At 49.0% G+C, this 115,343-nt stretch carries 100 protein-coding genes (2 of these 100 cut by a window edge); 58 read left to right on the plus strand and 42 right to left on the minus strand.

What is annotated here, in order from left to right; genetic code table 11:
- Both JUB14_RS07675 and lepB read right to left on the minus strand, forming a co-directional pair.
- Window positions 1-370 carry the 5' portion of an NHL repeat-containing protein gene (locus tag JUB14_RS07675; protein WP_207505276.1) on the minus strand. The gene continues 1,118 nt to the left of window position 1, outside the view, so the window shows 370 of its 1,488 coding nt (coding positions 1-370); it begins with the start codon at window positions 368-370; the stop codon falls past the left edge of the window.
- A 291-nt stretch (window positions 371-661) separates the two neighbouring features.
- Window positions 662-1,831, minus strand: coding sequence for a signal peptidase I (gene lepB, locus JUB14_RS07680; protein WP_207505277.1), 1,170 nt, complete (start codon window positions 1,829-1,831; stop codon window positions 662-664).
- A 201-nt stretch (window positions 1,832-2,032) separates the two neighbouring features.
- Here lepB and JUB14_RS07685 point away from each other — a divergent pair, with 201 nt between their 5' ends.
- The 5 genes from JUB14_RS07685 to JUB14_RS07705 all read left to right on the plus strand — a co-directional run bounded on the left by JUB14_RS07685 (window position 2,033) and on the right by JUB14_RS07705 (window position 10,611).
- Window positions 2,033-2,554, plus strand: a complete 522-nt coding sequence (locus JUB14_RS07685; protein WP_207505278.1) for a gluconate 2-dehydrogenase subunit 3 family protein — start codon at window positions 2,033-2,035, stop codon at window positions 2,552-2,554.
- 162 nt (window positions 2,555-2,716) lie between these two features.
- Window positions 2,717-4,429 carry a GMC oxidoreductase gene (locus tag JUB14_RS07690; RefSeq protein ID WP_207505279.1) on the plus strand — a complete coding sequence of 571 codons (1,713 nt, stop codon included), beginning with the start codon at window positions 2,717-2,719 and terminating at the stop codon, window positions 4,427-4,429.
- Window positions 4,430-4,466: 37 nt separating this feature from the next.
- Window positions 4,467-5,333, plus strand: a complete 867-nt coding sequence (locus JUB14_RS07695; RefSeq protein WP_207505280.1) for a sugar phosphate isomerase/epimerase family protein — start codon at window positions 4,467-4,469, stop codon at window positions 5,331-5,333.
- 312 nt (window positions 5,334-5,645) lie between these two features.
- Window positions 5,646-9,800 (plus strand): hybrid sensor histidine kinase/response regulator, encoded by a 4,155-nt coding sequence (locus JUB14_RS07700; protein WP_310586119.1) that lies wholly within the window; start codon window positions 5,646-5,648, stop codon window positions 9,798-9,800.
- 82 nt (window positions 9,801-9,882) lie between these two features.
- Window positions 9,883-10,611 carry a Dph6-related ATP pyrophosphatase gene (locus tag JUB14_RS07705; RefSeq protein ID WP_207505282.1) on the plus strand — a complete coding sequence of 243 codons (729 nt, stop codon included), beginning with the start codon at window positions 9,883-9,885 and terminating at the stop codon, window positions 10,609-10,611.
- A gap of 2 nt (window positions 10,612-10,613) precedes the next feature.
- Here JUB14_RS07705 and JUB14_RS07710 read toward each other — a convergent pair whose 3' ends face one another.
- Together JUB14_RS07710 and JUB14_RS07715 are read right to left on the minus strand one after the other, a co-directional pair.
- Window positions 10,614-11,054: a hypothetical protein gene (locus tag JUB14_RS07710; protein WP_207505283.1), complete on the minus strand. Its 441-nt coding sequence runs from the start codon at window positions 11,052-11,054 to the stop codon at window positions 10,614-10,616.
- 45 nt (window positions 11,055-11,099) lie between these two features.
- Window positions 11,100-12,152 carry a zinc metalloprotease gene (locus JUB14_RS07715; protein ID WP_229367580.1) on the minus strand — a complete coding sequence of 351 codons (1,053 nt, stop codon included), beginning with the start codon at window positions 12,150-12,152 and terminating at the stop codon, window positions 11,100-11,102.
- Between the two features lie 220 nt (window positions 12,153-12,372).
- Here JUB14_RS07715 and JUB14_RS07720 point away from each other — a divergent pair, with 220 nt between their 5' ends.
- The 4 genes from JUB14_RS07720 to JUB14_RS07735 all read left to right on the plus strand — a co-directional run bounded on the left by JUB14_RS07720 (window position 12,373) and on the right by JUB14_RS07735 (window position 15,548).
- On the plus strand, window positions 12,373-12,951 hold the full coding sequence (locus JUB14_RS07720; protein ID WP_207505284.1) for an O-methyltransferase: 579 nt from the start codon (window positions 12,373-12,375) through the stop codon (window positions 12,949-12,951).
- A gap of 94 nt (window positions 12,952-13,045) precedes the next feature.
- Window positions 13,046-13,156, plus strand: a complete 111-nt coding sequence (locus JUB14_RS07725; protein ID WP_207505285.1) for a 30S ribosomal protein THX — start codon at window positions 13,046-13,048, stop codon at window positions 13,154-13,156.
- A gap of 105 nt (window positions 13,157-13,261) precedes the next feature.
- Complete coding sequence (locus JUB14_RS07730; RefSeq protein ID WP_207505286.1) at window positions 13,262-14,269, plus strand: PorP/SprF family type IX secretion system membrane protein; 1,008 nt, start codon at window positions 13,262-13,264, stop codon at window positions 14,267-14,269.
- An 82-nt stretch (window positions 14,270-14,351) separates the two neighbouring features.
- The gene (locus tag JUB14_RS07735) at window positions 14,352-15,548 is read left to right on the plus strand and encodes a cation:proton antiporter domain-containing protein (protein ID WP_207505287.1); all 1,197 of its coding nucleotides are present in this window, start codon (window positions 14,352-14,354) and stop codon (window positions 15,546-15,548) included.
- Here the strand turns inward: JUB14_RS07735 and JUB14_RS07740 are convergent.
- Window positions 15,531-15,857 carry a hypothetical protein gene (locus JUB14_RS07740; RefSeq protein ID WP_207505288.1) on the minus strand — a complete coding sequence of 109 codons (327 nt, stop codon included), beginning with the start codon at window positions 15,855-15,857 and terminating at the stop codon, window positions 15,531-15,533. The genes JUB14_RS07735 and JUB14_RS07740 overlap by 18 nt on opposite strands.
- Before the next feature lie 122 nt (window positions 15,858-15,979).
- Here JUB14_RS07740 and nhaD point away from each other — a divergent pair, with 122 nt between their 5' ends.
- Entirely contained in the window at window positions 15,980-17,263 is a 1,284-nt protein-coding gene (gene nhaD / locus JUB14_RS07745; RefSeq protein ID WP_207505289.1) for a sodium:proton antiporter NhaD, read from the plus strand.
- 132 nt (window positions 17,264-17,395) lie between these two features.
- Window positions 17,396-18,103: a LolA-like protein gene (locus JUB14_RS07750; protein ID WP_207505290.1), complete on the plus strand. Its 708-nt coding sequence runs from the start codon at window positions 17,396-17,398 to the stop codon at window positions 18,101-18,103.
- Between the two features lie 79 nt (window positions 18,104-18,182).
- On the opposite strand, the gene greA is transcribed toward JUB14_RS07750, so the two are convergent.
- Complete coding sequence (greA, locus tag JUB14_RS07755; protein ID WP_207505291.1) at window positions 18,183-18,656, minus strand: transcription elongation factor GreA; 474 nt, start codon at window positions 18,654-18,656, stop codon at window positions 18,183-18,185.
- 238 nt (window positions 18,657-18,894) lie between these two features.
- On the opposite strand from greA, the gene fmt reads away from it, so the two are divergent.
- The 3 genes from fmt to JUB14_RS07770 are packed head-to-tail and all read left to right on the plus strand — an operon-like array spanning window position 18,895 to window position 21,538.
- A complete protein-coding gene (fmt, locus tag JUB14_RS07760) occupies window positions 18,895-19,821 on the plus strand; it encodes a methionyl-tRNA formyltransferase (protein ID WP_229367581.1) in 927 nt (308 codons plus the stop codon).
- A 60-nt stretch (window positions 19,822-19,881) separates the two neighbouring features.
- Window positions 19,882-20,376, plus strand: a complete 495-nt coding sequence (locus JUB14_RS07765; protein WP_207505292.1) for a dihydrofolate reductase — start codon at window positions 19,882-19,884, stop codon at window positions 20,374-20,376.
- Between the two features lie 55 nt (window positions 20,377-20,431).
- Window positions 20,432-21,538 carry an alpha/beta hydrolase-fold protein gene (locus JUB14_RS07770; protein WP_207505293.1) on the plus strand — a complete coding sequence of 369 codons (1,107 nt, stop codon included), beginning with the start codon at window positions 20,432-20,434 and terminating at the stop codon, window positions 21,536-21,538.
- A 76-nt stretch (window positions 21,539-21,614) separates the two neighbouring features.
- Here the strand turns inward: JUB14_RS07770 and hslU are convergent, their stop codons facing one another.
- Window positions 21,615-23,018: an ATP-dependent protease ATPase subunit HslU gene (hslU, locus tag JUB14_RS07775; RefSeq protein WP_207505294.1), complete on the minus strand. Its 1,404-nt coding sequence runs from the start codon at window positions 23,016-23,018 to the stop codon at window positions 21,615-21,617.
- A 141-nt stretch (window positions 23,019-23,159) separates the two neighbouring features.
- Window positions 23,160-24,212, minus strand: coding sequence for a type IX secretion system protein PorQ (porQ, locus tag JUB14_RS07780; RefSeq protein ID WP_207505295.1), 1,053 nt, complete (start codon window positions 24,210-24,212; stop codon window positions 23,160-23,162).
- Between the two features lie 83 nt (window positions 24,213-24,295).
- On the opposite strand from porQ, the gene JUB14_RS07785 reads away from it, so the two are divergent.
- Window positions 24,296-25,855 (plus strand): acyl-CoA carboxylase subunit beta, encoded by a 1,560-nt coding sequence (locus JUB14_RS07785; protein WP_207505296.1) that lies wholly within the window; start codon window positions 24,296-24,298, stop codon window positions 25,853-25,855.
- Between the two features lie 78 nt (window positions 25,856-25,933).
- The gene (locus JUB14_RS07790; RefSeq protein ID WP_207505297.1) at window positions 25,934-26,959 is read left to right on the plus strand and encodes a phosphotransferase; all 1,026 of its coding nucleotides are present in this window, start codon (window positions 25,934-25,936) and stop codon (window positions 26,957-26,959) included.
- A gap of 61 nt (window positions 26,960-27,020) precedes the next feature.
- Here the strand turns inward: JUB14_RS07790 and JUB14_RS07795 are convergent, their stop codons facing one another.
- Window positions 27,021-28,325 (minus strand): erythromycin esterase family protein, encoded by a 1,305-nt coding sequence (locus tag JUB14_RS07795; RefSeq protein ID WP_207505298.1) that lies wholly within the window; start codon window positions 28,323-28,325, stop codon window positions 27,021-27,023.
- A 94-nt stretch (window positions 28,326-28,419) separates the two neighbouring features.
- Between JUB14_RS07795 and JUB14_RS07800 the strand changes: the two genes are divergently transcribed.
- Both JUB14_RS07800 and JUB14_RS07805 read left to right on the plus strand, forming a co-directional pair.
- Window positions 28,420-29,490, plus strand: a complete 1,071-nt coding sequence (locus tag JUB14_RS07800; RefSeq protein ID WP_207505299.1) for a M42 family metallopeptidase — start codon at window positions 28,420-28,422, stop codon at window positions 29,488-29,490.
- Between the two features lie 104 nt (window positions 29,491-29,594).
- Window positions 29,595-30,413 carry an ABC transporter substrate-binding protein gene (locus JUB14_RS07805; RefSeq protein ID WP_207505300.1) on the plus strand — a complete coding sequence of 273 codons (819 nt, stop codon included), beginning with the start codon at window positions 29,595-29,597 and terminating at the stop codon, window positions 30,411-30,413.
- Window positions 30,414-31,008: 595 nt separating this feature from the next.
- Here JUB14_RS07805 and JUB14_RS07810 read toward each other — a convergent pair.
- Window positions 31,009-31,557 carry a TlpA family protein disulfide reductase gene (locus JUB14_RS07810; protein WP_207505301.1) on the minus strand — a complete coding sequence of 183 codons (549 nt, stop codon included), beginning with the start codon at window positions 31,555-31,557 and terminating at the stop codon, window positions 31,009-31,011.
- A 276-nt stretch (window positions 31,558-31,833) separates the two neighbouring features.
- Between JUB14_RS07810 and JUB14_RS07815 the strand changes: the two genes are divergently transcribed.
- Window positions 31,834-33,180, plus strand: coding sequence for a tetratricopeptide repeat protein (locus JUB14_RS07815; RefSeq protein WP_207505302.1), 1,347 nt, complete (start codon window positions 31,834-31,836; stop codon window positions 33,178-33,180).
- 116 nt (window positions 33,181-33,296) lie between these two features.
- Here the strand turns inward: JUB14_RS07815 and JUB14_RS07820 are convergent, their stop codons facing one another.
- Genes JUB14_RS07820 through JUB14_RS07830 form a run of 3 tightly spaced genes read right to left on the minus strand, consistent with a single transcriptional unit; the run spans window position 33,297 to window position 34,976 of the window.
- Window positions 33,297-34,004: a superoxide dismutase gene (locus JUB14_RS07820; RefSeq protein ID WP_207505303.1), complete on the minus strand. Its 708-nt coding sequence runs from the start codon at window positions 34,002-34,004 to the stop codon at window positions 33,297-33,299.
- 31 nt (window positions 34,005-34,035) lie between these two features.
- A complete protein-coding gene (recR, locus tag JUB14_RS07825; protein ID WP_207505304.1) occupies window positions 34,036-34,650 on the minus strand; it encodes a recombination mediator RecR in 615 nt (204 codons plus the stop codon).
- A gap of 50 nt (window positions 34,651-34,700) precedes the next feature.
- Window positions 34,701-34,976, minus strand: coding sequence for an ATP-dependent Clp protease adaptor ClpS (locus tag JUB14_RS07830; protein ID WP_207505305.1), 276 nt, complete (start codon window positions 34,974-34,976; stop codon window positions 34,701-34,703).
- A 111-nt stretch (window positions 34,977-35,087) separates the two neighbouring features.
- Between JUB14_RS07830 and JUB14_RS07835 the strand changes: the two genes are divergently transcribed.
- Both JUB14_RS07835 and JUB14_RS07840 read left to right on the plus strand, forming a co-directional pair.
- Entirely contained in the window at window positions 35,088-36,536 is a 1,449-nt protein-coding gene (locus tag JUB14_RS07835) for a sodium:solute symporter (protein WP_207505306.1), read from the plus strand.
- A gap of 497 nt (window positions 36,537-37,033) precedes the next feature.
- Window positions 37,034-37,438 carry a hypothetical protein gene (locus JUB14_RS07840; RefSeq protein ID WP_207505307.1) on the plus strand — a complete coding sequence of 135 codons (405 nt, stop codon included), beginning with the start codon at window positions 37,034-37,036 and terminating at the stop codon, window positions 37,436-37,438.
- Between the two features lie 70 nt (window positions 37,439-37,508).
- On the opposite strand, the gene JUB14_RS07845 is transcribed toward JUB14_RS07840, so the two are convergent.
- The 7 genes from JUB14_RS07845 to galE all read right to left on the minus strand — a co-directional run bounded on the left by JUB14_RS07845 (window position 37,509) and on the right by galE (window position 44,663).
- Window positions 37,509-37,838: an MGMT family protein gene (locus JUB14_RS07845; protein ID WP_207505308.1), complete on the minus strand. Its 330-nt coding sequence runs from the start codon at window positions 37,836-37,838 to the stop codon at window positions 37,509-37,511.
- Window positions 37,825-38,412, minus strand: a complete 588-nt coding sequence (locus JUB14_RS07850) for a DUF3109 family protein (protein ID WP_207505309.1) — start codon at window positions 38,410-38,412, stop codon at window positions 37,825-37,827. Before JUB14_RS07850 ends, JUB14_RS07845 begins: the two co-directional genes overlap by 14 nt.
- 38 nt (window positions 38,413-38,450) lie before the next feature.
- Window positions 38,451-40,721 (minus strand): LysM peptidoglycan-binding domain-containing protein, encoded by a 2,271-nt coding sequence (locus JUB14_RS07855; RefSeq protein ID WP_207505310.1) that lies wholly within the window; start codon window positions 40,719-40,721, stop codon window positions 38,451-38,453.
- A gap of 44 nt (window positions 40,722-40,765) precedes the next feature.
- Window positions 40,766-41,410, minus strand: a complete 645-nt coding sequence (locus tag JUB14_RS07860) for an O-methyltransferase (protein ID WP_207505311.1) — start codon at window positions 41,408-41,410, stop codon at window positions 40,766-40,768.
- Between the two features lie 128 nt (window positions 41,411-41,538).
- Complete coding sequence (gene rfbA, locus JUB14_RS07865) at window positions 41,539-42,405, minus strand: glucose-1-phosphate thymidylyltransferase RfbA (RefSeq protein ID WP_207505312.1); 867 nt, start codon at window positions 42,403-42,405, stop codon at window positions 41,539-41,541.
- A gap of 128 nt (window positions 42,406-42,533) precedes the next feature.
- Window positions 42,534-43,592, minus strand: a complete 1,059-nt coding sequence (gene rfbB, locus JUB14_RS07870) for a dTDP-glucose 4,6-dehydratase (RefSeq protein WP_207505313.1) — start codon at window positions 43,590-43,592, stop codon at window positions 42,534-42,536.
- A gap of 51 nt (window positions 43,593-43,643) precedes the next feature.
- Window positions 43,644-44,663: a UDP-glucose 4-epimerase GalE gene (gene galE / locus JUB14_RS07875; RefSeq protein ID WP_207505314.1), complete on the minus strand. Its 1,020-nt coding sequence runs from the start codon at window positions 44,661-44,663 to the stop codon at window positions 43,644-43,646.
- A gap of 199 nt (window positions 44,664-44,862) precedes the next feature.
- Here galE and JUB14_RS07880 point away from each other — a divergent pair, with 199 nt between their 5' ends.
- Window positions 44,863-45,711 carry a transglutaminase-like domain-containing protein gene (locus JUB14_RS07880; protein ID WP_207505315.1) on the plus strand — a complete coding sequence of 283 codons (849 nt, stop codon included), beginning with the start codon at window positions 44,863-44,865 and terminating at the stop codon, window positions 45,709-45,711.
- On the opposite strand, the gene JUB14_RS07885 is transcribed toward JUB14_RS07880, so the two are convergent.
- Window positions 45,708-46,340: a 4'-phosphopantetheinyl transferase family protein gene (locus tag JUB14_RS07885; RefSeq protein WP_207505316.1), complete on the minus strand. Its 633-nt coding sequence runs from the start codon at window positions 46,338-46,340 to the stop codon at window positions 45,708-45,710. The genes JUB14_RS07880 and JUB14_RS07885 overlap by 4 nt on opposite strands.
- 115 nt (window positions 46,341-46,455) lie before the next feature.
- Here JUB14_RS07885 and JUB14_RS07890 point away from each other — a divergent pair, with 115 nt between their 5' ends.
- The 26 genes from JUB14_RS07890 to JUB14_RS08015 all read left to right on the plus strand — a co-directional run bounded on the left by JUB14_RS07890 (window position 46,456) and on the right by JUB14_RS08015 (window position 82,738).
- Window positions 46,456-47,358: a WD40 repeat domain-containing protein gene (locus tag JUB14_RS07890; protein WP_207505317.1), complete on the plus strand. Its 903-nt coding sequence runs from the start codon at window positions 46,456-46,458 to the stop codon at window positions 47,356-47,358.
- Window positions 47,359-47,539: 181 nt separating this feature from the next.
- The gene (locus JUB14_RS07895) at window positions 47,540-48,556 is read left to right on the plus strand and encodes a DivIVA domain-containing protein (protein ID WP_207505318.1); all 1,017 of its coding nucleotides are present in this window, start codon (window positions 47,540-47,542) and stop codon (window positions 48,554-48,556) included.
- A gap of 156 nt (window positions 48,557-48,712) precedes the next feature.
- Entirely contained in the window at window positions 48,713-49,063 is a 351-nt protein-coding gene (folB, locus tag JUB14_RS07900; RefSeq protein WP_207505319.1) for a dihydroneopterin aldolase, read from the plus strand.
- Between the two features lie 97 nt (window positions 49,064-49,160).
- Complete coding sequence (locus JUB14_RS07905; protein WP_207505320.1) at window positions 49,161-49,868, plus strand: DUF2490 domain-containing protein; 708 nt, start codon at window positions 49,161-49,163, stop codon at window positions 49,866-49,868.
- 319 nt (window positions 49,869-50,187) lie between these two features.
- Window positions 50,188-51,162 carry an alpha/beta fold hydrolase gene (locus tag JUB14_RS07910; RefSeq protein ID WP_207505321.1) on the plus strand — a complete coding sequence of 325 codons (975 nt, stop codon included), beginning with the start codon at window positions 50,188-50,190 and terminating at the stop codon, window positions 51,160-51,162.
- A complete protein-coding gene (locus JUB14_RS07915) occupies window positions 51,149-51,826 on the plus strand; it encodes an acetoacetate decarboxylase family protein (RefSeq protein ID WP_207505322.1) in 678 nt (225 codons plus the stop codon). The genes JUB14_RS07910 and JUB14_RS07915 overlap by 14 nt, the downstream gene beginning before the upstream one ends.
- A 209-nt stretch (window positions 51,827-52,035) precedes the next feature.
- Window positions 52,036-52,635 carry an RNA polymerase sigma factor gene (locus JUB14_RS07920; RefSeq protein WP_207505323.1) on the plus strand — a complete coding sequence of 200 codons (600 nt, stop codon included), beginning with the start codon at window positions 52,036-52,038 and terminating at the stop codon, window positions 52,633-52,635.
- Between the two features lie 228 nt (window positions 52,636-52,863).
- Window positions 52,864-53,943 (plus strand): FecR family protein, encoded by a 1,080-nt coding sequence (locus JUB14_RS07925; protein ID WP_207505324.1) that lies wholly within the window; start codon window positions 52,864-52,866, stop codon window positions 53,941-53,943.
- A 163-nt stretch (window positions 53,944-54,106) separates the two neighbouring features.
- Window positions 54,107-57,616, plus strand: coding sequence for a SusC/RagA family TonB-linked outer membrane protein (locus JUB14_RS07930; RefSeq protein ID WP_207505325.1), 3,510 nt, complete (start codon window positions 54,107-54,109; stop codon window positions 57,614-57,616).
- 12 nt (window positions 57,617-57,628) lie between these two features.
- A complete protein-coding gene (locus JUB14_RS07935; RefSeq protein WP_207505326.1) occupies window positions 57,629-59,470 on the plus strand; it encodes a RagB/SusD family nutrient uptake outer membrane protein in 1,842 nt (613 codons plus the stop codon).
- 79 nt (window positions 59,471-59,549) lie between these two features.
- Window positions 59,550-59,924 carry an SGBP N-terminal domain-containing protein gene (locus tag JUB14_RS07940; protein WP_207505327.1) on the plus strand — a complete coding sequence of 125 codons (375 nt, stop codon included), beginning with the start codon at window positions 59,550-59,552 and terminating at the stop codon, window positions 59,922-59,924.
- A gap of 17 nt (window positions 59,925-59,941) precedes the next feature.
- Entirely contained in the window at window positions 59,942-60,928 is a 987-nt protein-coding gene (locus JUB14_RS07945) for a DUF4466 family protein (RefSeq protein ID WP_207505328.1), read from the plus strand.
- Window positions 60,929-61,167: 239 nt separating this feature from the next.
- A complete protein-coding gene (locus JUB14_RS07950) occupies window positions 61,168-63,225 on the plus strand; it encodes a right-handed parallel beta-helix repeat-containing protein (protein ID WP_207505329.1) in 2,058 nt (685 codons plus the stop codon).
- Window positions 63,226-63,265: 40 nt separating this feature from the next.
- Complete coding sequence (locus JUB14_RS07955; RefSeq protein ID WP_207505330.1) at window positions 63,266-64,501, plus strand: alginate lyase family protein; 1,236 nt, start codon at window positions 63,266-63,268, stop codon at window positions 64,499-64,501.
- A gap of 3 nt (window positions 64,502-64,504) precedes the next feature.
- The gene (locus JUB14_RS07960; RefSeq protein WP_207505331.1) at window positions 64,505-66,421 is read left to right on the plus strand and encodes a heparinase II/III domain-containing protein; all 1,917 of its coding nucleotides are present in this window, start codon (window positions 64,505-64,507) and stop codon (window positions 66,419-66,421) included.
- A gap of 10 nt (window positions 66,422-66,431) precedes the next feature.
- A complete protein-coding gene (locus JUB14_RS07965) occupies window positions 66,432-67,760 on the plus strand; it encodes a BNR repeat-containing protein (RefSeq protein ID WP_207505332.1) in 1,329 nt (442 codons plus the stop codon).
- 455 nt (window positions 67,761-68,215) lie between these two features.
- Complete coding sequence (locus JUB14_RS07970) at window positions 68,216-68,713, plus strand: hypothetical protein (RefSeq protein WP_207505333.1); 498 nt, start codon at window positions 68,216-68,218, stop codon at window positions 68,711-68,713.
- A gap of 421 nt (window positions 68,714-69,134) precedes the next feature.
- Complete coding sequence (locus JUB14_RS07975) at window positions 69,135-72,203, plus strand: SusC/RagA family TonB-linked outer membrane protein (RefSeq protein WP_207505334.1); 3,069 nt, start codon at window positions 69,135-69,137, stop codon at window positions 72,201-72,203.
- Window positions 72,204-72,241: 38 nt separating this feature from the next.
- Window positions 72,242-73,912, plus strand: coding sequence for a RagB/SusD family nutrient uptake outer membrane protein (locus JUB14_RS07980; protein WP_207505335.1), 1,671 nt, complete (start codon window positions 72,242-72,244; stop codon window positions 73,910-73,912).
- A gap of 234 nt (window positions 73,913-74,146) precedes the next feature.
- A complete protein-coding gene (locus JUB14_RS07985) occupies window positions 74,147-75,082 on the plus strand; it encodes a sugar phosphate isomerase/epimerase family protein (protein ID WP_207505336.1) in 936 nt (311 codons plus the stop codon).
- A gap of 111 nt (window positions 75,083-75,193) precedes the next feature.
- Window positions 75,194-76,573, plus strand: coding sequence for a 3-keto-disaccharide hydrolase (locus JUB14_RS07990; protein WP_207505337.1), 1,380 nt, complete (start codon window positions 75,194-75,196; stop codon window positions 76,571-76,573).
- Between the two features lie 44 nt (window positions 76,574-76,617).
- Window positions 76,618-77,961, plus strand: coding sequence for a Gfo/Idh/MocA family protein (locus tag JUB14_RS07995; protein WP_207505338.1), 1,344 nt, complete (start codon window positions 76,618-76,620; stop codon window positions 77,959-77,961).
- A gap of 102 nt (window positions 77,962-78,063) precedes the next feature.
- Window positions 78,064-79,086 carry a DUF6807 domain-containing protein gene (locus JUB14_RS08000; RefSeq protein WP_207505974.1) on the plus strand — a complete coding sequence of 341 codons (1,023 nt, stop codon included), beginning with the start codon at window positions 78,064-78,066 and terminating at the stop codon, window positions 79,084-79,086.
- Window positions 79,087-79,304: 218 nt separating this feature from the next.
- Window positions 79,305-80,351 (plus strand): DUF6807 domain-containing protein, encoded by a 1,047-nt coding sequence (locus JUB14_RS08005; RefSeq protein WP_229367582.1) that lies wholly within the window; start codon window positions 79,305-79,307, stop codon window positions 80,349-80,351.
- A 131-nt stretch (window positions 80,352-80,482) separates the two neighbouring features.
- Entirely contained in the window at window positions 80,483-80,938 is a 456-nt protein-coding gene (locus tag JUB14_RS08010; protein WP_207505339.1) for a Dabb family protein, read from the plus strand.
- Window positions 80,939-80,989: 51 nt separating this feature from the next.
- A complete protein-coding gene (locus tag JUB14_RS08015; RefSeq protein WP_207505340.1) occupies window positions 80,990-82,738 on the plus strand; it encodes a glycoside hydrolase family 9 protein in 1,749 nt (582 codons plus the stop codon).
- A gap of 70 nt (window positions 82,739-82,808) precedes the next feature.
- On the opposite strand, the gene JUB14_RS08020 is transcribed toward JUB14_RS08015, so the two are convergent.
- The 6 genes from JUB14_RS08020 to JUB14_RS08045 form a co-directional block, all read right to left on the minus strand.
- On the minus strand, window positions 82,809-83,819 hold the full coding sequence (locus JUB14_RS08020) for an alpha/beta fold hydrolase (RefSeq protein WP_207505341.1): 1,011 nt from the start codon (window positions 83,817-83,819) through the stop codon (window positions 82,809-82,811).
- 81 nt (window positions 83,820-83,900) lie between these two features.
- On the minus strand, window positions 83,901-85,025 hold the full coding sequence (hemW, locus tag JUB14_RS08025) for a radical SAM family heme chaperone HemW (RefSeq protein WP_207505342.1): 1,125 nt from the start codon (window positions 85,023-85,025) through the stop codon (window positions 83,901-83,903).
- A gap of 183 nt (window positions 85,026-85,208) precedes the next feature.
- Window positions 85,209-85,655 (minus strand): 50S ribosomal protein L9, encoded by a 447-nt coding sequence (gene rplI, locus JUB14_RS08030; RefSeq protein ID WP_207505343.1) that lies wholly within the window; start codon window positions 85,653-85,655, stop codon window positions 85,209-85,211.
- Between the two features lie 24 nt (window positions 85,656-85,679).
- Window positions 85,680-85,931, minus strand: coding sequence for a 30S ribosomal protein S18 (rpsR, locus tag JUB14_RS08035; RefSeq protein WP_207505344.1), 252 nt, complete (start codon window positions 85,929-85,931; stop codon window positions 85,680-85,682).
- A gap of 3 nt (window positions 85,932-85,934) precedes the next feature.
- Window positions 85,935-86,315 (minus strand): 30S ribosomal protein S6, encoded by a 381-nt coding sequence (gene rpsF, locus JUB14_RS08040; RefSeq protein WP_207505345.1) that lies wholly within the window; start codon window positions 86,313-86,315, stop codon window positions 85,935-85,937.
- Between the two features lie 121 nt (window positions 86,316-86,436).
- Complete coding sequence (locus JUB14_RS08045; RefSeq protein ID WP_207505346.1) at window positions 86,437-87,378, minus strand: DUF8428 domain-containing protein; 942 nt, start codon at window positions 87,376-87,378, stop codon at window positions 86,437-86,439.
- 136 nt (window positions 87,379-87,514) lie between these two features.
- Here JUB14_RS08045 and JUB14_RS08050 point away from each other — a divergent pair, with 136 nt between their 5' ends.
- Window positions 87,515-88,186, plus strand: coding sequence for a YggS family pyridoxal phosphate-dependent enzyme (locus JUB14_RS08050; RefSeq protein ID WP_207505347.1), 672 nt, complete (start codon window positions 87,515-87,517; stop codon window positions 88,184-88,186).
- On the opposite strand, the gene JUB14_RS08055 is transcribed toward JUB14_RS08050, so the two are convergent.
- The gene (locus JUB14_RS08055; RefSeq protein WP_207505348.1) at window positions 88,183-89,226 is read right to left on the minus strand and encodes a glycosyltransferase family 9 protein; all 1,044 of its coding nucleotides are present in this window, start codon (window positions 89,224-89,226) and stop codon (window positions 88,183-88,185) included. The two genes, JUB14_RS08050 and JUB14_RS08055, sit on opposite strands and share 4 nt — an antisense overlap.
- 707 nt (window positions 89,227-89,933) lie before the next feature.
- Here JUB14_RS08055 and JUB14_RS08060 point away from each other — a divergent pair.
- Window positions 89,934-91,196: a response regulator gene (locus tag JUB14_RS08060; RefSeq protein WP_207505349.1), complete on the plus strand. Its 1,263-nt coding sequence runs from the start codon at window positions 89,934-89,936 to the stop codon at window positions 91,194-91,196.
- Between the two features lie 271 nt (window positions 91,197-91,467).
- Window positions 91,468-91,848, plus strand: coding sequence for a DUF423 domain-containing protein (locus tag JUB14_RS08065; protein ID WP_207505350.1), 381 nt, complete (start codon window positions 91,468-91,470; stop codon window positions 91,846-91,848).
- On the opposite strand, the gene JUB14_RS08070 is transcribed toward JUB14_RS08065, so the two are convergent.
- The 7 genes from JUB14_RS08070 to JUB14_RS08100 all read right to left on the minus strand — a co-directional run bounded on the left by JUB14_RS08070 (window position 91,845) and on the right by JUB14_RS08100 (window position 100,539).
- A complete protein-coding gene (locus tag JUB14_RS08070) occupies window positions 91,845-92,867 on the minus strand; it encodes a hypothetical protein (RefSeq protein ID WP_207505351.1) in 1,023 nt (340 codons plus the stop codon). The two genes, JUB14_RS08065 and JUB14_RS08070, sit on opposite strands and share 4 nt — an antisense overlap.
- Before the next feature lie 3 nt (window positions 92,868-92,870).
- The gene (rodA, locus tag JUB14_RS08075) at window positions 92,871-94,154 is read right to left on the minus strand and encodes a rod shape-determining protein RodA (protein WP_207505352.1); all 1,284 of its coding nucleotides are present in this window, start codon (window positions 94,152-94,154) and stop codon (window positions 92,871-92,873) included.
- A gap of 78 nt (window positions 94,155-94,232) precedes the next feature.
- Window positions 94,233-96,176 (minus strand): penicillin-binding transpeptidase domain-containing protein, encoded by a 1,944-nt coding sequence (locus JUB14_RS08080; RefSeq protein WP_207505353.1) that lies wholly within the window; start codon window positions 96,174-96,176, stop codon window positions 94,233-94,235.
- 142 nt (window positions 96,177-96,318) lie between these two features.
- Window positions 96,319-97,353, minus strand: coding sequence for an SMP-30/gluconolactonase/LRE family protein (locus JUB14_RS08085; protein WP_207505354.1), 1,035 nt, complete (start codon window positions 97,351-97,353; stop codon window positions 96,319-96,321).
- 102 nt (window positions 97,354-97,455) lie between these two features.
- Window positions 97,456-98,310, minus strand: a complete 855-nt coding sequence (locus tag JUB14_RS08090) for a universal stress protein (RefSeq protein ID WP_207505355.1) — start codon at window positions 98,308-98,310, stop codon at window positions 97,456-97,458.
- Window positions 98,311-98,421: 111 nt separating this feature from the next.
- Entirely contained in the window at window positions 98,422-99,930 is a 1,509-nt protein-coding gene (locus JUB14_RS08095) for an alpha-amylase family glycosyl hydrolase (protein ID WP_207505356.1), read from the minus strand.
- A gap of 33 nt (window positions 99,931-99,963) precedes the next feature.
- Window positions 99,964-100,539 carry a Maf family protein gene (locus JUB14_RS08100; protein ID WP_207505357.1) on the minus strand — a complete coding sequence of 192 codons (576 nt, stop codon included), beginning with the start codon at window positions 100,537-100,539 and terminating at the stop codon, window positions 99,964-99,966.
- Window positions 100,540-100,711: 172 nt separating this feature from the next.
- Here JUB14_RS08100 and JUB14_RS08105 point away from each other — a divergent pair, with 172 nt between their 5' ends.
- Together JUB14_RS08105 and JUB14_RS08110 are read left to right on the plus strand one after the other, a co-directional pair.
- The gene (locus JUB14_RS08105; RefSeq protein WP_207505358.1) at window positions 100,712-101,167 is read left to right on the plus strand and encodes a MarR family winged helix-turn-helix transcriptional regulator; all 456 of its coding nucleotides are present in this window, start codon (window positions 100,712-100,714) and stop codon (window positions 101,165-101,167) included.
- 57 nt (window positions 101,168-101,224) lie between these two features.
- Window positions 101,225-101,845: a YceI family protein gene (locus JUB14_RS08110; protein WP_207505359.1), complete on the plus strand. Its 621-nt coding sequence runs from the start codon at window positions 101,225-101,227 to the stop codon at window positions 101,843-101,845.
- 101 nt (window positions 101,846-101,946) lie between these two features.
- On the opposite strand, the gene JUB14_RS08115 is transcribed toward JUB14_RS08110, so the two are convergent.
- The gene (locus JUB14_RS08115) at window positions 101,947-102,387 is read right to left on the minus strand and encodes a type I restriction enzyme HsdR N-terminal domain-containing protein (RefSeq protein WP_207505360.1); all 441 of its coding nucleotides are present in this window, start codon (window positions 102,385-102,387) and stop codon (window positions 101,947-101,949) included.
- 96 nt (window positions 102,388-102,483) lie between these two features.
- On the opposite strand from JUB14_RS08115, the gene JUB14_RS08120 reads away from it, so the two are divergent.
- The gene (locus tag JUB14_RS08120) at window positions 102,484-103,257 is read left to right on the plus strand and encodes an AMP nucleosidase (protein ID WP_207505361.1); all 774 of its coding nucleotides are present in this window, start codon (window positions 102,484-102,486) and stop codon (window positions 103,255-103,257) included.
- A gap of 8 nt (window positions 103,258-103,265) precedes the next feature.
- Here JUB14_RS08120 and JUB14_RS08125 read toward each other — a convergent pair whose 3' ends face one another.
- Window positions 103,266-104,666 (minus strand): glycoside hydrolase family 140 protein, encoded by a 1,401-nt coding sequence (locus JUB14_RS08125; protein ID WP_229367583.1) that lies wholly within the window; start codon window positions 104,664-104,666, stop codon window positions 103,266-103,268.
- A 227-nt stretch (window positions 104,667-104,893) separates the two neighbouring features.
- Here JUB14_RS08125 and JUB14_RS08130 point away from each other — a divergent pair, with 227 nt between their 5' ends.
- Together JUB14_RS08130 and JUB14_RS08135 are read left to right on the plus strand one after the other, a co-directional pair.
- On the plus strand, window positions 104,894-106,327 hold the full coding sequence (locus tag JUB14_RS08130) for a CCA tRNA nucleotidyltransferase (RefSeq protein ID WP_207505363.1): 1,434 nt from the start codon (window positions 104,894-104,896) through the stop codon (window positions 106,325-106,327).
- Window positions 106,328-106,402: 75 nt separating this feature from the next.
- Window positions 106,403-106,606: a hypothetical protein gene (locus JUB14_RS08135; protein WP_207505364.1), complete on the plus strand. Its 204-nt coding sequence runs from the start codon at window positions 106,403-106,405 to the stop codon at window positions 106,604-106,606.
- On the opposite strand, the gene JUB14_RS08140 is transcribed toward JUB14_RS08135, so the two are convergent.
- Both JUB14_RS08140 and JUB14_RS08145 read right to left on the minus strand, forming a co-directional pair.
- A complete protein-coding gene (locus JUB14_RS08140) occupies window positions 106,603-107,883 on the minus strand; it encodes a DUF2851 family protein (protein ID WP_207505365.1) in 1,281 nt (426 codons plus the stop codon). The two genes, JUB14_RS08135 and JUB14_RS08140, sit on opposite strands and share 4 nt — an antisense overlap.
- 18 nt (window positions 107,884-107,901) lie before the next feature.
- On the minus strand, window positions 107,902-108,423 hold the full coding sequence (locus tag JUB14_RS08145; protein ID WP_207505366.1) for a hypothetical protein: 522 nt from the start codon (window positions 108,421-108,423) through the stop codon (window positions 107,902-107,904).
- 182 nt (window positions 108,424-108,605) lie between these two features.
- Here JUB14_RS08145 and mtgA point away from each other — a divergent pair, with 182 nt between their 5' ends.
- Window positions 108,606-109,292 (plus strand): monofunctional biosynthetic peptidoglycan transglycosylase, encoded by a 687-nt coding sequence (mtgA, locus tag JUB14_RS08150; RefSeq protein WP_207505367.1) that lies wholly within the window; start codon window positions 108,606-108,608, stop codon window positions 109,290-109,292.
- Between the two features lie 11 nt (window positions 109,293-109,303).
- Here mtgA and JUB14_RS08155 read toward each other — a convergent pair whose 3' ends face one another.
- From JUB14_RS08155 to JUB14_RS08165, 3 genes are all read right to left on the minus strand, one after another.
- Window positions 109,304-113,230 (minus strand): carboxypeptidase-like regulatory domain-containing protein, encoded by a 3,927-nt coding sequence (locus tag JUB14_RS08155; protein ID WP_207505368.1) that lies wholly within the window; start codon window positions 113,228-113,230, stop codon window positions 109,304-109,306.
- Between the two features lie 19 nt (window positions 113,231-113,249).
- The gene (locus tag JUB14_RS08160; protein WP_207505369.1) at window positions 113,250-114,266 is read right to left on the minus strand and encodes a FecR family protein; all 1,017 of its coding nucleotides are present in this window, start codon (window positions 114,264-114,266) and stop codon (window positions 113,250-113,252) included.
- 92 nt (window positions 114,267-114,358) lie between these two features.
- The gene (locus JUB14_RS08165; protein WP_207505370.1) at window positions 114,359-114,955 is read right to left on the minus strand and encodes an RNA polymerase sigma factor; all 597 of its coding nucleotides are present in this window, start codon (window positions 114,953-114,955) and stop codon (window positions 114,359-114,361) included.
- A gap of 374 nt (window positions 114,956-115,329) precedes the next feature.
- Between JUB14_RS08165 and JUB14_RS08170 the strand changes: the two genes are divergently transcribed.
- Window positions 115,330-115,343 carry the beginning of an alpha-1,4-glucan--maltose-1-phosphate maltosyltransferase gene (locus JUB14_RS08170; protein WP_207505371.1) on the plus strand. The gene runs 1,960 nt beyond the window's last position, so the window shows 14 of its 1,974 coding nt (coding positions 1-14); its start codon is at window positions 115,330-115,332; its stop codon lies off the right edge, out of view.

The following is a 115,343-nucleotide window of genomic DNA, read 5'->3' on the forward strand; positions in this document are numbered from 1 at the left end:
AATCAACACTGTTGCTGTTACTTGTAATCGTAGTACTCCCAAAAGCAGCTTCACCCTGGAAGGTACCAGTGAGGTACATATGACCTGATTCATCAAGAGTAATCCCATACCCCTTTTCCTCACCGGTACCGTTACTTACCTGGTGCGCCCACTGGACTCCACCGGAGGCATCGTAACATACAAGCAGGATATCGGATGAAGCTCCCTGACTGCTAAATTGGGATGTACCTACCTGTATTGTTCCGGTAAAGGAGCCCAGCCAGTAAGTGATTCCATCAGAGTTAGTATAGATATGACGACCCGGAGTAGTTTCTGCCCCTGCTACCTTTTCTGCCCACATCCATTGAGGATTGGACTGAGCTACTGCCATAGAAGTTGTGAGAGCAAGCGAAACAATAAGACACAGTAGTAGAAGATTTTTCATTCAGAAGTTCATTATGGTGGATGATAGTATAAGTGTTATGAAAATACTATAATTTTTTAACTTTATAGTACTATCGGTCACATGTAAAAAGTTTCTGTCAGAGAACACCTTATAGTCTGCTTTCAGCTAAGAGGGGAGGCGCTCTGGTGAGGGAACGAAAATAGGAGAGAAAGGAAAAAAGAAAAGTGCGTAATCTATTTGAATAGACTACACACTTTCAAAGACTAGTTAATAAGCTTACTCAATCACCCGAAACAGGCGGTCCCAGCGTACTTTGTTCCAAACATGTGCCGGAACGGGATCAACGGACATCCATACAAATACCGCCTTGCCTACAATGTGGTCTTCCGGTACAAAGCCCCAGTAGCGGGAGTCATCGGAATTGTGGCGGTTGTCGCCCATCATGAAGTAGTAGTCCTGCCTGAAGGTATAGCTGGTAATTGGCTGGCCATCAAGTTTGATAGTACTGGCAGTTATTTCCACGGCCTTATTCCCTTCGTAACGCTGAATGATGGGTCCATATAATGCAATAGTCTGAGCAGTTACCGGAATAGTCATTCCTTTTTGAGGAACCGTTAAGGGGCCAAAGTTATCCCTGTTCCAGCCTGAGGCGGCACCTCCGTAAATACCTTCGGCAGCTACACCGGGCTGTTCGGTCGTCAGTTCCACCCCCTTCACCCAATCCAGTTCTTTTAGTTGAGCAGCAACATCAGGGGTTGTGTTGACCCAGTATCCCTGCAGGGTAGTCGAGTTCTTGGCCTCATCGTACGCCTCAATCGGCTGCCAGTTTATGAAAGGACCTTCGGGTGATTCGTAGTCGTTGACTATGTTATATTTTCTGAAAAAACGATCATCAATTCTCTCCGTCGTTCTGACGAAGTAGGTAGTTTGTGAGCGGGGTGGAACAGAGAATGGGTTACCATTGATAAATACCTGCTCTTGTTTGATCTCAAGCTTATCACCAGGAATACCTATACACCGCTTGATAACATTAGTCCGTAGGTCAGTAGGGTAGTCGGGTTCACCTGGTTTGGGCGGCGGGAAGTTAAATACTACCACATCGCCATTTTTTACCTTGGAGAAGCCTGGCAGCCGAAAAGAGGGTAGTTGAATGGCTGAACTGTAGGAGGGAATATTCGTCCCCCAGATTTTCTGATGCGTCAGAGGTACCTGTAGTGGGGTTTGGGGCGTGCGGATGCCGTAGTGCAATTTGCTGACAAACAAGTAGTCGCCCACCATCAGGCTACCTTCCATGGAAGGCGTAGGAATGGCAAACGCTTCAAACGTCAGGAAGCGGATCAGGGTGGCGGCTATGACTGCGAATAGTATGGAGTCAGACCATTCGCGCAGCGGAGATTTTTTAGGGCGGGCGGCCGTTTCCTGAGTTTTGGTTTTCTTCTTAAACATGGCTTGGTGGTAAGGTTTATTACGGCTGGAAGAATGGAGTGCATAGATAAAGGGGCTGCTCCATCAATCCTAAGCATTCTTGATGAGGGCGATCTATTCCCCTTTTACCATAAAAAAATTGATGTTATACGGTAAACTGCCGTCAAAGAGGCTTTTAAGTAATAGTCGTACTAAACATAGATACTCTATCCCCAAACTCGTATGGAAAGACGCGCTGCGTTGAAAAGCATGGCTATGTCAGCCGCTGGTCTGCTGGTACTACCGGCCTGGGCCAATGGCTGGAACAAAACGTCTGTGGAAGTTGGCCAGCCGGTACTTTCGGGACGACAGCAGGCTGTACTGGCCGAGGTAGTGGATACGCTGATACCGGCCTCGGATACACCGGGAGCCAAGGAGTTGCAGGTGCAGGACTTTATTCAGAAGATGATTGAAGACTGCTACGAGGAGGACGTCAAAAAGAAGGTTGCTCTGGGATTGGATGCGCTGGATAGTATGGCTCAGCAATCCTACGGTAAGGGCTATGTAGCCTGTGAACCTGCTCAGCGTCGCGAATTACTGCTCAAAGTACAGGCGCTTGAAGATAAAGAACAGAAGGAGTACTACAACCTGCTTAAGCAACTCACCATCCAGGGTTACACGACCTCGGAGTACGTTATGGTCAACCACTATAAGTACACCATGATGCCCGGCCACTACTACGGCTGTGTACCTGTAGCGCAATGACCAATTATTAGTGACCAGTGACCATTGACCAATGTGAGGAGGAAAGGAGGAAAGCAGATAAGTAACTAAACTCTGCGTACCTCTGTATCTTAGTCCGTATTACCCTGCTATAGAAAATTCAAAACTCAAAAATCAGAACTCAGCATTCAGAATTACAAAGGCATGTCATATTTCAACATAGATAGTCAGAAGGCCAATACCTACGATGCCATAGTCATCGGATCGGGAATCAGTGGGGGCTGGGCGGCCAAGGAACTTTGCGAGAAGGGGCTCAAGACGCTGGTACTCGAGCGGGGGCGCGATGTAAAGCATGTCACTGATTACCCTACGGCCAATCTGAATCCATGGGAGTTTGGTCATCGTGGTCAGGTACCACTGGAAGTACGCAAGCAGAATCCAGTGAACAGTCGCAGTGGCCTGTACAGTGAGGCAACCCTGCACTTTGCCATCAAAGACGATGAGCAACCTTTTGTGGAGGACAAACCCTTCCGCTGGACCCGGGGCTACCACGTAGGAGGCAAATCGCTGCTGTGGGCCCGTCAGACCCAGCGCTGGAGCCAGTACGACTTTGAGGGGCCGGCCCGCGATGGATTTGCGGTAGAGTGGCCCATTGGCTATGATGATGTTGCTCCCTGGTATAGCTACGTTGAGAAGTTTGCGGGAATATCAGGAAATAAAGATGGTCTGCCCAACCTGCCCGATGGTGAGTTTCTGCCGGCCTTTGAGATGAACTGCGTCGAGACGCACCTACAGAGCGTCATCGCCAAGAACTACAAAGACCGTCACCTGATACAGGGGCGCTGCGCACATATCACCGATCCTAAGCCTATCCACCATGAGCAGGGGCGTGCTAAGTGCCAGCACCGGGCGCTGTGTGTACGCGGCTGTCCGCTGGGAGGGTACTTCAGTAGCAATGCGTCTACCTTGCCCTGGGCCCAGAAGACTGGCAACATGACTCTGCGTCCGCACTCGGTGGTTCATTCGATCATCTATGATGAGAAGAAAGGGAAGGCGACGGGAGTACGGGTGGTAGATGCCAACTCAAATCAGATGATGGAGTTCTACGCCAAGGTTATCTTTGTGAATGGCTCCGCCCTGAACAGCAACCTCATCCTGCTCAACTCCATCTCTAATCGCTTCCCCAATGGACTGGGTAACGACAGCGGGGTTCTGGGCAAGTACATTGCCTGGCACAACTACCGCGCCCGTATATCAGCGGAGTACGATGGCCTGCAGGACAAAACCACCGACGGACGCACCCCCAATCACAGCTACTTCCCCCGCTTCCGCAACGTATATAAGCAGGAGACTGACTTCCTGCGTGGCTACGCGGCCGGTTTTGGCGGAGGCAGGTCTAGCATACAGGATCGGGATGGCGTGGGCCTGGACCTGAAAGAAAGCCTTCTGCACCCCCAACTAGGCAACTGGCGGGTAAGTTCGTGGATGATGGGTGAAACCATTCCCAAAGAATCTAACTTTGTACGCCTCGACCCGAACCTGAAGGACAAGTACGGTATACCACAACTACGTGTATCGGCTGACTGGGACGACAATGACGAAAAGATGATCAGGGACTACCACGAGCAGTTTACGGAGATGTTTACCCTGGCAGGCTTTACCAACATCAAGGCAGCAGACTCTCACTCGGCTCCCGGCTCGGATATACATGAGATGGGTGGTGTACGTATGGGCAAAGACCCCCGGACATCCATGCTGAATAAGTGGAACCAGTTGCACGCGGTACCCAACGTGTTCGTTACGGATGGAGCCTGTATGACTTCCACCTCTACCCAGAATCCCTCACTGACCTATATGGCACTGACGGCCCGTGCGGCTGACTATGCGGTAAGAGAGATGAAAAAGAAGAACTTATAAGAACAGTAACTATTTTAACCTTTTATAAAGTAAGTATATGAAAAAAATAACCATGGCGCTGGGTATGGCTCTGCTACTGGCAGGAGGCTTTAACCAGGCGCAGGCTCAGAAATCGAAGAAACCTCTTTATACGGCCCCGTTTGCTGCTCAGGCCTATACCTACCGGTTTAGTTGGCCACACGGTGTAGAAGCTACCCTCGATAGCATCAAAGCCCTGGGTATTACCGAGCTGGAGGCTGGCGCGCCCAAGGGCTATACCGAAGAGCAGTTCAGGAAGCTGGCTAATGAGCGCGGTATAAGCATACCAGGTACCGGAGCCGGATACGAGCAGATCGTAAAAGATCCCATGAGTGTGGTCCAGAAGGCCAAAGCTCTGGGAGCTAAGTACGTGATGGTAGCCTGGATTCCTCACGAAAAAAATAACTTCAACATTGAGAATGCCAAGAAGGCTGTTGAGGATTTCAACCGCGTAGGTAAGATCCTGAAAGAAAATGGTCTGACCTTTGCGTTCCACAACCACGGTTATGAATTCAAACCCTATGGCAACGGTACCCTCTATGACTATATCGTAGAGAATACGAATCCTGAGTACGTATCCCTTGAGCTGGATGTGCTGTGGGCGGTACACCCTGGCGCCGATCCGGTAAAGCTGCTCAATAAGTACGGCAACCGCTACAAACTCATGCACCTCAAGGACCTGAAAAAAGGGGTGAAGGGCGACTTCTCAGGAGGCACGCCTATTACCAACGATGTAGCACTGGGTACTGGTCAGATTGATATTCCGGCCATCCTGAAAGCGGCCAAGAAAGCGGGTGTAGAGCACTACTTCATCGAGGATGAAAGCCCTATCCAGACCCAGCAGGTACCTCAGACCATCGCTTATCTGAAGAGCCTGAAGGAGTAATCAGATACATTACTACCTGGCACGAAGCGGCTACGTACGGGACTTCCGTACGTAGCCGCTTTTTTTATTTTAGATCGTTCCGTTACTAAAAGTGGATTTATCAGCTTAAAGATGGAGATGTTATAGTGCGCATAAAACCAGCATGGTATTTGCTTTAAGATTGGGAGTCTATTAAGAATATAATTTTGTTGCGGTTTTTTTTGACTTTTCTTGAAGCCAATCTTACCTATCTGAATGAGAGTCCACTACATCCTCTACCTAGTATTATATCTGAGCGTACACCTAGTCAAGGCTCAGAGCCAACAGGAACAGGTGCATTTCAGACATCTAACTACCAATGAAGGTCTGTCTCAGAACAATGTAACTTGTATACTACAGGATAGCAAGGGATTTATGTGGTTTGGTACCCAGGATGGTCTGAACCGGTTTGATGGCTATGAGTTCAGAATTTATCGCAATGATCCCGGTCGCCCCGGCAGTTTGAGCCATAGTTACGTCTGGAAAATATTTGAAGATCGGGAAGGTCGTATATGGGTAGGTACGGATGACGGTGGACTGAATCTGTTTGACCGGGCTACGAACAGCTTCATCCATTACCGACACAAGCCCGGCGATAAGAATAGTCTTAGTCATAACAAAGTAGTGGCCATCACGCAGGATCGGCAGGGACGACTGTGGGTAGGTACCTCCGGAGGCGGACTTAATATGTTCAATCCGTCAACGGGTACATTTACCCGCTTTCAGCATAGTGCAGCCAATCCCCGGAGCCTTAGCCATAACGTTGTCAGTGACATCAGGGTGGACACCGATGGCAGGGTGTGGGTATCTACCTTCGGCGGTGGGCTGAACCTGCTTGATCAGTCGGGGAAAGGATTTATCAGGTATAGACATGTACCCTCCGATCCGGCCTCTCTGAGCTACAACGACATTACTGCTCTTTTTGAAGATTCGAAGAGACGACTGTGGGTTGCCACTGAAGGAGGAGGGCTAAACCTGATGAACAGAGAAAAGGGAACATTCACCCGCTTCCAGCACAGTGCTTCTAACCCTCATAGTATCAGTCATAATGATGTCATTGCCCTGTCAGAGGATAATAACCATAACCTCTGGGTCGGGACTCGTAACGGTGGTATCAGCGTTATGCACCCTGATCTTAAAACCTACACGCACTACGCCAGTTCTGATAAGAATCCGGAAGGTCTTAATAATGGATCTATCTATTCGCTGTACCGGGACCGGAGGGGAAACATGTGGGTAGGTACCTACAGTGGAGGAATAAACTTCATGGATCGTGTGCCCCAAAAGTTCAGAAAGTGGGTACATGATAAGAATAACCCCAATAGCCTGAATAATAACAGTATCCTGGATATTATTGAAGACCACAGCGGTAAGCTATGGATAGGTACAGATGGAGGTGGATTAAATGTTTATGACAAGGCAACCCGGAACTTTACCCACTACATCAGTGGTAACCAACCCAACAGTATAGGTAGTAACTATGTACTGTGTGTCTACGAAGACAAGGAAAATAACATCTGGATTGGCAACTACAAGGGAGGTCTTGATAAGTTTCAGGATGGGAAGTTTCTGAAAACAGATCTGGGCGGTGGGCAGGATGCCAATAAAGCACTCAGCGTTTGTAGAATTATTGAAGATAATGAGGGAAATCTGTGGATGGGGACCTTTGGGGATGGGCTGGGGCGCTACAATAAAAAAACAAAGAGCTCTACTTTTTTTAAGCAGGATCCGGCGCGGCGCGGCAGTATCAGTCACAATATTGTTCATTCAGTATTCAACGACCGTAAAGGGCAGCTTTGGGTCGGTACCTATGGAGGAGGGCTAAACCTGTACCATCCCAAAACAGAAACGTTTACCCAGTTCCTACATAATGAAAGCCAGCCTAACAGCCTTAGCAATAACCTGGTTAACTGCATATTTGAAGACTCAAAAGGCAGATTGTGGATTGGGACCAACGATGGATTAAATCTCTTTAATCCGAAGAGCCGCTCGTTTACGATCTATGAAGAAAATAGTGGTTTAGCCAATCATGTTATACAGGCCATACAGGAGGATTCTCACGGGATCCTGTGGTTGAGTACCAACAAAGGACTGTCACGCTTCGATCCTACTACCAGAGCTTTTCGCAACTACGGGATCAGTGACGGATTGCAGGGAAATTCGTTTAACCGCAATTCAGCCTTCAGGAATAAGAATGGTGAACTATTTTTTGGAGGGCTCAATGGTCTTAATAGCTTTCATCCTGATAGCCTGAAAGACAATCAGTTTGAGCCTCCGGTTTATTTTACCAACTTTCAGATATTCAATAAGCCAGTCGCAATCGGAGACAAAGACGGAGTACTCAAAGAGCATATCACCGAAGCTAAAGAAATAACTCTTTCGTACCGTCAGTCGGTATTCTCCATTGAATTCGCCGCACTTAATTATAGTCAGCCTGAAAAAAACCAGTATGCCTACCTACTCGAGAACTTCGACGAGCACTGGAATCACGTCGGGGGTAAGCGTACGGCTACCTATACCAATCTGGACCCCGGGGAGTACACCCTGAAGGTAAAGGCTTCCAACAACGATGGGATCTGGAATCCTACCGGTGCCTCGATCAGGATCATCATTACTCCTCCTTTCTGGCATACCTGGTGGTTTAGGATATTGGTTGTTATCCTTGTGATAGGTAGTGCGGTAGCCTACTACCAACTCCGGATGAATGCCGTTAGAGCCCAGAAACTGCAACTGGAGCGCCAGGTGAGGGAGCGTACAACTGAGGTGATGCGGCAGAAAGAAGAGCTACAGGCACAGGCTACCCACCTGCGGATACTTAACAATGAATTAAACGTTCAGAAGAAATACGAGCAGGAAGCCCGGGAGGAAGCCGAACGCGCCAATAAGGCTAAGAGTGTGTTTCTGGCTACGATGAGCCACGAGATCCGTACGCCTATGAATGGGGTGCTGGGTATGACCTCCTTATTACAGGAGACACCGCTAACCGCTGAGCAGCGGGAGTTTGCCGATACCATCAAGCAGTGTGGTGTGAACCTGATGGGGGTTATCAACGACATCCTTGACTTCTCCAAGATTGAGTCAGGTAATATGGAACTGGATGAGCAGGAAATGGACTTGCGAACCTGTATAGAGGAGGTACTGGATCTTTTTTCTACCAAAGCCGCCCAACAGGGGCTGGACCTGGTCTATCAGATAGACTCCCGGGTACCGGTTCATATCGTTGGTGACAGCCTGCGTCTGCGTCAGATCCTGATCAACCTGGTAGGTAATGCCATCAAATTTACGACAAAGGGGGAGATATTCGTAGGGGTAGAGCTGCGCAACCTGACTAATACCAATGAACTGGATCTGGCGTTCCAGGTGCGCGATACGGGTATCGGTATACCTAAGGATAAGCTCCACCGGTTGTTCCGGGCCTTCTCACAGGTCGATTCCTCAACCACCCGCAAGTACGGAGGTACGGGTTTGGGACTGGCTATCAGCGAGCGCCTGGTGAATCTGATGGGGGGAGAAATAGCAGTAGAAAGTGAGGAGGGAAAAGGAACGACATTCTGCTTCAATATTCACTGCACCGCAACCAGCGAAACCAAACGCCAGTACATTGTATTCAATACCATCGGCAACGAAGGAAAGCGGGTACTGGTGGTGGATGATAACCAGACCAACCTTACCATCCTGAGGTCACAGCTGGAGCAGTGGAAGCTGGTACCTGTGCTGGCCTCATCGGGTCAGGAAGCGCTGGAGATCCTGGCGGAGTCATTACCATTTCAACTGGTAATAAGTGATATGCAGATGCCCGGTATGGATGGTGTGGAGCTGGCGCGTGCCATCAAGGACCGGCAGCCGCAGCTCCCCATTATTCTGCTGAGCTCAATCGGTGACGAATCACGCAAAGCTTATCCGGATCTTTTTGCGGCCGTGATGACCAAGCCCGTCAAGCAGCAGCAACTCAGCAAGCTGGTACAGCTGGTACTAAGGGAGCAGGATGCCGAGCTGGTGCCAACTGTATCACAGCCACCGGCACAGGTACTCTCGGATACATTTGCTGCCCATCATCCGCTCACGATCCTGATTGCGGAGGATAACCTTTTCAATCAGAAGCTGGCTGTTCATATCCTGAAAAAACTTGGGTACGATGTTGACCTGGCCCAAAACGGGCTGGAGGTACTGGAGCAATTAAAGAGCCGGTACTATGAGGTGATCCTGATGGATGTGCAGATGCCCGAAATGGATGGCCTCGAAGCTACCCAACTGATACGGCAGAACTTTGAAAGGCAGCCGGTGATCATAGCCATGACGGCCAATGCGCTACAGGGCGACCGCGAAATATGCCTCAAGGCTGGTATGGATATCTACGTCTCAAAACCTATTATGTTGGATGAGCTGAAAAATGCCCTTCAGCAAGCAGCAGCGAGTATCCGGCAAAAGTCAGCGTCATATACTACCTGATGCCGGTAACCGCCAGTGCTGAATAGCTATTGTAGACATTCCTGTTTACATTGGGCCTTACTTGTAGATTATGATATAACTCATGAAAAGCGCCTTATTTAACTGGAGTGGAGGAAAAGATTCGGCTCTGGCCCTCAACCAGGTTCTGAACGGAAAGGAGTATTCAGTCGAATGTCTGCTTACTTCGGTTAATGAACACTACGATCGGGTAAGTATGCATGGAGTACGTATCGAACTACTCGAGGCTCAGGCCCGGAGTATCGGTATACCCCTCAGAAAGTTGCTCCTGCCCGAAATGCCCACCATGGAAGTATACAACAAGGTGGTAGGAGAGACATTGAGTGAATTGAAATTCCGGGGGATTGACTATTCTATCTACGGAGATATTTTTCTGAAAGACTTGCGTAGCTACCGGGAGGAACAAATGGCGCAGGTACCTATGAAGGCAGTGTTCCCCATCTGGGTGCGCGACACCCGCGAACTCCTAGAGACCTTTATCAGCGAAGGCTTCCAGGCAGTAATCGTTTGTGTCAATGAGAAGTACCTTGATGCTTCGTTTGCCGGTCGATTACTGGATCAGTCGTTTCTTGATGACCTACCGGCCGGTGTAGATCCCTGTGGCGAGAACGGAGAGTATCACTCATTTGTATTTGATGGGCCTATCTTTAAGCAGCCGGTTCCGTTTCGATTGGGTGAAGTAGTGTACCGTAACTACCAGCCCGTTACCCCGGACGATGACGATAACTGTGGGGTAACCACTTCCGTCGGCTACGACACGGGTTTCTATTTCCAGGATTTGCTACCTGACTGACACTAAAACCTATCCTTCATCCCGGCCGGAACTAAGGCGTACAGGGCTTTGTGTAACTCAGCAAGTTCGGTCGGAGGTCGATTATGATCAAATGAAGGGGAGGATAAAGTATCACCTGCCGTTTCGACCACCAACTGGCTCTGCAGAGCAGCATCCACCTGATGTTTAGTACCCCCCGAGTTGAATTGGGGTAGTTTATCTACCGGTAAGGCCAGTATCTGCTTCGTCAGGGCTTGCCACGTTTGGGCACTTGTAGTCGTCTTGCTTGAGTCCTCATTCACTACTACCAGCGTATACTCGGGAGTTAGTGTTATACTTCGGTACGTGCCGCGCGTTCTCTCTGTTAGTTGTATGCTTTTGATATCAGCGTCCTGTGTACAGGAGGCAGACGACAGCGTTATCAGGAGAACCAGGCTCGTAAGTAGGTGAAATATATATGTCATAATTAAAAAGCCCCTCCACAGGGAGGGGCCGGTAAGTTATATATATTATGGTGTAATTACAAAGTTGCTGCGGGCACCATCGGATGCAAACAAGGCCCGGGTTCTGGTTTTCTGACCGGTAGTGAACATGTACATACAGGCATCGTCCGTATAATCCATGTAGTTCATAGTCATATTGGTGTTGCCGCATTTGGTTACGGTGCCAGGGCAGCCGTAGTTGGGACTGTCAGACATTGGCGTATCGGCTACGTTGTCATCTACACCGCAACCACCGTCACCCCAGATGTGGCGCAGGTTCAGCCAGTGGCCTACTTCGTGGGTGGCAGTACGTCCTAAGTCGTAGGGAGCAGAAAGGTAGAAGCTTTTGTTAGCGGCACTGCTACCAAAGTAGTTAGGTCCTATTACTACTCCATCCGTGCTGGCTGAGCCACCCGGAAACTGCGCATAGCCCAGTATACCCCCACCTATGTTGCACACCCAGATGTTCAGGAAGCCAGGTACGGCATCTGAGCCTCCTTTGCGGGAGTACTTCATGTCGTCACGGGTACCCCATGAAGTTTTGGATGAAGCCTTCCGAATAAGGTTCGTAGTATTCCAGGTAAATCGGATGTCCAGATTGTCAGTAAAGCTACTAAACTCACTGGGTGTATTGCCGTTGTCGCTGTTGGTCTTGCTGAAATCGGCATTCAGTACATCAATTTGCGACTGGATCTGAGCATCGCTGATATTCTGCTGAGTAGTATTGTAAATGACATGTACGTAGACTGGGATAGTCACGGTACCAGTATAGGGGGTAGAAGTACCACCGCCGGTCCCGCCACCGGGTTTGCCGCTGCCGGTCCCGTTCTTCTGGCTGGATACAAAGCGTTGAGTCTGTGCCTCTATGGCTTCCAGCTTTTTGGCTAATCCCGGATTTTCCTTGATTTTTTCCTCCAGTACTTTCATGGAGGCACATTTGTCGTCGTTGCCCTTCCCACTCAGGCGCGCTGAAACGGACTGTTCGGGCAGTGTCGCATCTTTTTCAAACTGATTTTCGGAGCAGGCCAGCACCATGGTCATGGAGACAGCCGCAAAGAGTGCATTGTAAATAGGTTTCATTGGTTTTCGGGGTATGTTGTTAAAGCAATAAAAGGATTTAAAATCAGGATTACTACTCGAGGCTGTACCACTTAGTAAACGGTTTTATACCAACTGTCAATTAATGTACCAGTCTGGAAGCGGTGGGCAACAATTGTATGTTCGGTGGAGCGGCAGAAGCCCTTAAATCCTGCTGAACTCTTTCTATATTGAGCCGTTATCACAAAACCAGATGTCTTCTATGAACGAGTCAGTACAACAAACCTTACCTCAGCACTACCACCGGATCGACCAGGCCACCCGGGAATCAGGCTTTACAATGGCTTCGGATATCCAGACCTGTTCGCTGCTACGCACCCTCGCCAGCACCAAGCCCGGAGGTAGTTTTCTTGAACTAGGCACAGGTACCGGCTTATCTACCTCCTGGATTCTTGACGGGATGGATCAGGAGTCGCATCTGGTGTCGGTGGATAATGATAAGGCAGTACTTGATATAGCTACCACGTATCTGGGTAACGACCCAAGGTTGGAGCTGGTGTGTGCGGACGGCGAAGCGTGGCTGAATGCTAATAAAGATATGAAGTATGACTATATTTTTGCGGATACCTGGCATGGCAAGTACCTGATGCTGGAAGAGGCTCTGTCGATGCTGAAAAAAGGAGGTTTGTACATTCTTGATGATATGCTGCCGCAGCCAAACTGGCCCGATGGGCACCAGGAAAAGGCCCATAAACTGGTAGCTGCCCTGGACGCGCGCCCTGACCTGTGGGTAACCAAGCAACACTGGGCGACGGGTATTATTATAGCCACAAAAAAATAGGGTTTTAATCTTACCATCTCTGTTGACAACCTGCTGCTGGTAATTTATTTTTGTTTGGCAAACATATCTATAACCTAAAATCAAGTTTACGACTATGGGAAAAGGGGATAAGAAAAGCAGAAAAGGAAAGCTGTGGAGAGGTACGTATGGCAACAAGAGACGACGCAAAGACAACAAGCCAAAAGGTAAAAGAGAACCTAAATAAGAGGAGGGACCCCACGGGGTCCCTTTTTTGTTGGCTGGTAATGTGTAAAAATGGCTTGATTATTGCTGGCGATGATTTATCTATGCAAAGAAAAATAGCTGTATAATGAAAATAGGACGCTTGTGGGTACTGTTGATGCTTCTTCTGGTGTATACAGGGGTACAGGCACAGCAGCTTCCACAGAGTAGTTTATTTTCATTAAACCCTTATCTGGTCAATCCGGCTTTTTCCGGAATCAATGATTTTACTGATGTTCGCCTGAGCTACCGCCGACAGTGGCTTGGGCTGGATGATGCCCCTTCGACGGCTTCTCTGACGGCACATCTGCCGGTAGGGTACAGCCAAAAAGCAATCCATGGAATACATTCGCCCCGCTATGCGCATAACCAGGCCAGCTACAATCTGACACCACCTGCCGGTACCTGGCGGTGGGGCGCCGGCGTACAGTTCCTGGGTGATCAGACGGGACCTACCACTCGCAACATAGCGCTGGCAACGGGCGCTGCTCATGTCAGCCTCCAGAACCAGTGGCAACTGTCAGCCGGAGTAGGGGTGGGAGCTCTACAGTATACCCTGCATTTTGATCGTATCCAGACCGCCAACCCTGATCCTCTGCTACCTACCGGGAATTTTACCCGGGTACGGCCGCTGCTAACGGCTGGTATGCTGATTCGCCGGCAAAACTTCATGGCTGGTGCTTCGGTACTGGCACCTAATGTCCCAAAGCTTGATTTCGAAACTTCCTCCGGCTCCCTAAACAATCGTATTGTTCCCCATTACTACCTGACTGCCTCCTACCGTCTGGAGGTAGGGGACGAGGTGGCCCTACTGCCGCAGGTATGGATGAAAGCTACGGGCCATGCACCGGTGTCTTTTGATACCCAGCTCCGGCTTCAGTATACCGATCGCCTGTGGGCGGGTGTGCAGTACCGCCAGGGCGAGAGCCTGGGTATGCAGCTAGGCCTGGCGCTATCCGATCTGCTCAGTGTTGGCTACGCTTATGAGTATCCTTTCTCGCTGGTACGACTTACTACTACGGGTAGCCATGAGCTGATGCTGGCTTTCCGATTCAACAATCGAGGGTATATTTATAGCCCTCCCATGGGTTGGTAAGGCGGGGCTCTGATCGCTTCTTCGTAACAATCTGGTATAATTTTGTATTATTGCGGTAGATGGACAACCTCTACCCTTACGAATGGATACTTCCTTACTAATTATAATGCTGAGCAGCTCTGTACTTATTTCGTACGGATTTGACTTAGTTAGCAGTCGTACCAAATTACCCTCCGTAGTACTTCTTCTGGCCACCGGTGTGGCTATCCGGCAGGTGACCGACTACTTTGGCGTCGCTATTCCCTATGTCAATGTGATACTTCCTACCCTGGGTACCCTGGGTCTGATCCTCATTGTACTTGAGGGGGGGCTTGACCTGGAGCTGAGCGGCGGCAAGCACAAGTTTATACTTCGTACCCTGGCGGCTGCGCTGTTGGGGATACTGCTCTGTATGTTTGTGATAGCGGGTATATTCTATATACTACTAGGCGAGAACTTTTATAATGCCATGGTGACGGCGACTCCCTTCGCGGTAATCAGTAGTGCGGTAGCAATCCCGAGCGTGAGAGGGCTGGATGCTATGCGGCGTGAATTTGTAGTGTATGAGTCGTCGCTGTCGGATATACTTGGGCTTATGCTGTTTAATATCCTGGTTATTCCAGCCGGATCGGGCTGGGAGACGGCGGTGCAGTTTTTCAAGAGTACCATCCTGGTTGTTATTATCTCGGTAATCTGCTGCTTCGTACTGCTGTACCTGATTAGCCGCATTACTCACCACGTCAAGTACCTGCCTATCATTTCCTCCCTGTTTATCGTGTATGCAGTCGGGAAGATGTACCATCTGTCGTCGCTATTGGCGATTCTGGTATTCGGACTTTTTATTAATAACACCGAACTGTTTGTACGGGGGAAGCTGAAAGATTACTTTAAAAATGACCTTTTTGAGCACGAACTTCAGCAGTTTAAGAATCTAACAGCCGAGAGCGCTTTCATCATCCGGACTTTCTTCTTCCTTATTTTCGGGTATTCAACCAATATTTCGGAGCTGGCTGACATCGACGCCTGGATCGTCAGTATCTTACTATTACTGGCGATAGTGGGTACCCGTTATCTATCTCTCAAAGCTACGCTGAAAGGAGATCTGAAACCTATCCTGTACGTGGCTCCCCGGGGGCTGGTGACTGTACTGCTATTTCTGAGCATTCCCCCCCAGTACCTGGTTGTTGGATTCAGGGATGGTATACTGATGCTAACCGTCATCCTGACTTCGCTGGTTATGATGGTAGCTGTAGTAAGCTACCGGCATGACCAAAATGAAGAGTCAGAAAATATACCTTAAGAAAGCCCAGAACGGTCTTTTGCGGAGGTAGTCTGTCTTCCTTTCGTTGATGAATGCTTCTCTTTCAAACGATATGTAGCGATACGCCTTGTAGTGATTACGGAAGTAAAGCAGCAGGATGAGGTATTCAAGGACATACCAGATGTAAAATGGAAGAATAAGCATCTCCAGTTGCTGACGAAGATGAATCCGCTCATGATTGATAAGAGTAGGATTAGACTTTCGTCGTCTAACCAGTATGAGCGGAAAAAGAGCCATGCCCTCTACCCACAGGAAGGGTATATAAAGTATAAAACCGCGGAATTTCATTTCATTAATTGTATCTAAATTATACTGTGACTCCAAACATTTGGGAATAAAATGGCGATTCTATAAATGTGTCATACTATTTTTGGGGCACACTCCCAGTTAGTAAGTTAATTTATCCACTTATGCTCACCTCTATTATTGCCATTTTTGTTATAGGTTATTTAGCCATTGCCCTCGAAGAAGTCATCCATATAAACAAAACTGCCTCGGCATTGATTACTGGAGTTCTGTGCTGGACAGCCTATGTACTCCTGAATTCGGATGCTGAAGTGGTGGTCGACCAGTTATCTGAGCACCTGGGTTCCATATCCGAGATCCTGTTCTTCCTGTTGGGGGCTATGACCATCGTAGAGCTGATCGATGCTCATGATGGATTTGCCATTATTACCCAGCGTATCACAACCCGTAACCCGGTTTCGCTTCTCTGGATTATCTGTATCCTGACATTCTTCCTTTCTGCCCTGCTCGATAACCTTACTACTTCTATCGTAATGGTATCTCTGCTGCGTAAGGTGATGCCCGAGTCAGAACAGCGTAAGCTTATGGCCGGTATGATCATTATTGCCGCCAACTCAGGCGGAGCCTGGTCACCTATTGGAGATGTATCTACTACTATGCTCTGGATAGGCGGACAGATCACAACAGTCAACATTATTGTAAGACTGATCCTGCCCAGTATTGTATCCCTTGCGGTCCCCCTGCTGTACATGACATTTGCGATGCGATCCAAGTTACAGGCAGTACCTGTACTTATGGGCGGTACTGCCCAGGCCGAAGATGATATAAAGGCCTCAAAGGTGGAAGGACGGCTGATGCTGATCGCTGGTACCCTGGGACTACTCTTTGTACCAGTATTCAAGACGGTCACACACCTGCCTCCCTACATGGGAATGCTGCTTTCACTAGGTGCACTATGGGTACTCTCCGAGCTATTGCATAAGGATAAGGACGAAGAAGACCGTGCCCCTTTCAGCCCGGCGCATGCGCTTAGCAAAATCGACGCTCCCAGTATACTGTTCTTCCTGGGTATTCTGGCCGCGGTTGGTGTGCTGGAATCTACCGAAGTCCTTAGCGATCTGGCGGCTGAACTGGATCAGCTGGTAGGTAATCTCGACCTGATTGTAGTTATCATCGGAGTAGTTTCGGCAATCGTTGATAACGTACCCATCGTAGCGGCAGCCATGGGTATGTACGATCTTAGTACTTACCCGACCGACCACCGCCTCTGGGAGTTTATGGCTTACTGTGCAGGTACGGGCGGTAGTATGCTTGTAATCGGTTCGGCGGCAGGTGTAGCTGTTATGGGTATCGAGAAGCTGGACTTTATCTGGTACATTAAGCGTATTACTCTTCTGGCTCTGCTTGGTTACCTGGCCGGAGCAGGTGTGTATCTGCTGCTTTTCTAGCCAGTATAGCAGCAGCAGGCGTTCATGGCAGTAGAGGTATCCATAGTATTTCTTTATATTGATTATCAGAAGCAGGCCACAGCGTCGATTCTCATTATCAGTACCTCTCTAACCATTAAACCCAACGTTGCTATGAAACACGCTTTTTATATAATAGGACTACTACTGTGCATGGCGGGAGGATCTGCCAGGGCGCAGGATCCGGCCAATGCCAATGAAGTAGTCGAAAAGTACCTTACCGCCATTGGTGGACGTACGAAGCTGAAGGCCATTCAGGATATCACTACCACCGCTACGGCTGATATGCAGGGCCGGACTATCGAAATGGAGGCCAAATACAAGATGCCTAACAAGTTCAGACAGGCTAGCTATGTAATGGGCAATGAGATGGGCGGTACCGTATACGATGGCAATCGGCTCTCGCGGAATATGCGCGGGCAGGAGCAGGTAAAAGAAGGAAAAGAAGCTTTTCAGGAATACCTGCAGAACCATCCCTTTCCTGAACTGTACTATGACTCACTGGGCATTGAGAAAAAGTTGCTGGGGAAGGAGACCGTAGACGGCAAAGAAGCCTATAAAGTAGAGTACTCCGCGGATGGGCGTACCTGGCAGGATTACTTTGATGCCAGCACCGGCCTGAAAGTAAAGCGTACGGCCACCATAGATACCCCACGCGGCAAGTCTGACGTAGCCGTTACGTATGATGATTACAAAGAGGTAAATGGTGTGAAGCTGCCTTTTAAGCGGAGCCAGAAGTCAGGCCAGTTTGAAATGACCATGGAAACCCAGTCGGTCAAGATCAACAAGGGTATTGATGATAAGCAGTTCCGGATCAAATAAGCTGAAAAGATATACTACTATAACAGGAGAGGCCGGCATGTATATGCCGGCCTCTCTGCTTGTGAAGTGTTAATAAGGATTAGCGGGTAATATCAAGTACCTCAAACTCCATCATACCGGCAGGTACCTGTATCGTGGCTACTTCGCCCACTTTTTTGCCAAGGAGACCTTTGCCGATCGGTGAACCTACCGAAATCTTGCCCTGCTTCAGGTCGGCTTCTTCTTCTGATACCAGAGTATAGCTCAATTCTGCACCATTCCGACGATTCTTAATCCGTACCGTTGAAAGTACAGCTACCTGTGAGGTGTCAATTGAAGACTCGTCAATTACCCGGGCGTTGGACAGAATCTCTTCCAGCTTGGCAATCTTCATTTCAAGCATACCTTGAGCATCCTTAGCGGCATCATATTCCGCATTTTCGCTCAGGTCACCTTTGTCGCGGGCTTCGGCTATCTGCCGGGCTATGTCGGTGCGGCCTTTAGTCTTCATGTCATTCAGGTCGGCTTTCAGCTTATTAAGACCTTCCTCGGTGTAGTAAGAAATTTTTCCCATGGGTCAGATATTCTTTATTAATGTCCTTTTGGTTTTAGTTTTAGGAGGACTAAAAAAACAAAAAAGAACGGCTGCCGACCGTTCTACAAGAGTAATACTATCTCGTAGTAGCACCTGTTAAGGTTCTTTGGTTCGGTTGCCGTATCGGAAAATTTGCGTCATAGTCCAGTAAGGAAGACAAAAATAGCAATATTTGTGAATCGTAACAAGTACTATTTATTTAAATGAACGCATTGCTATGGCAGCACCCCTACGAATAATTTTCATGGGAACACCCGACTTTGCAGTACCTGGTCTGCGGGCTCTGGTGGAACATAATCATCATGTAGTAGCGGTAATTACTGCACCCGACCGGCCCTCGGGGCGGGGGCTCAAACAGACTCCTTCACCCGTAAAGCAGTATGCTGTCGAGCAGGGGATACCGGTACTCCAGCCCGATAAACTTAAAGACCCGGCCTTTCTGGAACAGCTACGGCAGCTACGGGCTGACCTGCAGGTAGTAGTGGCATTCAGGATGTTACCCGAGGTAGTGTGGGCCATGCCTGCGCGTGGTACCTTTAACCTGCACGCGTCGCTGCTACCCCAGTACCGCGGAGCCGCTCCCATCAACTGGGCCATCATCAACGGCGAAACCGAGACCGGAGTAACTACCTTCTTTATAGAGAAAGAAATCGATACTGGAAAGATCATATTTCAGGAGAAAGAGCCCATAACTCCCAACGATACCGCCGGTAGCCTGTACGAGCGCCTGATGCACAAAGGGGCGGAGCTGGTAGTACGTACCGTGGAGGCTATTGCCAAGGGTAGCTACCCACAGGAGCCACAGCCCGAGGTGGAGGAACTACGATTAGCTCCTAAGATATTCAAAGAAACCTGCGAAATTGACTGGAGCCGTCCGGCCGCTGATATAAGAAATTTCGTCCGTGGCTTAGCCCCCTATCCGGCCGCCTGGACTACCCTCAACGGAAGTTTCTGTAAGATATATGCCGTTAGCAGGGTTGAGCAAGAGGTACCTGAGGGGCAACCGGGTGAGTACCTCACTGATAATAAGAAGTACCTGTATATGCGGGCGGCTGATGCCTGGCTGGCTATCGGCGAGCTGCAGCTGGAGGGAAAGCGTCGTATGAGCACTGAGGAGTTGCTTAGGGGTACAAAATTCAAGTAAGATTAAGATAGTACTTATTAGAGTACCGGCTTCTTAGTTTTGGATAATAAATTGAGGCAAATGATAGTTTCTTTTATAGTAGCGGTGTCAGAAAATAGCGTGATCGGTGCTGATAATGACCTTCCCTGGCGACTACCGGACGATCTGAAAAGATTTAAGCGCCTGACGATGGGAAGCCCTATGATCATGGGCCGTAAGACCTTTGAGTCCATTGGTAAGCCCCTGCCGGGTCGTACCACTATTATACTTACCCGCAGCGAAGACTACCAGGTAGAAGGGGCGGAAGTGGTACATTCGCTCGAGGATGCACTAAAGTTGGCAAGGTCTTTGAAGACAGAAGAGGTGTACGTCATTGGAGGAGGAGAGATCTTCAATCAGGCCATGCCGCAGGCGGGTCGAATCTACCTGACCAAGGTTCTCACGAGTATCGAAGGAGACACCTTTTTTACCATACCAGATCTGGAAAATTGGCAGGAAACCTATCATGAGTTTCACTCTGCCGATGAAAGACATGAATATTCCTTCATATTTTTGGATTTGGAACGTAAAAATTGACCTACAACGTTATATTTATATAATTGTACCCCTATCTGTGAGAGAGATTAAGAATATGAGTACTAAATATAATACATTGCTCGAGACGTTAAGTCTCGAGTTGACTACCCCTATTGTAGACGACCGTCCCGTTTATATTACCGGTAATTTTTGCGATTGGAATCCCGGTGATGAGAAGTATATGATGCAAAAAGTAGCTCCCGGACGTTATATTTTTCATTTTCCTAATAGCGAAGCGCTGCCAGCAGCACTAGAATATAAGTACACCCGTGGAGACTGGAACCAGGTGGAACTGGATGCAAACAGTAATCCTTCTATAAACCGGGTTACAGATAAGAAGAAGGGTTGGGTTCAGGACTTCGTTCCTCATTGGGGAGCTGAAAAAGCCGAGGGAAGTATTGATTACAGCCCCATTGTAGAAGTATTGGCGGATGAGTTTGTCACAACCAAAAATCAGCCGCAACGCCGTATCCGGATTATTTTACCTTATAATTATTATACTGATACCAGCCGCCGTTATCCGGTACTGTATGTTAGTGATGCGCATAGCCTTTTTGGAGAAGATGCTTCACAGGGTACCTCTACCGTTGAGCGTAAGATGCGGGAATTGGCTGCGCGTGGTAAGGGGGATGTAATCATTATCACCATTGATAATCTGGATTCGGAGCAGGTACAGGAGTTTTCGCCTTATGATAGTCCGGGCTTGGGCAAAGGACAGGGAACTATGCTGCTACGTTTTCTGATGAATACGCTCAAACCGAAGATAGATAGTCTGTACCGTACTATGCCAGATCGTAAGAATACCGGTATTGGTGGTAGTGCGATGGGAGGACTGCTCAGTGCCTACGCCGGAGTTATGTACCCTGATATTTTTGGTCGTTTGATGATATTCTCACCCTCGCTGTGGGTATCCGAAAAGATCTTTTACGATGCCTTCCATTTCTTTGAACCGTATCCGACGCGGGTGTACCTGTACGCCGGAGAAGAGGGCGAGGAAGAAGAGGTACCATCAGTAAAGCGTCTGAATGATACCCTGGTGCAGCAGGGGTATGGCTATAAGCACGTGCAGGTCACACTTACGATGGATAAAGAAGGCGACGACCGTGAGCGCTGGGGGGAGCAGTTTCCTAAAGCCCTTGAGTGGTTGTACTACGAATCATAGATTTTACTGATATCAAAAAGGAAACCCCGCTCTCGCGGGGTTTCCTTTTTGAGTAAGCTGTATTCGTCTTTCAGTATTATAAGATGTACTGGCTGAGGTCACGGTTCTGCGATAGGGTAGATAGTCTTTCTTTTACCAACTCCTTCGTTACTACCAGGTGAGCGTTGGGGCCTATCACATCGGGTACATCAAACATGAAGTCGTTGAGCAGGGTACTCATAACCGTCTGCAGACGACGTGCTCCGATATTCTCTACATCACTGTTGACTTCGAAAGCAATGCGGGCTATTTCCAGCAGGGCGTCATCCTGGAACTGCAGCTCAACCTGCTCGGCGCGCATCATGGCTTCATATTGTTTGGTAAGTGCATTCTTGGGCGCTTTCAGGATCTGATAGAAGTCGTCCTGCGTCAGGCTCTGCAACTCTACCCGAATCGGAAAACGCCCCTGTAGCTCCGGAATCAGATCCGAAGGCTTAGCTACGTGAAAGGCACCGGCCGCTATGAACAGAATATGGTCAGTATTAATAACGCCGTACTTGGTATTGACGGCACTACCTTCCACAATGGGAAGCAGATCGCGCTGTACACCTTCGCGACTTACGTCCGGGCCACTGCCTCCTGAACGGTTAGCAGCTACTTTGTCAATCTCATCGATGAAGATGATCCCTAGGTTTTCGGCTTTCTGAATGGCCTCTTCCTTCACCTCGTCCATATCAATGAGCTTGGAAGCTTCTTCTTCGAGCAGCAGCTTCTTAGCTTCCTCTACGGTCACCCGACGCTTTTTACCGCGGCGGGGCATCATGTTACCGATCATCTCCTGGATGTTCATCATCGACACGTCATCCACCGCGCCGCCTATCATACCTATGTTCGGCGACTGATTTTGCTGTACCTCTATTTCAATCTTGCGGCTGTCGAGTTCGCCGTTGCGGATCTTCTCGCGGAAGCGCTCGCGGGTACGCTGGTTCAGCTCGTGATCGTCGTCTGGGATACGATCACGGTTTTTATCACTGCTGCTCTCATATCCGATGCTTACAGCCGAAGGGGAGTGCATTGGTGGAATCAGTGTATCCAGTATTATATCTTCAACGATTTGCTCGGCCTTGATCTTAACTTCTTCCTTTTTTTGTGCTTTCACCATACTCACGGCCTGCTCTACCAGGTCACGGACCATACTCTCTACGTCACGTCCTACGTAACCTACTTCGGTAAACTTGGAAGCTTCTACTTTTATAAAGGGAGCATCTGCGATCTTGGCCAGTCGGCGGGCTATTTCGGTTTTACCTACCCCCGTAGCTCCAATCATCAGGATATTATTGGGGATGATCTCACGCTGAATTTCCTTAGGGCTATTCATACGGCGCCAGCGGTTCCTGAGTGCTATGGCTACGTTACGCTTGGCGTCGTGCTGGCCAATGATGTATTGATCAAGCTCCGATACTATCTGTCGTGGTGTTAGTTGATCTAAGTGTTCAGTCATATCTGGTTTATAGTAGTGCTTTTGTTGTCGATGTAACAGCAAGAAACTTTGGGTTACATAAGGTGCTACTACCTTAGTTATATCTCAAAATATTTGCCTATTGTTTAGAAACGCCAAAAATACCTTACGCGTTTGGCTTATTTACTCTTTTTTCAAATTCATGGTCAAAGTAAGGGTGTTGCTTCCAAGTCCTGGAACGTACTGGTTGCGTCCGTAGCTAATGTCAAACCGGTTCACCCGTAGCCACGCCCCGAACGATAATCCTGCCAGTCCTCCCGCATTCTGTAGTCGTAGCTCCTGGTGGCGCAGGTGATCGTAGCCAATCATGATTCTGAATCGGGGATGGAACAGTATCTCGGCTCCGGCCGCGAGGTGTCGAAGGAGCTTTTCTGGAACAGCCACCCGGCGGGAAATACGATTGCCATTGTCATCAAATGAATAGAAAAGAGACGGATCGTTATACACCATGTCGAAGCGGTACAGATGATGGGCCGTTATTGAAAAACGCAGGGGCATGTAAGTAGGCTTAAAGGTAACGCCGGCACGTACGTCAAAGGGGAGCGGGGGAGGATCGCCTCCTCCGTAGTTTTGCCGGATATATCCCATGTTTTTGACTACGAAGCCGGCGGTAAGGTCATGGCGCGGATGCCTGAATACCGCTCCCCAGTCCAGGGCCAGTCCCCCCAGTTGATAGCTCTCGATACCTGATCCGACCCATTTTAGCGAGCCCCCCAGGGTGATGTTGCCGCGGGTGTGTCCGTAACCTACCGAGATGGTATAATCAGCCGCTCTGAACTCACCGGTTGGGTTACCGGCCGGGTCCGTCTGGGTCATGGTACCATAGTGGAAGTACTGTATGCCTGCGGCCCAGGTACCTCTGGTGTTGGGCAGGGTATGGGCATAGGCCAGGTTCAGAAAGCGGGTATCGGCCAGGTAAGGCATCAGGCTCAGGGACAGGTTTTGGTGGGAGTTACTGTCGAGCAGAGCCGGGTTATGCATGTAGAGCAAGGGATCACGACCAGGTAAGGTCAGATGATAGCTGCCCAGGGCCGAGCTACGGGCCTGGGAGGGGAGTTGCAGAAAGGTAAGCCCGGTACGCCCGCCGGTTGACTGGGCCTGTACAGCAGGCACTAGCCCCGGTAGTATGATGGCTATCAGGATACCTGCTTTTATGTACCCGGGTATGTGCTTCATGCAAAAATTTCTTGATTCCGTAAAATAGACCGTATATTTATACGCCTCATGGTAAGCAAAAATAGACATAACGTTTGGATTACATGGAATCAACGACTGGTACCTCAAGTAAAACGGAAATTCTTGACAGAAAAAATGCCGAAGCCCTGTTAGGTGGGGGTAAGGAACGAATAGAATCACAACATAAGAAGGGCAAGCTGACCGCCCGGGAGCGTCTGGAACTACTTCTGGACGAAGGCTCCTTCGAAGAGATTGGTAAGTTTGTCATGCACCGCTCTAAGGACTTCGGTCTGGATAAGGAGCACTACCTGGGCGATGGCGTAGTGACCGGCTACGGTACCGTCGGAGGTAGGCTAGTGTATGTATTTGCGCAGGACTTTACCGTCTTTGGCGGGTCGCTATCCGAGACTCACGCGGAGAAGATCTGTAAAATGATGGACTTGGCCATGAAGAATGGCGCTCCGGTTATAGGTCTGAACGACTCGGGCGGAGCCCGTATTCAGGAAGGGGTACTATCGCTGGCGGGCTATGCAGACATCTTTTACCGCAATACCCTGGCTTCCGGTGTAATCCCGCAGATATCGGCCGTTATGGGGCCCTGTGCCGGTGGAGCGGTATATTCACCCGCTATTACGGACTTTATCATGATGGTGGAGCAGACCAGCTATATGTTTGTAACGGGCCCCAACGTGGTCAAGACAGTTACGCACGAAGATGTGACCTCGGAGGAACTGGGTGGGGCTATGACCCACGCTACCAAGTCAGGAGTAACCCACTTCGTAGCCGCCAATGAAGTACAGTGTATCGAGTACATCAAGCAACTTCTAAGCTATATGCCTCAGAACTGCGAGGACGAGCCACCCATGCTGCCCTACGAGCTAGGGGATGAAAAACGTCCTGCTCTGAATACCATCATTCCCGACAATGCGAACCAGCCTTATGACATGCGGGAGATCATTGAGGAACTAACCGACACCGGCAGCTTCTTTGAAGTACATAAATACTTTGCCGAAAATATAGTGGTTGGTTTTGCCCGACTGGCCGGACGTAGTATTGGTATTGTAGCCAACCAGCCGGCTGTACTGGCGGGGGTACTTGATATCAATGCCAGCCAGAAGGCCGCCCGCTTTGTCCGCTTCTGCGATAGCTTCAACATTCCATTGCTGGTACTGGAAGATGTACCGGGCTTCCTGCCGGGTACCGATCAGGAGTGGAACGCCATCATCACCAATGGAGCCAAGCTGCTCTACGCCTTCTGTGAAGCTACCGTTCCCCGCGTGACGGTTATTACCCGCAAAGCCTACGGAGGAGCCTATGACGTAATGAACTCCAAGCACATTGGGGCCGATATGAACTATGCCTGGCCTTCAGCCGAAATTGCCGTTATGGGAGCCAGCGGAGCCGCCGAGATTATCTTCAAACGCGAAATAGCCCAGGCTGAAGACCCACAGGCTAAGCTGCAGGAGAAGGTAGAGGAGTATACCCGCAAATTTGCTAACCCCTTCCGGGCGGCGCATCGTGGTTATATTGATGAGGTGATCTATCCGGAGCAAACCCGCGAAAAGCTTATCCGGGCTTTCAAGATGCTGGAAAATAAAGCCGCCTCTCTGCCTCGTAAGAAACACGGGAACATTCCGCTATAATCATCTAATGACCACTACAATCAGCACAGCGGGCTATACTGCTGTGCTGATTGTAGTTATGGACATAACCTCACGCTCATGTCAGATAAAAAAGCACGCTTCCGTCAGCAGTATCCTGCTGCCTTCTTTCTTGATAAAGATCAGCCCGATGAACTGACGTACTTCCTGCAGGACCGGGGTTGGATTGAACCTTATGAGTCGGTACTATCGGTAAGTAAGCCCGGCGAAGGCAATATGAACTATGTACTTCGGGTAAAGACCGAAGCCCAGACCTTTATCATCAAGCAGGCCCGGCCCTGGGTGGAGAAGTACCCACAAATTGAAGCACCCGTAGAGCGGGTGGCGGTAGAGGCGCAGTTTTATAAACTGGCAGCTGGGATACCCGAGCTACGGCCCTTTGTACCGGCGCTGCTTAATTTTGACAGTAGTAGTTATATCCTGATGATGCAGGACCTGGGCATTGCCTCGGACTATACCGAGATCTATCGCTCCGCTGAGCCTGTTACCCCCGCCGAACTGGTTGACCTGCTGCGGTTCCTTTCCGGCCTGCACACGATAGAGATAGCCCCGGATCAGTTTCCGGCTAATCAGTCGCTCAAAGAGCTGAATCACGAGCATATATTCAGGTACCCCTACCTCCCAGACAATGGGCTGGATCTGGATACCGTACAGGAGGGACTGGCGGAGATAGCCCTGGCGTATAAGCAGGATGAGGAGCTGAAAACAAAAGTCGAAGAACTGGGGCAGATCTATCTGTCAACCGGTACTACCCTCATCCACGGGGACTACTACCCGGGTAGCTGGCTCAAAACAGCAAGCGGACCAAGAGTAATCGATCCTGAATTTGCGTACCTGGGGCGGGCGGAGTTTGATCTGGGCGTGCTGGTAGCGCACCTGATGATGGCCCGCACCCCCGATACGGCCATCCGACTGGCTCTGGACGTGTACGAGCGTCCGCCAGGTTTTGATCCATCTCTTTTCCATGGTTTTTGCGGAGCGGAGGTGATACGCAGGCTTATCGGGCTGGCTCAGCTTCCCCTGGATCTGACACTGGACGAAAAGGCGGAACTACTGGCCTGGGCGCGTAGCAACGTTTTAGAGTAAAAGTGGAAAGTTTAGTAAACGCATCTGGTACCTCTTTCTGGTAGCCGTTTTACCTTCTTGGTTAGTTTGAGTTTTTTAAAAAATGGCTTGGGTGCATTTCTCTGATATAAAATATCCCATCAAATAACTCGGTCCAGCGAGCGGCCATGTTGCTGTGTCCCCTTGCTTTAAGTTTAAAGTAGCTCATAAATAAAGGATTCTTCCTTTTAAAAGCCTGAAAGTCAATAAACGCGTACTTAATTTCTTTATCTATCCAGTTCTCAAAGCCATATTTTCTGCTTTTTCTGATTAGTAAGGGAGGTGTATTCTGAGAGGCTTTTAGTGCTGTTTGTGTTTTACCGTAGTTGGAGGTAAATCCCAGTACATAAGTTTGACTGGAAAGGGTACTATCACTTGTAAAGTACCCGCCCATGGTGACCGTATTCAAACCCGGATTCTTAAATGAGGACTGCGTATTCTTCATAATATGGGTGTTAGCGGCCCACACAATTATCTTTTCATAGGGATACTTTGTTTGAACCAGCCATTTTAGATTGCTAGCCATCTGTTCTTCCCGGATATCGTGTGAAAGTCGCTTTCCTTGATTTGCAATCTCATTAGCAAATTCCGCCAGATTGTCCAAGGCAACATAGGAAGCGGATAGTTTCAGGCTATCAGGTAACTTAGTTTGTATCTCTTTAACTGCCCTTTGAAATTCTTTAAGCTCTTTGGTAAAGTCGGTCCTGGCAAGACTATCCAGATAACGCGTTGGTTTATAATTGAGTGGCCATAGTTTATCTATAAAAGGCAGGAAGAAGACTTGATATTCTTCAGACTCGTAATATTTCAAGTGGTTTTTAGCTAGAAGTTTATCAATTGAATTTTTCAAAGAATCGGCGGTATATCTACCGTGCATCTGATTGTCTATACCGGCAATTAGCAAAGGGTGAGCCGTTTGGTACGTATCAGGTATGTACTCATAGAGTAGGTCCCTGCACTCTTCGCTGTATGACCAGAGGGGGTATAGATTTCCTTTAATGAACTGGGCTATGGACTCCCGGTCTTTGCCAATATGCTCCCCACCTTCGGTCAGTGCAAAGAAGTCACTTTCGAAGGCGAGGACATTGAAACCCAGTTGTTCATGCAGGTACTTTATAAGTTCAGTCTTCACCTGAAAGGTAGTTCCGTCACCATGAGACTGCTCTCCCAGCATAACTATTCTAGAATTTCCAATAGCCTTTTGGATAGATAGGAAGTCTGGTGTTGCGGTGGATACATCTGAAAATTGAGTTATTTCGGATTTTACATATTTTTTCAATTCATTTTGCGCGTGTCCAGTAGAAGGAATAATAAAGAATAGGAACAGATAGGAATAGAGTTTGAACATTGTAAGTCACTTTTCTTTTATATTTTTCTGGGGTTGATTTCCTTGGAAGAAAAATTGTTATTTGTAGCATATCAATAAATCTATATTACATTTTATGAGTGATCAAACCAAAGAATTTCTTTATAAGTACCTTAATAATGCCTCCCCAACCGGTTTTGAGGTGACGGGGCAGCAGATATGGCTGGACTACCTTAAGCCATACATTGATGAGCAGATCATCGACGTGTACGGTACAGCCGTGGGGGTTGTCAATCCCGGTCAGCCTTACAAAGTAGTGATTGAGGCCCACTCCGATGAGATATCGTGGTTCGTTAACTACATCAGCGAAGATGGCTATATTCATGTACGTCGTAATGGTGGCTCTGATGCGGCTATTGCCCCTTCTATGCGGGTAAATCTGCATACGGCTAAGGGCATGGTGCCTGGTGTATTCGGCTGGCCGGCAATTCACGTGCGCGATCTGAGCAAGGATCAGGTACCCAAAGTTCATGACCTGTTCATTGATGTAGGAGCTACCAAGAAAGATGAAGTACTCGAGATGGGTATTCATGTAGGTACTGTCGTGACCTTCGCGGACGGTCTGACCGAAATGAATAACCGCTACTACGTAGGACGTGCCCTCGACAACCGCATTGGTGGTTATATGATCGCGGAGGTAGCCCGTATGCTCAAAGAGAATAATGTGCAGCTGCCTTATACGCTGTACGTGGTGAATGCGGTACAGGAAGAGATTGGACTCCGTGGTGCTGAGATGATCGTGCGTCGCCTCCGCCCTGACCTGGCTATCTGTACTGACGTAACCCACGACACCCAGTCGCCGATGTATAACAAGAAGGAGCAGGGCGACCTGAAGTGCGGTAGTGGCCCTGTGATCTGCTACGGTCCTGCGGTACAGAACAACGTGCGGGATATGCTCATTCGGGTGGCAGAGGAGAAGGAGATACCTATCCAGCGCCAGGCGGTAAGCCGCTCAACCGGTACCGATACCGACTCATTTGCTTACGCTACCGAAGGCGTAGCCTCTGCGCTGATATCATTGCCGCTCAAGTACATGCATACCACCGTAGAGACAGTGCACAAAGACGACGTGCAGAACGTGATTAAGCTTATGTACGAGGTACTGTTGCAGCTCAAAGGCGACGAAGACTACCGCTACATCAAGTAATAGTAGCTATTCAAGTATAGAAGGGTATGGCAGTGCATAAGCTGCCATACCCTTTTTTGTATGTTTTAGCGGCAGGAGTCTTAAAATTTTCTATTTTTATCAGTATGCGGACATTTACTGATCAGACAGGCCATACCATCACGTTGAGTGGACTACCGTTACGAATCGTATCGTTGGTACCCTCTCAGACGGAACTTCTTTTTGATCTGGGGCTGAATGAGCAGGTTGTAGGGGTGACGAAGTACTGCGTTCACCCCGACCCCAAAGTACGTGATAAGATAAAAGTAGGAGGTACCAAGAATCCCGACATTGACCTTATTCGCACCCTCAATCCTGATATCATCATAGGCAATAAGGAAGAAAACACACGGGAAGTAATAGAACTGCTCCGGGATGAGTACCCCGTATGGCTGTCTGATGTAAATAACCTGGATGATGCATTGGGGATGATACGTAGCCTGGGAGAGATAGTAGGTAAGGAACCCTCTGCCAACTGGATTGCTGATAAAATACAGGAGCGTTTTCAGGTACTTACTGATGAACTGGCACAATCAGGCTCAACAAAACGTAAAATACCCCGCAACGTAGCCTACTTTATCTGGCGCAAGCCCTGGATGGTAGTGGGCTCTGACACCTTTATTCATACCATGCTTGAGGTAGCCGGGTTCAGTAATGTATTCGGTGGTATGGCTCGTTATCCTGCCTGCTCTGAGGGAGAGTTGACCCAGTTTAAGCCTGATCTGGTACTTCTGTCATCAGAGCCTTACCCTTTCAAAGAAAAACATATCACAGAGCTACGGGACAGTTATCCCAAGGCCGCCATCCGACTGGTCGATGGTGAGTTATTTAGCTGGTACGGTAGCCGACTCCTTCGTACTCCCGACTATCTGCGGCGCTTGCGCGAAGCGCTCCTTCAACCCTGATCCGGCGAAGGCTGTTCCCCTTTAATTTGTTAGTAATCTGATTGACATTCAGGGGCTAGTATAGTGTTAGCCGTTCATTTAGTTATGTCTTTCCAACTTTTGTACTTAAAAAAGAATCCTGATTTATATCATAATTAACTGCCATTTACTAGAAAAAGATTATCCAAAAACTATAAATGGTATTATTATAAGAAGAAATTGCTGTAATAGAGTATTATTAAATCATTAATTATAAAATATATAGAAAAAGTATTCAACAAAATAGTCTATATTCACGTTATAATATAAAGCGAAAATTCGCAGTCTGTAGAACCACCTAGAATCATATCTGTAAAAATTGTAACTATATAAAGAGAGCCACCATGAAAAAAGCATTTTGGTTAGTACCAGTTGCGCTAGCTGTAAGCACAGCAGCCATCTTTGTTCGCAGACGTAAGCCACAGGCAACATTTGAATTCCTTGGAGTATAAGATCCTGCTGTCTGATAGGAGAGTTATGATGTTATAGATAATTTCTCTTAATCAACCATACATAGAACAAAAAAGAAGGTCAGACCCAGGTCTGACCTTCTTTTTTGTTAGAGCTACATTAATTCTTAAAGCGATTGGAGTTGCTGTTCAATAAATGCTATGACCTGAGGATCATCCCAGCGGTTGGCACCAATCTCTTCGGCAATTACCTGTCCGTTTCGTAATAAATAAGTACGCGGAATAGCGTCACCATTTAGCTGCGGAGGGTACATACCTTCGTATTGATAAAATGGGAGATCATATCCCTTGCGCTTAATAAAAGGAACAACAGTACCCGGAGCCTCATCAGATACTATATAAAAAGCAATCTTATCATTGTTTTTGTACCGGTCATAGAGGGATTGTATACTAGGCATCTCCATGTTGCAGGGCCCGCACCAGGTCGCCCACACATTCATAAATACCAGTTTCGAAGAATCCATCTGCACCGGATCACCCTCCAGATTGGTGAGGGAAAGGTACAGTGATTCAGGATTTACAGGCGTAGCAACAGATTCATCAGCGGATGCTACACCGTCAGCAGGTTGCGATCCCGAAAAGCTATAATAAACTGCCAGGACAGCAAAAAACACTAATACAGCGACTAAGGTATATTTTACAAATTTTGATTTCATTATATAGACATTAAGGTACTGGTGACTCAATTTTCAACGGCAAACTACCCAATAGGTTTGTATTAGCCAAATGGCCTGGTACAGGGCTTGAAAGTGAGTAACTTATGTAATTCCGACAGGTAGTCTACTTTATATGGCGTACCGGGGACTCAGGAGATTATCTTCCGAATAGTAAATTTAACAAGACAGGGTCTTGACCTCATGCTTTAATTGAATAATTTTAAGGTCTGATGAAGTACTGGTTGCTAATGTTCAATTTACTCCTCATAAGTTTCTATGAAAAAAATATTACTCTCCCTGGCCTTTGTTACTTTTTGTGCAGGTGTGCAGCACCAGGCAATGGCTCAGCGCTCAGCGGCTGAGCTCTTCGAAGAAGGTAACACCAAAGCCCGTTCTGGTGATTTTGCGGGAGCTCTCCAGTCGTACAGTACAGTGCTGTCCCTGAGTCCCGAACATGCTCCCAGCTATTTTAACCGTGGTCTGGCAAAAGCCAACCTGAAAGACCATCGGGGTGCCATTATCGATTACGATAAAGCCATTGATATCAATGCCAAGGAGGCCCTCTACTACCAAAGCCGTGGCGTGAGCAAGAGTATGCAGGATGATCACCGGGCTGCGGTGCAGGACTATACCAGAGCGATTGAACTTAATCCTGATGATGCCAAGTCGTATTACAACCGGGGGGTAAGCCGGTCCAAACTCAATAATAACAGCGGTGCACTCGAAGACTTCAACAAAGCCGTATCCCTGGACCCCAATGATGCGCTGGCGCTGTATGCCCGGGGTAGCAGCAAGCAGCAACTGGAAGACTATGCGGGCTCGCTGGCTGATTTCTCCCGAGTAATTGACCTAAACCCTAAGAAGTCCGGTGCTTTTATCGGCCGTGGTCACGCCAAAGTTAAGTTAGGAGATTACAAGGGAGCTGTGACAGACTTTACCAAGGCTATTGAGCTTAGCCCTCAGGAGGGCTTTGCCTATGGTCAGCGTGCCTACGCTAAGTCCAAGATTGATGACTTTGCCGGTGCCATTGCTGATTATGATAAAGTATTACAGATCGATCCTGCCAATATTGATGCCTTCTACGGTCGTGGTTTTGCCAAAAGCAAGCTGGGCGATCAGAAAGGTGCCATTCTGGATCTGAATCAGGCCATCGAAAGCAATAATTCCTATACTACCGATCCCAAGAAGATCGTGTACATGGGCCCGATATCCCGCCCGGTACTGGACAACCTACGTAATCAGGTACAGGAGCATATCAAGATCAACGAGCTATCTGATGTAAGAGCAGAAGCTTACTTTGTACGTGGGTTGAGTAAGAGCAAGAGTGGCGATAGCAAAGGAGCCATTATGGATATGAATAGCGCCATCGAACTGAATCCTTTATACTCGGATGCTTTCTTTTCGAGGAGTATTGTTAAATCTGCTATTGGTGATCAGATGGGAGCTATTCTGGACTGTAGCAGCGCTATTAAGCTACGTCCCAACTATTCCGAAGCCTACTATCTGCGTGGGATTGTTAAGCATAGCTTGGGTGATGTCAATGGCGGTTGCCTGGATTTAAGTAAGGCTGGAGAATTTGGCTATACACCCTCGTATAAAGTTATCAGTGACTTCTGTAATTAATATAACAAGGAGTAGCAGTCAGGTGGTATGGCTGGATATTCAACAGAAGTTATAAAAGAAACAGCCTCGGTGATCGATCACCGAGGCTGTTTCTTTTATGCGATAAGTATAACTGCTTATTTGGCTTTGCTTAAGCTTGCGGCTACTTTGTCCCAGTTTACTACGTCCCAGAAGGCTCCTACGTAGTCAGCGCGCTTGTTCTGGTATTTGAGGTAGTAGGCATGTTCCCACACATCCAGTCCCAGGATAGGGGTACCCTTGAAGTCAGCAATGTCCATCATAGGATTATCCTGGTTAGGAGTAGAGCCTACGGCCAGCTTCCCATTATTGGCAGTAAGCCAGGCCCAGCCCGATCCAAAGCGACTGGTGGCTTCCTTGCCGAAGGCTTCCTTGAACTTATCAAATGAGCCAAACTGTGCATTGATGGCGTCGGCTACCGCTCCTTTGGGAGCTCCGCCCTTACCGGGAGCCATTACATCCCAGAAGAAGGAGTGGTTCCAGTGACCACCGGCGTTGTTACGAATAGCGGCAGGTGCGCCTTTTATATTTTTAAGAATTTCTTCCAGTTCCATGTTCTCGTACTTGGTCCCTTTCACCGCATTATTCAGGTTGTTGACATAGCCGGCATGGTGCTTTCCGTAGTGAATCTCCATGGTAGTCTTGTCAATGCTTGGCTGCAGGGCATCAAAGGCATAAGGTAGAGGCTCCTGCTTGAACGGAGCCGCCAGTACACCTGAGGTAGTCTTTGAAAAGGATTCCGTAGAAAAGGCACCAAACGCCAGCGCTGAGCCGGCCAGTGAGCGAAGAAAGTCTTTGCGATTCATAACAATACGGTTGTAGGAATAATTAAATAGATCAATCGTAAGCCACCCGGCTTACAATACTACGCCCCAAAGTGACTTCATCGGCGTATTCAAGATCACCACCAACGGGTACTCCCCTGGCAATGGTACTTACTTTTACCCCGCTGGGTCTGAGTTTTTTCTGTAAATAAAAGGCCGTAGTGTCTCCCTCCATGGTAGGGCTCAGGGCTAGTATTACCTCCCGCACGGGCTCATCAGAAGGTGAGTCGGCAATACGCCTCACCAGCGATTCGATATGCAGGTCGGCAGGCCCTATACCTTCCAGAGGAGAGATAATGCCACCTAGTACATGATACAGGCCGTTGTACTGGCTGGTATTCTCGATAGCGAGTACATCACGGGTATCTACTACAACACATAGCAGGGAACTGTCGCGCTTGGGGCTCTTGCAGATATTGCACAGTTCATCATCCGCAATATTGTGGCACTGCCGGCAAAACTGAGTTTGGGTACGCATGGCTACCAGGGCATCCGATAGCGAGCGGGTATGTTCTTCTTCTCGTTTGAGTAAGTGTAATGCAAGTCGTAATGCTGTCTTTTTGCCTATTCCCGGTAGTTTGGAAATTTCATTGACAGCATCTTCTATTAATTTGGAAGGATAATTCATGGGCTAACGATACAAACGGTCGTATGGCAATCAATGGTAGTGAATATAGATCAAAGAATCTCAGCGGATATACCCCGGCGGCAAATCTCGTTCCGCATAGGTACCAGCTCTTCAAATTCCCCCTCCTTAACCCGGCATTTTCCCTTATAATGAATGATAAGGGTACATTGCTCGGCCTGCTGAGGGGTATGGTTGCAAACCTCTACAAGCGTTTCGATAACCCAGTCGAAGGTATTGACGTCGTCATTAAAAACAACAAGCGCTTTCACGTCCTTCTCTACGGTTTCTTCTACTATTTCGACGTCGGTTTCTATAAAGGGTTGCATAATCTTCAAATTTCCGTTTGATTAGCAAATCTAATCATAAAAAGGCACTAATGGAAGCCCTGTGGCTCCTACTTTACAACGCTAAAATCCTCTAAAAAGTTACCGTAATTCATGAATCCTTACATAGCTCTTGCCATATTAGTTGCCTATTTTGGAATGCTGATCATAGTGTCAGTTTATACGTCAAGAGGAGCTGATACCAATACATTTTTTACGGCTAATCGTCAGTCACCCTGGTACCTGGTGGCTTTTGGTATGATCGGTACGTCGCTATCCGGAGTGACTTTTGTGTCGGTGCCGGGAGCCGTAGCCAATATTCAATTTTCATATTTTCAGGTCGTAATCGGGTACATACTCGGTTATCTGGTCATAGGTACGGTACTGATGCCCCTATACTACCGGCTCAACCTGATTTCTATCTATTCCTATCTGGATCAGCGCTTTGGCTTCTGGTCATACAAGACAGGTTCGGCCTTCTTCCTGCTGGCGCGTACAGTGGGGTCAGCAGTGCGACTTTATGTGGCTGCGGGGGTACTGCAGCTGGCTATATTTCAGCCACTGGGGGTGCCGTTTGAGGTGGCAGTGGCTATTACCATATTACTAATCTGGATCTATACCTTCAAGGGCGGGATCAAGACCATCATTATCACTGATGCCCTGCAGACTACTTTTCTGGTGACGGCGGTAATCCTGACCATCGTGCTTGTAGCGCGTGAGCTACAGATTGGAAGCCTGATTGACGTATTTAATACGGTGCAGGACAGCGAATACTCCAAGATATTTTATTGGGATGGTAACGATCCTAAGAACTTCTTCAAGCAGTTTTTTGCGGGGGCTTTCATCGCTATCGTAATGACCGGACTTGATCAGGACCTGATGCAGAAAAACCTGACCTGTAAGAATATCGGCGAGGCCCAGAAGAATATGTTCTGGTTTACAGTAGTACTGGTTATCATTAACTTCCTGTTCCTTTCGCTGGGGGCGCTTCTTTACGTCTACGCTTCTGCTAAGGGGATACCTACCACGGCCCGTACGGATGATTTTTACCCGATGCTGGCGCTGAATCATCTGGGACTGCTCGTAGGTATTACGTTTCTGCTGGGTATTACGGCCGCGACGTACGCCAGCTCCGATTCGGCTTTGACAGCCCTTACTACCGCTTTCTGTATTGACTTCATGAATGTGGAGGGCAAGCCTGAGGCCCAGCGCTCGAAGATCAAGTTCTGGGTACACATTGGTTTCTCGGTACTATTTTACCTAGTGATCATCGTCTTCAACCGGTTGAACAGTAAAGAGGTCATCACGGCCGTTTTTGACCTGGCAGGGTATACCTACGGGCCTCTGCTCGGACTGTTTTCATTTGGGATGTTCCTGAAGCGGCCCGTTCGTGACCGGTGGGTACCGATAGTATGCGTGCTTTCCCCCGTACTTACCTACATAGCCAATCAAAACTCGGCGGAGTGGTTTGGTGGCTATCAGTTAGGCTTTGAACGCCTGATCCTGAACGGGCTGATCACATTCCTGGGGCTACTGCTGTTATCCGTAGGGCGTAGAGCCTGAATTTTCTACAAGGCTTTCGAGGTTCGGGAAACCTATTCTACAAAAGATACTGGAAAAACCTGTTTTTAGGCTATAAACAGGAGGGATTGGTTTTTGATATCTATCATCGAAACTAACGCTAGATATCAATATGGATGCTTTACTATTTTTTGTTGCTTCGGTCACCAGCGGTGTTTGGTGTGCATACTTTGTAGAATACCTGGAAAAACGAGAAGCTCAGCGTGAGCTTTAAATATATACAGAGTGAAAAGATAAATACTATATAGTGAGTCAATGTCCGGCTGTCCGGCATCGCACAAAAATGTTCGTTTCTGAACAGACAGCTTTGAAGGGTGTTGACTGCCAAATTATATAGTACTAGTATAACTATCTAATTATGAATATGTTATACTGTTGATGGCTTACGTATGGTAGAGGTTGGCACGATTGGCATGGACTTTTCAATAAGTTAAATATAGCCATGAAAAAAACCTTTAAAACTTAAATTAAGAAAAGCCATGAAAACGTTCGTTATCTCTACCATTGTTACTCTTTTATTAGCCCTTGCGATTGTACTTCCTGTTACTACTGCCCGTGCCGATAATCACATGATTCGGGTTGCCGATACCAAGGCTCCCAAGTCATTCAATATCGGAATGTACCGGATTAATAATTCGTCAAAAGTGAGCTTGGCGGTGGCGAAGCACTCTTCTTCCCGCATGAGCATCACGCTGAAAAACGAAAACGGAGACGTACTTTATCGTGAAAATCAGGGAAAAGGAGAGGAGCTTTACAAAAGAAAGTTTGACTTCAACCAGATCGGTAACGGTACTTTCTACTTTGAAGTAGAAGTAGACGGCCAAAAAGTTACAAAAACTATTCAACTGTCAACAGCTGTACAACATACTATTGAAGTAGAATAGTCCAAAATCCTTACAAGCAACGAAGTCCGGGCCATGTGGTCCGGACTTCGTTGCTTTAGATACTTATAGGCTATTGTAGTTCAACCAGGGGATCCCAGAAGTGGCGGTTCCATTCCTGTACCTGATCGTTTTTGACGGGTACTCCTTCTGCCTCTAGCAGTTCCTGCATGGCCGTTGGGCTGCCAAAACAATGCTTGCCAGTCAGAAGGCCCTGGCGGTTGACGACGCGGTGGGCGGGTACATCAGGACGGCTATGACAATTGTTCATCGCCCAGCCTACCATCCGTGCTCCTCTTTTGGAGCCTAAGTAAGCAGCAATGGCGCCGTACGAAGTAACCCGTCCGGTCGGTATGAGCCGGACAACCTCGTAGACGTCCTCAAAGTAATCACTTTTTGGCATTACCGGCAGCGGTTCGCTCTTCTACCTCCTGTACCAGTTGTTCGTACCAGGCCTCACCGTATGCACGGATCAGAGGCTCTTTCAGGAATTTATACAAGGGTACTCCCAGATCCTGCCCCAGCGAACAAGCTGAGTTGCAGATGTGCCAGCGATCGTAGTTGAGGGCATGGTACTGATCGTATTTAGTTATGCGGATAGGGTACAGGTGGCACGAAATCGGCTTCTTGTAGTCAATTTTACCGTCGTTATAAGCCGCTTCAATACCGCACTTCAGCGTACCTTTCTGGTCATAAAAGGCATACGCACACTCCTTGCCATCAATCACCGGTGTAACCAGATCTCCTTCCCAGTCCTTGGTATAAACTCCTTCCTTAGCAATTACCTGCTTGCCCGCTTCGGTCAGGTAGGGCTCTACATGCGGGTAAATCTGTTCAAGAATAGGAAGTTCCTCGGGCTCAAGTGGAGCTCCCGAATCCCCCTCTACACAGCAGGCACCTTTGCATTTTTCGATGTTGCACACAAAAAACTGATCCCCTATATCATCACTAATGCAGGTGTTATCAATCAAAATCATACTGTGGGGGTGTTATATTTTTTATAAATAAAAGGTTTTTAACGCTTCGGGACCTTGATCTTCTGCCCAACCTTTACGGTATTGTCCTTCATATTGTTGAGTTCTTTAATCTCTTCAATACCAGCCTGGTAGTTTTGAGAGATCCGGAACAGCGTTTCACCAGCCATAACAGTATGGAACTGATATTCGTTTCCGGCCGGAGCAGTTCTTGCCGGAACACTGCTGGTGCTACTAGTATTGCTAGTAGTACTAGTAACTCTACTGCTGTTGCTCTGCTTTACCTGCAGGCGCTGCCCTACGTATAACTTATCGTTGGTAGTAAGGTTGTTCAGCGCCAGGAGGCTGTTGACAGACATATTATACAGTTTTGAAATGCTGAAATAAGTTTGTCCCCCTTCTACCCGATGATAGTTGGCTTCTGCTGAAGCTTCAGTGCTACTGGTACGTGTTTCAACGGGCTTGAGGCTGGCCGGACGTGGGGTGCTTACATCTGAGCCCCAGTCTGATGAAGTATTGTTAGTAGAGGCGACCACAGGACTAGTAGTAACTGTACTAGTACTGGTGCTGGTACTACCAGTACTAATAGCAGAGGGGCGTCTGTCTTCTTCCGAAATGATAACAACGCGATCATTGGTAGTACCCGATGAGGCCGGTGCAGAAGTAGTTGGAGCTTTGGTGGCTACTGTTTCAGTTTTGCTTGGCTGATAGACACCTGTAGAGGCACTTTCAGGTTTGGCAGTGCTAACCTGTGATGAAGTGGTACCTGCCTGGCTTGTTCCTGCCGGACTGGTGCTCATACGTCCCGGAGTAGTACTGGTGGCAGCAGGAGATGCCTCTGAAGGGTACGTCGTGTCGGCTAGCTTGGGTGTATACATCTTACGATCCGCCGCAGTCTGAGGTATTTCAGAGCTGGAAGCAATGGGCGTAGTAACAGCAGGAGCAGGCTTGCTTTCCTGAACGGGAGTGGTGCCCGGGCTAGGGCGATCAATTACTTCCACCGGCTGACTGCTCGGACGCTTTTTCATCAGCCACATAACCCGGCCAGTCTGCAGGCGCAGGTTTCGGTTAGTGATCCGGTTGTACTTCATCAGCTCCCGGAGCCGCATTCCGTACATCTGTGATATTCCTCGTAAGGTTTCGCCGTCTCGTACAGTATGGAAGGGTACCATGGCTTTCTTGTTCTTACTGGCCAGGTAGTATACTTCATTGCCTACAATAGGATCATTGATACTCATGTCATTGTAGCGCAGGAAGCTCGACACGCTTATTTTTGCCGCTTTGGCCAGGGTAGCCGCTTTATCTCCCGGCTTAGCCCGGATACCGGGCAATCCATTTATTTCGTAGTATTCATGATTGTCACGACCCCTGAGCTGCACACTGGCTTTACGAAGTACCGGGAAGCCAATATCTTCGCGGGCAAAACCTTCTTTGGCGCTGGCCGGTCCCATGGCTAACTTTTCTCTGACCAGGTTAATTTTGTCAGTCGCAACGGGAATGATCAGCATGTAGTCTCTGTCAGCTGGTATCTGATCACCATTGACCCAGCGGTTGTAGCTGCGGAGATCCAGAGCATTGACACCCAAGTCAGCCGCGATGTCGTCAAAATAGCGTCCCTTGCCGTGGGCAGATTCGAGCAGGACAATTTTGTTAGCAGTACGATGGTGATCCAGCGCGGCCTCAAATGCAATCTTATGGGCGAAGAACCGGAGTACGTACCGGTCGGTTTTGGCATCAAGGGTAATCTGGCGGGCGTATGACCAGTCCGGGGGCACAATCTGGCTGATACCACCCATACCCAGGTAGTAGGAGTAGAGGGAAGAAACCCAGTTGTTATACTGCTTGTTGCTTCGTTTGAGGTACTTAGCGGCTGCGTGCGTAGAGGCCGAAATGCTCTTGCGCTCGTCAATCTCGTTGTCGACGCGTATACCAAATTCCTGCGCGGTTTCCTGCTTAAATTGCCAGAAGCCTACAGCATTGGATGTCGAAACGGCGTCAGGGGCCAGTGAGCTTTCCTGTACGGCCAGGTACTTAAAATCAATGGGTACCTCTTCTTCAATAAGTACCCCTTCAATAATAGGGAAGTAGAGTACAGCTTTGTCCAGTTTGTCTTCCCAATAGCGCCGGTTGGCCATCAGGCTGCGTACATCCGATTCGATGATACGACTTGCACCCGGATCCAGTTTAACATTAAGGCCTGCAAACGACAGACTGTTAGGGATCTCTGGATATTCCTGAGCAAATACATCTCCGCAGGTTAATCCCACGCACATCCAGATGAGGAGAAGGTATTGAAGAGGGAATCTTAGCATATCAGAAGCAGCTAAAGGGTACAACAATTAAGAAACTATGATTTTTATCTTTTTTCTACGATCATCAGACCGTCACGTATAGGCAGCAGTACATTTCTGACGCGGGTATCCTCCTGGATCATACGATTAAAATCCAGCAGGGCTTGCGTCTCCTTATCAATCTTTTTGGGGCCGTGATTGACTACTTTACCACTCCAGAGTACATTGTCAGCAATGATGATGCCACCCTGCCTTACTTTGTCAAAAATCAGGTGGTAATAGGTGGCGTAGTTAACCTTGTCGGCATCAATAAATACCAGATCAAAGGTTTCGTCAAGTTCGGGAATAATGTCGGCGGCACGCCCGAGGTGATAATTAACCCTGGACTCATAGCCGGAAAGGCTCAGGTACCGGCGTACGAGGCTTTCCAGTTCTTCATTTTTATCAATGGTGATAAGTCTGCCCTCCGGTGCCAGACCTTCGCAGAGGCAAAGGGCTGAGTATCCGGTATAAGTACCTATTTCCAGTATACGATTGGGGCGGATCATGCGCGAGATCATCGCCAGGAACTGTCCCTGCATGTGTCCCGAGAGCATCCGGGGCATGAGTACTTTGGCGTGTGTTTCACGACTGAGGGCACGAAGAATGTCGTTCTCAGTTTCGGTATGGGCTTCGGCGTAGGCTTCGATCTCTTCGGGTAAAAACTCCATTCCGTAGGGTAGAGGCAAAAATAAAGATGTCGTTTCTTCAAATTTATCAAAGAAAACGACATCTACCTCTTATTTTAGTCTAAAAATATCAGGGAATTGTAGCTGAGCTACTCAAAAACTAAGTACCTCTATGGTTGCAGAATAATCTGCATGAGGTACTTACCGTAGCCGCTCTTCATGAGGGGAGCCGCTATGTCTTTCAGCTCTTGCTCCGTGATGAAGCCCATGCGGTAGGCTACCTCTTCGATACATCCTACCTTCAGCCCCTGCCGGTCTTCAATCACCTGCACAAACTGTCCCGCCTGCATCAGCGACTGGAAGGTACCCGTGTCCAGCCAGGCAGTACCTCTATCCAGCACCCCTACTTTCAGCTGACCCCGTTCCAGGTACACCCGGTTTACATCCGTGATCTCCAGCTCCCCGCGGGGCGAAGGCTCTATGTTCTTAGCGATCTCTACCACCTCGTTGTCGTAGAAGTACAGCCCCGGCACGGCGTAGTGCGACTTGGGCTGCTCAGGCTTCTCCTCAATGGAGAGCACGTTGAAGTCTTTGTCAAACTCTACCACCCCGTAGCGCTCCGGATCGTGCACCTGGTAGGCATAGATCACCCCTCCCTCAGGGTCGTTGTTGGACTGCAGCAGCTTAGACAGCCCCGAGCCGTAGAAGATGTTGTCACCCAGGATAAGCGCCACCTTATCATCTCCGATAAACTCTTCGCCGATGATGAAGGCCTGCGCCAGTCCATCCGGGCTGGGTTGTACCGCGTAGCTGAAAGAGCATCCGATGCGGCTGCCGTCGCCCAGCAGCTTCTCGAAGTGCGGCAGGTCGTGCGGCGTAGAGATGATCAGGATTTCACGGATGCCCGCCAGCATCAGGATCGAGAGCGGGTAGTAGATCATGGGCTTGTCGTAGACGGGCATGAGCTGCTTGCTCACGGCCAGCGTCAGGGGGTGAAGCCTCGTGCCGGAGCCCCCGGCCAGTATTATTCCTTTCATGTGGAGTCTATTGAGTGAATGAGTGATTGAGAGAATGAGCGATTGTCGCATGGAGAACGATAGAATACCTTTTTATTCAAACATTCACAATTCTCCGCAGCGGCGGCCGCTCAATCAATAATCATTTTTTACCTTCCTGCGTACATGTCGTCGTAGTACTTCTGGTAGTTGCCTGAGGTGACGTTCTGCAACCACTGCTGGTTGGTCAGGTACCACTCTACGGTCCGCTCCAGCCCTTCAGCAAACTGCAGCGAGGGCTCCCAGCCCAGCTCTTCTTTCAGCCTGGTGGCGTCAATGGCGTAGCGCAGGTCGTGGCCGGCTCGGTCGGTGACGTAGGTGATCAGCTGCTCAGAGGTACCCTCGGCGCGGCCCAGCTTCTGGTCCATAATGCGGCACAGCAGCAGTACCAGGTCAATGTTTTTCCACTCGTTGTGGCCACCTATGTTGTAGGTCTCGCCGTTGACGCCACGGTGATAGATCACATCAATAGCGCGGGCGTGGTCTTCTACGTATAACCAGTCGCGGATATTCTCTCCCTTGCCGTAGACGGGCAGCGGCTTGTCCTGGATGATGTTGTGAATCATCAGCGGGATGAGCTTCTCGGGGAAGTGGTTGGGACCGTAATTGTTGGAGCAGTTGGATATCACCACCGGCAGTCCGTAGGTATTGTGGTAGGCTCTGACAAAGTGGTCAGAGGAAGCCTTAGATGCCGAGTAGGGAGAGCGGGGGTCGTACTTGGTCGTCTCCAGGAAGAACTCGTTAGGGTCGTGCAGCTCGCCATATACCTCATCGGTAGAGACATGGTAGAATCTACGACCTTGCATGTCGCCTTTCCAGGTTTTGCGGGCGGTGTTCAGCAGGTTGACCGTGCCGATAACGTTGGTCATCACAAAGGCCAGCGGGTCGGTGATAGAGCGGTCCACGTGCGATTCGGCCGCCAGGTGTATCACACCATGAAAATCGTGCTGAGCAAAGAGTTGATCCAGGAAGTCGGCGTCTACGATATCCCCTTTGACGAAGGTGTAGTTAGGCGCCTGTTCGATGTCTCTGAGGTTCTCGAGGTTGCCGGCGTAGGTCAGCGCGTCGAGGTTGAAGATAAGGTACTCCGGGTACTGGGTCACGAAGCGGCGCACCACGTGTGAGCCTATAAAGCCTGCGCCCCCGGTGATAAGGATTTTCCTGGTCATACTACTAGTAAATATTCAGGTGTAGGTACTTATGGTAGAAAATAAAGTTGACTATACACTCTTGGTGATTTTTTCCTGCCAGCGCCAGGCATCTTTCAACGCGTCAGCCAGCGATTTCTCGGCATGCCACTTCATGACATTATTTACTTTGTCAGATTGAGCATAGATCTTTTCAACATCACCCGGACGTCTGGGACCAATGTTGTAATTGAGTTTCAGATTATTGACCTCCTCAAACGTTTTAATCAGTTCCAATACCGTATGGCCCTGTCCGGTTCCTACATTAAAAACATCATAATAGTCACTAATTGTTTGCTCATTTAGCAATTCAATGGCTTTTACGTGAGCTATAGCCAGGTCTACCACATGTATAAAGTCACGCACACAGGTACCATCGGGAGTGTCATAGTCCTCACCAAATACCGTCAGCGATTTACGCAGACCAGCCGCTACCTGAGTAAGATAAGGTACCAGGTTGCTCGGTACACCGTTAGGAAGCTCTCCGATTTCAGCGGAAGAATGGGCGCCAATCGGATTGAAGTAACGCAGAGCTATTGCCTTTATGCCAGGTTTTGAAATTACATGATCCCGGATGATATCTTCACTGATGGCCTTTGTATTTCCGTAGGGAGAGGCAGCCGGTTGACGGGGGGTATCCTCGGTAACGGGTAGTTCATTGGGCTGACCGTACACGGTACAGGAAGAAGAAAAAACAAACTTGTTAACCTGGTAGTCGCGCATTACTTTGAGCAGAACGATGAGCGACATCAGGTTGTTTTCATAGTAGGCTAGTGGTTTTTCTACCGATTCGCCTACTGCTTTATAGGCAGCGAAATGGATAACACCATCAAATTTTTCTTTCTCGAATAAGTCACGTACGGCGCGCTCGTCGTTACAGTCAATTTCGTAAAAGGGGACTTCCTTGCCAATAATATTGTAGATGCCCGCCAGCACTTCCCGGTTTGAGTTGTACAGGTTGTCGATAATGACAGGAGTATAACCTGCATTGTGAAGCTCAACCACTGTGTGTGATCCTATAAAGCCTGCTCCACCGGTAACCAGAATTTTCATATTGTAAAATTGAATGTGGAAATGTTATCTAAATATATTATTAGTTGAATCTGGATATCGTCAGGACAAAAAATCAGCCACGAATAGCCCCTGGTACATCAATAGTACAGTATGGGTTAGGGCAAAAGTAGAAAATTTGATAGCGATACAAAAATTGTTTTTATTTAAGCGTTCGTTACCAAAACAAAGCTAGAAAGGTATGACTGATAAGGAAATAAAGGCATTAGTTTCTTTGCTGGATGATGAGGATGCGGAGGTTACTACCCACGTAGAGGAGAAAATTCGATCGTTGGGGAGTAGTGTTATACCGTTTCTGGAAACGGAATGGGAAGAAAGTTTCAATCCGGTAATACAACGAAAAATTGAAGAACTGATCCATGATCTGCAGCTGAGAGTAATGATCGAGCGTCTGCAGGGCTGGAAAAACGGTGGTGCGCTGGATCTGCTGGAAGGTATGTGGATTGTGGCCACCTATCAGTATCCGGAGCTGTCACTGGATAAGCTCCGCTCTGATATAGAGCAACTGTACTACGATATATGGCTACAGGTCAGGGAAGATATGAACCCGGTTGATCAGATCAAGATGATGAACGGGATCTTTTATGGCAATATGAATTTTGGAGCTAATACCAAGAGCTTCCATTCCGCCTCCAATTCTATGATCAACGTGGTACTGGAAAGCCGCCGGGGCAATCCTATTACGCTTTGCGTGATCTATATGCTCATTGCCCGTAAGCTGGGTATGCCCGTACATGGCGTTAATCTGCCCAATCTGTTCGTATTGACTTATAAGCAGGATAAGCTACAGTTTTATATCAATGTGTTTAACCGGGGCATTATCTTCTCCAAGACGGATATTGATCATTATATAGCGCAGTTGAATCTCAAAGCCAAGGATTCGTTTTACCAGCCCTGTTCCAATCTGGAGATAGTACAGCGTGTACTACGTAACCTGATCCTTTCGTACGAGAAGGCGGGTGAACCCGAAAAGATAAAAGAGGTGGAGTCTATCCTGAAGTCAATTATGGACGATGTTTTTGAAGATTAGATAGCGACAGCCAGACAGTAATCCTCTACCCAACGGATGTGTATCCGGGCTCTGACCAGGCGGTCTGCATCCGTGAGGGTACCTTCCAGTACCGTGGCGTTATCCGTAAAGGGAGCGATGGTAATGGAGTCCCGGAAGCTTACCTTTTTACGGCCATTGAGTTTATATAGGGCTTCTTTGGCGCACCAGTACATACAGAGTCGGGTTAAGTGGGCCCCGGCTTGTTGTACTTCCGGGTCGGAAAGAAACTTCCGGGCGGTTCGTATCAGCTTCGGGTGTACTTTTTCCATATCTATCCCAACGGGTGAGTGTTGATGCAGTACTCCGGCTACATAATCAGCAGTATGTGTAATGGAGATAGGACAGGAGGAGTCAATCAGAAAAGGCTTTCCGTGCTCATCCTTCCACATACCCCGGTACTCTACAGAAGTAAGCTCTTCTACCAGTTTCTTTACCAGAATTCGCCCGGCCAGCCATTCGCGTCGCTTTTGGGGGTGGGTGATAGTGTCAAATTCAGCGTGGTCATCAGTAACAGGCAGCAGCTCACGTAGTTGATCTTCGTCTTCATCCAGCTTCCATAGCCACACCCGGCAGTCGTCATTCAATAGTTCGGTATAGTGCAGGGGCATAAGCAAAGGGAATCGATGAAGTGTTAGATAAACAAGGTAAAACCGATTAGCAACTTATTACGTTGTTCCATACAAACCAAGACCAGACGCATTTTTTAGGAAATCCCTCTCTTCAATGAACGTTCATAAACTAGATACCTTCTCCGGTCATCGTGACTGTGTATATACCCTTGCCCATAGCGGTATCCCCCATAAATTCTTTTCGGCCGGAGGTGATGGGCTGGTAGTAAGCTGGGACCTGAGCAAGCCCGATCTGGGTGAGCTGGTGGCACAGGTAGGCGCTTCAATCTATGCACTGGCCTATGACAGTACCTCCAAGTACCTCTGGATAGGTCATAATTTTAAAGGCATTCAGGTAGTTGACCCAATCAATAAAGCCCAGATTGCTTCATCTAAGATAGCTTCTGCGGCTATATTTGATATCAAGCTATACGGTGACAAGGCACTGCTGGCCCTGGGAGATGGAGTGATCATTGTGATGGACATCCCGACCTTTGCCGTACAGAAGCATATCAAGGCATCGCAGAAAAGTATACGTTCGCTGGCAATTAACCCTGCCGGTGGTGAAATAGCAGCCGGTAGCAGCGACTGGCACATTACCGTCTTTGATAGCGATGGATTCACCCTCAAGAAAAGGTTTCTGGCTCACGACAACTCTGTGTTTACGGTACAGTATTCACCCGATGGCCGTTTTCTGCTATCGGCTGGTCGGGATGCCCACCTGAAGGTATGGGATGCTGCTAATAACTACGAACCTGTACAGGATATTCCGGCGCATATGTTTTCTATTAACCACCTGACGTATAGGCCCGATGGAAAATATTTTGCCACATGCAGTATGGATAAGTCAGTAAAAATATGGGATGCGGATACTTTTCAACTAAAAAAAGTAATTGACCGCGCCCGACACGCAGGACATGGTACTTCGGTCAATAAACTACTGTGGTCAGAATACGAAGATCTGCTGGTGTCGTGTAGTGATGACCGGACTATTTCGGTGTGGGAAATAAAGGAATAAATTGTGGGGGAGTACTGGCATCGAAAGCTACTATTTTCTTTATTTTGCTGTATATACTGACCGTAAGTACATTTATTAAGATATGTTTTTGAAATTTGTAATTTTAGTCAGTAATTGACGAATTCGGTAAATAAGTGAGAAAGGTAACAAAGTAAGCAAAACACCAAAACGTACAGTCCTAATGAAGATTTCACCCATTGATATACGACAGCATACATTCGAAAAAGGATTCAGAGGGTATGACGTAGACGAAGTAAGTGCATTTCTTAATTCACTTTCGCAGGAGTGGGAGCGGGTGACCAATGAGAACAAAATGCTCAAGATGCAGCTCGAGATCGCAGAGAAAGAGCTGAACAAGCTCCGGGACGTAGAGTTGACCCTTTTCCGTACGTTAAAAACTGCCGAAGATACCAGTACTCAGATCACCGAGCAGGCTAATAAGGCTGCCGAGAAATACCTGCAGGAGTCGCGACTCAAATCCGATGAAGTGATAAATGAAGCCAAGCGTAAGGCTAATATGCTCCTACAGGATGCCGAAAACCAGTCACGCTACGTCAAGGAAGAGCTTATTAATGAACTGAAGAACCAGGAGCGTGACTTCAAGGCCATTGAGAAGTACCGCGATAACCTGATTGTTCAACTCAAGACACTGGTTAACAGTACCAACGATACTGTCGATAAATTCGAAAAAAAATTCAATAAGGATTCATACCAGACCCGGATCGAAGACCTCAAGCAGCAAATCGCTGAGGCCGGCAAGGACAGAATGATACCGGACCAGAACATCCAGACAGAAGCAGGCGTAGAAGAAGCCGTGGTAGCATCGGTAGATGAGACACCTGCAACAGGCCAGGAGGAAACTACCACCACTACTTCTGATTCAGCCGTTGAAACTGTTGAGGTGACTAATGGGGTAGCCGTTGAGGAGATTACCGCTGAGGAAGTGATCGTGCTCCCGGCTCCGGTTGAAGAAGTAACTGAGGTAGAGGAAGTAAAAACTGAAGCTGTTACCGAGGAGCCTGCCCAGGAGGAAGAGCTGACTACGAAGGAAGACGCCACCGTGGCTATGGCTGAAGCCGAGCAGGTAGCAGAGTCGTCACAGGAGGCAGTCGGAGCCCTGAAGCAGAACCGGGAACCCGAGCCTGTGCCTGTTGAGGAGAAAAAATCAGGTGGTTCGTTCTTTGACCAGATCGGTTAAAACAGGAGCTTACTATATTTGAAAGTGCAGCTGGGGCCTCATTAAAGCGGCCTTAGTTGCACTTTTTTTATACTGAATAAACTAATTATATTTGGTGATTAGTTGAGGGCATAAGACTGTCTCTGGCAAGTATTCAATCAAAATAACACGATCACCTTGGGGACAATTGCATTAGAAGGTCTGGAGTTTTTTGCCTACCATGGCTACTATGCCGAAGAACAGAAGATCGGAAATAAATACTCCCTCGACATTATTATTACTACTGATTTTGAAGAAGCTGCTCAACGTGATCGCCTGAGCGAAACGGTCAATTATGAGGAGCTATATCGAATAGCTGCGGATGCCATGCAGGAGCGGTCACGACTACTGGAGCACGTAGCCTTCCGGGTTATTGAGCGCATCAGAGAGCGGTACCCGGCCGTAGACAAAGTAGTGGTATCAGTCTCGAAGTTTAATCCGCCCGTGGGAGGAGTATGTACCCGTGCCCGCATTACTTTAGAAGGGTAATCTTCTTACCTTAATTAAATTTCAAGTTATTTTCCGAAGGTTTTTCATGTTTCAGGAAGCATATGGTAAAGGTGCTACAAAAGTAATTTGTAGTATTATGCTATTTTTTTGGATCTACGATATAGATGAAGCTTATGCTCAGGATCGTGTTCACCAGCAACTTTACTGGACGCGAATCAATCTGCAATCGCAGATAGCTGACAAATGGCAGGTAAATGCAGAGCTGGATAACCGGCGGTTCATGCATCCGGATAAGGAGCAACAGATCATATTTCAGACTCAGGCACTATATACTCTCCGACCAGGCATGCTGGGGGGAGCAGGTTTATCTCTGTCATGGGTCTATACTCCCACCAAGACAGGTACTATGGTAGTACCTGAGATACGACCTTTCCAGATCTTTGTAATCACTCAACCCCTGTCACCCCGGTTACTACTTCAGCACCGCTACCGCGTCGATGAACGTTTTATCCATTTGCATGATGGTATGCGGCTGACCGAAGGATACCGGTACAATTGGCGTTTTGCGTATCAGGCACAACTGAGCTATCCGGTAGCGGCCGTAAAACCCGGATCTTTACTCAAAGTGGCAAATGACATCATGGTCAATGCCGGTAAAAACATCGCCAGCCATTTTGATCAGTACCGCTTCTACCTTGGCTTTGAGTATCCTCTTACACACAGATGGGCCACCGAGGCCGGTTATATGCATATATACCAGCAGGGGCGTCAGAATATACTGGTCAGGGATGTCCTGCGTCTGTCCATTTATGGCCGCTTTGGCGGAGCCAGGTATCCCCGCTAGTACCTCTTCTGGCTACTCAGCCGTTCCCTTTCTTTTGATGGCTTCTACTGCTGCGGCACAGTTTTTTATCTTCTTTATAAAAGAAAGTTAAAAACAGCTCAGCATATAAATACTTCCGGTTGAAGTATCTCTCTGTATCAGGGAGCATTACTCCTGTGGGTGATCATCTGTTTTGGTACCCATTCGGGACAGCAGGTGCTCTGCCTGTGAAGGAATAGCGAAGAAGAGATAGGATGGGGTACATAGGGTAGTAGCTATTAGCACATGACAGAGAACTGTTTATTCTGATCTGTATTCTCTGTATTATAATTCTATCAGCATGAAAAGCATTCAGAAACGATCCGGTCGCAGCGTAGGAGTACTTGTAATCATAATTAGCTGTATATTACTATCCACAGGGTCCTGCACCAGAGTACCTGATATACCACTCAAAGAACTGGAAAAAAAGTATGATATTAAGCAGACTGATTTTGTGTCCGTAGATGGAATGGATGTACACTTCCGGGACGAAGGCCCCAAGAGTGACTCGGTTCCGATGGTACTGCTGCATGGAACGGGTTCCTCCCTTTTTACCTGGAATGAATGGACCCGCACGCTGAAAGACAAGCACCGGATCATCCGGCTGGATCTACCAGGCTTTGGCCTGACGGGACCTCACCCCACAGACGACTATACCCTGGAGATTTATATAAATTTTATGCATTCCTTTCTGGAAAAGCTTAAAGTTAAAAAATGTATACTAGTCGGTAATTCACTAGGAGGAGAGATCACCTGGCAGTATGCACTTACATATCCGGAGCAGGTGCAAAAGATGATACTGATAGGAGCGGCCGGATACCCCATTAAATCCAGGAATGTCCCCTTGCCTTACATAATCATGCGGTTGCCGGTATTAAGGGAAATATTTGAGAAGTCAACTACCCCCGACGTCATTCGGCAGAGTCTGGAGTATCTCTATGCTGATCCGAACAAGGTGACAGACAGCCTGGTTACGTTATACTTTGATATGACGTGCCGAGACGGGAATCGGGAGGCGCTGACCGAACGGATGGAAAGCATTGGTGAAGATGGGCCCTGGACCCAGCTACCTACTATCAAAACTCCGACTTTGCTCCTTTGGGGCGCCAAGGATCAGCTAATACCGCTTGAATATGGGCAAAGATTTGATAAGGACTTGCCTAACAGTGCACTGGTTGTAATTCCGAATGCAGGTCATATGCCCATGGAAGAAACTCCGGTTGAGTCAGTCAAGCCCGTCAGAGAGTTTATCGAAAAGACTCATGTATATCAATGACCCGTTTTCCCCGATTCCTTCTCTGATAGCGCCCGCTCCATGGCGGCTGACTGGTCATGGGCATATATTTTTGTTTTGGTACCGTAAAGAGTGGCTCCAGGAGCATAGTTTTCTTGCCCCTTTTCAGCGGAATAATGTTAAGTTAGTTCTGGGAGGAGTTATTCTGGTTGATTACCATACTTCTGATGTAGGGCCTTACCGGGAGCTGATGTTTATCCCCGGCTTGTTCAAGTTAGGTGGCCGTTACTTGTTTTCAATCTCCAAGATTTACGTATCCAGCTATGACAGTCTATGGAACGGCGTCGAAAACTGGGGTATACCTAAAGAGTTGGCTGATTTCAGCCTTGAAACCGCCGGTAAAGGCCAGGAGACATGGACTGTAAACCGTGGAGATAAAGAGATCTTCTCCGTGCGTCTTAAAAGCAAGGGCTGGTCACTCCCTATTTCTACCACTCTCTTTCCCCTCCGTATCGGTCAGGAACTACGGGGACAACTACTCATCACCGAACCCAATGTATCAGGTACGTGTCAACGGACTACTTCAGACAGCTGGCGAACCGATCCAGCCTTTTTTCCACCAGTCAACCAACTCCGCCCGTGGCTGGGCTTATCTATTCATGATTTCAATATGAAGTTTCCTGAGCCAGTTAAGACTGCAATCTAAGATTGGTTAAAAATAAATACGGAAAAATGATACCGCTGAGTAGGGGAGTCCGTGCTATTATTCGTCAACCTCTATGGTAACTGGTGGGCTCATAGTAATACGCTCCTTATCTGATGGTACCGTTAATTTTTCTGAAAATTAAACTATTAGAATCGAATTCGTACCTGCTTTATCTGGTATGAACACGTCGTTCTGTTAATTAATCTTGCATGAAGTTGGAGAGCGTCATATCCGGTACGGAAGCTCAGCAGTGGGAGTTATTGCGCGCAGGTGATTCTGCCGTGTTTGAACAAATTTTTAAGTCATACTACAATTTTCTCTATAATTACTGTCTGCGTTTACAGGACGACGAGGACGAGGTAAAGGACTGCATCCAGATTCTTTTTCTGACTATATGGGAGAGGAGGGAGTATCTTGGACCTACTACTTCCATAAAAGCTTATTTACTGGCCTCACTCAGGCGATTGGTGCTGAAGCGGATGAAGGCAGGAAATATTTTTCAGGCCATCGATCCGGATACCTTTGACCTACAGCCGGAACTATCGTCCGAGGCTATCATGATCCGTGATCAGACGGTCAAGGATAATATCCTGCAATTACAACGGGCATTGGACAGACTACCCGTGCGGCAGAAAGAGGCTCTTTATCTGAAGTTCTACGGGGAGCAGTCTTTTGCCGAAATAGCCACCGTGATGAGTATCTCCACCCGGGCTGTGTACAAGCTCATCTATAAGGGGCTCGATACGCTGGGGGAAGACCTCCGGGTGAGTCCTTCCAAGCTTCCATTTCTTATCAACTTCCTGCTTTGACCTTTACATTCTAAGGCAACAACCTCCTCGGTACTACTGCTACACAGGGAGCTAATCCTTTATTCTACCTACCATCTTCGGCTCTTGTACGGTCGGCTGTTTCAGTATGAGCCATCTTTTCACTGCCTCATTGTATCCTAAGTATTTTTTTTAGAAAAAATTTAATTCGCAGAGGGTCACTTCGGAAATAGTCAAGCTTTATAGTAGTAAAAGACAATTTAGAAGCTATTGGAAAAGCAGCGCTATACGCATTTTAGTGCATCGGACTTCTTACTGGATGCTGATTTTCTGGCCTGGATTCAGGGGCAGGCTCCTGAGTCAGATCCGGTCTGGCAGCAATGGCTGGCCGAGAGTCCCACCATGAAGGCAGAAGTTGAAAAGGCAAAGCAACTTAATGCGGCTTTGTCATTCAGGGAAAAGAAAATTAGCCCCCGCCTGGTAGATGCCGAATGGGAAAAACTAGTACAGGGAGTTGAAGACCGGCAGACGGACTGGTACCCGGAGGAGACGACCCAACGCACCAGAATCCTGCCCGTACTACAGCGGGTAGCTGCCGCTGCGGTGTTGCTGCTGGTGGTAGTGTGGGTAGGGAAGGGGGTACTAGTACCGGGTGGCCCGGAAGCTACTACTACTCCTATGACACAGCGGGATGTAGCCAATGGCCAGCAGCTTACCATCAAGCTGACTGATGGTACCGTCATCAAGTTGAATGCAGGCTCAACTCTGTCATACCCCGAGAAGTTCCGCTCGAAGACGCGTGAAGTACATCTCACAGGTGAGGCGTTTTTTGAAGTCGCATCCGATCCCAATGCGCCATTCATTATTCATACTGAAGATGTACAGATCAGGGTAATAGGTACCAAGTTCTCGGTGAAGGCTTACCCTGAAGGAGACGATGTTCAGGTAGCCGTAGTGGAAGGAAAAGTAGGCATCAACCCATCAGAGCAGGCTTCGGCCCAACCGTCTACAGCCAGCGAAAAGAAGGAGGTGTACCTGACACCGAACGAGATGGCCACTTTCGAAAAGGATAAAAAGGAGATCAATGTAACCTCCTTTGACGAAACCGAACTACTCGGCTGGAAGGACGGCATTCTGTACTTCGAAAAAGCTGACTTCGCCGAAGTGGTGAGAAAGCTGGAACGGTGGTATGGCGTGAAGATCCGTATCCAGGCGGGTAAAAAAGTAGACCCTGAGTGGCGGTTTAGCGGGAAGTTTGAGAATAAGTCGATTGACTATATTCTGAACGTTTGCAGCTATCCTGACCGGTTTACGTACGAGCTGACTGATAGAGAGGTAATTATAAACTAGAAAAGCAAAGGCGCATGCACCAATTGGATAGTAGCTAAAAAAAGGTCGGCAACCGATTATTGCCGACCTGTACTTCTGGCCTGACCACGCTCTGAGTTGGCGCTCCTGGGGCATGGCTTCGGCCTTATTCAAAACACGGTACGTATTTCAAACACTTAAAAATATGAAATTCAAACTACTACCACAAATCATAGCCATGTCAAGGTATACAATGATTGGGGCGTTTTTCCAGTGCCTGTTCGTGGGGTTACTGACCGCGGCGGACCTGAAGGCTCAGGAAAAAAGTATTGAGAGTATCTATCTCACGGCTGATATGCGTAATGTCAGTCTGGAGGATGCTTTCGTTCAGATCATCAAAATGACGGATCTAAACTTTCAGTATGATCAGAAACTGGTAGCCAGCAAGCGGCTGAACCAACACTTCCGGAACGAGAGCCTGGGTCAGGTACTCCGTTCTATATCTAAAGAAGCCGGACTGAGCTTCCGTCGGATCAACGAAACTATTTATGTAGCCAACAATCCGGGTAAAAAGGAGTCCGTATCAGAAGTAGTGATACCGGCTAAGAATATCCTCCCAGTACATCTGGCTGCCCGTGAGACTACTAATGAACTGCCGGTACCTTTTCGTGCCGGTGCTATGTCAATGTTGCCTGCCAGCAAATCTCAGCTGCAGGCTATTACTGTGACCGGTCGTGTGACCGGCGATGGCACTGACGAAGGTATACCCGGGGTAAGTATCGTAGAGAAAGGTACTGCCAATGGTACTAATACGGACGTAGAGGGACGCTTTACTATCAATGTCACCAACCAAAGCTCAGTACTGGTATTCAGTGCGATTGGCTATATTACTCAGGAGGTGACCGTAGGATCACAAACTACTCTGAATCTTTCTCTGAAGACAGATGTAAAATCACTGGAAGAAGTAGTAGTAGTAGGGTACGGTACTCAGAAGAAGGTAAACATGACGGGTGCTGTTTCGGCCGTTAATGTAGATGAAAAGATTACCAGCCGCGCCCTGACCAACGTATCGTCGGGTCTGTCGGGTTTGGTACCGGGTCTGGCGGTGACGCAGGGTACAGGGATGGCCGGCCGTAACAACGCCAGCCTTATCATCCGTGGCCTGGGAACCGTAAATAACGCCAGCCCGCTGGTAGTTGTGGACGGTATGCCCGATGTGGACATCAATCGTCTGAACATGAATGATATTGAGAGCATCTCAGTTCTGAAAGATGCTACCTCTGCATCTGTATATGGTTCACGTGCTGCCAATGGCGTAATCCTGATTACAACCAAGTCGGGTAGAGGACAGGAAAAAGCCAGTATCAACTACACGGGTTCTTACGCCGTTACGACTCCCACCCGTGCCAATGACTTCATGGCAGATTATCCAAGAGCACTGACCATTCATCAGCGTGCCGCTGCGGTCAATACACTTCGTTCCAACTTCTTCTTTAAGGATGGTACCATTGATCAGTGGATGGCATTGGGTATGATTGACCCTTTACGCTACCCCAATACTGACTGGTGGGATATCATTATGAGGAATGGAGCGGTGCAGAACCATAACCTTTCAGCCTCGGGGGGAAGTGACAAGTCCAACTTCTTTATTTCATTAGGTTTAATGGACGAGAAGGGACTGCAGATCAATAATGATTTTAGCCGTTACAATGCTCGTTTCAACTATGACTACAAGATCCGTCCTAATATCAACACCGGAGTAAAGTTCAACGGAAACTGGTCCAACTTCAGTTATGCACTGGAAGATGGTTTTACGGATGATAATGAAACCAATACAGCCGGTTTTGATATGCAGTATGCCATTGCCGGTATTACTCCGTATGACCCTGTTACCGGATACTACGGTGGTGTAATGGCTTATAACGAAGATCCACAGGCCTATAACCCGTATACGCTTTACGTCAATAACCTTACCCGCCGAAACCGCCAGGAAGCCAATACTATGATGTACATAGACTGGTCACCCATCAAAGGACTGACGGCCCGGGTAGACTATGCGCTGAACTACTACAACCAGTTTGGCTGGAACGCAGCTATGCCTAACCGCTCTTATAACTTCCAGACCAATTCGTTTGGTAGCCGGGTGTACGTAGGTGATAATGCCGGAGTAAGCAACGCTACGAATACAGGATATAAGACCTTGCTGAATGGCCGTTTGACCTACAACACGACCATCGCTCAAAACCATGAGATTAGTGTTCTGGGGGTATATAGCGAAGAGTTCTGGTCGGATCGTTACCAGTTTACATCGCGTAATGACCGCCTGCACCCAACTTTGCACGAAGTAGATGCCGCCCTGACTGATATTCAGGCTACGGGTGGAAATTCAAGTACCGAAGGGCTTCGTTCCTACATTGGTCGTCTCAATTACACTGCTTTTGACAAGTACTTGTTTGAGGCCAACTTTCGGGTAGATGGTTCGTCAAAGTTTCTACCGGGCAGCCAGTATGGCTTTTTCCCATCAATAGCAGTAGGCTGGAGATTCACAGAAGAAAGCTTTCTTCAGCCGCTTACATCAAGCTGGCTAGACAACGGAAAGATCCGGGCTTCCTATGGTGCACTGGGTAACAATAGTGGGGTAGGTCGCTACCAGCAGCAGGAGACGCTGGCTGCCAGCAACTACTTCCTGGGAGGTAGTATTGTAAAAGGCTTTGTCAACGAAAAGATGATAAACCGCGACCTATCATGGGAAACTACTACGGTGTTCAACCTGGGCCTGGATCTGGGCTTCCTTAACAACCGTCTGACTACCGAAATTGATTTCTATGATCGTCTGACTACGGGTATGAACCGTCCGTCGGAGATGTCAATTCACCTGACCGGAGCTTACGACGCACCACGCCGGAACATTGGTAGTCTTCGTAACCGTGGTATTGAAGGGAACATTACCTGGAGAGACAGAGTTGGCGAGCTTACTTATGGTGTTAACCTGAATGCTTCCTATAACGCGACCAAGCTTGAAGAGTGGAACGAGTTTCTTGGCAAAGGCTGGGTATTCCTGAATATGCCTTACCACTTCCTGTACACCTACGAGGACGCTGGTATAGCTCAGACCTGGGAAGATGTGTATAATGCCACTCCTCAGGGAGCATCACCGGGTGATATTCTGCGTAAAGATCTGAACGGTGACGGCCGGATTACCGGAGAGGACAGAAAAGCCTATCCACGGACACAACGCGACCGGCCAACAACCTTTTATGCTTTGAACACTAACTTTTCGTGGAGAGGTTTTGATGTGGGGATTCTGTTCCAGGGCGCGGCCGGTCGTAAAGACTACTGGCTGAATATCTACAATAACGTCAACATTGGTAACCAGCGCTACGCTTCGGGTTGGGGGCAGTGGAATAACCCCTGGTCCGTTGAAAACCGCAATGGTGCATGGCCACGTTTGAATGGAAATGCCAACCGCGAAGAAACAACTTTCTGGCTTGACGATCTGAGTTACCTTCGACTGAAAAACGTGCAGCTAGGTTATACAGTCCCCAAAGTGATACTAAATAAGATTGGAATCAGCAATGTCCGGATATTCGCCTCTTCTGAGAACCTGGCCACCTTTACCAAATTCCGTGGCCTTGACCCAGAGAAGAATGGTAACCGGAGTGATGCCTATCCATTGAATAAATCTTATTCACTTGGTCTTAATATCGGGATATAAAATTCATTACTAATGAAAAATTTAACTCAAAAAATACTATCCATATCTGCCCTGGCAGGCTTACTCCTTTGCACAAGTTCATGCGTGGAGGATCTGCTGGAACTGGAACCAACCACAGAGCTAGGTGCCAACGCTTTCTGGAAGACAGAAGCCGACGCCACCTTTGCATTACAGGGAGCCTATTCGTCCGTAAGGCCTCTTTTCGACCGTGACTACTATTTTTCAGGCCATGGCGAGTTTGTACGTGTACGTGGTACCAGTGCTACCAACAATAATTTACAGCGTGGTGATGCCTATCATAATGGAGACTACAATCCTGTTGGATACGGTGACAACTTTGACAAGTACTACCGCTACCTCTACGGCGGTGTCAACCGGACCAACTATGTGATAGAGAACGTAACGAAGATGCTGGAAACAGCCAGCCCTTCATCCAGAGAAAATCTGGAAGCTATTATCGGGGAGGCTCGTCTGCTTAGAGGGATGGTTTATTTCCGCCTTATCTCTATGTGGGGTGATGTACCCTATATTAGTCAGGTTGTATATGACAATGCTGAGGTATCGGATATTACACGTACCCCAATTGCGCAGGTGAAGGACTCTATCATGGCAGACTTTACGTACGCCTACGAAAAACTTCCTGCTAAGGCACCAGTAGTAGGTCGCGCTGCGAAGCCAGCCGCGCTTGCTTTTCGTGGTAAAATGCAGCTGTACTGGGCCTCCTGGAACCGCTTTGGCTGGCCTGAGCTGACTACATTCACACCAAGTGCTGCTGAGGCTGAAGCTGCATATGCCGGAGCCGCTGCTGACTTTGGTTCAGTGATCAATGACTATGGCCTGACTCTGTTCCGTAATGGTGAGCCGGGAGAAATAGATTCGCTGGGACAGGCCGAAAAGCTGCCTAACTACTACTACCTGTTTACGCCCATAGCCAACGGCGATCCGGAAATCATCATGTCCTTCACGCATGGTGGTACCGGTACTGGCCAGGGTGAAGAGCTGATGCGTGACGTGGCAGGACGTTCACACGAAGGATCTCAGGCCTGGGTAACTCCACGGTACGAAATAGCCGACCGGTACCAGTCTACTATCACCGGCGATTTTGTGGATCCATTAATACCGATGAACCCTGCCACTGCGGGAGCCAGAACTAAGCCTAATTCGGCAGTCAATCCTCAGAGTTATCGCAATCGTGACTACCGGATGAAAGCTTCAATTATGTGGGATTACGAAAAGAGCGTAGGGATGATCTCACTGCAGCCAACCGGTTGGGTGCCATTTATCTATAAGACCTGGAACCAGCCTGTTACCATAGACGGTGTACGATATACTACCTACAATACCGACGGATCCAACTCCGGATATGTATTTCGTAAGTTCCTCCGTAACTACGCCGGTCAGGGCCGTAGCGACGGTAACTACAACTTCCCGGTTATGCGTCTGGCCGATGTGTACCTGATGTACGCAGAAGCGACAAACGCCATCAAGGGGCCTCAGGCCGATGCCATTGAGCTGATCAATAAGATCCGTCACCGGGGTAATTTGCCTCCCTTGGATCCTGCGGATGTAGCCGGTCAGGATGCCTTCTTTGACGCTATTGAGCAGGAGCGTATTGTTGAACTCCTTGGTGAAGGACATCGTGGATTTGACCTTCGTCGCTGGAGAGCACTCGAAAGAGTGTGGGGACCACCTTATAGTGAGGGGGTATGGCGTATTGATACGCACGGAGCCAATCAGCAGCGTTATTTCCAGAATACGGATGAAAGAACCTATCAGCAGGCTTACATCTTCCGGATTCCACCAGGTGAGCGTGATCGCAACCCGAACCTGACCCAGAATACGCCTTGGATGTAATTCAAATAACTAATCAAGATATTTCAAATATTTAACACTAAATGCGATGGTAAAGTACAGTAAAATAGCAATCGCACTCTTGCTTGCACTAGTTGTCTGGGTAGGTTGCACACCCGAGTTTCCGGTAGATGAAGATGGATTGCTGATTACGGAAAGAGCCGAATGTTATGTAAGTAATTTTGAACTCTTGGGACCGGACTTCCAAACTGTCAGAACCAAGAATGCAGAGATAGATACAGTAGCTCAGACTATTAATGTAGAAGTGTTTTATGGAACAGATCTACGTAATCTGTATCCGCAGTTTTCGCTGGTAACTGATGCCAAGCTGGACCCGAAGATCACGGGAAAGGTAGACTTCTCTGATAGGGTCAATCCAAAAACGTACACGGTAGTATCTGGAAACCGTAAGGTCAGAAAGCCCTATACAGTCAATATTACAGTTCAAAAACCGTAATCTTAAACCACTGGATCATGCAACGTAATTATCTTAAATATTCATCACTGCTGCTGTCATTGCTCATGCTAATGACAGCGTGTGAGGAGGAGAAAAGCATCATACCTGCTGCCAAGACGGAGCTTCAGAATGATGTGATCAAAAGAACGCTGGGACCTAATGTAGTAGGTCTGAATATAGAGTTTGCCTATGCCATGGCACTGGCACCGGAGCGAGGTAAGCTGGTCTCGGCACAGGTTGAAGCGTCTATTCCCGGCGCCGGAGGTACTTATTTGGAAACTAAGACCTACTCTACCAACGGAAGTGGGGAGGACGTAGGAATTGTTGTGGGTGAGTCACTACCTACTGAGGGTAAAATCACGAAGGTGAATTTTACAAAAGATACCTCGGCCTCTACGCTTCGCTACTACTATGTTATTCCTGAGGCAGCTCGTGGTCAGGAAGTGACCTTTGACTTCACTGCTACCAGCAGTACCGGCGAAACGGTGACCTACAAAATGGGGCCGTACAAAATTGCCAAAATGGATATGAAGCTGGATATGACCGTAACTGACAGTGTAGCCAGCTACATTTCAATCGCTGACATGGCCGTTTATAGTGCCGCGGAAGCTGCTACCAAAGCGGATAAAATTGACCTCGTATATTTGTATCGTTCCATTCCGGGAGTAACCTTCAATCATGCCCTGGTGTCGCCGGGGGCTGATAAGCAGTACCTTCCTAATGTTACCTTACCGGCAGGAGTTAATAAGGTTTCCAAGGTCAGAAAGGCATGGAACATCAGAGATTTTCACCTGGCCCGCCTGCAGTACGGTGTATATATTGATGATCTGGATTTTGAGAAGCTTGATCTAACTGAATCGGCCAACTACGCGATCAATATGAGAGCAGAGTCCGGGGCTTGGGTTGAGACGGCTGATAGTAAATACAGAGCCTACATCTACGTTAATTCTGTAAATAATAATGGTAAGAGCGCGAGAATCAGTATCAAACGCTACGCTCTCTGATCTGGTTGAAAATAAGGGTTACTGCTCCGGACTTGCGGAGCAGTAACCCTTATGTATTAGTGCCTTATTGTAGTAATTGCCGCTTCCCTGTTTTCACTCATACACCACAACCACTTGAACAAAATTAGCTAGCTTATTTATCAGTAGGCTAATCTATTCTTCGATAGTACCTAAGTACCAATAACAACATCAGTTGCCGGATTTAGGCAAGCTGACCATTCCTAACCTTTAAAAATTCCATGAAAATAATCCTTACTGCCGTACTGGTTAGTGCTGTTATGGCCATGGCTTCTATGGTGGCTACTGCCCAGCAATTTGTGCATCCGGGCGTCAGCCAATCGGCGATGGATCTGGCTTACATGAAGCAGCAGGTACTCAAAGGAGAGCAGCCCTGGAAGGGGAGCTTTGACCGTCTCAAAGCAGAGACCGATCTGGACTTCGAGGTCAAACCCTTCGCCCACGTTTTCCGTGGACCCTATGGGCGCCCCAACATAGGAGGAGTAGACCTGATGAAGGGAGCCAACATGGCCTATAACTGTGCCCTGATGTGGTACATCACCGATGACAAAGCGTACGCCAATAAGGCCATCGAAATACTGAATGCCTGGTCGCCCGTCATCCGGGACTTTGACTACAACGATGCTAAACTACTCGCTGCTCTGACGGGACATGTATTCATTAACGCGGCAGAAATACTTCGCTATACCAACTCGGGCTGGCAGCAGAAGGATATTGATCAGTTCAGCCACATGCTGATGACCGTATACTACCCCCTGATACGGTACTACTTCCCCCAGGCCAACGGCAACTGGGATGGCGCCATTATCCATACTATCATGGCCATCGGCATTTTTATGGATAACCGTCCCCTGTTCAACAACGCGCTGAATCACTTTCTTCACGGGCCCATCAATGGGGGAATCTTCAAGTACATATACCCCAGCGGACAGTGTCAGGAGACTACCCGTGATCAGGGGCACGTTCAACTGGGCTTAGGGGAGTTTTCCGGTGCGGCTCAGGTAGCCTACACACAGGGTGTAGACCTCTTCTCGATTGGGAATAATCGCATCGCACTAGGCTACGAGTACACCGCCAAATTTCTGATGGGTGAGAAGCCACACAGCTACGGGGTGATCTCAGAAAGGGCCAGGGAGATCAGGGATGACTTCGAGTACGTGTACCGGCACTATACCTCCAAAGGCATCGACATGCCCTTCACCAGGATGGCCGCTGATTCCATTCGTCCGAAGGCCAGCCGCAGTGTGCTGACAGCCTTTCGGGCTCCTACGGGTAAACCGGTGACCAAGAAAGGTACACCCAAGCCGGGTACGATTGGCTACATAGCCGGAGCCAGTGAAACACCTGCTGGCAAGGTACCTGTCAATGCTCTCTATGTTACTCCCGAGCAGTCACTGCAGGAGGCACTCAATTCGGTAGCCGGTACGGGACGATGGGTAGTGGCCAAGGCGGGGCTGCACACGCTTCCGGCAACTCTCAAGATACCTAGTGGCGTGACGTTGGCCGGAGAGGGACTAGGTACCATTCTGTTCCTGGACCCTAAGTCGGCCGATCGGGAAGTAGTTACCAATGCCGATCCGGACCTGCACGACATTACCATTCGTGATCTGGTGATTGAGGGGGCTAATCGTCCGACGCCTCCCTCGGATCCTAACAGCAACCGCTCCTACCGCAACCCCAGCAATCGGGGGGGCATCTTCTTTATATCCACGAAAGATGGACAGATGAAGAATCTGGACTTTATAAACGTCACCGTACAGAACTGTACGGTCAATGGAGCCTTCATTAGCGGAGCTTCGAATGTGAATATTATTGGTTGCAACTTCGACGAAAACGGCTCTAGTATGATACCTGGTCCCCGGCTCCAGCACAACCTGCTACTGACGCACTGCGTGGGGGTGAAGATCAGTGACAGCCGCCTGGATACCTCACCCTACGGGAGTGGAGTGGCCCTGGGACATTGCCGTGATGTATCTGTGACAAGTAGTGAGATAGCCCGCAATGCCCAATACGGCATCCTGGTCAGCGAAAGCCGGGATATCACCATAGAAGGTAACTTTATTGAAGCCAATGACCTTAGTGGCGTCATGGTAGAGTACCTATCCAAAGGCTCCAGCAACATCGCCATTCGCAATAACCAGATCCAGTACAACACCGGCTACGGAGTCGAGTCGTACGCTGCCACCCGTGTAAAGGTGGATAATAATACCTACATCGGGAATGGTAACAGCGAGATTCAACAAAAGATCAGCAACGAGAAATTTATCGTCATGGAGTAGCTTTCGTCCTGGTGGAAGTACTTCTAAAAAATAGCATTCTATGAAATATTCTAAATTCCAATTGATACAAGTAGCCTTTGCAGGTGTATTTCTGGTACTAGGAGTACTAAACTATGTACAAGCAGCACCGGTACAGGAAGGTCCGAAGCCACAGACTTTTCTCCTCGATGCTGAGCTGCTACAGGAAAACAAGCAAAAGCTTAAAAAGAAGGATAAAGCCCTGACCAAAGCGTTAGCTGACCTGGTACGTACTGCGGATGAGGCCTTGCAACGAGGACCGTATTCGGTCACCTACAAGAGCAAAGTACCTCCCAGCGGCGACAAGCGTGACTACATGAGTGTAGGTCCGTACTGGTGGCCCGACTCTTCCAAAGCCGACGGACTACCCTATATCCGGAAGGATGGGCAGGTCAATCCGGAGCGGCAGTCTATCAAAGATGCCGAGTACTTTACCTCCCTGTCTCGTGATGTACATCTGCTGGGAGTAGCCTGGTACTTTACCAATGATAAAAAATACGCTGACCACGCGGCGAAGCTCCTGCGGGTGTGGTTTCTGGATGAGGCTACCCGCATGAACCCGCACCTGAACTACGGACAGGCCATACCCGGCCGCACCGAAGGCAGGGGCATCGGCCTGATAGACACCCGCAACCTGGCTAAACTGATTGATGGAGTGCAGCTTCTGAAAGGTTCCCCCAGTTTGTCAACCCAGGAGTACAACGGTATCCGGGACTGGTTCCGGCAGTACCTGGACTGGATGCTTACCAGCCCCATCGGACAGGATGAAGCCGATGAACACAACAACCACGGTACCTGGTACGATGTACAGGCGGTGTCCATGGCCTTATTTACGGAGCAGCCTCAGCTAGCCCGGAAACTTCTGGAAGAGCGGACTAAGGCTCGTCTGGAAAGCCAACTCAGGCCCGATGGTAGTCAGCCTCACGAGCTGGCCCGCACCCTCTCCTGGAATTACTCACAAATGAACCTCAAAGGGTTTTTTGAGCTGGCCATGTTGGCCGAAAAGGTAAACATGGATCTGTGGAACTATGAAACAGGAGGGAAGGGCATCAGAAAAGCCTTCCTCTATATGCTACCCTATGCCGAAGGTACAAAGCAATGGGAGCACAAGCAGATCAAGCCTAGAGATACCAATAGCTATTTGGAAATGACCCGTATGGCTGGACTGAAGTACCCGAATATAGATCTGAAACCACTATGGAAACAACAGCAGGCTCCCACCAACAGCCTGCTCATGCTCACAAACTGGACCTTTTAACTTATGAAACTAGCAAGAATCCTACTGTTCTGGCTCTTTCTGACGCCCGTTATGGCGCAGACAAGTACCGCGCCGCTGACACCCGACATGCTGCGGAAAAATATGAAGCAGGAGCACCCCCGCCTGCTACTACTCAAAGGCGAAGAGGCTGCCATCCTGAAGCAAGTCAAAGCAGATAAAGGATGGAGTCGGGTACATAACGTTATTCTGGCTGAGTCGGACCGGATCATTGATCTACCACCGGTAGAGCGTATCCAGATCGGGAGAAGACTCTTGGATAAGTCGCGCGAGTGTCTGCGTCGGGTATTTCAGCTATCGTATGCCTACCGCACCACCGGCGAGGAAAAGTACCTGCGTCGGGCTGAGAAAGAAATGTTGGCCGTAGCGGCTTTCTCAGACTGGAACCCCAGCCACTTTCTGGATGTAGCCGAAATGACCATGGCCGTCGCAATCGGCTACGACTGGTTATTTGATGCTTTACCCGCTTCCAGCCGTAGTACCATTAGAGAAGCTATTGTTCAGAAAGGGATTAATCCCTCCTACGACAAAAAGTACAACTGGTTCCTGACCGCCGAGCATAACTGGAATCAGGTATGTAATGCGGGCATGACCTTTGGGGCGCTGGCTATTGCTGAGGACGAACCGGAACTGGCCAGCCGGGTAATCAATCGCGCCATCGAAACCATCCCAAAATCCATGCATCCGTACGGTCCCGATGGAGCCTACCCGGAGGGCTTTGGCTACTGGGAGTACGGCACCAGCTTCAATGTGATGTTCCTGAGTGCACTGGAAAAAGCGTTGGGTTCTGACTTCGGACTATCAGATATTGATGGGTTTATGAAAGCGGCTGGCTTTCAGCAGAATATGATGGGGCCCCTGGGACTGGTACATAATTGGGGCGACAGTGGCCTGAAGGGTGGACTGAGTCCGGCTATGTTCTGGTTTGCCAGCAAACAGCGCGACCCGTCGCTACTCTGGTACCAGAAAGATTTTCTAACTGAAAACAGCCCGGCTGAGAGCTTGCGCAATCGTCTGCTGCCCGCCGTACTGGTGTGGGGAATGGATACGGATCTGAAATCCATCAAAGCACCCAAAGCGAAGATATGGGTAGGGCAGGGGCACAGCCCGGTGGGCCTGATGCGCACCTCCTGGACCGATCCCAACGCTATTTTTGTAGGATACAAAGGCGGCTCCGCGTCCGTCAACCACGCCCACATGGATGCCGGCTCGTTTGTGCTGGATGCTATGGGTGAGCGCTGGGCCATGGACTTTGGACCGCAGGAGTACAACTCCCTGGAGAGCCGGGGGATACAACTATTTGGTCGGACGCAGGATGCCGAGCGTTGGCAGATATTCCGGTACAACAATCTGGTACATAACACCCTTACGTTTGATAATCAGCACCAGCTCGTCAAAGGCTATGCTCAGGTAGATAGTTGGTCAGATGCTGCTTCGCAGCCTTCTGTCATTTCTGATCTATCAACTGTGTACGCCGGTCAGGTGGCAGCGGCCAAAAGAGGAATTACCATTAAGGATGATAAAATGGTAGTAGTTCGGGATGAGGTAAAAGCTACTGACAAGCCTACTACCCTCCGCTGGACTCTGTTGACACCGGCTACTGTAACCATTCTGGATGGAAAAACGGTAGAACTATCGCAAAAGGGGAAGAAGATGTACCTGCTATTTGACTCCACAGTACCCCTTGCCATCAAGACCTGGTCGACCGAGCCGACCCATGACTACGATGCTCCTAATCCGGGTACCCAACTGGTAGGATTTGAGGCTACACTGCCCGCCGGTACCGAGCAGGCATTCAATGCCTTTTTTTCTCCCACCAAAACCACCAAACCAGTAAAACCGTTGGCGCAGTGGCCGGTCAATCATCGGGCTGCTGACACTTCCAGTCATTCACAGAAATAATGTCCAGCGTATGATCAAACGTTCAATTATAGTACTCCTCTTCATTGTACAAGCTGGCTGGGCGGTGGCTCAGAACCAGAAGCGTCAGGATGAGCCGCAGGTAATACCCGTAGGGAAGGTATGGTCAGGTCACCCCGTTGGCTTCGACCTGCTTACTACTGATAAGTACCAGTACGCGGCCTACTATGATGCTGATCGTAACATGGTAGTAGCCCAGCGCCCGCTGGATGCGAAGGAATGGAAAATAACCAAACTGCCTACTACTATAGGCTGGGATAGCCACAACTACGTACGGATGACGATGGACCGGAACGGCTACCTGCATGTATCCGGCAATATGCATAATGTACCTTTGATCTATTTCAGGTCAACGAAGCCGGAGAGCGTTGAAGCCTTTGAGAAACTACCGATGACCAGTAAAAATGAGGAACGGGTAACGTATCCGGTATTCTTTAAGGACCAGCAGGGGGATCTGTACTTCCAGTATCGCAACGGCGGGAGCGGGCAGGGTATCTCGTACTGGAATAAGTATGATGCCGACAATAAGGAGTGGAAAGGCTTGTTTGATACACCACTTTTTGACGGGGAGCAGGAGTCTAACTCTTACATGACGGACCCTAAATTGGGACCGGATGGCTACTTCTATACCGTTTGGATGTGGCGGCTGACTCCTATGGCCAATACCAATCATAATCTGTCCTGTGTCAGGAGTAAGGATCTGGTACATTGGGAGAATCTTCGGGGAGATGCTATCACGCTGCCCATCAAGTGGCGTGACAACCTCGCTACCGTAGACCCGGTCGGTCCCTGGAACGGACTGATCAATATGAGTTTTCAGGTAAACTGGGACCAGCAGCAGGTACCCCTTATCAGCTATCACAAGTTTGATCAGAAGGGTATCAGTCAGCTATATCTGGCCCGCTGGGACAAGGGGAGTAGCATCTGGCAGATCCATCAGATCAGTACCTGGAAAGACTTCACCTGGGACCTCAACCGCAATGGCTCACTGGCCAACAGTGTAGGTATTACCTCCGTTAAACCACAAGGCACCAATGAGCTGGCTGTGGCTTATCACCACGAAAAACACGGCAAAGGTACCTGGATACTTGACCGCAACACGCTAAAGGTAAAGAAGCAGCTAACCGGGCAGGAAGCTTCTAACGCTCCGACTCTTTCGGCCATGACTATCCAGCCGGGCATGAATGAGCACCGGAGGGTGGACAACACGGGTCAGTACATCATGCAGTGGCAAACGCTGCCTACTAACCAGGATCGCCCGCGGGAGGCTCCCCATCCGGCTCCCTCCGATTTGCTGGTGTACAAGATACCGGTAGATTAATTTTTTTTCGACCACCTGTTTGATACCTTTTTCAGGTTTATTCTCTGGTCTGGTACTCCACCTAAAAGTCAATAAACGCTCAGTAGAAATTTGCAGATAATTAGATCTTCTTGTACAAAATACATAAGATAGTTGCTTTACTAACAAAAGGCGCCACTAGTGGCGCCTTTTGTACTATATTTCCGAACGGGACATAGGTCTGTGTGTAACTGGATGTTTATGATTTGTTTACTTCTATTGTAGGGCTGTTAGTTACCACATGTTCTGCTATTTCTGAAAAGTAAATGGAAAACACGGCGAGTAGAACAACCCGGAGCCAGACCTTTGTTAAAAATATTCTCTGAAAAAGTTAAAAAATACACTAAAAGAGAAGAAATATACCTGTTGTGTCAGGTCTGGAAGGTCCCGATAAAGAGGTTACTTAATTTATATTTTCGTTTTACCCCAAACTGCCGATGAAACCCTATTCGGAATATTCTGCCGAAGAGCTTGCGATGGAGCGCCTGTTTATCAGGTGGGTTCGGTATCCTAATGACCTACCCATTCGTAATTTCTGGGAGAACTGGCTCGTTCAGCACCCATACATGGACGAAACGGTGACCGTTGCTAAACAGTTGGTAGAAACATCCTCGGCTTTGGGGGGAGATACGCTTTCGGGTGAGGACGTTGGATCACTATGGAATAAAATACGTACTTCCATTGAACACATGCCGGACGTAGAGCCACTGGATGCAAACCTTAAGACGGTGGCAACCAACTGGTATATCATCCGCTGGAGCGCAGGAGTATTTACTGCTTTTGTATTGGTACTACTGTGGTACTTTCTGGAGCCTGCTCATGTCACCTGCAAGTCCCTGCTCCCATTTTACGCTAAGGCCGACACCACGCAGGTAACGCCGCCAGCCGATTCCCTGAAGAAGCCCTTTACTATATCCAAAAATCTTACTGACTAGTTACAAAATCTTTTGTAACTACATATAATTTGCATAAGGCTGTACTGATGCTCCAATAAGTGCCCTAGGAGGGCATATCCAGCTCTTTAATAATTTCACCGTTTCAAAAAATTAAGTGACAATTAGCTTGTCAAGAGCAGTAGGCTATCTGTCACTGTTGCTTCTTAATACAATTTTAAGAAAAAATTGAAGAATAGGTGTAGGGGTAGCTGTCGGAATGGCTCGTCAATTCCATTCAAGAAACCTTTCAGGTGGTAAAAGTAACATAGTGTCTGGTGGATACATACAAAAAATCCTTTGTATTGTCATGTTAAGCGAAGCTTTGAAAGGTACTAACCTTTTAAAGTACAATTCAGAAATACTTTTCTCATATATAATTAATTTCCAGTCAACCTATGTTAAACTCAAATCTAAGAGCGCAATGAAGAGACGCTTTACACGCATCGAAAAAATTTTGTACAGTTGCGCGGTAGTTACCTTAATAGGTACAGCCACGACTGTCAAAGCTGGAACCTTTTCCTCTTTTCGAAATGGGGAAAGCGTTGGAATTGCTATCGACAAAACAGTCACCGGTAAGGTCGTATCTTCCGATGATAACAGTCCTGTTCCTGGTGTGACTGTACTAGTTAAAAACTCAACGGTAGGTACTACTACCGACGCGGATGGTACCTACCGAATCACTGTACCCAATGATAATGCGGTACTGGTATTCTCAGCTGTTGGATTTACTACGCAGGAGGTAACTGTGGGTGCCCGAAGTGCGGTGGACATTAGTATGTCTGTTGACCAGAAAACACTAAACGAAGTAGTCGTAGTAGGATACGGTACCCAGAAAAAGAGCCAGTTGACAGGTGCTATCTCTTCTGTATCATCCCGCGAGATCGGCGAACTACCTGTTACTAATGCCCGCCAGGCCCTTCAAGGCCGGGCTGCCGGAGTAGATGTTAACCAGGCAGGTTCCAAGCCGGGTTCGGCACCTCAGATTCGTATCCGGGGCCGTCGTTCATTTAACGCTTCCAATGATCCATTATTTGTGGTGGACGGTATACCCTTATCAGGTGGAATTGATGACATTAACCCTAATGACATTGCTTCCATGGAGGTACTTAAAGACGCCTCCTCAACGGCTATTTATGGTTCCAGAGGTGCCAACGGGGTAGTGATTATTACCACCAAGCGCGGTACGCCCGGGAAAACAACCGTTAGTATAGATACTTACACAGGATTTAATAAAGAACTGGGAAGAATTGACGTCATGAACGGGGCTGAGTTCGCCGAATTCAAACGCGAGTCACGCCGGGCCGTAGGTAACTATACTACCGATGAAGCACTTTTCGAACCGGTTGAATTGGAGTCAATCAAACTAGGCCGTAGTACCGACTATCCATCGGCCCTGCTTCGTACTGGTAGAATACAGAGTCATCAGGTAGCTGTATCGGGTGGTACTGAAAAAACCCAGTTCAATATTTCGGGTAACTTCTTTAAAGATATTGGTGTAGTAAAAAATCAGGATTTTACCCGTTATACATTCCGGGTGAATCTGGATCACAAAATCAATGATAAAATACGGGTAGGTACTTCAACGCTCGGTGTTTATGGACTTCGCAACGGTGAGAACTTTAACCCGCTAGGAGGTGCTTTACAGGAGAACCCATTAGGTAAGCCTTTCGACGATAATGGTCTTATGATCTTCCTTCCTACCCAGGATGGATTACGTACCAATCCTTATGCAGAAATTGTACCTGGCGCTATTATCGACGAGCGTAAGAACTACCGAATCTTTAATAGTATCTATGGTGAGTGGAATATCGTGGATGGACTAAAATACCGATTCAACTTCGGTCCTGATATTAACATTAACCGGTATGGCCGTTTCTTTGGCAGTCTTACTAACGCCCGTCGGGGTGCACCTGCCTCAGGTGGTGTTTTTAACGAGTTTACTTTCAACTATACTATCGAGAATATTCTTACGTATGCCAAACAGTTCAATCAGATTCACAACCTGAATGTAACATTGCTACAGTCATATCAAAAGGATAATTTCGAAGCATCTTCAATAAACGTAACTGGAATACCTGCCTCAACTCAGCAATTCTATAACCTTGGTGCTGCCAGCCTTATCAATAGTGTTGGAACAGGTCTCCGTGAATGGGCGCTATTGTCATATATGGCCCGTGTCAATTATGACTATAAAGAGAAGTACCTGCTTACTGCTACCATTCGGGCTGATGGTTCTTCCCGATTTGGAGCCAATAACAAGTTTGGTTACTTCCCGTCGCTGGCGGTGGGCTGGAACGTATCCAGCGAGCCTTTCCTGCAGAATGTTCGGTGGCTGGATATGGCTAAACTGCGTCTGAGCTACGGTTCTACCGGTAACCAGGCCATTGACCCCTATCAAACCCAATCTCAGTTGTCGCGTACTGCCTACGATTGGAACACTACAGCCGCATTTGGATACCGTCCGGGTTCCATCGGGAACCCTGATTTGCGCTGGGAGTCTTCTGCCACAGCCAATGCCGGTTTGGATTTCAGCTTTTTCAAAGGCCGTATATCGGGTGCTATAGAGTACTACGTAACTACTACCACCGACCTGCTGGCTCCTCAGCCGCTGCCTAACTCCACTGGTTTTGGAGGATTTACAACCAACATCGGTAAAACTCAGAATACCGGGATTGAACTTTCGCTTTCTACCGTCAATATTGATAGAGGTAGTTTCCGCTGGAATACCGACCTGATGTTTACCCGTAATCGCGAGGAGATACTCGAACTGGCCAATGGTAAAGTGGACGACATCGCTGCCGGAAGATTCATCGGTCAGCCTCTATCTGTTATCTATGACTACAAGAAAATCGGTATCTGGCAAGCCAACGAAGCCGATGAAGCAGCTCGCTATCAAAGCAAAGTAGGTGAAATTAAGGTGCAGGACCTTAACAATGACGGGATCATTAATGCCCTGGACCGTCAGATCCTTGGTTCGGCAGTACCCGATTTCGTAGCTGGTTTGACCAACCGTTTTGAATATAAAGGATTTGATCTTTCGTTCTTCCTGTATGCCCGGGCCGGTCAGTTCATCGTGAGTAGCTTCCACAATGACAGAAACCAGTTGGCTGGTCGATACAACAACCTGGATGTGGATTATTGGACGCCTGATAACCCAACCAACGAATTCCCCCGTCCTAACGTAAACCAGGAATTCCCACGTTATAACTCATCCCTACTGTATTTTGACGGATCGTTTATAAAAGTGCGTAATATCAATTTTGGTTACAACGTTCCATCAAACTGGGCATCTAAATTAGGTATGAGCAGCCTGCGTTTGTATACCAGTATTCAGCAGCCTTTCATCTTCTCTGAATACCGCACCAAGTATAAAGGGATTGACCCCGAAGTTGAATTGGACAACGGACCTAGCAATCAGAACCGCGGAATCAGTTCGGATCTGTCACCCGCTACAAGCATTTATACTTTTGGCTTAAATGCTCGTTTTTAAGTAATAAAAAAAGCATAGACATAATAAGGTTTAATCCTATGAAAAACTATATAAGTTCATCAAAAGTACTCAAAACAGGCGCCATGGTGGCTGCCCTGTTTATAGGCCAGTCATGCGGAGTAAGTGTACTTGATGAGGAAATCGTATCTGGTATTGGCAGCAACTACCTCAATACTGCCGAGGGCTTTAACGACGGTGTAAACGCCGTTTATTCCGGTCTGCGCGACTGGTATGGTACCGAGCGGGGCAATAACTTTACCGTGTTTGGTACTGATACCTATCAAAACGGAGCCGATGGAAGCTTTAAGTTTATGAACACCTACGATGGTGGCTTTGATGCCCGGTCGGCTCACGTTCGAGAAGTGTGGGATCTGTTTTATACGACAATCAACACGGCTAACTCGGTAATTGAAAGATCGGCTAACGTAACGGGTATACCTGAGGCAGTTCGTAAAGAACGCCTAGCTGAAGTAAAAGCCATCCGGGCTCACCATTACTTTATCCTGACCCAGCTTTTTGGTGGGGTTGACCTGCGTCTTACGGAGACAGTAGCGCCAACCAAAGTGGCTACCCGTGCTACGGTTCCGCAAATGTACGCAGCAATTATCAAAGATTTGGAAGAAGCGATTCCTGACCTAGATGCCCGTTTCCGGAGCCCTAACTATGGACGGTTTACGAAAGCGGCAGCCCAGCACCTACTGGGCCGGGTATACCTGACCAAGGCTACTTCTGAAGCGAAGGCTGCTGATGATTTTGCCAAAGCGGAAGCTTTATTCAAGCAGGTCATTGCCACCCCCGGTTTGGCTTTACTACCTAACTATGCGGATATATTCCGTCAGGGCAACGAGGTAAATAGTGAAGTAGTATTTGCGGTACAGTACAGCACTAACCTGCAGACTAACGGAGGAGGGAACAATTCCCATTTATACTTCTTGATGGAGTACGATGTTATGCCAGGTATGCGTCGTGATGTTACCAACGGACGTCCGTTCAAGCGGTACATGCCTACCAAGTACACGCTAAACCAAGTGTTTGTAAACCGGGAGAATGACAGCCGGTATTATAATACTTTCAAAGATGTGTACTACAGCAATAACCCCGGTACTTATAATACCAACTATGATAAGTCCAAGCCTCGGATTACACTGGCGCTGGGTGATACTGCTATCTATGACCCGGGTTATGAAATGCCGGAGGCGGAACGGGCCAAACGCCCTTACCAGGTATTGACCCCCAGCATGTACGACGAGCGGCGTTTTCCGGCGCTACGTAAGCATATTGACGGAAACCGCGCTGACCTAACTTCCGAATCTGGCGTACGTGACTATCAGGCATTCAGACTGGCTGATACTTACCTGATGCTGGCTGAAGCACAATTTAAACAGGGCAAAGTTGCGGAGGCTACTGAGAATATCAATGTAGTACGTCGGCGGGCTGCCTGGCCTGGTAAGCAGAAAGAAATGGAGATTACACCCGCTCAGCTTACCATGGACTTTATCATGGAAGAACGTGCCAGAGAGTTGCTTGGCGAGCAGACACGCTGGTTTGACCTGAAGCGTTGGGGTATACTGGTGGAGCGCGTGAAGCTGCACAACAACCAGGCTGCACCTAACATTAAAGATTTCCACGTGCTGCGCCCGATTCCGCAGAATCAGATTGACCGGGTAGAAGGTGGTCCATCAGCATTCCCGCAGAACACTGGTTTCTAAAAACACTACCTGTGTGAGGTAGCAATGATGAGAAGTTACCTGGCGGTGGTTGCCGCACAATCGTATGCCGGGTAGCTACTCATCAAAGTAATGGTTCGTCTTTACGACGGACTACCGAACGATTGAATTTGCAGAAGAAAGTCTCCCTCTGGGGGGCTTTTCTCTTTAAAGAGGTAGTATAAGACCCTGTTTAGGGGCTTTTCTGAATGGATAACTATTATCATTAACACTGTTATGAATTTCATAAGCGATAAGAACAACTACGAATTAAACCGTCGCTCTTTTCTACGTAATGCCGCCCTGGCTGCCTCTGCGCTGGTAACGTCACCTGCCTGGGCCGATGAACTGATCAGTAAGAAGAGTGGCATCAAGATTGGCTACTCCTCCATTACCTGGGGAGGCAAGGACGAGCAGGCTATTAAAGACCTGGCCTCGTTGGGATATAAGGGGGTACAACTCAGAGCTAATACCTTCGGGCCTTATCGTAACAAGGTAACGGATCTGCGTCGGATGCTTAATGAAAACGGCCTGCAGTTGTGTATGTACTCGAGCGGCAACGTAGAGATAGATCCGGCCAAAGAAGCCAGTACTATCGATATGCACGTGGCTCATGCCAGCTTTGTGAAGGCCCTGGGAGGTAGTTCGCTACAGCTCACCAATAATGTGCGCCCCAAGGACCGGGCTCCCTCGGTAGAAGAGCTCAAAAGACTGGCGGCAGTGATGAATGAGATTGGAAAGCAAACCGCCGACATGGGTGTACAGGCCGTATACCACAACCACATGCACCAGCTGGGCGAAACGCCCGAAGAGATAGATGTGATCGTACAGGCGATGGACCCACGCTATGTCAAACTACTGCTGGATATTGCCCACTACAAGCAGGGAGGAGGCGAGCCCGAAAAGGCGGTACTCCAGTATAAAGATGTAATACATGCCCTTCACCTGAAGGATACCAAACCCGCCGATACCAAGAGCGGCTATAAGTTCGTTGAGCTGGGGCAGGGACGGGTGGATGTACCCGCTGTATTCAAAGCACTGAACAAGATCAAGTTTGACGGCTGGGCGGTAGTGGAGCTGGACGGGGTACCCGATCCTGAAAAAAGCCCTTTGCTATGCGCTGAAATCAATAAGAAATTCATCACCGAGACCCTGCGTCACCCATTAAGCTGATTAACTCCCGGAGGTTGTAAGGGTAACATAGTTAAATTATCGTTAGTAGTTTCGATAGAAATAATACTCTTTCCTCTGGAAATACTAATAGTCTACTAATCAAATATGTACATGAAGAGAATTAAGTATGGCGTTGCCCTCTTTTTCCTCGCTGCTTCTTTGAACGGTGCCGTGGCACAGAAGACAAAGGACGGCTGGCAAATGCTATTTAACGGCAAAGACCTTACCGGCTGGAAACAACTCAACGGAAAGGCTAAGTATGAAGTGAAGGATGGTGTGATTGTAGGTACGTCTACCGTCAATACTCCTAACTCCTTCCTGACTACCGAGAAGAACTACGGCGACTTCATTCTGGAAACAGACGTAATGGTGGACAACCAGCTCAATTCTGGTATTCAGATCCGTAGCTTGTCCAAACCTGACTATATGGATGGTCGTGTACACGGCTATCAGGTAGAGATTGACCCGAGCAGCCGGGGCTGGGCCGGAGGTATTTACGACGAGGCCCGTCGGGGCTGGCTGTATCCTGTGGATCTGAATCCAGATGCCAAAACTGCTTTTAAGCCCGGTCAGTGGAACAAGTACCGTATCGAAGCCATTGGTAATTCCATTCGCACATTTGTAAATGGTGTACCCGTAGCGCACGTCATTGACGATATGACTCCCGAAGGCTTTATCAGTCTTCAGGTACATGGTATTGGCAATGATGCCAAGAAAGAAGGTACCCAGGTACGCTGGAAAAACGTTCGTATCAAGACTACAGACCTGCAGCCTTCACCTCCGGCCAACATCCGTGTTGTAAACAACCTGCTCAATACGCTCTCGGATGCTGAGAAAGCCCAGGGCTGGGAATTGCTGTACGATGGTAAAACCGCTGCTCACTGGCGTGGCTACAACAGTACGGAGTTTCCGCCCAAGCGCTGGAGCTACAACGATGGTACCATCACCGTGTCCAAGTCGGATGGTTCTGAAACCGGTAACGACATCGTAACCCGCGAAAAATTTGGTCCTGCCTTTGAATTTCAGTTCGATTTCAAACTAACCGAAGGAGCCAATAGTGGGGTGAAGTACTTTGTGAACGAAGAGTTGAATTCAAAAGGAAAGTCCGGTCTGGGACTGGAATACCAGGTACTGGACGATGAGCGTCACCCCGATGCCAAGATGGGTGTAGTAGGTAACCGTACCCTGTCTTCTCTATACGATCTGATACCGGCTGAGAAACCGGGTAATGCTGTCAAAAAGATTGGTGAGTGGAACAATGGCCGTATCGTAGTACAGGCCGATGGTACCGTAGAGCATTTCCTGAATGGTCAGAAGGTACTTGAGTACAAGCGTGGCTCTGCCATTTACAAAGCACTGGTAGCCCGCTCCAAGTACAAAGACTTCCAGGGCTTTGGATTGGCCGAGCAGGGAAATCTTCTCCTACAGGATCACGGTGATAATGTATCATACCGCAACCTGAAAGTAAAGCGGATGAATCCTAAGATTTAATACACATGTCTGATTCTCACAAAAACACATAAAGCTAACAATCCATGACCAGTAGAAGAGATTTTATAAAGAAAACCGCTTTGGCCTCGGCAGGTATAGCCGTAAGCGCCAACGCTGTCAGCGCAGCCAGTTACCGTCGTATCCTGGGTGCCAACGACCGGGTTCGGGTAGGTATCATCGGTTTCTCTGACCGTTTCCGTAGCTCTCTGGCTCCCAGCTTTGCCGGGCATGCCAAAGAGATGAATTTCGAGTTTATGGGCGTTTCAGATATCTGGAATCGCCGCCGAGATGAGGCCGAAAAATACTTTAAAGATAAAGAATCAGCTTCCAAAGACTTTTTTAAAGCCCGCAATAACGATGAACTGCTGGCCCGTAAGGATGTAGATGCCGTTATCATCAGTACCGCTGACTTCCAGCACGCGCTGCATTGTGTAGATGCCGTAAAGTCGGGTCGTGATGTGTACGTCGAAAAACCATTTGCCGAATCACTGGAAGATGCCAAGCTGGCACTAAGAACAGTGGAAGGCTCCAAGCAGATCGTACAGGTAGGTTCGCAGCGTCGTTCTGCCCCTAACTACCACGCCGCCAATGAATTCATTAAGTCCGGTAAGTTTGGTGATATTTCTATGGTTGAAATGACCTGGAATGTCAATCAACCCGGCCGTTGGCGCCGTCCCGAACTTGTGAATGCAATACGGAAAGAAGATGTGGATTGGGAACGCTTCCAGCTCAACCGTCCCAAGGTAGCCTGGAATCCCCGCTACTATCTAGAGTTCCGGTTGTTCTATCCTTACTCATCAGGTATTCCCGGTCAGTGGATGTCACACCAGATCGATACTGTACACTGGTTTACAGGCCTGGAAGCACCCCGCAGTGTTGTAGCCAACGGTGGCGTGTATGTATGGAAGGATGGCCGTACCAATGCCGATACCTTTACCGCCGTATTTGACTACGGTCCGTTCGATAACAAAGAAAAAGGCTTCCAGGTCACCTACTCGTCACGGATGCACCAGGCCGCCGGAGATGTGAAGGAGTACTACTACTCCAACGGTGGAATGATTAACCTGGATACCAACCAGATTACCCCGGAAGGCGGCCTGACCGCCGGACCGGCCAAAGCCATGGGTATGCAGGCTAACCTGTTGCCCAAAATGGAACTGGGTACCGGTGGCATTAAAATGGAAACCGGGGCGAATACAGGTTCTGATCCGATGACGTCTATGCACATGCGTAACTGGATGGAGTGCGTACGCAGCCGGAAGGAGCCCAATGCTCCAGCCCGCGCCGGATTCAACCACTCGGTGGCTAACATTATGGCTACGCAGTCGTTGCACACCGGGAAGCGTGTTACCTGGGACCCTAAGAAGACGGATATCATTGTCAGCTAATATTGCTGTACCTGGATCCGGTGACACAGGTGTCACCGGATCTTTTTTTATCAACCTATAACTGTTGTACCCGTGAAATCCATAAAGTTGACAACCACCAGAATGGCGGCTACTCTGACTCTGGCGCTGATTGCAGGGGCAGCCAGTGCCCAGCGGGTCGATCTGGTTCATAATGAGGCCAATAAAAAAGTAGAGGTTAACGTAGACGGTAAACCTTTTACTGCTTATATCTATCCCGGGCAGGAGGTACTGCGAAAAGCGGTGTTGTACCCGGTACTAACCGCGAATGGAACGGCCATCACCCGTGGCTGGCCCATGGATCCGCGTCCCGACGAGCGGGTCGATCACCCGCACCACGTGGGTGTGTGGCTCAATCACGGCGATGTGAACGGCTATGATTTCTGGAACAGCTCCAATGCTGTAGACCGTACCAAGCATAAGTACGGTGATATCCATCATACGGGTATCAAGTCCCTGAAAAGTGGCAAAAATAAGGGTGAGCTGACCGTGACTGCCGACTGGATCAATCAGGACGGCGGTTTGACGCTTAAAGAAACGACTACTTACATTTTCCGGGCAGAAGGTGACCGTCGGATCATTGACCGGATTACGACCCTTACCGCACCAGAAGGAGATGTAACTTTTAAGGATTCCAAGGAAGGCGTATTTGCCATTCGACTGGCCCGCCAACTCGAGCATCCTTCCACTAAGCCCGAACTCTTTACGGATGCGAGTGGTATCGCTACCAAAGTACCCGCTCTTAACAACAATGGCGTAACGGGCAGCTATAAAAACAAGGAAGGAGTGAAAGGAGAAGATGTATGGGCCAAGCGTTCGGTATGGACTAATCTTACCGGGCAAATCGGCAACGAAAAAGTGAACGTAGCCATTATCGACCATCCCCAGAACGTTAGCTATCCATCGTACTGGCATGCCCGTGGCTATGGTTTGTTTGCCATCAATCCCATGGGTACCAAAGAGTTTACCAATGGAAAAGAGGCGCAGAACTTTCAATTAAAGAAAGGGGAGTCCAAGACATTCCGGTACCGCTTAGTTGTTGACTCTAAGGATATGGCTGATGCAGACCTGGATAAGCTGGCTGCTGACTTTGCCAAAGTGAAGTAGTCGTTATTTACCAAATATGTTTACGTTACTCCCCCTGAGCCCCGGTTCTGGGGGAGTTGTTTCTTGAGTACAGCAATTTTTTGATACTTACTTACTCAAATTAACCTCTTCACTTGTAAGTTTGGCCTTAGGATACGCTATCCGATCAGGTCAGGTACTATTCGGCCTGATGGACGTTCCGGATTTTATTCAACCCATAACTACTAATAGCTGTGAAAATGAATACACTAACTGCTGCCAAGGCTGCGGCAACCCTTTCGCTGGCCCTGATGGTGAGTGCTGCCAGTGCCCAGAAGGTAGACCTTATTCATAACGAAGCGGACAAAAAAGTAGACGTAATCGTAGATGGTAAGACATTTACTTCCTACATCTATCCTGGGCCTGATAAGCTCAAGAAAGCCGTACTATATCCTGTAAGAACATCGCACGGTACACTCGTAACCCGAGGCTGGCCAATGGACCCGCGCCCGGGCGAGCGCGTCGACCACCCGCACCACGTAGGTGTGTGGCTCAACTACGAAGACGTCAACAAGCACGATTTCTGGAATAACTCCAACACGCCTCCCAGGCCGGGCAGTACCTACGGGACCATCGTCCATACCGGTATCAAGTCCATGAAGAGTGGCAAACGCAAGGGCGAGCTAGTCGTTACTGCAGACTGGCTGGATAAGGATGGTAAAGTGATGCTAAAGGAAAACACGACTTACATCTTTGGCGCGTTGGGTGAGCGTCGGGTTATTGACCGCATCACTACCCTGACTGCCGCCAACGGTGAGGTGGAGTTCCCGGATGTTAAGGATGGTATGTTTGCCATACGGGTAGCACGGGAGCTGGAGCACCCCTCCAATAAGCCGGAGATCTATACCGATGCCAGTGGAGTAGCTACTAAGGTACCCGCCATGAACAATAAAGGAATAACGGGTAACTACCGTAGCAGTGAGGGAGTAGAAGGCGAAGACGTATGGTCTAAAAGGGCTAGTTGGGTGAACCTGCGTGGTAAGATTGGTGAGGAGAAAATAAGCGTGGCTATTATTGACCATCCCAAAAATGTAGGGTACCCTGCTTATTGGCATGCGCGTGGCTATGGTCTGTTTGCTGTAAATCCGCTGGGAGCCAAAGCATTTACCAACGGCAAGGAAGCACTTAATTTTAAGCTAAATAATGGCGAGTCGACAACTTTCCGCTACCGGCTGGTCGTAGATTCGGATCACCTTTCTGATGCCGACATGAAGGCGCTGGAAGCTGAGTTTGCGAAGATGAAGTAGTAGTTGCTATACTATCGGAAGCCTATACAAAAAGCCACGGATCAGTCCGTGGCTTTTTGTATAGGCTTAATTTGAGTACTTTTAAGGGCTTATTCTCTTTATACTCTGAATTCATACTATCTTATTAAACAATGAAAAACACGTCCCGTCGTAAGTTTTTGAAGGCATCGGCTCTGGCCGGTGTTGGTACTACCATTGCTACTGGTGCTATTGCTGCTACCACAGCGGCTGCCACCGCAGCGATTGCATCCACAGAGGCAGCCCCCAAAAAAGAACTGTTTGTCCACCATGTATATTTCTATCTGAAGAATGCGGGTAGTGCCGCGGATAAAGCCAAGCTGCTGGAAGGACTGGAGAAGCTCTCCAAGGTACCTACGATTCGGATGGTACACATCGGTACGCCGGCTACTACCAACCGGGATGTGATTGAGCGCGGATATTCTATCTCGTGGTTGTGCTTCTTTGATAATCTGGAAGAGCAGGAAGTGTATCAGAAGCATCCTATTCACCTAAAATTTGTAGATGACTACTCACATCTGTGGGAGAAGGTGATCGTATATGATTCGGTAGGTCCTAAGCGGGCTTAGTAGGATCTATTATTTCAGTTTCTGGCCGCACAATTATATTTTCAACTCTATATGCATAAGGTTATACTGGTACTACTGGCCGGAACCATCGGTTCTGCAGTAGCTCAGACACCTACCGAGAAGATTCGTCTAAATCAGATTGGTTTTTATCCTGACGCGCCCAAGGTGGCTGTCGTCGTGGGGGATGCAGCCCAGGGGGCGTTTCAAATAAAGGAGGCCGGGAGCAACAAGGTAGTCTACAAAGGTACCCTGAGTGCCCCCCGTGCCAATCAGCATTCGGGCAAGAAGAGCCGCATTGCTGATTTTTCCAACTTCACAAAAAAGGGAGACTATGTAGTAGAGATACCGGGAGTAGGTACCTCATACGCTTTCTCCATTAAGCCCGCTGTACACCGTGACGTGGCAGCCGGCTCACTCAAAGGATTCTACTTCCAGCGAGTCTCTACGGCTTTGCCCGAAAAGTACGCCGGAAAGTGGGCTCGTCCGGCTGGCCATCCCGACGATCGTGTTTTGATTCATCCGTCAGCGGCTTCGGCCGAGCGCCCGGCCGGGACGGTGATCTCTTCCCCCAGGGGCTGGTACGACGCCGGGGACTACAATAAGTACATAGTCAATTCAGGTATTACGATGGGGACTCTGCTGTCGCTGTATGAGGATTTCCCGCAGTACACCCGACAGTTTGACGTCAACATCCCTGAAAGCGGTAATCAGGTACCTGACCTGCTCGACGAGGTAGTCTACAACCTGCGCTGGATGCTGACCATGCAGGACCCCAACGATGGAGGGGTCTACCACAAGCTAACTACCCCCAGCTTTGAAGGAATGATTATGCCGGATAAGGCTAAAAAGCCCCGGTACGTCATTCAGAAGAATACCATCGCTACGCTCGATTTTATAGCTGTAACGGCTCAGGCGGCACGTATTCTGGATAATTATAAAAAGGAGCTACCGGGACTGGCTGACTCCTGTCGTACGGCCGCACTCAAGGGCTGGGACTGGGTGAAGAAAAATCCGGAGGTACTGTACGATCAGAATGAGATGAACAAGAACTTTGATCCGGACGTGACTACCGGTAGCTACCAGGACCGCAGCGGCCAGGATGAGTGGATATGGGCGGCTACTGAGATGTACGTAACCACCGGAGATCAAAAGTACCTGGATGGAATCAATCTTTTTCCTGACACTCCCCTGTCGTTGCCTTCCTGGAATCAGGTGAGGGCACTGGCCTACTATACGCTTGTCCGCTCTCAGAAAAAGCTACCTGCCGGTGGAGCTCAGTACTACAATCAGGCGAAGCAGGTACTCCTGAAGTTTGCCAACGATCTGCTTACGGATCTGGACAAGCAGCCGTATCATACCGTTATGGGCCGGACCAAGGGAGACTATATCTGGGGAAGCAGCGCCGTAGCGGCTAACCAAGGTATTGCGCTCGTTCAGGCTTATCAGCTTAGCGGTGATCGTAAGTTCCTCCATGCTGCTCTTGGTAATCTGGACTACATCCTGGGGCGTAACGCCACCGGATACTCGTTCCTGACCGGCTTTGGGGATAAAACGCCTATGCGTCCTCACCATCGGCCATCAGTGGCTGATACCCAGGAAGAGCCCGTACCAGGACTGCTCTCCGGCGGACCTAATCCGGGTCAGCAGGATAAGTGCAAGACGTACACCAGCAGCTACGCCGATGAGTCATTTACGGATGATGATTGCTCTTATGCTTCCAACGAGATAGCCATCAACTGGAATGCTCCTATGGTGTACCTGGCCACGGCTGTGGAGGCACTGATGGAGAAGAAAAAGTAATTACATAGTACCATTATACAAGAGGCTACCTGTAAAACACAGGTAGCCTCTTCTTTTTTATTAATAGGTACTACTTTCCCAGTGCTTTGTTAAGCTGCTCTTTGAATAGCTGGAAGTTCTCGATGTGGGGGAGGTGGCCGATCTCTTCCAATTCGAGGAGTCGGCTGTTGGGAATTTCAGAGGCTACCTCCTGATCCAGCGTGGCGTAGTTACCCATGGTCTTGGCTACGGCCTCACTGACCAGATCTTTGCCTAGTGCTGTTTTATCCCGCTGTCCAATGATGAGTACAGTAGGTACTTTGAGGTACTTAAATTCGTGGCGTACCGGCTGCGTAAAGATCATGTCGTAGGTGAGGGCCGCGTTCCAGGCGTAGCGCGGGTAGTCGGGGCTTTCCAGTACGGCCGCCAGCAGGTTGAGCCACGGATCGTACTCCGGCTTCCATTTATTATCGTAGTAGCTGGTCAGCATGTACTTCCTGATCCCTTCGTAGGTCTTTTTGAGCTCGCTCTTATACCAGCTCTCAACGGGCTGATAAGGTACTTTCAGTTTCCAGTCTTCCAACCCGATTGGATTTTCCAGGATCAGCTTCTCCACCTGCTCCGGAAACATCAGGGCATAGCGCGTAGCCAGCATACCTCCCATGGAATGTCCAAGTACTATGATTTTGTTGATGCCCAGGGAGTCGATAATATTTTTGGTGTTGAGAGCAAGCTGCTGAAAAGTGTAGTGGTAGTAGTCGGGCTTGGTGGACTTGCCAAAGCCAATCTGATCCGGTACAAATACATCATAGCCACTATCCAGCAGGTACTTCATGGTTTCGCCCCAGTAGGCACCATTGAAGTTCTTGCCGTGCATCAGTACCACCGTACCCTTACGCGACCCGGAAGTCTTCTGATACATATAGGCCATCCGCAGGGACTCCCTCTGCGAGCTGAACGAATGGAAGTGGACCGGGTAAGGGTAGGAGTATCCTTCCAGATTAATGCCCAGGTTAGGTTCTTTATTGGACTGATTACCTTGGGCCCACAGGCCCGAGCCGGTACTGATTAGTAAGAGCAGGAGTGGAAGTAGGTTTTTCATTTAGTTGAATCTCTCGTTAGCAATATCATCAGGCCGGAGGCCGGACAGCAGAGAAGTTCAACAAAATAGTGCCAGCGGGCCCTAATCCAGAAATAACTCACTGGTAATGCGGTCAGCGAATAGCTTGCCGGACTCGGTCAGAAGTAGTGTTTCGTCGTGGAGGTAGAGCCATCCGCTTTCGATCAGGCGGAAGATTTCTTTGCCCTGGCGCGCCAGAAAGTTACCGTTCGAAAGTTCACTCAGCATATCCAGCCGGCAGCCCCATTTGGTACGCAGGCCCGTTAGCAGGTACTCGTTGACCTGATCGGCCGGGGTGAGCTGTTCGATGGTAGTCGGTATTTCACCTTTGTGCAGGGCCGTCAGGTACTGCGCATTATTGCTAATATTGTACTGTCGGCTGGTGCCATTATACGAGTGGGCACTGGGACCTACACCTAGGTAGGGCCTGCGCTGCCAGTAGGCGCTGTTGTGGCGGCTGTAGTGGCTATTGCGGGCAAAGTTAGAGATCTCATATTGCTCATAGCCGCCTTCGGCTAGTGATTTTACCACGTATTCAAACTGCCGGGCTGCGAATTCTTCGTCAATGGGCTTGATCTTCCCTTTTTTGAGCCAGTTACCAAATACCGTCTGTGGCTCTACCGTAAGACAATAGGCCGAAATATGAGGTACATCAAGAGCCAGTACCTTTTGTACATCTTTTTCCAGAATAGTATGGTCGGGAGCCGGTACGGCGTAGATCAGATCCACGGAAATATTGGTGATGCCAAGGTCCTGTGCCCGCTTTACGCTGTCGCCAGCTTCCACGGCAGTATGTATACGATGCAGGTGCTTCAGGTGCGCTTCATCAAACGACTGTATTCCGATACTAAGGCGATTGACACCGGCCTTCACAAACTGCTCCAGCTTTTGATCCGTCAGGTCATCGGGATTGGCCTCCAGAGTAATCTCGGCGGTGGATCGTACTGAGAAGTGGGTATGGATAGTATTGAGCAGCAGGGACAGTTCTTCTTCATCCAGCAGGGAAGGAGTACCTCCTCCCAGATAGATAGTATGTATTTCGGGCGTAGGCAGGTATTCTTTTCGCAGGACGATCTCCCGGGCTATGGCTTCTGTGATCTCACGTTTACGCTCAGTATTGGTACTGAAGTGAAAGTCGCAGTAGTGACAGGCTTGCCTGCAAAAAGGAATATGAATGTACAGATGCATTGGAACTTAAAAAACGATCGGCTGAGGGTTGAGTTGTGGCAATTGCCTTCTATACTTGTGACTGATAGTAACAAAGTAACAGCTTTATTTCCAAGAGTTGTTCCTGAGGAAACTACTTTTCTGCAAAAAAAATAGCAACCCATCAGAGGGTTGCTATTAATACGTGATACTTCAAGGAAAGTACTACTCTTCAGCAGGTACTACGTTGAATGTAACATTGTGCTTTACTTCTTTGTGCAGGTCGATCACGGCAGTATAGGTACCAACGCTCTTCACGTCGTCTACTGTGATTTTCTTGCGGTCGATGTCGAAGCCTTTAGCTTTCAGAGCATCAGCTACCTGTGTGTTGGTAACACGACCGAAGATACGGCCGCTTTCACCTACTACTGCAGGGATGTTGATGGTCATGTTGCCGATGCCAGCAGCAATCGCTTCTGCATCATTCTTAAGTTTTTCCGCTTTGTGTGAGGCCTGACGAATATTTTCGTTAGCAATCTTGCGATTGGTTGTGTTGGCCAGCACAGCGTAGCCCTGAGGGATCAGATAGTTACGACCATAGCCAGCTTTTACGCTTACGATGTCGTTCTTGTATCCTACTCCGGCTATATCTGTCAATAGTATGATTTCCATGTGTTAGACTACCTCCTTCCTTTATTATTTCAATTGATCGGTTACGAACGGTAGCAGCGCCAGTTGACGTGACCGCTTAATGGCCTGTGATACTTTACGCTGGTACTTTAGGCTAGTACCGGTAAGGCGGCGAGGCAGGATCTTACCTTGCTCGTTGACGAGCTTCAGCAGGAAGTTAGGATCTTTGTAATCGATGTATTTGATGCCGGACTTCTTGAAGCGGCAATATTTTTTGCGGTTGACGTTCTTTTCAACCGGTTCGTTCACGAGTGTCATAGCTTATGCTTCGTTTTCGGTTTTTGTTTCAGTTGCTTCTTCCTTCTTTCTACCTACCAGACCCTTGCGCTTCTTCTCGTTATAGGCGATAGCGTGCTTATCAAGAGCAATGGTCAAGAAACGCATTACGCGCTCATCACGGCGGAACTCAGTCTCGAGCGTGTCAATAACCGGACCTTCGTTTGTGTACTCAAACAGCTGGTAGTAACCAGTGTTTTTCTTCTGAATAGGGTAGGCCAGCTTGCGCAATCCCCAGTTTTCCTCATGCACCAGCTTCGCACCATTGTTGGTAAGGATATCGCGAAACTTGTCAACGGCGTCCCTCATCTGGGCCTCAGATAAGATGGGAGTTAAAATGAACACCGTTTCATACTGCTTAGACATACGGTAATTGTTTGAAAGTAAAATATTTATGCTTTTATCTCAAAATGAGGGTGCAAAAATAGGGCTTGGAGCGCATAATTCCAAGCCCTATCCTGAATATTAATCGCTGAAACTGATCCTATTATCTGACGGTGAAGTCGGTCTGACCGATTTTGAAGCCTTCACTGTATAATTCTACGGTGTATTTGCCTTCCTTGAAAGGGGTACCACCCCGACCGTACACAATATCAACGGGCTGTCGGCTGTTGGTAAAGTTCACCGCTTCTTTGGAGCTATACAGGATTTCGCGGCCGTTGTGCATAAAAGCGCCTGAGCTGGTAGCCATATCCGAAAGTACCGCTCCGTTAGGATCCAGAATACGCAGGTATATTTCTTTCTGATTCTGCTGGGCAATGGCGTTCTCACCGAGGCGGAAGTTCACCTTGATCTTGTCGATCTGGCGGGCTCTGTAGCGGCCTCCATCGCGTTCTTTGCCTTTGGTAGTGATGGCATTGACTGAAATTTCCTCCGCTCTTAATGCCGATGCCAGGCTTACCTTTTCACTCAGCTCGCGGTTACGGCTCGAGTAGTTAGTGACCGAGTCGCTGAGCGCCTGACGCTCGCTCTGCAGGCCGGTTACCTGCTGGTTAAGCTCTTCGTTGCGGCTGGTAACAATCCCCAGTTCTTCCTTCAGGCGGCGGATATCCTGATCTTTCTGCGCCAGTACAGCTTCGTAGGATCTGATTTTAGATTCATACTGCTTTATTGATGATGCATTGCTGATTCTTAAGTTCTGCTTGTCTCTTTCGAGCTGATCTTTCAGCGCTACCAGCGAGTCTACGCTGCCTCCGAGTTGCTGAATTTCCGCAATTTTGGCGTCCAATTGTACCGAGATGGAGTCCAGCTTGGTTTTGGTATTAAGTACTTCTTCGGTCTTGGCGGCAATGATTGTATCTTTGTTTACATTTTCCTGTCTTTCCTGATAGAAAAAGTACAGCAGCACCAAGTTAAGAAGAGCTAATACGGCCAGAGCGGCCCACAGAAGATTTTTACGATCTTGCTTCTGTTCTTGATTGTAATCCATACGGAGTCAGAGATTATGGGTCGTGAACTTAATATAGTTATTACTTGAGTAGAAAACATTATCCGGACAAATATAACGTAATATTTTATTATAAATTTTTAGCGCCTGCGGGCAATACCAGTAATAGTATACCAAAATGAGCATTAAAGCGAATATTGTACATATCGAAGAAGGGCTGGGCGAAAGAGCCCGCCTGGTAGCTGTGACCAAAACAAAGCCCGTGGAGGTATTAATGGAAGCGTACGAAGCGGGTTTTAAGCGGTACGGTGAAAATAAGGTGCAGGAAATGGTAGCCAAGCACGAGGCCATGCCCAAAGATATCGAGTGGCATATGATCGGGCACCTGCAGTCCAATAAGATAAAGTACATAGTCCCTTTTGTGTCGCTGATTCATTCTGTAGACAGCTTCAAGCTCCTAAAAGAAATCAATAAACAAGCCGCTAAGGCCGACCGGGTTATTGACTGTCTGCTGCAGATGTACATCGCCGAGGAGGAGTCTAAATTCGGACTGTTAGAAGAAGAGGCTATTGAGATACTTACCTCCCCCGAGCTTGAATTTATTACCGGCATACGTATCGTAGGACTGATGGGAATGGCTACCAATACAGATGACGAGGCTCAGATACGCAAGGAGTTCAGGCGGCTCAAAAGCCTGTTTGAACAATTCAGGACGTACCAAAGTGAGCGGATCACTATGCGGGAACTCTCTATGGGCATGAGCAGCGACTACCACATAGCCGTAGAGGAAGGTAGTACCCTGGTGCGCGTGGGTAGTGCTATATTCGGAGCCCGTAATTACGCTGTCTAACCTTTAAGTACCTCTTTGGATAGTACATCGGCAATGGGTTGTTTTACCTTCTCGACGGGTAGCTGCGCACAAGGCTTACCTTCCTCCCGGATCAGGACACAGTTTTCGCCCCTTCCGTAGCTGCCCGAGTACGGGTTGTAAGCGGGGAAGTCACCCAGCGCTCCCATCAGTACAAAGCCATAAGTACCCGTGGCATTGGCCAGGTGCGAAGGGCCGCTGTCGAGACCGATAAAGTAGGTAGCACGGCGTATTACTTCGCCCGTTTCCAGAATGCTCAGCTTGCCACACAGGTTATGGTAGCCCTCCCGCTGTATATCCAGATTGCTGCGCAAACCTATCTCTACTACCTGGTAGGGGTAGGTATCCAGTAGCCAGTTGACCAGCTCCACCCAGCGCGTAGCGGGCCAGTCTTTGGGGGCATAATTGGATTGGCAGTGAATGACTATAAAAGAGTTGGGTAGGTTCATCGCATCTACTTTCTGCCGGTGCCGGTCCTGCAGGTACAGGCGTGGCTGATCATCGGCAGGCATAGTTACGCCGCCTGTCTGGGCAAATACTTCGAGCAGATTTCCGTAGTTAAAATAGGTATGTACATTGATTCCCGCCGCATCCGCGATAGTGTTATCCAGGAATACCTGACACTTGGGGCAGTGGTTATTGTTCCGGAACTGTAGCGGATATACTTTATCAAAAATGTTGGTCTCCAGCAGCACTCTTCGCTCCGTCACACAAAATTCTCCGTGCGCTTCATCCACATTCGGATTGGTCTCAACCAGCTCTCTAAAGGCTGGCTTCACAAACCACACAATGTGTGCCTTTGGGTGCAACGCCCGGATATGACGTGACAGAGGCTCGGCTGCGACTATGTCCCCAAAATGCTCCGTGCGTACTACGGCCACCAGTTCGGCACCTTTTGGTAGTTGCTGTTTCTTCCGGGAGAAGTGAAGCCATGCCTGATAGCCCAGAGCATGAGCTTTGAATATATGAGAGTACTTATGGTAACGGTGTGTCCAGAGTTCTACGAAACGTCGGAATGTCATGCGTCGGTCTTTTGACTAGGACCGCAAGATAATGAAGTATTTTCAATGGTATCACTTCCGGTATGCAGATTAGGCGAGCGGACTCCTGCTATCATATGACTCCCTGTACACACAAGTACTTCAGCAGGCTCCAGAAATAAATTAAAAACGTATGAATGTGTTGCAGCTGGTACCTATCAGACAACACGTTACTAGCAGGTAGTTATAGCTTTATAAATAGGTCCATATTTGGCATACTCTTTGCTTTTGATGGAGAACCTGCCTGCTGATCCTGTTTAAGTTTTGAAGCGCAATCCGTTGATTAGATGGGTGCTGTCAGGACTAAGGCTGGCAAATTGCCGCTTGCAATTACCTGTAGTTCACTACCGCCTGTCATTCAGCCCGGCAGATACCTCCTCCTGCTTGCAGAGGTGCATGTGTTATTATTTTCTGAGGATTCTAGACACTACTGTAAAGGAGTGATTGCTGCTTGTATAGTAGTTCTATTACAGTAGCAATGCCATCAGCTTGTATGGTCTTTACATAGTAGCGTCTATGAGCGGTGTGCGACACTGGAGCGGTTGATACTTAAGACAAAGCTTGATTTTGGAATACAAAAGGTAGCAGCCGAACAGGGGGGAAGAGCTAACTCTGAGCCTGCTGCCAGCTATCACGCATACAGGGCTAATACAGACCCGGACCCACTATTTTAATAAATTATACACTATATGCTAAACACACTACCGGTATCAGCTCATGTACCCCAGCAAACACAAGCCTCAACGAGCTATAAAGTGCTGGACACAGTAGCTGAACCAGAATTTGATCGGCTGACTCAGCTAGCCTCCGTTATCTGTAAGGTACCTGTTTCATTAATTACACTTATTGATGAGGAAAAAACGGTTGTACAACCAAAACAGGACCATAATCTCCAGGAACATCTCAATGCTTTCTGTACGTATACTCTCAGTAGTAGCACATTACTGGAGGTAGAGGACATTACTGAAGATACCCGATTCAAGAATAGTCTGGATGTCTCCGGGCCTGGTGCCATTCGTTTTTATGCAGGTTACCCAATCATAGATTCCCGGGGAACCTCGCTGGGAGTATTCTCTATACTAGATCGTAAACCTAATAAGCTCACCGTAGAGCAGCGGTTTTTGCTTCGGGTATTGGCACAGGAAACTGCTTCGCACCTGGTGTCTAAACAAGACCGAAAAAAGCTGGAACAGTACGAATCGCTTTACAAGGAAGTAAGAGTACTGGTGGTAGAAGACGATCGGCTCAACCAGGAGAAGTCTATTGACATACTAAGCAACTTCGGGTTTATAACTGACCAGGCCGAAAACGGAAAGGCTGCCATCGAGAAAGTAAAAACCAACCGGTACGATGTCATTCTGATGGATATACATAGCTCTGAAAGCGATGTATACGACACCATTGAATACATCCGTAAAAAGCTGCATATCTCCATACCGATAGTGGCTATGATGGCCTGTTCTGTGGGAGACTCGAGTGCCCCTATTTACGAGGCGGGTATAAATAGTTTTCTGGTAAAGCCATTTTCTGCCAAAGAGCTTTACGATACAATCACTCACTATACAAGTGCGGGGAAAGTGACTTCGAATCAGGAAGAGGAAGCGGATATAGCGGAAAGTGTGATAGACCTGACTTACCTGAAGAACTTCTCGGATGGGTCCAGGGAGTTTGAGAAGGAAATGATAGAAATGTATCTTTCCAAGACTCCGGAAGAGATGAATATTATTGAGAATGCGGTTCGGGAAGGGGACTATGACCTAATCAAGAAAAGAGCTCACAAGATAAGCAGTTCTTTTGCTTTGATGGGGGTAAAAGAGCAGGGACTGCTAAAAAAGATTGAAGAGTACGCAGGTAGCCATGTTGATCTGGTTATGATACAGACAAGCTTCGACAAACTAAAATCTATATTTCAGCAGTCCATAGTTGTACTCACAAAAGAGTTCGAAAAGTAGTCAATAGCTTACTGATCCGAAGAAGAGAGCTTGCAGCAATTGCGCGGTAAGCTCTCTTCTTTATGGCGCAAAGCGGAGCGGAACAGGGTATCTTCTTCTCAGGTCCTTACCAAGTCATTTCAGCCCAGCTATAGTTAAAGGTACTCCCGGTATGGAAGGATAAAACCAGTAGGATCTGTAGAGGGGAGTATGAATTTTTGTGGAGCATAGTTGATATGCCAGGGCGGAGCCAGTACCTTTGGCCGGACTAACTACTAATTACTGCTGAACTATGAAATTTATGATACAAGCCGGGGCTATATTAGGGGCGTTGGCTGTTGCCCTGGGAGCCTTCGGAGCGCACGCGCTCCGCGCGACACTGGAAGCCTCGGGTCGGGCTGATACCTTCGAAACGGCCGTTAAGTACCAGTTTTATCATGCCATTATGCTGGTAGCCGTAGGGATACTGATGCAGCGGGCCGGGGAAGATGCCGCCCGCTGGCTGGGCTGGTCGGGGTATGCCTTTATCGGAGGAGTACTTATTTTTTCCGGTTCTCTCTACACCATCTGCTTTACCGGTATTACAAAGTTTGGAGCGGTGGCACCCATTGGAGGCCTGCTACTGATAGCCGGTTGGGTCCTTCTGCTTATCGCGGCTGGTAAGTTCAGCTAGTGGTGCGAAATCAGCTCGAGGCTCTTCCGGACGAGCTGCCCCATGGTACGGCACTCCATAAAAGCCTGGTGCTGGTAGTGCCGTGCCAGTTCTTGCCGTAGTTGAGCGATGTACTCAGGACTCGAGAGCGTGTCTTCGGACATGACATCCAGGATATCATTGGCCCTCGACTTTTCGATGCGCATTCGCGTAGCAATCTGCGTACGTTCCTCGATCTGGTACTGACGCACGCTTTCAGAGGTCATGTACTTCATACCCATTTCGATGATAGGGTTATTCTGCCGGAAGTACTGGGGCATGTATACTGATTTCTTACCCTCATACGACTGCTGGTCAAAATCAATAGCGCGCAGGCGGTAGTAGATCTCTTCAAAATCAGGAGTGATATCTACGATGAAGTTGCTGGAATGCATATCACCCAGCAGCCTTATAAAACACCTTTCATTAAACTTCACAAACTCCTTACAAAGCCGGATAGGGTTGAGGCTGGGCTCGTACAGGTGCGTTTTCATAAATATATCCCCCGGTATACCCACGATATGCTCTTCTACCAGTGAGTTGCCACTGGTCAGGTAGCTTACCTGATTGGGTGAGAGGATATCTTCCAACTCCAGCCCGTATACCCGCGAGGCATCGGCATGTTTGATATAAAAGTAGTCGAAGTTGTCGTTGATCTGGTTGACGATCCGGATGCGGAAGGGGCGCGTATTGCCGTACGTACACAAGTCTACGCGATCGACCGAGAGGTGTCTCAGAATAGACAGATCGCCATCTACTTTGAGATGGGCGTAGATAGTCTTGAGGGCATAAAAGATATCCTGCGTATCGCTGGACTCATAAAATACTGACAGCCAAAGCGTATCATTTCCCCTGGGGTCATATAACGAGACAGCGTTAGAAAACCGGTGCAGGTCCGTATAGTGGATACTAAGAGGTACCTCCCGCTGGTACTTGACCAGGTACTCCCTCAGATCAGGACTGATCGGGTAGGGGATCTTCTTCTTGCTGATCAGAGCCATGGCTCAGGTACGCGATAAGGTATATGGACGTTGTGAGTCGATTTTCAGGAAAATAAACAGTAGGATTGAAAACGACCACAGCGACGAACCCCCGTAGCTGAAAAAGGGCAGAGGAATACCAATAACCGGCATAAGACCGATGGTCATACCGATGTTAACCATGAAGTGAAAAAACATGATACCGGCAACGCAATAACCATAAACCCGGGCAAAGCGCGTTCGCTGGCGCTCGGCCAGGATCACCAGACGGGCAATAAGGCCCATGAAGAGAACAACCACAATAGCAGCTCCGATGAAGCCATGCTCTTCGCCTACGGTACAGAAAATAAAGTCAGTACTCTGCTCAGGTACAAAGTCAAACTTGGTCTGGGTCCCTTCCAGAAAGCCTTTGCCTATCAGTCGTCCCGAACCAATCGCGATCTTGGATTGAATTACGTTCCAGCCGGCACCACGCGGATCTGAATCAGGATCAACCAGTACCATGATACGGCTGCGCTGATGCTTTTGCAGAATGTTATTTATAAAGAAATCTACCCCGATCACTACGCCCATCATAATAAACGCCACCACCAGTGTAGCCAGTAAGCCACCCTGGCGACGGGTAGTCTTGGGCATGAACCATATGATCAGTCCGGCTATGATGACAATACCGGCTACGATAAACCAGTTGGATACCAGCAGGGTCATTACTACCAGGATGGCCATAATAATACCTACGGCGGGGATAATACCAGGGAGCCCTTCGCGGTATAGCATGATCGCAAAAGCCGCAAATACAAGCATGGACCCGGTTTCGTTCGAAACCAGGATCAGTAGGGACGGTACTCCTACAAAACCTGCTATAGGCAGGTACTCCTTCCAGGAGCGGGTCAGACTCACGGTAGGATCACTAAGGTACTTGGCCAGGGCAAGGCTGGTACCTAATTTGGCAAACTCAGCAGGCTGGATAGAAAAGGCACCTATCTTGATCCAGGAGTGTGAACCGTTGATATCAGCTCCGATGAAAAGTACAGCGACCAGCATCAGTAGTACAATCCCGTAGATGATGTACGCAAAGGTATCGTAAAACTTATGGTCTATAACCAGAATAGCAATAATGAGGAGTATCGTAGTCCCAATCCACATGAGCTGCTTCCCGGCATTGTGAGCCATATCAAAAATGCTGGTAGGCACCTCCGGACTGTACACGGCAGCGTAAATATTGAACCACCCCATCATTACACACAGGATGTAGATGAGTACGGCGATCCAGTCAAGATTCTGAGTTAATGTTTGGTTACGAGCCATTTTCTAAAAGTGGCAATTAAGGAGGGAAAGTGGATATAAAAACTGTTAACGTGATCGATACCTTCAGCTACTGAACGTCTAGTTTCCGGATGAAGCTACGGTCAGGCCAGGTTTGTTAGCCCCGTCTTTTTTAGTAGTAGCGATGGGGGCCGTAACCGGTGGCTTCTTCTTGGCAGTATCCTTCTTAGTGGGAGACTTGGTCCCCGGTACTATTACGTTAGGCATGTAGTTTCTTGAGAGTACATAGCTCTCGAGTGGTTTATTCTCAGTTTTCCGTTTCAGATATCGCTCTATGATCAGAGTAGCTACCGGAGCGGCAGCTGTTCCTCCCCACACCCCATTTTCAACGAAGGCTGCTATGGCTATCTTGGGATTATCCGCCGGAGCAAATCCAATGAAGATAGAGTGGTCCTTACCGATTTTATTCTGTGAGGTTCCTGTTTTTCCTGCGATCTGAACATCTTTAATTCGGGCCAGTCCCATTACAGTACCCGCTTCGACGGCTCCAACCATACCAGGTATGATAGTCTCAAAATGACGGGCCTCTATACCTGTTTCATGCTTTACAGTATACTCAGGCAGAGGTTTATTCTTTTCTCCAACACCACTTACTACGTGAGGCGTATAGTAGTAGCCGCGGTTAGCAATGATAGCAGCTACATTGGCCATCTTAAGGGGGGTGATCAAAAGCTCCCCTTCACCGATACTTAGCGAATATACATTGGAAAACTTCCAGCGATCAGCGCCATAGATTTTATCATAGTAGGTTTCATCAGGGAGGTTTCCTTTGTATTCACTAGGAAGGTCCACCCCCAGACGCTGGCCAATGCCGAACTTACTTACTTGCTCATTCCAGCGGTTGAGGCCCTCGGCTGATGCTTTATAGGTATCCTTGGTGTCATTATTATAAATAATACGCTTGAATACCTGATAGAAATAGGGATTACATGAATATTGTACCGCACTCACAATCGTAGAGGTAGCAGGGTGATTGTGACACTTCATAGGAGATCCTGCATGGCCAAAACCGGTACCCGGTGTAATTACTCCGTCTTGTAAGGCGATCAGGGCCTGTATCAGCTTAAACGTAGAACCCGGACGATAGCTAGCCATGACAGGTCGGTTAAAGAGCGGCTTGTATGGGTTCTTGGCCAGCATAGAGTAGTTCTTGGAGAAATGCCGGGAAGCCAGAATATTGGGATCATAACTTGGTGATGATACAATAGCTAATATCTGCCCGGTTTTGGGCTCAATCGCTACTACACTACCTACCTTATTAACCATGAGACTATCTGCATACTGCTGCACCATCAGGTCAATGCCGGTGTACAGGTTCTGACCAGCTATAGCCATCGTATCGAGTTCACCATCCTTCCAGGACCCTTTGGCTACGCCACTAACGTTTTGCATCACAAACCGGATACCTCGTTTACCGCGGAGCTGTTCCTCGTAATACTTTTCAATACCACTCTGTCCGATATAGTCGCCCTGCCGGTAGTACTCAACTTCCTGCTTTTCCATCTGCCCTTTAGTGATTTCACTCACGTACCCCATCGTATTGGCCAGTACTGGAGCCGAATAGGTTCGCAGGGAGCTTTTAGCAAACTCAAAGCCCGGATAGTCCACCATGATGTCCTGGATACGGGCAAAGTCTTCTTTAGAAAGCTGACGAAGGAAAAGGGACGGCTTAACGCGTGAGTAGGTACGTGCGGCCGTCATGAGGCTGTCAAAATCACGCCGTTCGATGCCAAGCAGCCGACAGAAAGTAAGGGTATCCTGTACTTTGGCCTTGTAGGGGGTCACCAACAGGTCGTAGACAGGCGTATTGTATACGATGAGGTTGCCGTACCGGTCATAGATCTGCCCCCGGAAAGGGATCTCTATTACTCTTTTGATGGAGTTACTGGACGATTCAATCGTATAACTTTCATCTAGTACCTGCAGGTAGAACAGCCTGAATAAGTAGGCAACACCTACAAATATGAAAAAACCAATAATGATAAAGCGACGATTCTCAAGCATTCCAATCAACCCAATTTTCCGTTCTCACCAAGAACGCCACGAAGTTCGTGATATTGAAACATATATCAAAAGGTAATAAATAATTTAGTTTTATGCACGTAAATGTCATAGAAATAGCAAGTTAGGTGCAATTTGTATGTATTTAAAAACCAGCTCCGCGTGCATTTGTTCTGATTCGGCACAGATATCCATCGGCTGTGATATATAAGGTACTACCATCGTTGCCCCAGGCGCAGTTGGCAGTAGCCTGTTTGGTATCTATCCGTCCCAGCAGTTTGCCTTCGGGCGATAGTATCAGTACTCCACCGGGTCCCGTTGTCCATACATTTCCGTCCTTATCCAGCTTGAGGCCATCCGGCAGGCCGGGTAGTCCCTGCTTCACCATGGAAGTTGCATCGAAGAACAACCTTCCCTTACCCAAGGTTCCATCGTTCTGTACCGGATAAGCCATCAGGATAGCTTTTTCCGGATCAGACTGGGCTACGTATAAGGTACGCCCATCCGGTGAGAAGGCCAGGCCATTGGGGCGAGTCAGATCGCTGATCAGCAGCGTTACATTTCCGTCGGGAGTAACTCGGTACACACCGTAATGAGGCAGCTCCTGGGACGGGTCATCCTGGCGCTTGGGCAGGCCGTAAGGTGGATCCGTAAAGTAGTAGCTGTTCTGCGTCGGATGCTGTACTACGTCGTTGGGGCTGTGAAAGCGTTTGCCCTGGTACCGATCGGCCAGGGTGAGCTTGCCGCCTCCTGTCAATGGCATGGCCGTGACCCGCCGGTCGCCGTGCTCACAGGCAATAAGCCGACCCTGTCGGTCGAGGGTAAGGCCGTTGCTGCCGGGTTCTTCGCTGTAGTACTCGTGTCCGGTGTAGCCCGACGGCTTCAGAAACTCCGAAAGTCCTTCCTGCTCACTCCATTTAAAGATAACGTTCTGAGGTACATCGGAGAAGAGCAAGTAATTACCCTCTTTGATCCAGATAGGTCCCTCGGACCAGACAAAACCCGAAGCCAGTACCTCAATGGGAGTACCCTTAGGAATTAGTTTTTCGAGTCGGGCATCCTGGTACACAACCTGACCGATACTGGGGTATACAGGCTGATTGGTAGCAGGCTGGGCAACACAGGGCGAAAGCAGACCGGTAGTCAGGCCTGCTAGTATAGGAAGAGCGGTCGTTTTCATAAACTGAGGAAGCGCCTAAGGCAAGTGATTTAAGTGATTTTACCCCTAAAAGGGCACAGGAACCGTTTCTCTACTGCGATAGATTGGGTTTAAAAGATGTACTTACCGAAGTGGAATCGTCAGAACCGGAATGTTTGAATGGTTAACGGTATCTTCGGTCATGCTTCCCAGAATTAAGTGCGACAGGCCCCGACGCTGGTGGGTACCCATGGTAATAATGTCCACCCCCTGCTCTTTGGCGAATTGCAGAATCTCTATTCCTTCATCCAGATCCAGGGCTCCTTTCAGGTGGAAGGTAGTATTTAGTAAATTACTGTCTGAGACCAGATCGCGGTAGCGCTGCTCAATGGCTTCCTCACTGCCTAGACCCGCCGGGTCATTAACATAAAGTATATGGAAGCTGATATCCGTGCCTAGGGTCTGCTGCAGAGCCGCCAGCCTGCGGAACACGACTTTCTGATCATCTTTCAGTGTCGTCGGGAAGGCAATGTTTTTGATCGGTCCGGGTATAGTCTCCTCGGGTACTGCCAGTACCGGACAGCAGGCTCGTCGGATTACTTTCTCGGTGTTTGATCCGATCAGCAGCTCCTCCAGACCACCCGCGCCCCGGGTACCCATCACGATCAGGTCCATATTATTACGTTCCGCGTATGTTTCGACTACTGACACCAGTGAACCGGGACACAACTCTGTACGGATCTTTAAACCGGAAAAAGCCCGTTTCTGAACCAGCTCTCTTCGTAGTTCGATCAGGTAATCGTACAAATCACTGGTAGTTACAGTGTCAGACTGCTGATTATATGCTCTGGATTGCCTGGATGTGGCTGCCTGAGTGGCATTTTCATCTACATTGAGGAGCACCAGTCCAGCATCGGCCTGAACTGCCAGCAGGGCGGCTACCTCCACTGCCGTTCGGGAGCCGGGGGAAAAGTCGGTGGGGACGAGGATCGCCTGCATAGTCAGTTAAGGGTTAGGTGCTGATGATACCTTAAAATTATAAAAAATTATGCTAGGGTCTACCGATTTTGTGGAGTATTCAGGAGTTTGTGAGGTCTGAAATAGGGTGGCTCAGAAGCTGAGACCCAGTAGTATACTGCCATAGGTTGGCAACTGAATGGTATCCCTGTCGGTAATGGCAGCCGGCAAAGTCTGGAAAATCACTCGCGTGTACTGCTCCATAGTATCGCTTAGCATTATGGTTTGCGGGGAGTCGAGCAGGTTATGAATAATCAGCACCGGTTGGGTAGGATGCGGGCGGAAGTAAGCAAGTACCTTATCGTTATCGATAGGAGTCTCCGCCAGGTTGGGCGCATGGATTTGGGCCAGGGCGGGCTCAGCCTTACGAACAGCAATCAGTTTTTTATAATGATGGTACAGGGAATTCGGGTCCTGCTGCTGCAGCGACAGGGGCCTGACCGTAGCGCGGCGTGAGTACCTGGGTTTGATCCAGAGGGCTCGCTGGGGATCATCACGGTCCTCGGTCCAGATGAAGGGTTCCCGGATGCGCTCATCGGGCTTCTGCCCCAGCATACCTATCTCTTCGCCGTAGTACATATAGGGCTGACCGGGTAGGGTAAGTAGCATCGAAGCCGCGAGTTTCATCAGGGCTATGTTGCCCTCAACTACGCTGCCAATCCGGTTCTGGTCGTGATTGGTCAGCATGGTAGCATCTATAAAGTCAGGATTATAGCGGCCGAATATGGCGTAGTCGTCCAGCAGCTTACGGACCAGGTCTTGGTGAGTACCCTGGTATAGTATACGCTGAAGATGGTAGCTCAGGTCAAAGTGGAAGTTTGCCTTAAGCCCCCGGAAGTAAGGTCCTACCTCCTCGGTTGGAGCCCACACTTCCCCAACCGTATAGGTGCCGGGTTTGATGCGATCGACCTCCTTGCCAAACTCCTCCCAGAATACCGGATTCCGGTGCTTGACCCAGTCGGGGTAGATGTGGCGGGCAGCATCAAGCCGGAACCCGTCCACGCCTATTTTATTGAGCCAAAACGTTAGGATTTTCGACACTTCATAGCGAAGGAGTGGAGAGTCGTAGTTGAGGTCGGGCATACTATGCGTAAACATCCCGTAGTACTTTTCGGCATCACCCGGATTATCATGCCAGGGGTTCGCTTCCCACGAGTCGGCCGTTAGCTGTCGGCGTCCTATCCCTTTGGCGTCAATTTGTTGCTGGGTCATCCACCAGTAAAACATCCGGTGGGGATTTTTTGTGCTGGCACTGGCCTTCCTGAACCACGGGTGCTGGGTACTGGTGTGGTTAATCACCAGGTCCATATATACATGGATATTGCGCCGGTGAGCTTCTGCCAGTAGCCTTTTAAAATCATCCATCGTCCCAAACTCCGGCTCGATGGCGTAATAGTCCGTGACGTCGTACTTGTGGTACGTAGGGGAGGGGTGAATGGGCGTAAGCCAGATCGCCTCTATTCCCAGATCCTGCAGGTAGTCCAGCTTGGATGTAATGCCATTCAGGTCTCCGATTCCGTCACCGTTGGAATCGCAGAAGGCCCGTACAAATATTTCATAACATACGCGGGGCAAATGCACTGGGGCACTAGGGGCGTTCATCAGCTTCCGGTTGTGGTATGAATTAGTAATCTGTTAGTTGACGTGAGGCTTTAGCAACTGGTACACTTTATGCACAGGAAGCCCCATGATAGTATAGTAGGAGCCCTCTATACGCTCAATGCCCACCATGCCAATCCACTCCTGTATGCCGTAGGCTCCGGCCTTGTCGTAGGGACGGTACTGCTCGATATAGTAGTCGATCTCCGCATCTTCCAGCTCTCTGAACGTGACATGCGCTATATCACTTGCAGGCTCATAACCCTTCGGGCCCAGTAGGCATATACCCGTGATGACCTGGTGGGTATGGCCCGAAAGTTGCCTAAGCATGGAGCGAGCTTCCGCCGCATCAGCCGGTTTATTCAGTATAGTTGTATCCACTACCACTATAGTGTCAGCACACAGTACGAGGGCCTCGCCCTGGTACTCCCCAAACTGCTCCGCTTTGTGTTGGGCCAGGTACTCCGCTACCTGAGCCGCATGCATGGTCGGCGGGAATAGTTCATCAGTGGGTCGTACTTCTACTCTGAAATCAAAACCAGCTTCTTTCATGAGTTGTTGGCGCCGGGGCGAATTAGAGGCAAGGATCAGCGGAGACTTTAGTGTAAGCATACGTCTGGTAATGTGCGAACAGCTGGTAGAGTACGGCTATAATACCATCAAATCTTTTCTACTGTTCAGAAGTTTTTATAATTTGTTTGTTATAAAGGAACTAAAATTTCTTTAATGTATGTTTGTACATTAAATGTAAATACATTAATATTGCATCACATTGAAAGAAGCTATGTCCATCGAAACTGATATAAAGCAGAAAAAATTCCGGTCACCTTACCATCGGCTGACTGTGAATCTTATCTATACCAGCAATTGGCTGATGTATCAGCAGTTGGAGGTCCTGCGCGAGTATGGTATTACTCCTCAGCAGTATAACGTGCTCCGAATATTGAAGGGCCAGTACCCTGAGCCTATCAAAGTTAATGCCATAGCCGAACGCATGCTGGATAAAACATCCAACGCTTCGCGACTGGTAGATAAACTTCTGGCTAAGGAGCTACTGATTCGCAACTCCTGCCCGTCTGACCGGAGAGCCGTAGATGTCATTATTACAGAGAAGGGACTTGCACTGCTGACGCAACTTGATCCGGTGATTCTGGAAATGGAGAAGAATCTGCATACGCTTACTCCCGATGAAGCCAACCAGCTTAGCGATTTGCTGGACAAATTGCGCAAACCAGAATAATACAACTTTATATACGTTTTGAATTTTTTACCCAAACAATCAAATCTAGTCAAACCAATGAAAGTGTTCAAACAATTCGCCAGTGTAATGGCAGCAGTATTGCTGATGTCTTCAGTAGCCGTAGCCGAAGATGGAACAAAAGCTAAGGCAGCTACTTACAAAGTTGATCCTGCAAAAAGCGAGATTAAGTGGAATGGTAAGAAAGTTACCGGCGAGCATTACGGAAAAATTGACCTGAAAGAAGGTAGCTTTACCCTGGATGGTAACAAACTTACTGCCGGTAAATTCGTAGCTGACATGACTACCATCACCAGCGAAGACCTGAAAGACGCAAACTACAACGGCAAACTGGTAGGCCACCTGAAGTCGGAGGATTTCTTCTCCGTAGAGAAGCACCCTACTGCTACATTTGTACTAACTAAGGCTACTGCCACTAGTGCTAACCAATACGATGTAACGGGTAACCTGACCATCAAAGGTATTACTAAGCCTGTAACTTTCCCCGTAACAGTAGCTCCTACTGCTAATGGTGCTCAGGCTACCGGTACTATCACCGTTGACCGCTCTAAGTACGACATGAAGTTCCGTTCGAAGTCATTCTTCGACGCTGCTACCCTGGGTGACAACCTGATCTACGACGACTTCACTTTGGATGTGAAACTGGTTGCTACCAAGTAATTAGTAGTACTAGGATAAAATTTCTTGCGAAAGCCCGTGCGGTCACTGACTGTACGGGCTTTCGCTATTTAAAAGGGCTAATGAACTAGTACATGATTATGTTATCTGGCAAACCGTGGGAAATCGTTGTGGTAGCTGATCTGCCCGTCCTGCACCGAAAAACAGTAGTGTGACATACCGTTGGTTACGGCCAGATAGGTAGGACGGAGGGTAAAGTTGTACCGGCCAATCTGGGCGAAGGTAGCTTCTGAAACAGGTATATGAGGAGCCTTGCACTCGATCAGCAGGAACGGCGTACCGTCCGTAGATAGTACCATGATATCGGTTCGTTTGGCTAGTTTGTTGTAGCGCAGGCCGGTCTCAACGGCGAATAACGACTTAGGATACCCGTAGTGGTTAATGAGCAGGTGAATGAAGTGCTGACGCACCCATTCCTCAGGCGTAAGCACGACATATTTCTTACGGATCAGGTCATAGATGTATGGTTTACCATCCATGTCCTTAACTTTGTGGGCGAAAGGAGGAAGATTGATCGATTCCATAGTTGAAAGTAACAGCAGTTGTAATAACGTCAGATCTGCCATCCTGCTGCCTGAAAGCACTATTTTTTTCTAGTTAAAACCAGTTTCTTATTTATTATGACTACCAAAGAACAGATCGTACAGAACTGGCTGCCCCGGTATACCGGTACAGCCGTAGAAGAATTCGGACAATATATTCTGCTTACTAATTTTATCAATTACGTAACCATGTTTGCCGAGCGATTCGGGGTGGAGGTGAAAGGCTACGGTCGCGCCATGCAGACAGCCACGGCTGATAATATCACCATCATCAATTTCGGGATGGGAAGCCCCATGGCGGCTACCGTCATGGATCTGCTCTCAGCTCTTGAGCCTAAGGCAGTACTGTTCCTGGGTAAGTGCGGAGGCTTAAAGAAAACTCAGATCGGAGACCTGATCCTGCCCATCGCGGCGATCCGGGGCGAAGGTACCAGCGATGACTACATGCCCGCCGAAATACCCGCCCTTCCTTCATTCCGTCTGCAGCGTACGGTTTCATCCAGCATAGCCAAGCACGAAATGGACTACTGGACCGGTACTGTGTATACTACCAACCGCCGCATCTGGGAGCACGACGAGGACTTCAAAGAGTACCTGCGTGAGATACGTGCCATGGCCATTGATATGGAAACCGCTACCATCTTTATCGTGGGCTTTGCTAACTCCATCCCGCACGGAGCCCTGCTGCTCGTATCAGACAACCCTATGGTACCCGAAGGCGTAAAAACCGAAGAGAGCGACAAAAAAGTAACCTCTCAGTTTGTCGAGAAGCACCTGCTCATCGGTATCGACGCCCTGACCGAACTGGCCGAGTCCGGTGAGTCCGTGAAGCACCTGCGTTTCGAGAAATAAACAGTTCCTTACTTCTTCAAGCCGTATCCGGCCCAGGTCTTGGACGCATCGTCCAGTACGAGTACCCAATCGGTACCGGGACCTGCCGCGTACGGCTTGAATTCTACAACGCCTTCGTTCTTCAATTCACCAATACGGATACTCCGGCCATCGCGCGGGTTGAACCAGTAGGCCAGCAGGCGGGGCGCCGCAGCCAGTCGGCCCAAGTCGATCTGGAGCGGTCGGCCGTAGGGGGTATAGGCCAGCAGAAAGTCTGAATCTTCCGAAATAGCGGCAGTCTGGAAGCCACCATCATCAGGATTCTTGTTTTTGATCAGATCCTGGTCCGGCATGAGTCGCCACCACGGATGCGACTCCATCAGCCGGCGGATGTAGCCCATCTGATAGGCGCCCGGCAGGTCCATGGCCCTTTTCCAGTGGGTACGGGCGTAGGAGATGGGTGGATTACGATCCGGATCAAAAAACTGCCAGATGTCGTGGCAACCGTAGGTATGTCCGGCTCCGCCCGACAGTACCGCCCACCAGGCCGCCTGACGCGCATCAAAGTCATCAAAGTACCCCAGCTCCGGCTTCCAGTTGATCGGGTGATCTTCGTAGCGGGGCTCGGCGTCCAGCGTAGGTTTAACGGGGAACATGTTGTAGTTCTGCCGCATCATCACGTAGTTCTTCTTATCCTTGTTACCATGTCCCGACTGGTACATGTTAAAGTTGAGCCAGGGTTCCTGGTGGAAGAAAGCCGCCGAATTGGCATCACCCTGCGGGTGGTAGGTAATCAACCGGCTGCCGCCGTCACCTGCTTTGAGGCCTTCGGCCATCGCCCGGATGATCTTGTAGTGAGCTTCGGTCTCGGGGCTGCGGTCGCCACCCAGTATCCATATTACGTTCTTATTCCGGTAGCGTCTTCCCAGGAACTCTCCGTAAATACGGGCATTTTCGGGAGTAAATATCTCCGGTCCCACACCCCACTTTTTATTGAACTTATCACCCCAGGTAGGTAGCAGGCCTATGAACATGTTGTACTGAGCGGCCTTATCCACCACGTAGTCTACATGCTTGAAGTACGCTTCGTTGGGTTGGGTAGGATCGTTGTTGACCAGGGGAAGTTGCCCGTACTGATTGGGCTGGGTCAGGCCATCAAACTCGGCCAGCGCTACGGCCTGTATCACATTGAAGCCTTTGTCCGCGCGGTTTTTGAGGTATAGGTCAGCCTCCTCACGGGTTAGGCGGTGAAATAATTCCCAGGCCGTATCTCCCAGCCAGAAGAATACCCGGTCCGCACCCTGTGATATAAATCGTTTGTCTTTGATGACGTATAGTTTTTGCCAGGAGGGCTGCGCGGCCGCAGGGCGATTCTGGGCCTGAGCCTCAGGTACCGAAACAAAAACAGTAGCAGCTAATAGCAGTAACAACAAGTATCTCACGTGAACCAATTAGTTAGTGTTGTGGTGGCGAAGTAATAAAATTCCGGCTTGTATGCCAAAAGAAAGAGCCGGATAGGGTCCAGTTACTTAATTAGAACCGGAGGAATACAGGAGTTACCGAACAGGCGGGTAAATTTTATGACGAAGGTATCACAGGTGGCCTGATTATTTAATCATTTGCACCTACCAGGGTTTTAAATTACTACCTTTGTCCTATGAATTTAAGTGAAAAGCTACATAATTATCCAGTACTGGAAACCGTAGCCAAAGCAGCCCGTGAGCTGGGCGTTGAGGCCTATGTAATCGGGGGCTTTGTACGTGATCTGATCCTGAAACGTCCCGGCAAAGACATAGATATCGTATGTGTGGGCAGTGGTATTGAACTGGCCGAACGCGTAGCGACAGCGTTGGGCAACGGAGCCCATGTGAGTGTATTCCGTAACTTTGGTACCGCTCAGATCCGGCTGGATGATCTGGAAGTAGAGTTTGTGGGGGCCCGTAAAGAGTCGTATCGCTCCGATTCGCGTAAGCCTATTGTAGAAGATGGTACCCTTGAGGACGACCAGAAACGCCGCGACTTCACCATCAACGCCATGGGTATTAGCTTGGACAAGAATAGCTACGGCGAGTTGGTAGATCCCTTTGAAGGCATGCGTGACCTGCGCATGAAGATTATCCGTACCCCGCTGGAGCCGGGTATTACCTTCTCCGATGATCCGCTGCGTATGATGCGTGCTATTCGGTTTGCTTCGCAGCTCAACTTTGATATTGAGCCCGATACCTTTGAGGCGATCATCCAGATGAAGGATCGCATTCAGATCGTATCTGCCGAGCGGGTCATCGATGAATTGAACAAGATAGTACTGTCACCTGTACCTTCCTATGGCTTTAAGCTCCTGTACCACGCGGGGCTGCTGCAGACTATCTTTCCAGAGCTGGTAGAGCTACAGGGGGTAGAGCATATTGAGGGTAAAGGACATAAAGATAATTTTTACCATACCCTGCAGGTACTTGACAATGTAGCCGAACACTCGCAGGACCTGATGCTGCGCTGGGCGGCGCTGCTACATGATATCGCCAAGCCAGCTACCAAGCGCTTTGATAAAAAAGCAGGCTGGACCTTCCATAACCACGAGGAAATAGGCGCCCGTATGGTACCGGGTATATTCCGGCGAATGAAGCTGCCACTCGATGACCGGATGCGTTTTGTGAAGAAGCTGGTCAGACTGCACCTGCGTCCCATCGTACTGTCCAAGGAAGCCATCACCGATTCGGCTATGCGGAGGCTGCTGTATGAAGCCGGTGACGATCTCGAGGCACTGATGACCCTGTGCCGGGCCGATATCACGTCCAAGAATCCGGAGAAGGTGAAGCGGTACCTGCGTAATTTTGATATTGTACAGCAAAAGCTGCATGATCTGGAAGAGCGGGATAAACTGCGCAACTTCCAGCCGGTTGTTACGGGCGAGATGATCATGGAGACTTTTGGCATCAAACCCTCCCGTGAGGTGGGTATCATCAAAGAGGCTATTCGGGAGGCTATCCTGGAAGGCATTATACCCAACGAACTCGAAAAAGCCTATGCATTTATGGTAGAGGAAGGTAAGAAGTTAGGGCTGGAGGAAAAAGAAAATAAAGTCGGAGCGTAGAGGGCTGCTGCATACCAGTAGCCCGCCTATGTACCTTTTGGACTTGTCACGAAAAGCTTAATAACCTACAACTAAATGGAGAACTATCGCTTCAAACGCTTCTTTGCCGCACTGCTTACAATACTGGGTATTATCGTTGTCCTGTTTGCCTGTGTGGCTTTCTTATCAGACAATGAGCCGGTACTGGGCCTTTTTGTTACCAAGTGGGAGTCTATCGTCCCCTTCCTGGTGGGTATCGTGTTCCTGCTATCAGGGGTGAGTATGATCAATAACAGCTAGGAGGGACGCAGCAGCGATACCCCTACAGTGCATTCCAGACAGCGTTTGGCTGAGCAGTAGGTATTATACCATTCGATGAGTGCCTGCGAATCAGCCGAACTCTGTACCCGCATTCCCAATTGTTCCCACTGACGAGTCAGATGATTATTTTCGGCCGGCATTTGTTCCAGCCATTGTACCGCTTTTTCGAGTAGAGCCTGCTGGTCGCGCTGCCGCGCGTAGGCCACCAGTAGCGGTACGGCCGCATTGATGATAATAAGGTCAGCGGCGTCGGCACCCAGTGTTGGTACTTTGCTTTTGGCCGCTTTGCCAAACTGGTAGTGACTCAGCCAGTAGTCCGACTGCTTTACCCGCAGTACCTTACGAAGCGTAGCTACATCCGGTGCTGCGGTAAGGGTAGCAAATATACCGGCCTGCTCTTTGAGCAGTACTGCCAGCTGGGCCAGCCTGACTGTCGGAAATCCCGCCGGGCGCAGTCTCATAAACTTCCACTCGTGCGCACCCAACTGTTTTTCTTCCAGCCGGTACTTCACCGCCAGAAATTTATATTCCCGTTTTAGAGCCTGCACGTATTCTTCCTCCGAAGTATCCGGTAGCAGGCCTGCGGTACCAAATAGCATGGCTTCCAGCTGCAGGGAATTATCCCGGTGTTTCTGAAGTATTTTCAAGGGGACTTGTTGAGCTAGTCGCAGGAAAGGTGGCGCGTTGAGCTTAAAGCCAAAGTGCTGAGCCAGCCACTGATAGGCCGTTTCTTCCCAGTCCCTGCCGTTCCTTTCCCACAGGCCTAGTACCAGCTCCGCTTTTTTATCCAACCGTTCCAGCAGTACCCGGTCCAGCATCGATAGCTTTTTGATTTCATTCATCTTACCGAACTGAGGAGCGCACAGGATAGGATCATCGGGTGTCATCAGTTGTTCGTACCGCTCCCGTACTTCGGTGGCTACGCGGTCTTTCAGGCTGAGGGTAGGGAGTAGGGTACCATCGTCGCGACGGACGGGACGATCATCCTCCCACACGACGTGCAGCACGACACTCTCATAAGCGGCATCCTGCGTATGCCGGTGCTGCTGCCAGTCCGACGACCGCACATGAATCTCCACACAACCCGCCCATTCTACGTCATCGATAACTATCCGGGCATCCGTAAAGTCCGGACCCGCGTGGGTATTGCGCTGCCCCGGGTGCATAACCCGCAGCGACTCGCCAGCCTGGGTACTCAGATCACTTCTATCATAGTAGTGGTAGCGCCACACAAAGCTCAGGAAGTCTTCATTCATATCTTAGCTGTTTTAGAGCTACTTCTTCACCTCTACTTTAAAGGCTCCGTATACTATCGTGGGGTATCCCTTTGGACCTGCTGAGGTGATGGGTACAAATTCGATGGCCCTGATCCTGGTAGTATCTGAGTCTGAAAGTGATGAATAGTCGGTAGGAGTTAGTAACTTGTTATTGATGATCAGGGGTAATCGTACATCCCAGTGACTAAAGGGAACTACCCTATTGTTTCTGGCCCATCTGTAAACATATTCATAGAACCGGGAGGGATTTGAGTGGTAGAAGGTATATGATTCACTAAACTCTTTTACCCCCAGTTCTTTCAGTTCCTGAGCGTCCTTTACTTTCTGCATCCTTAGTATGGTCAGGTTGTCCGGCAAGGGGCTCTTTTTATCCATCAGAAGGCCATCCAGTACTACAAAGTCCGTCGCGAGTTCCGCTGATTCGTTGGAAAAGGTATGGTTGGGAAGCCCCTGTGCAGCACTCCGTACCGATAACAGGCTGATAAGCAGATAACATATTATGAGGGAGCGAGTATTCATACAGTAGTATAAAAGGTAGTCATAAATAAGTCATTTCGTCCTGCTAACTACCCGCTTGTAGCCAGGTCACCTGCAGGGTAAACTAATTTTTGGACGATTGTGCCCCGGCATCTTGTACTTTGTAAGTACTCTTTGCGACATTTGCGTCACTATTCATTACTGACACACTGACCCCAGTACGTATGTTTCGTCTCCTTTTTGGCATCATATTCAAGTTAATCCTGTACTTCGTAATCCTCTCGGTGATATGGGTCGTGGTGCTGAAGGTAGTACCGGTATGGGTGACGCCGCTGATGCTGGTTCGTAAGGCAGAAGCGTCAGCAGAAGGACGAAGCACCGAGATCTACCACGACTGGGAGTCATACGAAAATATATCGAAGGAAGCAGCGCTGGCGGTAGTGGCCTCCGAGGACCAGAACTTTCCGAACCACTGGGGCTTTGACTTTGAGCAGATTCAGGATGCCCTGTCCGAGAACCGGAAGCGTGTACGCGGAGCCAGCACCATATCGCAGCAGGTAGCTAAGAATGTGTTCCTGTGGAATGGCCGAAGCTATATCCGTAAAGCGCTGGAAGCCTACTTTACGGTACTGATCGAGCTGATCTGGGGCAAGGAGCGCATTCTGGAGGTATACCTTAATGTAGCCGAAATGGGCAAAATGACCTTTGGCGTGGAGGCCGCCTCCCAGCGCTTCTATAACAAATCAGCCAAGGACCTGACCCGATACGAGGCCGCCCGCATTGCCGCTGTGCTGCCTAATCCCATTCGTTTTTCTATCAAGAATCCTTCATCCTATGTCAATAGCCGTACCGGCAAAATAGTCCGGCAGATGCGGGCCCTGGGCGGGCAGAAGTACATCGCGGACCTTTGATTCATCTCTCCCTACCGCACCTTTACAAGCTTCTCCACCGACACCGGGTCACCCTGAATAGTAATTCCCTGTATGGTAAGACGCAAGGTCTGGACATGATCTGAAAGTGGAAAATGCAGGGTGGCTTTTCCCAGATTATCAGTCTTAATCAGGGGTTGCCAGTATAGTACATCCCGCAGGTCAGGGTGGGCAGGTGCCGCATCGGGGCTGGCATAACGAGGCACGTAGTACTGCCGTTTCACCGGAAAGCCGGCCATGATAAAATCCGCAGTTTCTTCCCGGCCGGCTTTACCCTGCCTCCACTTTTTGGTAAATATGGCAATAACGCCCCCCGCAGCCCTGGCGCCATAAGCGGCTCCTCCTCCGTTAACCAGTAACTCGATCCGTTCTACATCCTCCGGATTCAGAAAGTTAAGTTCATCACCTGAACCGCTGGACGTGCCCTCCCTGGCAACTGCGTTACTGCTTATAGCTACACCGTCAACTATAAACAAGGGAGAAACCCTGCCCTCAAAATTGGCTGCGTCACGAATCGTTACCGAATAAGTTTCATTGGGGCCCTTCAGTACTTTCACTCCGGGTACCTGCCCCATGATCATTTCGTATACATTGAGATAGCTGCGCGATTTTTCGTCAAAAGTCAGGGAGTAGTCGGGTATGCCGTGGATACTGGTGCGCCGGGCGTTGCTTTCAGCGTCTTCCTTTTTGCCCTTGATCAGTACTTCCCGCAGGAGCCGCGCATCTTTTTCCCGGTACAGCTCCGGCGCACCCTCCTGGCGTAGGCGGGCCTGGGTCAGGTATTTTTCGTGGTTTTGTGCCCAGTCTGCTGGATTGCTCAGTAGTAAAGGTACTTTGGTAAATGTTGCACCCGGCGTATCTGGTACTACCCGGCCTTTGATGACCCGCAGGTTCTGGTTCATGATCACCACCCGGACCTTGCTGGTATCCGTAAACACCAGGCGTCCCAGCGTAAAGGTTCCTTTCGGACTGGCCTGTACCGAAGTAGAAAAATTATCCGACGAGCCGGTAAATGTAAACAGCAGCCGGGCATTGGGGATGGGCCGGTCGCGGGTATCGAGTACTTTACCCCGAAGTACCATGGCTGTGGGAGGGGCCGGAGTACCGGTGGCAGGAGTCGTCGGGAACTGCTCCCAGCTCAGCCGGCGCCAGCCCTGAGTGAGCAGCAGGTCGTCCAGCGCCCGGCGGGTAGCGGGCTGGTTGGTGTGGGTATAGTACCGGGGATTTTCGACCGTACCTCGCAGCTCACCGGACAGAAGCAGGTGCGTGTGCAGGTCCGCTGCCGCGGTATCGGCCGGTAGCTGGTCGGCGTCGGTTACTGAAGCTGACAAAACCGCGGAGAGCGGTTCGTTGGTACCATCCCGCACGAGCAGGCCCAGGGTCATCTGTTCCCGGGCGTCGTAGAGGTTTTTGTCAGGCACCAGTTCCACCCGAACGGGGCTTACCCGCTGCGGTATGTACACCAGCCGCTCGGCCCGGGGCTTCGCCTGCGCGTCAAAAAGGGTGACCTGCATCAGGCCCGGCGGTAGTTTAGCCGTAGGTATTTCAATACCGGCCTTTCCCAGCTGAAGCTGTAACTTGGCCTGCTGCTGTACCGTACCCTGGCTTTGCAGCACTACATATACCGGCTGGTGGTGCAGACTCCCGGAGGCAAGTATCTGTATTTTCAGCAGGGTACTGTCGCTGAGCCAGTCGGCCCGCAGGCTCAGCCCTTCGGCCCCGGCCTGGGGAAGTTTAAATTCATGTCCACCCACGCGGGCCCGGTACGTCTGGTCAGGAACAGGGGTGAGTTCAACGCTGCCCATACCCAATGCATTGGTACTGAATTCGGTTATTTCATTACCCTGATTATCCAGGACCTGACCGGAAAGGGCCAGCCCCCGGCCCCGGCTGTCCAGTGCTTTGATCCCCAGCCGGGTGGGGTGTCCGGCTACCCAGTAACCGCCCTCGGGCAGAAACTGCACGTCCGGGGCTGCATTCCGGCGGCGGGCATCCGGGCGGACGGGCTGGGTCCAGTTATATACCTGTACTAGTCGCTCAAAGGGCGGAAAGGGCTGATCCCGGTCTGCTTCGGTATAGGCGCGCAACCTGTAGGTACCCGTGGACAGAGTGTCCGACAGGCGTAAGTACCCGCTGCTCCGGTTATTATCAATTGGCAACCACTGGTGGGCCAGGGTACGTCCCTGCGCCGTGAGCAGCTCTACGTGCAAAGCCGGCTGCGACTCAGGTTCGGCCGTTGCCACGGTGGCCGCTGCCACGGTGGCAACGGCCACGGTACTTTCAATTTGGGGACTGCCTTCCTGTTTTAACAGATAGGCGCTTAGCCTGAGGGTATCGCCGGTAGTATACAAAGGCTTGTCAATGTGCAGAAATACGCCCGGCGCGTCAAGTTGCCGTAAAGCACGCCACTGATTTATGAGCGAGTCAAGTACCTGGTCTTTATCCAGCAGGGTACCCGTGGTAGCCGCTTCGGCCAGCAGGGGAGCTATGGCTGTACCGGCGGGTTTCCAGTCGGCGGGCAGTAGCCGCGCCAGCCGGTCCTGCCCCAGGTAACCCCGGATTTCCATTCCCATGGGTACCGATACCCAGCCGTCGGTCGTAACTACGGCCTGCTGCTGCGGCAGCGTCAGGATGGAATAGGCGTAGGGCATGTCGGTATAGGGCGAGTTGCGGGTATAGATGCGGGAGTGGAAAATTTCCAGCGGCTGTCCGGACCGGAACACCCGCTCGAAGGGCAGGTCGCCCGGACGAAAAAGGCTGTCCGGGACAATGGGTTTGGCCCGTCGAAGCCCCGAAAACTGCACGATGGGAGCCGTGGAAGAAGCGTCGGTCAGGGTCATATTGCTCTGGTACACCAGAAACCCCTCTTGTTCGTAGGTACCGGCGATCATACTGGCCAGCAGGTGCCGTGACGACCCCCGATAGGCTGCCTGCCGGTTGCGCTGCCAGCGCTCGGCCTGGTCCGGGGTTTCAGGTGTGAGTTCTTCGAAGCGGGTAGTACCTGCGTAACGGGTATTGAGCCGGAAGGTATCAAAATAGGTCATATCGTAGTAGATACGGTAGCCCAGTGCCCGGTTATCAATGACCAGTGGTGCGCTGGCGTGGGCGATTAGCCTGCCGCGATCTTCCGAAAACTGAACAACCGAATCATTGAGCAGGACGCACCGACCGGAGAAGGGGCTCTGTCCCAGTAGTTCGTCTACAAATTTTCTGAGCTGACGTTGTCTGGACCGGCTCTTGCGGCCTACTATTGTCACGCTAATCAGCTGATTGGCGGTGGGTTGTAGCTGAAAATTAACTGTACGGGCGGTGGTGCCGGTGAGTCGTACTACCTGGCGGGAGGTTTGGTAGCCCAGGTAGGTGGACACCAGTTCAATGGTACCTACGGGTACGCTCGTAAGTCGGTAGGTGCCATCTGCTCGGGTAGTAGTACCCAAGGTCGTGGTGTTGATGTACACGGAGGCAAAGGGGAGTGGTTCTCCCGTTTGGGCGTCGGTGACCCGGCCGGTGATCGTAGAGGTGCTGCGTGTCGGGCTAGCAGGTGCTGAGCCGGCCGGTACCTGCCGGGAACGGGAAGGTACGGTAGTAGGAACTTCGTAAATAAGGTAGCGACGCTCCTGTTGTTTTTCTACCTTCATACCTACCGGACGTAATAGCTCCGCCAGGTATTGATCCAGATGCGTGTCAGCTACTTTCTGGTTATCCAGCGTGAGTTGCTTATCCTGAATGGCCTGAGGGTTGTAGTTGAAGAAGATCTGGTAACGCTCCTGTAACTGCCGAAGAACGGTCTCAAGGGGAAGCGCCCCAGCAGGGCTTGGCTTCTGACCCCCGGGTTGCGCCAGGACTACCGGTACAAAGGTAGCGGGCAATAGGCTTGCCGACAGAAAAAGAGCCAGTAGTATTTTAGATAAAAGCTTCATACAAAGTGGAGAGTTTATATCAGATCCGTTGTATAATGACTTGCTTTCCGTTACACGTTATCTTTACTCCACAGGCTTTAGCAATGGTTTCCAGTACCAGTTGTTCGTCATTGGCGAGCATATTTCCGGTGAAGGTCAACCTCTTTAATGACGAGTCTGTAAATGCTACCTTAAGCCCGAAGTGGTCTTCCAGGGTATAAGCTATTTCCTGTAGAGTGGCCTGCTCAAACACCAGTACCTTATCCATCCAGGCCAGGTACCGGGCCGGATCGACTTGCTGCTTTCGCAGTACAGAGTCAAAATCGGATAGCTCCGCCAGGTCCCCCGGCTTCAGGAGCATACTTTCCTTATTGCCCCCATTTTTCTGGAGGTCTACCTTCCCCTCCGTAAGCAGGATCTGTACCTGATCCCGGCGATCCCTGACGTTGAACTGAGTACCCAGCACCCGTACATCCAGGTCCTGAGTATGTACGGTAAACGGAACAGACGTACCCGCCCTCTGGTACTTATTGACCCGGAAGAAGGCTTCACCAGTCAGCCACACCTCCCGGTTACCCGCCCAGTCGGTTTTATAGGTGAGTTGGGAGTGGCTGTTGAGGGTAACCTGTGATCCATCCGGCAGGCTTTCAGTTCGTACTTCCCCATACGCAGTATGCAGTTCGGTTGATTTACTGTTCCAAACGTACCAGCTTAGTAAACCCAGTCCCACGGTCAGGACCAGTATAGCGGCCATCCGGTACCACGGACTAAGTGAAACGTTGTGGTGCCAGGCCTTCTCCCCAGTTGCTTCCCGCTCGTGTCGGCGAGCTAAGGCTCCCTGCCATATCGCTTCTACTTCTGTGGGCGAGAGCTCATCCTCCGGGGGCAGGCTTTGTAGTACCAGCCGTGCTTTCTGAAGGACTTCACCCCGTTGTTCCGGCGCCTGCGCCAGCCAGGCAGCCCAGGTACCATCAGTATCCGAGGCAGGGTTCTTTACCCAGCAAAGAAAATCGTCATGCAGAAGCAGGTCTTCTAAGTGATCAGGAAGCTGACTCATAGTATAAGCGGATGGGGTTCTATAGGTAGTAGAAACAACCCACTCTCAACTAATCATTTTTGAAGAAATATTTTTTCGGCAGAAGGGGAAGGTCAGGATATATCAGCAGATAGGTAGTAGAGCACCAGCATAGCCGTAGAACCCGTAAGCAGATCACGAATAGCCTTGATGGCTTTAGAAATAAGATTACAGACAGCCTGGTAGGTGAGAGACATGATCTCGGCAATGGAGTGGTTGTCCAGGTCGTGGTAAAATTTGAGATAGATGATTTCCTGCTGGCGCCGGGTGAGTTTCCGGATGGCTTCCTGTACTTGCCTGCTATCGTCGGTCGCCGCCTGTGCCTGTATCAGTTCCTGTTCGTAGGAGGGGATCAGCCCGAACTGGTAGTCATCCGGTAGTTCTACAAAAGCATACTTATTACTTGCAGCCAGTATTTTTCTGCGCAGGGCTTTCATCAGGTAATTTCTGACACTGGGTGTCTGCGATATTGATTGTGGTTTACTGAGCAGGTCGGCAAAAAGATCCTGAATACAATCTTTGACCAGTGCAGTTTCGGCCCCAAACTTACGACCATAGGCATACAGCCGCTTAACATAACGTTCATAGATCACCGCCAGTGCAGCCTCATTGCCCTGGCGGTAAAGGTTCCAGAGCACTTCGTCCGTAGAGTATCGTAAGTCTTGCGTCATGACTGCCCCGATTGCTGCTATTTATCCAATATTTAATATATAGTAAATATAGTAATAGATGTAATACCTTGATAAGTAAGAAAGAGAGTCCAGTCCCCAAAACTACCTGTCCCTGGTTACTCGCTCAAAGGCGTGAAGTCATTCGGATTGTAAAGTAGTAGAAGCACATCGTGAGTTGATAAAAGAAAAATAATGTAACAAAGGGTAGTGGTTAGGGAGTTAAATGAATGGGTACCCCTGGCGGAATGGCGTGATTTTTTTGGGTACCCAGGGAGACTTTACCGGGTAATGGCTAATTTTTTTCTGAATAAGATTTAGCTAATTTGCCCGGATAAGCCTGATAAATGAATTCTGGTACACAATGAATCTAATCTATGGCAGAACAAGC

Source organism: Telluribacter humicola, from assembly GCF_017355935.1.
Classification (GTDB): Bacteria; Bacteroidota; Bacteroidia; order Cytophagales; family Spirosomataceae; genus Telluribacter; species Telluribacter humicola.

What these genes read in the sequence shown, in the direction of transcription:
- JUB14_RS08085 (WP_207505354.1), bottom strand. Translation starts at nt 97,353, where the DNA reads ATGAAAACGACCGCTCTTCCTATACTAGCAGGCCTGACTACCGGTCTG.
- JUB14_RS08045 (WP_207505346.1), bottom strand. Translation starts at nt 87,378, where the DNA reads ATGGATTACAATCAAGAACAGAAGCAAGATCGTAAAAATCTTCTGTGG.
- rplI (WP_207505343.1), bottom strand. Translation starts at nt 85,655, where the DNA reads ATGGAAATCATACTATTGACAGATATAGCCGGAGTAGGATACAAGAAC.
- JUB14_RS08010 (WP_207505339.1), top strand. Translation starts at nt 80,483, where the DNA reads ATGAAAAACACGTCCCGTCGTAAGTTTTTGAAGGCATCGGCTCTGGCC.
- hslU (WP_207505294.1), bottom strand. Translation starts at nt 23,018, where the DNA reads ATGACTGAACACTTAGATCAACTAACACCACGACAGATAGTATCGGAG.
- JUB14_RS08105 (WP_207505358.1), top strand. Translation starts at nt 100,712, where the DNA reads ATGTCCATCGAAACTGATATAAAGCAGAAAAAATTCCGGTCACCTTAC.
- JUB14_RS08050 (WP_207505347.1), top strand. Translation starts at nt 87,515, where the DNA reads ATGAGCATTAAAGCGAATATTGTACATATCGAAGAAGGGCTGGGCGAA.
- JUB14_RS08120 (WP_207505361.1), top strand. Translation starts at nt 102,484, where the DNA reads ATGACTACCAAAGAACAGATCGTACAGAACTGGCTGCCCCGGTATACC.
- JUB14_RS08000 (WP_207505974.1), top strand. Translation starts at nt 78,064, where the DNA reads ATGGCGGCTACTCTGACTCTGGCGCTGATTGCAGGGGCAGCCAGTGCC.
- JUB14_RS07845 (WP_207505308.1), bottom strand. Translation starts at nt 37,838, where the DNA reads ATGCCAAAAAGTGATTACTTTGAGGACGTCTACGAGGTTGTCCGGCTC.
- JUB14_RS07945 (WP_207505328.1), top strand. Translation starts at nt 59,942, where the DNA reads ATGCAACGTAATTATCTTAAATATTCATCACTGCTGCTGTCATTGCTC.
- nhaD (WP_207505289.1), top strand. Translation starts at nt 15,980, where the DNA reads ATGCTCACCTCTATTATTGCCATTTTTGTTATAGGTTATTTAGCCATT.
- JUB14_RS07685 (WP_207505278.1), top strand. Translation starts at nt 2,033, where the DNA reads ATGGAAAGACGCGCTGCGTTGAAAAGCATGGCTATGTCAGCCGCTGGT.
- JUB14_RS08140 (WP_207505365.1), bottom strand. Translation starts at nt 107,883, where the DNA reads ATGAATGAAGACTTCCTGAGCTTTGTGTGGCGCTACCACTACTATGAT.
- rpsF (WP_207505345.1), bottom strand. Translation starts at nt 86,315, where the DNA reads ATGTCTAAGCAGTATGAAACGGTGTTCATTTTAACTCCCATCTTATCT.
- JUB14_RS07980 (WP_207505335.1), top strand. Translation starts at nt 72,242, where the DNA reads ATGAAAAACTATATAAGTTCATCAAAAGTACTCAAAACAGGCGCCATG.
- JUB14_RS07995 (WP_207505338.1), top strand. Translation starts at nt 76,618, where the DNA reads ATGACCAGTAGAAGAGATTTTATAAAGAAAACCGCTTTGGCCTCGGCA.
- JUB14_RS08115 (WP_207505360.1), bottom strand. Translation starts at nt 102,387, where the DNA reads ATGGAATCGATCAATCTTCCTCCTTTCGCCCACAAAGTTAAGGACATG.
- JUB14_RS08145 (WP_207505366.1), bottom strand. Translation starts at nt 108,423, where the DNA reads ATGAATACTCGCTCCCTCATAATATGTTATCTGCTTATCAGCCTGTTA.
- JUB14_RS07835 (WP_207505306.1), top strand. Translation starts at nt 35,088, where the DNA reads ATGAATCCTTACATAGCTCTTGCCATATTAGTTGCCTATTTTGGAATG.
- JUB14_RS08100 (WP_207505357.1), bottom strand. Translation starts at nt 100,539, where the DNA reads ATGCTTACACTAAAGTCTCCGCTGATCCTTGCCTCTAATTCGCCCCGG.
- recR (WP_207505304.1), bottom strand. Translation starts at nt 34,650, where the DNA reads ATGAATTATCCTTCCAAATTAATAGAAGATGCTGTCAATGAAATTTCC.
- JUB14_RS08015 (WP_207505340.1), top strand. Translation starts at nt 80,990, where the DNA reads ATGCATAAGGTTATACTGGTACTACTGGCCGGAACCATCGGTTCTGCA.
- JUB14_RS08090 (WP_207505355.1), bottom strand. Translation starts at nt 98,310, where the DNA reads ATGCAGGCGATCCTCGTCCCCACCGACTTTTCCCCCGGCTCCCGAACG.
- galE (WP_207505314.1), bottom strand. Translation starts at nt 44,663, where the DNA reads ATGAAAATTCTGGTTACCGGTGGAGCAGGCTTTATAGGATCACACACA.
- JUB14_RS08110 (WP_207505359.1), top strand. Translation starts at nt 101,225, where the DNA reads ATGAAAGTGTTCAAACAATTCGCCAGTGTAATGGCAGCAGTATTGCTG.
- JUB14_RS07750 (WP_207505290.1), top strand. Translation starts at nt 17,396, where the DNA reads ATGAAACACGCTTTTTATATAATAGGACTACTACTGTGCATGGCGGGA.
- JUB14_RS07785 (WP_207505296.1), top strand. Translation starts at nt 24,296, where the DNA reads ATGGAATCAACGACTGGTACCTCAAGTAAAACGGAAATTCTTGACAGA.
- JUB14_RS08070 (WP_207505351.1), bottom strand. Translation starts at nt 92,867, where the DNA reads ATGGCTCTGATCAGCAAGAAGAAGATCCCCTACCCGATCAGTCCTGAT.
- JUB14_RS07955 (WP_207505330.1), top strand. Translation starts at nt 63,266, where the DNA reads ATGAAATATTCTAAATTCCAATTGATACAAGTAGCCTTTGCAGGTGTA.
- JUB14_RS07970 (WP_207505333.1), top strand. Translation starts at nt 68,216, where the DNA reads ATGAAACCCTATTCGGAATATTCTGCCGAAGAGCTTGCGATGGAGCGC.
- JUB14_RS07730 (WP_207505286.1), top strand. Translation starts at nt 13,262, where the DNA reads ATGAAAATAGGACGCTTGTGGGTACTGTTGATGCTTCTTCTGGTGTAT.
- hemW (WP_207505342.1), bottom strand. Translation starts at nt 85,025, where the DNA reads ATGCATCTGTACATTCATATTCCTTTTTGCAGGCAAGCCTGTCACTAC.
- JUB14_RS07990 (WP_207505337.1), top strand. Translation starts at nt 75,194, where the DNA reads ATGAAGAGAATTAAGTATGGCGTTGCCCTCTTTTTCCTCGCTGCTTCT.
- JUB14_RS07975 (WP_207505334.1), top strand. Translation starts at nt 69,135, where the DNA reads ATGAAGAGACGCTTTACACGCATCGAAAAAATTTTGTACAGTTGCGCG.
- JUB14_RS07720 (WP_207505284.1), top strand. Translation starts at nt 12,373, where the DNA reads ATGAACGAGTCAGTACAACAAACCTTACCTCAGCACTACCACCGGATC.
- rfbA (WP_207505312.1), bottom strand. Translation starts at nt 42,405, where the DNA reads ATGAAAGGAATAATACTGGCCGGGGGCTCCGGCACGAGGCTTCACCCC.
- JUB14_RS08055 (WP_207505348.1), bottom strand. Translation starts at nt 89,226, where the DNA reads ATGACATTCCGACGTTTCGTAGAACTCTGGACACACCGTTACCATAAG.
- lepB (WP_207505277.1), bottom strand. Translation starts at nt 1,831, where the DNA reads ATGTTTAAGAAGAAAACCAAAACTCAGGAAACGGCCGCCCGCCCTAAA.
- mtgA (WP_207505367.1), top strand. Translation starts at nt 108,606, where the DNA reads ATGTTTCGTCTCCTTTTTGGCATCATATTCAAGTTAATCCTGTACTTC.
- JUB14_RS07930 (WP_207505325.1), top strand. Translation starts at nt 54,107, where the DNA reads ATGAAATTCAAACTACTACCACAAATCATAGCCATGTCAAGGTATACA.
- JUB14_RS08165 (WP_207505370.1), bottom strand. Translation starts at nt 114,955, where the DNA reads ATGACGCAAGACTTACGATACTCTACGGACGAAGTGCTCTGGAACCTT.
- JUB14_RS08155 (WP_207505368.1), bottom strand. Translation starts at nt 113,230, where the DNA reads ATGAAGCTTTTATCTAAAATACTACTGGCTCTTTTTCTGTCGGCAAGC.
- JUB14_RS07765 (WP_207505292.1), top strand. Translation starts at nt 19,882, where the DNA reads ATGATAGTTTCTTTTATAGTAGCGGTGTCAGAAAATAGCGTGATCGGT.
- JUB14_RS08160 (WP_207505369.1), bottom strand. Translation starts at nt 114,266, where the DNA reads ATGAGTCAGCTTCCTGATCACTTAGAAGACCTGCTTCTGCATGACGAT.
- JUB14_RS08060 (WP_207505349.1), top strand. Translation starts at nt 89,934, where the DNA reads ATGCTAAACACACTACCGGTATCAGCTCATGTACCCCAGCAAACACAA.
- JUB14_RS07910 (WP_207505321.1), top strand. Translation starts at nt 50,188, where the DNA reads ATGAAAAGCATTCAGAAACGATCCGGTCGCAGCGTAGGAGTACTTGTA.
- JUB14_RS08065 (WP_207505350.1), top strand. Translation starts at nt 91,468, where the DNA reads ATGAAATTTATGATACAAGCCGGGGCTATATTAGGGGCGTTGGCTGTT.
- greA (WP_207505291.1), bottom strand. Translation starts at nt 18,656, where the DNA reads ATGGGAAAAATTTCTTACTACACCGAGGAAGGTCTTAATAAGCTGAAA.
- JUB14_RS07695 (WP_207505280.1), top strand. Translation starts at nt 4,467, where the DNA reads ATGAAAAAAATAACCATGGCGCTGGGTATGGCTCTGCTACTGGCAGGA.
- JUB14_RS07770 (WP_207505293.1), top strand. Translation starts at nt 20,432, where the DNA reads ATGAGTACTAAATATAATACATTGCTCGAGACGTTAAGTCTCGAGTTG.
- JUB14_RS07860 (WP_207505311.1), bottom strand. Translation starts at nt 41,410, where the DNA reads ATGGAGTTTTTACCCGAAGAGATCGAAGCCTACGCCGAAGCCCATACC.
- fmt (WP_229367581.1), top strand. Translation starts at nt 18,895, where the DNA reads ATGGCAGCACCCCTACGAATAATTTTCATGGGAACACCCGACTTTGCA.
- JUB14_RS08020 (WP_207505341.1), bottom strand. Translation starts at nt 83,819, where the DNA reads ATGAAAAACCTACTTCCACTCCTGCTCTTACTAATCAGTACCGGCTCG.
- JUB14_RS07895 (WP_207505318.1), top strand. Translation starts at nt 47,540, where the DNA reads ATGAAGATTTCACCCATTGATATACGACAGCATACATTCGAAAAAGGA.
- JUB14_RS07830 (WP_207505305.1), bottom strand. Translation starts at nt 34,976, where the DNA reads ATGCAACCCTTTATAGAAACCGACGTCGAAATAGTAGAAGAAACCGTA.
- JUB14_RS07800 (WP_207505299.1), top strand. Translation starts at nt 28,420, where the DNA reads ATGAGTGATCAAACCAAAGAATTTCTTTATAAGTACCTTAATAATGCC.
- JUB14_RS08005 (WP_229367582.1), top strand. Translation starts at nt 79,305, where the DNA reads ATGAATACACTAACTGCTGCCAAGGCTGCGGCAACCCTTTCGCTGGCC.
- JUB14_RS07815 (WP_207505302.1), top strand. Translation starts at nt 31,834, where the DNA reads ATGAAAAAAATATTACTCTCCCTGGCCTTTGTTACTTTTTGTGCAGGT.
- JUB14_RS07840 (WP_207505307.1), top strand. Translation starts at nt 37,034, where the DNA reads ATGAAAACGTTCGTTATCTCTACCATTGTTACTCTTTTATTAGCCCTT.
- JUB14_RS07690 (WP_207505279.1), top strand. Translation starts at nt 2,717, where the DNA reads ATGTCATATTTCAACATAGATAGTCAGAAGGCCAATACCTACGATGCC.
- JUB14_RS07810 (WP_207505301.1), bottom strand. Translation starts at nt 31,557, where the DNA reads ATGAAATCAAAATTTGTAAAATATACCTTAGTCGCTGTATTAGTGTTT.
- JUB14_RS07950 (WP_207505329.1), top strand. Translation starts at nt 61,168, where the DNA reads ATGAAAATAATCCTTACTGCCGTACTGGTTAGTGCTGTTATGGCCATG.
- JUB14_RS08080 (WP_207505353.1), bottom strand. Translation starts at nt 96,176, where the DNA reads ATGCTTGAGAATCGTCGCTTTATCATTATTGGTTTTTTCATATTTGTA.
- JUB14_RS07885 (WP_207505316.1), bottom strand. Translation starts at nt 46,340, where the DNA reads ATGCCCCTGCACTATACCGAACTATTGAATGACGACTGCCGGGTGTGG.
- JUB14_RS07935 (WP_207505326.1), top strand. Translation starts at nt 57,629, where the DNA reads ATGAAAAATTTAACTCAAAAAATACTATCCATATCTGCCCTGGCAGGC.
- JUB14_RS08135 (WP_207505364.1), top strand. Translation starts at nt 106,403, where the DNA reads ATGGAGAACTATCGCTTCAAACGCTTCTTTGCCGCACTGCTTACAATA.
- JUB14_RS07855 (WP_207505310.1), bottom strand. Translation starts at nt 40,721, where the DNA reads ATGCTAAGATTCCCTCTTCAATACCTTCTCCTCATCTGGATGTGCGTG.
- JUB14_RS07715 (WP_229367580.1), bottom strand. Translation starts at nt 12,152, where the DNA reads ATGAAACCTATTTACAATGCACTCTTTGCGGCTGTCTCCATGACCATG.
- JUB14_RS07735 (WP_207505287.1), top strand. Translation starts at nt 14,352, where the DNA reads ATGGATACTTCCTTACTAATTATAATGCTGAGCAGCTCTGTACTTATT.
- JUB14_RS07705 (WP_207505282.1), top strand. Translation starts at nt 9,883, where the DNA reads ATGAAAAGCGCCTTATTTAACTGGAGTGGAGGAAAAGATTCGGCTCTG.
- JUB14_RS07790 (WP_207505297.1), top strand. Translation starts at nt 25,934, where the DNA reads ATGTCAGATAAAAAAGCACGCTTCCGTCAGCAGTATCCTGCTGCCTTC.
- JUB14_RS07710 (WP_207505283.1), bottom strand. Translation starts at nt 11,054, where the DNA reads ATGACATATATATTTCACCTACTTACGAGCCTGGTTCTCCTGATAACG.
- porQ (WP_207505295.1), bottom strand. Translation starts at nt 24,212, where the DNA reads ATGAAGCACATACCCGGGTACATAAAAGCAGGTATCCTGATAGCCATC.
- JUB14_RS07880 (WP_207505315.1), top strand. Translation starts at nt 44,863, where the DNA reads ATGACTGATAAGGAAATAAAGGCATTAGTTTCTTTGCTGGATGATGAG.
- JUB14_RS07850 (WP_207505309.1), bottom strand. Translation starts at nt 38,412, where the DNA reads ATGATTTTGATTGATAACACCTGCATTAGTGATGATATAGGGGATCAG.
- JUB14_RS07725 (WP_207505285.1), top strand. Translation starts at nt 13,046, where the DNA reads ATGGGAAAAGGGGATAAGAAAAGCAGAAAAGGAAAGCTGTGGAGAGGT.
- JUB14_RS07795 (WP_207505298.1), bottom strand. Translation starts at nt 28,325, where the DNA reads ATGTTCAAACTCTATTCCTATCTGTTCCTATTCTTTATTATTCCTTCT.
- JUB14_RS07890 (WP_207505317.1), top strand. Translation starts at nt 46,456, where the DNA reads ATGAACGTTCATAAACTAGATACCTTCTCCGGTCATCGTGACTGTGTA.
- JUB14_RS07805 (WP_207505300.1), top strand. Translation starts at nt 29,595, where the DNA reads ATGCGGACATTTACTGATCAGACAGGCCATACCATCACGTTGAGTGGA.
- JUB14_RS07960 (WP_207505331.1), top strand. Translation starts at nt 64,505, where the DNA reads ATGAAACTAGCAAGAATCCTACTGTTCTGGCTCTTTCTGACGCCCGTT.
- JUB14_RS07820 (WP_207505303.1), bottom strand. Translation starts at nt 34,004, where the DNA reads ATGAATCGCAAAGACTTTCTTCGCTCACTGGCCGGCTCAGCGCTGGCG.
- JUB14_RS07915 (WP_207505322.1), top strand. Translation starts at nt 51,149, where the DNA reads ATGTATATCAATGACCCGTTTTCCCCGATTCCTTCTCTGATAGCGCCC.
- JUB14_RS07985 (WP_207505336.1), top strand. Translation starts at nt 74,147, where the DNA reads ATGAATTTCATAAGCGATAAGAACAACTACGAATTAAACCGTCGCTCT.
- JUB14_RS07905 (WP_207505320.1), top strand. Translation starts at nt 49,161, where the DNA reads ATGCTATTTTTTTGGATCTACGATATAGATGAAGCTTATGCTCAGGAT.
- rodA (WP_207505352.1), bottom strand. Translation starts at nt 94,154, where the DNA reads ATGGCTCGTAACCAAACATTAACTCAGAATCTTGACTGGATCGCCGTA.
- JUB14_RS08130 (WP_207505363.1), top strand. Translation starts at nt 104,894, where the DNA reads ATGAATTTAAGTGAAAAGCTACATAATTATCCAGTACTGGAAACCGTA.
- JUB14_RS07740 (WP_207505288.1), bottom strand. Translation starts at nt 15,857, where the DNA reads ATGAAATTCCGCGGTTTTATACTTTATATACCCTTCCTGTGGGTAGAG.
- rpsR (WP_207505344.1), bottom strand. Translation starts at nt 85,931, where the DNA reads ATGACACTCGTGAACGAACCGGTTGAAAAGAACGTCAACCGCAAAAAA.
- JUB14_RS08095 (WP_207505356.1), bottom strand. Translation starts at nt 99,930, where the DNA reads ATGAACGCCCCTAGTGCCCCAGTGCATTTGCCCCGCGTATGTTATGAA.
- rfbB (WP_207505313.1), bottom strand. Translation starts at nt 43,592, where the DNA reads ATGACCAGGAAAATCCTTATCACCGGGGGCGCAGGCTTTATAGGCTCA.
- JUB14_RS07920 (WP_207505323.1), top strand. Translation starts at nt 52,036, where the DNA reads ATGAAGTTGGAGAGCGTCATATCCGGTACGGAAGCTCAGCAGTGGGAG.
- JUB14_RS07965 (WP_207505332.1), top strand. Translation starts at nt 66,432, where the DNA reads ATGATCAAACGTTCAATTATAGTACTCCTCTTCATTGTACAAGCTGGC.